Source organism: Schaalia georgiae DSM 6843, assembly GCF_000429245.1.
Classification (GTDB): Bacteria; Actinomycetota; Actinomycetes; order Actinomycetales; family Actinomycetaceae; genus Pauljensenia; species Pauljensenia georgiae.
The window spans coordinates 1-115,343 of record NZ_AUBM01000009.1 but is presented as its reverse complement, the minus strand read 5'-3'; the positions used below and the strand labels follow the sequence as shown (position 1 = coordinate 115,343).

The window sequence follows — 115,343 nt, the reverse complement described above, 5'->3', positions numbered from 1 at the left end:
GACCAGGGCCCACGTCGGCCCAAGTGGCGCAGTCGCGCGCTAAGTAGTGCAGTCACGCGCTAAGTAGCGCAACCGCAGGCGGATCCCGCAGCGCGGTGCACGAAGCCGCCCAAAGCGCCGACAACGAGCCGCACACACAGCCCCTCCCCTTCAACCACGCGCACAAAGAACCGGAATCAGACAACACGGTGACCGCGCCCGTATCCAACAACAAGGGCCGATCACCACGCGGTTACACCACTATGCGGGACACCACTGCGCCCTCACCGGCCGCCGCCAGTCCACCCGAGCAGCACGGCGACCTCGGCGGGCGCCATGTGGGGGGACATGTCGAAGACGCAGCCGTGGATCGCGCGCAAGGAGGACATGGCCGCTAGGTCTTTGACACGGGTTGGGGTTGCACGGGGAGTAGATGACGCGGGGCGCGCCACACTTGTTCAGGAAGGCGGCCCGGTCGGCGCCGGTCCACCGCACGGATCCCGCCTCCGCGGCCCGGCCAGTCCCCCCGGGGTCAGCCGCGGGCCAGGCCCACACGCATCCCCGCATCGAACATCCCGCCGGGGAGCCGCCCGGCGAGCCCCTCCTCTAGCAGCGCCGGGTGGCAGGAGGCGAATGCGAGGACCTCGCTGGCCCCGTGGTCGAGGACGATGGGCGAGGCGGGGGCGGACGGCCCCAGCACCACAGAGTGGACGCCGCGGGTGAGTTCGAGCAGCCGCGGCATGGTTTTATTGACGAAGGCGCTGCCGGTGATGAACGCCCAGTCGACGCCGGGCAGCAGGTACTCGCACGCGCTGTCGGGGTAGTCTCCGTCGAAGAGGGCGCGCTCAAGGACGATGAGCTCTTCCACGTCGGGCAGGGCGGCGGGCGCGAAGGGGAAGTGGCCGACGATGGCCACCCTCTTGCCCGCGACGGCGTCGGCGTAGGCGTGGAAGGTCCTGCCCCAGTTGTTCTCGGCCAGGGGCGTGAAACCGTGGGCGAGGGCCCGGTCGGTGTGGCAGTGGTAGGCGTTGATGGCCGCCATCCCCAGGCCCGCGTCCTCGAAGTTCCAGCTCTTGACCAGGCTTGCCGCATCGCGCAGGGGACGCCCGACCAGGTCCCCAGCGTCGGCGACGGCACGGGGACGGGATTGGACGTTCATGCCGAAGGCCATCCCCGCCCCGCCCTCGGAGGTGCCGATGCGACGCCATTTCCCGTCGGCGCGGGCGCTCTGGACGGTGATGTCCGCGGGGATCTCATCGATGAGCTGGTCGTAGATGTCCCAGGGGGTCGTCATGGTGTTCCTTCCGTTGGGCGGGGGCCTGCCCCTCAGATTAGGCTGACCTGGCCTTCGCGCGCGAGGCTGGAGTCAGGCGTACAGCGCGACGAGCCCCCAGTAGGACACGGCGCACAAGGCGGCCAGCGCGGCGGCCATGCCCGCGCAGACGGCGATCTGCTTGGCTCTCGGGGCCAGCGCCCCGCCCGGGCGCCCGCTGGTGCGCAGCAGCGCCCACGTGGCGGCCGCGCCCGCCAGGAAGCCCCCGATGTGCGCCTGCCACGACACCCCGGGATTGGCGAACCCGTACACCAGGTTGATCCCCAGCAGGATGAGGATCGGCGCGGTGGACGAGCCCGAGAGCCGCTGGAGGACGAAGACCGCCCCGAAGAGCCCGAAGACGGCGCCCGAGGCGCCCACCGTGGCGGCGAAGAGCGCTGCGGGCTGGACGAAGCACCAAAGCATCACCAAAGCCGATCCCCCCAGGGCGCTTATCAGGCACACGGCCCCGTAGCGCCAGTGCCCGATGGCCCTCTCCACCACGGAACCCACCCAGTACAGGGTGAGCATGTTGAAGAACACGTGCAGGAACCCCGAGTGGAGGAAGGCGGACGTCACGACGATCCACGGGCGCGGGCCGACCCACGCCGGGACCAGCATGAACAGGCTCTGCACAGCGGGGACCACCAGGGCCAGGAGGTACATGAGGACGCACGCGCCGATGAGGACCAGTGTGACGGGCGCCCCGGAGGAGCGCAGGAAAGCGGCTGCGGAGCTGATCCGGGCGCTCCGGCGGCCCCGCGAGGACTTCGCGCAGTCGACGCAGATGCTGCGGACCTCGGTGGGGACGACGCAGGAGGGGCACATGGGCCGGTTGCACCGCTTGCAGTAGTCGACGCTGCGGACGCCCGGGTGCCGCGGGCAGTCGGGGGCCGCGCGGGGGTCGGACCGCTGTCCGAATCGGGGCATGCTCATCGGAGTGCCTTTCGTCAGGGCCTGGAGGGCGGTCATGGGGCCGGGTGCCGCTGCGGCTCCCGGCCCCGTGGGAACGCGTTCTCAGTCGACGATCTCGACGGACTCGATGACGACGTCCGAGGCGGGGCGGTCGCCCGCGCCCGTGGGGACCGAGATGATGGCGTCGACGACGTCCTTGGAGGCCTGGTCCGCGACCTTCCCGAAGATCGTGTGCTTGCCCTGCAGCCACGGCGTGGGCACGACGGTGATGAAGAACTGGGATCCGTTGGTCCCCTTCCCCATGCGCCTGCCCGCGTTGGCCATGGCCAGCAGGTACGGCTCGTTGAAGGCCAGTTCGGGATGGATCTCGTCGTTGAACTGGTAGCCGGGGCCTCCGGTCCCGTTGCCCAGGGGATCGCCGCCCTGGATCATGAAGTCCTTGATGACGCGGTGGAAGACGGTGCCGTCGTAGAGGGGCCGCGAGGTCTTCTGGCCGGTGCGGGGGTCGGTCCACTCGCGCTCGCCCCTGGCCAGGCCGACGAAGTTGTTGACCGTGTTGGGCGCGTGATCGGGGTAGAGATCGAGGGCAATGTCACCCATGGAGGTGTGCACAATAGCTTTCATGGGGTCAATCGTCCCACTTATCGGCGCCCGCGACCACGCGGGGGCTACGCCGGTAGCGCAAGCCCCGCCCGACTCCTCGGTCAGTGGGCTGCGGATCACACGCATTCGTAGCACAATGGTATCCAGCGGCGCCCGGCTCCCCGTGCGGCGCCGGACACCACTGGACAGATTCGGAGACACTATGGCCCCCACACCGAATTTTGACGCCGATCACTTGCGGGAGGAAGCCGCGCAACTGCGGGACACGGCCGCCGTGTACGCCGGGAAGGTGGCCGTGAAGGCCGCCGATCTGGTGGGCGCCGGAGTCGACTGGGCCGCTCCCCGCGCCCAGGCCGCACTCGCCCGCGCCATCGACCGCGCGGCCCCCGCCGTCGAGTCGGCCGCCGCCCGCGCCAAGAGCGCGGTCGAGCACGCCGGCCCCGCTATCGAGTCCGCCCGCGCGAACCTTGTGGAGGACTACCTCCCCCGCGCTTCGCGCGCAGTCAACCAGGCGGGCAACGCCCTGTCCGCCCCCGGTCCCCTTTCAGAACGTGCGCGCCGCGCCAAGGAGGTTTCCACTGTGGCCCTGACAACCCCCACCCCGAAGGTCCGTAAACGTCGTTTCCTGCGCGCTGTCGGATTGGCCGCGCTGGCTGTCACGGCAGCGGGCGTCGGCTACGTCCTGTGGAAGCGCAGCCAGCCGATCGAGGATCCTTGGGCCGAGGAGTACTGGGCCGACCTCGAGACCGATGCCTTCGTGCCGGATTCCGAGGCCGAGCAGGCGTCCCTCAAGTCCGGCGAGTGAGCGTCGCCCGCCTCGCGAACCCCACCGACTCCGGGGCGTACGCCCCGGCTGACGTGCGCCTCGTCGTCGCGGACATGGACGGGACGCTCCTGGACGACCGGAAGCGCTTCCCCGGCGGGCTGTGGCGGCTGCTCAACCAGCTCGATGCGCGGGGCGTCACTTTCGCCCCCGCGTCCGGCCGCCAGGTGTGGACGTTGCTCGACATGTTCCCCGACCGCCCGGGCATGACCGTCATCGGGGAGAACGGCGCGATCGTCATGCGCGACGGCGCCGAGATCTCGTCGAGCCCCCTGGACCTGGCGACACTGCGCGAGGCAGTGCGCCTGGTCCGCGGGGCGACGGGTCCAGGCGGCGCCAACGGCGGCCTGGTCATGTGCGGGAAGCGCTCTGCCTACGTCGAGCGGCTCGATGAGTCCTTCGTCTCAGGGGTGCTCCCCTACTACCACCGCACGTGCCAGGTGGATTCCCAGCTGGACGTCCTTGACGCAATCGAGGCGGGGGAGCTCGACGACGCCATCGTCAAACTCGCCGTCTACTCATTGGATCCGGTCGGCCTCCTCGCGGAGGCGACACTGGCCCGTTTCCGTTCGACGCACCAGTACGCGGTGTCGGGCGCGAACTGGGCGGATCTGCAGATCCGCGGGGTCGACAAGGGCCGCGCCGTGCGCGCCCTCCAGGCCGCCCTCGGGGTGACCCGGGCGCAGACGGCGGTGTTCGGGGACTTCCACAACGACCTGTCGATGCTGGCCGAGGCGGATCTGTCCTTCGCTGTGGCGAACGCCGATCCCGATGTCGTGCGCGCAGCCCGCTTCGTGGCCCCGTCCAACAACGAGGGCGGCGTTGTTTCCGTGGTCGAGCGCCTGCTCTCCCTTTGAATGACGATATTGACCACCCAGTCAGACCGTTGCTACCGTGTAACCACCTGAGAAGAGGATCCACAAGGAGTAATCGTGTCCGACCCCACCAATCCCTACAGCACCCCCGAGGCGCAGGGCTCCCAGCAGCCTCAGCAATTCCCGGCCCCCGGCGCACAAGCCCAGCAGTTCCCCGCACCAGGCGCGCAGCCCCAGCAGTTCCCGGCACCAGGCGCACCGGCCCAGCAGTCCCAGCAGTTCCCGGCCCCCGCGAACCAGCTGCCCGCCGTCGCCCCCGGCCAGGCGGCCCCCGTGGCTCCCACCGGCGGATTCTCGACCGGCGGCCTCAGCGCGCTCGGCCTTGCCCTGGTCCCGTGGATCCTCTTCACCCTGTGGTGGACTGCTCCCATCGGCTCGGGCCTGGAGAGCGCCCTGGGCCCCTTCGTCGGCAAGTTCTCCATCATCCTGGGCATCGCCGCTGCGGCCTACGGCTTCTCTGCCATGTCCAAGGACCGCAAGGAGGGCAAGGCGGCGTGGTGGCTCGGGATCATCGGCGCCATCGCCGGCATCCTCTACGCCATCCTGTTCGTCTACCTGCTCGCGACCGGCATGGTGACCATCGGCAGCCGTTACTGACGCTCCCGCGCCAGCCCCGGTACAGCACCGCCGCACTGACCCGCGCTCAGTGATCGCGCGGATGGAAGTGGCCCCGCCCCTTTTGGGGGCGGGGCCCTTCGCTTCCCCGATCCAGGATCCCCCAATGCCAGCGGTCCAAACTCCCCCAACCGGAGTCGCCGGAGTCGAAGCAGCGCTGGGCCCCATTGATCCAGAGCGCCTAGTCGCCACCGAGCCGGATCCCGCTGCCGCCGGAGCACTTCTAGCGCTCCGGCGGCAGCCTTCTGTCACCCCGACTACTCCACTGGGGGCTTCTCGTTGTAGACGCCCTGCCAGGCGCCGGAGGCGTTGAAGATGTGCCACACGCCGTCGATCTCATAGATGTCGTCGACTGCCATCACACCACTGGGCTGCAGGTAGTACCAGGTGTCGCCCTCCAGGAGCCAGCCCGTGGCCATCGAGCCGCCGGAGTACAAGTAGAACCAGTCGTTCCCGACCTTCACCCAGCCCGTGGCCATCGCACCGCCGTCGTCCAGGTAGTACCAGCGGTAGCCGATGAACGCCCAGCCGGTCAGCATGGCGCCGTCATTGTCGAGGTAGTACCACTTACCGCCCTCCTGGAGCCAGCCGGTCTTCGGGGCGCCGTTCGAGCCGAAGTAGAACCACCTGCCGTTGACCTCCTTCCAGCCGGTGACCATCGCGCCGGTGGTGTCATCCAGGTAGTAGGCGGTGTTGTTGACGATCACGTAGCCCGTGGCCATCAGCTTGGTGCTGGGATCCAGGTAGTACCAGCTGTCGCCGACCTGCACCCAGCCCCCGGTGAGGCGGGCGCCCGAGGCGAGGTAGTAGCGCCAGCCACCAGCCTCCTGCACCCATCCGGTGCGCATGTAGCCTTCGGCGTCGAAGGTGTACTCGGTCCCGTTGATGACCATGTCGGTTCCAGTGGGGTAGGAGCCGTCCGGGAGCTGGTACCACCAGCCCTTGGAGTCCTGCTTCCACACGCCGTCAGCGGCGGCCTGCGACCCCGCAGCCGCCTGGGCGGCCCCGGCGGACGAGGCGTCAGCGGCGTTCGCGACCCCCGAGACAGCGCCCAGGCCAACGCCCAGGGCGAGAGTTGCTGCGACCGCGATCAAACGTCCTGCGCGACCGCACGTGTTCAGTGCCATAACGGATCACCTTTCTCCGCATCTTGATAGGACGATACTCACGTTACCATCAAACCTACAGCGAACATAGGTGTTCTGGATAACGTGCGACGGCAATGTCCCCCACCCCGGTTCCAGCAATGGAATGGGGACGGGACCGCGCTTCCTCCTGGGGGGCGGGCCGTCCACGAAGCAGCCCCACGGAAAGTGCTGGTCGCCCGTTCAGGAGCGGATGGGTGAGCCCCCATGGCGCTGATCCGCGCACGGAAGGGCGTCTGCCGGTCGCACATCGTCACAGCCGCCTCCCACCTCCATGATCCGCGCACGGAAGGACGTCTGGCTCAACGCGGAGATACGGCTGGGGCCCGCACGGCACTCCGCGCGGACCCCGGGCCCGGGAAGAGGATCGGGGCGGCTCCCCGAAGCGGCGCCCGATCATTGGGAACGACTACCCCGGGCGGTCGCCGCCCTCGCCTTCCACTCCGCCGAACCGAACCCCGTCGCCATCGAAGCGCTAGAAGCACTCCGGCGGCAGCCTTCTACCACCCCGCGACTACTCCACTGGGGGCTTCTCGTTGTAGACGCCCTGCCAGGCGCCGGAGGCGTTGAAGATGTGCCACACGCCGTCGATCTCATAGATGTCGTCGACTGCCATCACACCACTGGGCTGCAGGTAGTACCAGGTGTCGCCCTCCAGGAGCCAGCCCGTGGCCATCGAGCCGCCGGAGTACAAGTAGAACCAGTCGTTCCCGACCTTCACCCAGCCCGTGGCCATCGCACCGCCGTCGTCCAGGTAGTACCAGCGGTAGCCGATGAACGCCCAGCCGGTCAGCATGGCGCCGTCATTGTCGAGGTAGTACCACTTGCCGCCCTCCTGGAGCCAGCCGGTCTTCTGGGCACCGTCGTCGGAGCCGAAGTAGAACCACCTGCTGCCCATCCTCTTCCAACCGGTGACCATCGCGCCGGTGGTGAGGTCCAGGTAGTAGCCGGTGTTGTTGACGATCGTGTAGCCCGTGGCCATCAGCTTGGTACTGGGATCCAGGTAGTACCAGCTGCCGCCGACCTGCACCCAGCCCCCGATGAAGCGGGCGCCCGAGGCGAGGTAGTAGCGCCAGCCACCAGCCTCCTGCACCCATCCAGTGCGCATGTAGCCCCGGGAGTCGAAAGTGTACTCGACCCCGTCGATGACCATGTCGACGCCGGCGGGATAGGAGCCGTTCGGGTACTCGTACCACCAGCCCTTGGCGTCCTGCTTCCACGTGCCCCTGACGGGCGCGGGATCCCGCGGGGGGAGGTGGGTCGCCTGGGCGGCCCCGGCGGACGAGGTGTCAGCGGCGTTCGCGACCCCCGAGACAGCGCCCAGGCCGACGCCCAGGGCGAGAGTTGCTGCGACCGCGATCAAACGTCCTACGCGGCCTCGTATTGTCAGTGCCATAACGGATCACCTTTTCTCCACATCTTTGTAGGGTGATACTCACGTTACCACCAAACCTACAGCGGACATAGGTGTTCTGGACAACATGCGACGACAACGCGTTCGGCCCCAGTTCCGTGAACAGTCGGGGCAGCCAGTGCACCACGCCCCCGGTCGGACTGGCGCCGCCCCAGCGTCCTTCAGCGGGCAGTGGGACGCCCCTCGGGCATGCCCTAGGGGGCGACGTCCTCACTCTCGGATCCGTTCCAAGCGCCCACCCAGGCCCCATTGATCTCGAAAGCGTGGGGGACGCCGTTGATCTCGACGATCCCGTAGGCCATCACCCCATTGGGTTGCAAGTAGTACCACGTGCCCCCCAGTTGGAGCCAACCCGTGGCCATGGCGCCGGAGGGCTGCATGAAGTACCAGTCGTCGCCGACCTTCACCCAACCGGTGACCATGGCGCCGCTGGAGTCCATGTAGTACCACACGCCCCCCACTTCGAGCCAACCGCCCATATGGGCCAGGGCGGGGGAGCCCTTCATGTAGTACCACGTTCCGTCGACCTGCACCCAGCCCTCGCCGGCCCGGGCACCCGAAGGATGGTAGTAGCGCCAGCCCTTGGCGGAGCGCACCCATCCGGTGCGCATGTAGCCTTCGGCGTCGAAGGTGTACTCGGTCCCGTTGATGACCATGTCGGTTCCAGCGGGGTAGGAGCCGTCCGGGAGCTGGTACCACCAGCCCTTGGAATCCCGTTTCCACACGCCGTCGACGGCGGCCTGCGACCCCGCAGCCGCCTGGGCGGCCCCGGCGGACGAGGCGTCAGCGGCACTCGCGACCCCGGGCAGTACGACCAGGCCGGCACTTAGAGCCAGAGCCGTGACAGTTGCGAGCACGCGCCTGGTGCTTCCTTGTGCGTTCAGCGCCATGGCTATTCACCTTTCTTCCACCTGCGGATGGTTTCGGCCAGGCTAACACCGGGGTTGACCGATTCCCAGGATTTACCGGTAACTTTCAAGTAGTCCGGAGGAATGGCCGATGATCACGGCGAAAAAACCGGCACTGCGGCGCGCCGCAGTGCCGGTCCAGCTGGGGCCACACGATTTCCCAGCCGCTTTCTCCGCCCTACTCGTTGCTCTCGCGCGCTTCTTCCACGATCGCGCGCCGCAGCGGGGCGGACAACTCCGAGGCCGCGAGGATCAGGGCGACCCCTCCCACCGCGGTGGCCAGGAGGGCGCCGAGAGTACCCCACAGCTCGGCCCCGCCCACTACGGGGATGATGAAGAGGAATCCGATCAGCATCGACCCGGGGATCATGAGCAGCGCCGGCACCCCGATCTCGATGCGGCGCGCGCGGTCCATGAAGGCCAACGGCGAGCCCATGCGGAACAGCGCCCGGGCCTGCTCCGCCGAGTCGATGGCGCGGATCGCCTGGTTGACGGCCGTGGAGATCGCGCCCAGCGCCAGTGCGATGCAGAAGGTGAGGATCATGCCCCTGAGCATGTCGTCGCCGACCATGCGGCTCACGGGATCGTCACCGGCCATTCCCCCGACCACGGACAGAGTCGGGTAGAGGACTCCGACCAGGAAGCCGACCAGGGCGACCGGCCCGAAGGAGCGCCACAGGCTGCGGGGGTCGTCGACCAGGCGCCGTCCGGCGAGCACCGTCTGGGGGCGGCGGGCGATGGCGGCGATGAGGCGGCCCAGCAGGGACACGCTCCACACGCCGATGAGGTTGACGATCAGGAAGATCGCCGCCAAGAAGCCGAACAGTGCGGTCATACCGATGGCGAATCCCGCGTTCACCAGACGCGACCCAGCGGCCATCCACACGACCAGGAGCACGGCGCCCACCACGACGCCGATGGGGGTGACCCTGTCGGCTTTCTGGCGCCGGGTGACGCCCAGGGGGGTGATGGCCACCTTGCGCATGCCGAACCAGGCGGACAGCGCGGCCAGGACGATGATCGCCAGGGCGGCTCCCAGCAGGAGCAGCACGCCGACCCACATCTCGGAGGCGGCCATCGGCCAGCCCTGGAAGGAGATGAGCCCCCATGCGGGCAGGGTCACCGCGTAGAGCGCGGACCCTACGACGACGCCGATCCCGGCGTGCGCGGCGGTCTCGACGACGCAGGCGAGTTTGGCCGCGCCCGGGCCGAGCCCGATGAGCCGTAGGACGGCCAGGTCGTGGGCGCGCCTGCTCATTCCCAAGCGGGCAGCGGCGGCACCCATCGACAGGACCGGGACGATGAGCAGCGTGGCCGCGAAGTAGGCGAGCGCCGTGTACATGGTCCCGCCCCCCTGCCCCATCTGCTCGGAATAGGCCGCGTCGAAGCGGGAGGCGCGCGCCTGGAAGGCCCCCACCCCGCCCAGGACCGCCAGGAACACCGCGTGGGGCAGGGCGAAGGCGATGACCGTGAGGACCGATGTCGCGCGGTCCCTGCCCCTCAGGATCGCGCTGGCCGCTGCGAGGACCGGGTTCATCGTGATGCCTCCATGTCGATGAGGCCGTCGCGCATGTGGATGGTGTGGGGGACCCGCGAGGCGACCCCGGCGTCGTGCGTGACCAGGATGAGCGTCGCGCCGGTCGCCGAGCACGCGCTGGTGAGCAGGCCCATGACCTCGGCCCCGGTCGTCTGATCGAGGGCGCCCGTCGGCTCGTCGGCGAAGATCACGGCCGGGTCGGTGGCCAGCGCCCGCCCGATGGCGACGCGCTGCGCCTGTCCGCCGGAGAGTTGCCCCGGCCGCGCGCGCCCCGCCCCGTCGAGGCCGAGGTTGGCCAGGATCGAGCGCGCTTTCGCGACGGCCTCCGCCTTGGCCGTCCCGGCCAGCATGAGGGGCATCGCGATGTTCTCCTCGCAGGGGAGCTCGGGCAACAGCTGCCCGTCCTGGAAGACGAAGCCGAAGGAGCGCAGGCGCATGGCGGACATGGCGCGCTCGGACAGGGAAGTGGTCTCCACGCCCCCGACGGTGATCCTCCCCGCAGTCGGGCGCAGCACCCCCGCCAGGCAGTGGAGCAGCGTGGTCTTCCCGCTGCCCGACGGCCCCATGATGGCGACCTGCGTCCCCTGGGGGAGCGAGAGGTTGATGCCCGCGAGGGCGTGGACGGGGCTCTGGCCCCGCATGTAGGTTTTGACGAGTCCTTGGGCGGTGATCGCGCCGTTGGCCGGAGTGTTCGTTGACATGCCCACCACTCAACTACATCCGCTCCGGGCGGGGTACTGGGTGTCGCCCCCGTTCCCCCCTGAGACTCCCCTGATGCGTGTTCGGGGAGTGCCCGGAACGCCAGCACCGGAGCGTGGCGGCCCCGAACGCGGCCGGGCCGCGGACACGGGCGCGCCAACCCCGAACGCCAGCGCACACCGCCCTAGAACGCTTCGGTGACGACCGCCCCCGCCCCCAGGTCCCGCAGGACGGCCGTGGCGTCGGCCACCATCTCCGGTGAGCCGCACACGTGGAAGTCGCACTCAGCCGCCTGATCGCCGAACTCCGCGAGCGCCGCCGTGACGCGCCCGCGGAAGGCGCCGTCAACGTCCTCGCGGGTGACGCACCGGGTAACCGGCGGCATCGGGTCGTCGAGAGCCCGGGTGAGGTCCTCGGCGCTGGTGCGGCACCCGAAGAGCAGGCGGTCGGATTCACGCGGGTCCTGGGCGAACACGGGGAGGAAGGGCGCCAGGCCCGTCCCCGTGGCGACGAAGACGCGGCGGCGGGACGAGTCCGTGGCGGTGAAGGACCCGAATGGCCCTTCCAGCAGAGTGCGCGAGCCCTGCTCGGCGCCGACTGCGAAGCGGGCGCCGCGCCCCCGTGTGCGGGTGTCGATGAGCAGGCGCAGTCGGCGGCCCTCCAGGGAGGCGATCGAGTAGTCGCGCCACTCGTGGTCGGCCACCCGCAGGCGCACGTACTGCCCGGGCCACCATTGGGGCGCGTCGTCGTCCAGGTCGAGGACGAGTTCGACGACTGAGGGCGTCACTGCGCGCGAGGAGACGACGCGAGCACCGAGCTTGCCGGGGAACTGAAGCCCCTGCCCAGGTTGCTGCTCCCGCTCCTCCCCTCCGGCCGCGCGCTTGCCACCGTGGGCTCCGGGCGCTCCGGCGTCCTGGCCCTTCCCGCCGGGCCCGGTGGCCGCTGCGCGCGGCTGCTGGCCGGGGCCCTCTTCGATGGCCCGCATGATCTGGTTATGGCCCGCCGGACCCAGCACCTGGCACGCCGCCGACATGCCCGCCATGAGCGCCCCCGCGATGCCGAGGAAGCCCGCGTCCTGCCCTGTCAGGTATAGGCCGTCGATGGGGGTCCTCGGCGTGGTGAGGCGCTTGCGGTAGCGCTCGGGGGTGGCGGGGATCCCGTAGAAAGCCCCGGCGGGATGCGAGGTGTAGTGCTCGACGGTCAGGGGGGTGCCCACCTCGACGCGGCGCACTGCGGCGCGCAGTCCGGGCACCGCCGAGTCCGCCAGGGCGATGAGCCCGTCGGCGATGACTGCCTTGAGGCGGGCGTAGTCGGCTCCGCGGTCCCCCTTGGCAGTGCCCTCCCACGCCTTGAACGCCCTGGGGTCGGCGAAGGCGAGGATCTCCGCGGTGGTGCGCCCCTCCCCCGCCTTGACGGAGGGGAAGGAGCAGAACGCCGCGCGCGGCCCGCCCGCCAGGAGGTCGGCCGTGGCCCCCTTGATGTCGTCGTGGTCGGTGGTCGTGCTCACCCACACGTTGGAGCCATCGACGCCGTCGGGCAGTTCGGACAGCTCCAGGTAGACGCTGACGGCGGAGAGGCCGGGTCCGACCTCGTCGATGGCGCTGCGCACGCCCCGGGTGGCCGCGCCGACGGGGCCGTCGGTGGGCAGAAGGCGGTTGTAGGTGGGGCCCGCCCCCGCTCCGGAGACGACCACGGGCGCACGGTGGATGATTTCGTGTGGATGGGGGCCGGAGCGGTCGATAACGCGCACGCCGACCGCGCGCCCGTTCTCGACGAGGATCTCGCGGACCTCCTGGCACACCCGGATCCGGCCGCCGTGGGCCTCGATGCCGTCCTCGATGGCGCGTGCGATGCGGGCACTGCCCCCTTCGGGGAACCACGCGCCCTCCAGGTAGTGGGCGACTACCGTCGCGTGCGCCACGAAGGCGCTGCGCGCGGGCTCGACGCCGTAGTCGCCCCACTGGGAGGCCAGGAGGGCGCGGAGCCGGGGGTCGCGGAAGCGGCGCTCCAGGTAGGCCTTCGTGGTGTCCAGGGCGCAGCCGCGGCGCACCCGCTGGGCGAGGCGGATGAGGGGCTCGACGAATCGCGGCACCATTTCCCGCGCGTAGGCGAGCGTCCCCCACGCCGCGGCCGCCTCGATGTCGCGGAAGTAGCGGCGCACGGCCCGCGCCTCGTGGGGGAACGCGGCGACGAGGGCGTCCTCGTACTCGCGGCGCCCGGCGGGGACCCGGAAGTCGGTGCCCGGGTAGACGAAGCGGTCGTAGTGGCGGGGCATCGGCCTCCAATGGACCTGTCCGCCGGTGAGGTAGTCGAACGCCCTGCGGAACATCTCGCCCTCGCCGAGGCCGCCCAGGTAGTGGACCCCCACGTCCCAGGAGGCCCCGCCGCGCCGGAAGGCGTGGGTGAGCCCGCCGGGGACGGAGTGCTTCTCCAGGACGAGGACCCTCTTGCCCGCCGTCCCGGCCAGGAAGCCCGCTGTTGAAAGGCCGCCGATCCCTGATCCGATGATGATCGCGTCGTACATCTCTTCTCCTAGCTAGACACTGTCTAGCAACGACAGTAGCACTCGACCTGACAGTGTCAAGTGGGTGTGCGACACTGGTGGCATGACGGATTCACCCAACTCCGACCGCGGCGGCCTGCGGGCCGCCATCCTCGCCACCAGCCGCGAGCTCCTGGACCACGGGGGCCCCGCTGCCCTGTCGATGCGCGAAGTGGCGCGCAGGGCGGGGTGCACCCACCAGGCCCCCTACCACTATTTCCCCAACCGCGAGGCCATCCTGGCCGCGCTGGTCGCCGAGGGCTTCACGGGCCTGGCCGACGCCCTCCACCGCGCCCGCACCGACAACGCCGGCGCCGACGCCTCCGGCATCGTCGTCGCCACGGGCAGCGCCTACATCGACTTCGCGCTGTCCAACCCGGGCGTCTTCCGCATCATGTTCCGCTCGGACATGTACGACCCCACTGCCCACCCCGACCTCCTCGAAGCAAGCGATCGGGCGCGCGCGGAACTGTCCGCACTGGCCCGGGAGGTCTTCGGCGCCGACGCGACCGCCGAGGCGGAGGCCGCCCTGTGGGCCTACGTCCACGGCGCGTCGTGCCTGCTCATCGACGGCCCCGGTGCCCTCGGCCCGGCCACCACCGAGGAGAAGAGGCGCTTCGCCTCGCGACTCCTCCACTCGGGCGCCCTGCGGCCCTGAGGGGCCACCACTGCTCCGAGGCCCCTCCGGTCAGGGGTTCTCCATGTTTCGCGGCGCAAGCGGCGTGTGGCGCCGCGTCCCGAGGACAGGCCGGGCTGCCGGGCACCACCCCCCTGCGCAGGACCCACACGGGACCTCCAGCGGCACTGGGCACAGCAGAACGGTCCGAAATGCGTCTGAGTCTCGCCGCACTGGGACGGCATTGAGGCGCTCTGGTCCAAAATGCGTCTCAGTTACCCCGATTTCTGCAGAATCGGCCGATTTATCCCAGACCCAGACGCATTTTGGACCAACTCCCCACCAACCCCCCGTTCCCACTGGAAACCCAGACGCATTTTGGACCACCGCGACCGCACCCCGTCGCGTCGAGCACCCGACCCACGTCCTCCCCGATCCTGCCGCCCGAACATGGCCGGTCCCTTGGCGCCAGCACGCTGGTCGCCCCGCCGCCCGCCTGGCTCATTCCACTTCCCGTACACCCGCATCCGCTGTAGGGTGAAAGCGTTCACATTCACCAACGATAGGAGACAGTATGGGACTGGAGGACAAGTTCCAGGAGGCCGTCGGCGGTGCGACTGGGAACGAGGAGCTGCGTTCCGATGGCCAGAAGGACCGCGCTGCGGGCTCTATCGGCCAGATCGTTGACGAAGCCAAGGAGAAGCTCGGTGACGCCAAGGAAGCAGTGACCGACAAGATCGAAGAAGTCAAGGACAAGCTCACCGGGAAGTGATCCCGATGGGCGTGCGCCGCCGGGGCCGATCGGCCCCGGCGGCGCGCTTTCCCCTGGCGCGCACGCGAGGCGCCCCGCCCGAGCAGGTGACCGGCGACCCGCAGGTGACGACTGCCCAGGACCTCCTGTCGCGGATCCTGCACTGAACCGGCCCGTCCACGGCGCTGCGGCGCACGGCGGCGCTTTGGAGCGCCCGGCCGCCGCACCCGGACCCCTACATCTGCCACACGAGGTGCCCGCTGTCCACGGCCAGCCAGAAGCGCGACACGGCGTCCGCCCACACGGTGGGCCTCTGCGTCTGCGCGGAGTGCTGGGCGCCGGGGATCGGGGTCTCCACCGCCCCGACCTCGCGGGCCTCGCGCCTGTAGTCGCTGACGGGCCATGCCGTGTCCTCCGCCCCGTAGACGACGTGGATCGGCAGGCCCGTGGCGCGCAGTTCGGCGCTGCTGGGGCGCTGATCCGCCAGGATCGCACGGATGCCCATCAGGTTCCCCGTGGAGGTCGCCAGCGCACGCACGCGGATGAACTCCTCCCAGACCAGCCCCGGCCTCGTGAAATCAGTGCCGGGGAAGAAGGCGGCGAGGACGCACTCGCGCCCGGCTGGGCCAGCCGGAACCGGATCGGGTGCCGGCCCGTCGGCGTCTTTCGCCGTGTTCCCCGAGGAGAAGAGTGTGAGGGAGGCGAAGAGCTCGGGCCTGGCGATCGCCGCGGCGCGCGCCACCACTCCTCCGAAACTGTGCCCCAGCAGGTGCACGCGCTGCCCCGCTCCCCATGCGGACGCGATGGCCGTCACATCCCCGGCGAAGCCGCCGAGCCCGTAGGCGCCCGCGCCCGTGGGGGCGGCCGAGTCGGCCTGGCCCCTCTGGGAGTAGGCGAGCACTTCGAAGCCCCGGTCCACCAAGTCGGATATGGGGAGGCGGAAGTCCTCCTTCGACCCGGTGAACCCGGGGACGAGCAGCGCTTTCGGGCGGCCCGTCCCCGCTGCTGCTGAGCGCGGGCCGCCGGCCGGCGGGGCGGGGGCCGCAGTGGCCGACGAGGCGGGGGCCGGTGGCCCGTGGTACGCGGACAGGGGGCCGCAGGGGGACGGGATGGACACGCATTCGACACTGCGGGGGACGGGGAGGGAGGCGAAGGGCGCCATGGGCGCGAAACTCATGGATGTCACACCATCCAGTGTGCCGCACCGGCGGACCCGGGCGCGGGCGAACGGGGACCCCTCCCCCGCCGGGCGGGCCGCCGCTCGGGTGACGGACCCGGGCGCGGGCGAACGGGGAGGCGCCCCGGGGGGCGCGGCAATATCTTCCGCGGTGGATGCCGCGCGCTTCCCGTGGCCGCCGTCCCAGCGCCAGTCCCACCCCCTTGTGCCACCCTACTCATGTGTGTACACTTCCCGTACGAAAGGAGTGGTCATGCCCCCCGCGAAGACCCACCGGATGGACTTGCGCGCGACCGAGCGCCAGAACCTGCTCATCCGCCAAGCAGCGGCTGTGACGGGCCGCAGCGTCAGCGACTTCGTCTTGACCTCCGCAACGCTGGAGGCCGAGAGGGCACTGGCCGATCAGCGGGTGTTCTCCGTTTCCGAGGACCAATTCGCCCGGTTCCAGGAGATCGTCGACCGCCCGGTCGCCGACATGCCGAAACTGCGGAAGCTGCTGAACCGCCCCTCCCCCTTCGGCAAGCACTACGCCATCGGATCCGCCTGAGGGGCCGACGGCGATGTACGCCGAAGTCCTCCAAGAGCCCCGTCGCCTCCGGCGCGGCGACGAGCGTTCCGCCTTCCGCTCCGGCAAGGCCGAACTGGACGACTGGTTGCACCGATTCGCCTGGCAGAACCAGGACCAGGGGAACACGGTCGTCTACGTCGCAGCGCAGGGAACGGAAGTGCTCGGCTACTACGCGCTCTCGACCGCTTCCGTCACACGAACGGAGCTCCCGTCGTCGTTGGCGCCCCGGCGGCGTCCCGAACCCTGCCCCTGCATCCTATTGGCGCGCCTCGCGGTGGACGAGCGCGTGCAGGGCACGGGGATCGGGAGCGGTCTGCTGCGCGACGCGTTCGCACGCAGTCTCGAGGCGAGCCGCATCATCGGGGCCGCCGCGCTGCTGGTCCACTGCGCGGACGGGAACGCGCGCGACTTCTACCTGGCGAACGCGGAATTCGAGGCCTCGCCGGCCTCCGACACGCAGCTCATGGTGTCATTGCGGGCCATACGCCGCTTGCTCGAGGCCTCCGCTTAGGCGACCGCGCGGGCCCGCGCCACAACACAGGGCCCGCCAAAGCGAGGGGCCGGGGAGTCCGCGCGGATCCCCCGGCCCTTCGGCGCGTCGATTCGGGCGGTGTCAGTTAGCCCCTTCGGTGATCTTCAGGGTGAAGCTGGTCGTGGCGCCGTCGGGGCTGGTCAGCGTGACGGTCACGGGGGCATCGTCCTCGCCCAGCGGCTTGAGGGGGTGGATGGTGATGATGTCCTTCTCAGACTTGCCGACTTCGGCGACAGACGGATCGGAGACATTGATCTGCCATTTCACGGCGTTCTGCCCGCTGGGCAGTTTCACTTTGAGGTCGCGCTTCTCGGGAACGGAGACCCCGGCGCCGTCGACCGCGTCGAGGGTCTTCTCGACCGTCTTGGTGTCCTTGGGGGTCGTGTACGAGTGGGCGGTGTCGGTCTCGCCGCAGGCCGCCAGGGAAACGGCGAGGGAGGCGGTCACCAGTGCTGTGAGGATGGAGCGCTTTCTCATACCCACCATCGTAAGGGGAAGGCCGTGCGCTGTGGCGCCCGCCCCACGATCTAGGACGATGTCACAGTCCAACGGGGGAACGGGGGCCTGATGTGAGAGAATCGAGGGAACCGCATAGACGCGGACTATCCAGGGAAGGGAACTGCCTTGTCGAAATTCACCGAGCGCTCCACCGCTCCCATCGAGAACACCACGATCGTCAACCAGCTGTCGCACCGGACCTTCCGCCGTTTCACCGATGAGAGGCTCACGGACGAGCAGGTGGACACCCTCGTCGAGGTGGCGCGCCGCACCGCCACGTCCTCCTTCTTGCAGCAGACCACGATCCTGCACATCACCGACCAGCGGGTCCGCGACGAGATCGCCGCCGCCTCGGGCCAGCCCTACGTGGGCGGCGACAAAGGGGACCTGTTCGTCTTCCTGGTCGACATGTACCGCAATAAGAGCCTCCGCGAGGAGATGGGCGTGGACTCGCGGGCCGCCTCGTCGATGAACCTGTTCATCTGCGCCGCAGAGGACGCGATACTGGCGGCGCAGAACACGGTGACGGCCGCGGAGTCGATGGGGCTGGGCACCGTCTTCCTCGGCTCGATCCTGGGCGATCCCCGCCGCCTCATCGCCGCCATGGAACTGCCCGAGCTCACCTTCCCGATCCTGGGCCTGCTGGTCGGCCACTCGGAACAGGAGCCGTTGTACCGCCCGCGCCTGCCGCGCGACGTGGTCTTCGCGCGCAACACCTACCCGCGCGTGGACTCCTTCCGCCAGGCCCTGGCCGAGTACGGCACGGAGGTCTCGGAGTACTACGAGGCGCGGGGCGGCTCCGCACGGTTCGACGACTTCGGGCAGTTGGTCGTGGCCTCCCTGGGCACGGGCGGCGCGCACGTGTCACCGGTCCTGGAGACCCTGCACGAGCAGGGGCTGTGCTTGTTCTAGGCGCGGTTGCGAATGGGAGGGGGCCCAGGTGCAATACGATGAGCCCATGCCACGCCTGGGTTTCGATACGTACGTCTTCATAGAGCGCATCGCGGCCAACGCCGCGGCCCTGCACCCGTTCCCGGAGCACCACGTCGGACTGGTCCGCGAGGCGCTGGCCGACGCCGGCCTGGAGGTGTCGGTCCTGGGGCCGGACGCCCCCGAGGTCGGGGAGGCCGTGTACTTCCAGTCGGAGCCGATGGACGACGACGCCCTGGGGCTGCTGGCCGACGCCCTGACGCTGCGGGGCATCGGAGCGTACGCGTACGCCCTCGTCGGAGACTCCATTGGCGACGACCTGGGGTCGATCGCCCTGTTCACACGGGTCGGGGACGTGTTCCCCCGCGCCGGGCGGGGCGTCCTCATGACGCGGATGTGGATCAGCCGCTCCCCTGTGCGCAAGGCGGTGACGTGGGCGTTCGGCTCGCCCGCCGACTTGGACGAGGCGAATCTGCTGCTCTCGGAGCGCTTCGAGACCGAACCGGTGCTGGACCCGCGTGGCATGGCCGCCATCGAGATCCTGCACCCCGAGTTCGCGGCGGGCACGGCGGAGCCGATGACGCTGCTCGACGAGATCTTCCAGGTCCTGGGAGCCGCGGGTTTCGAGGGGATCACCATGTGCAACGACCCGGGCGCCGGCCCCGTCCCGGACACCGACGAGGCGGAGGCGCCGGGGTGAGCGCGCCCTTCCTGGTGTCGGCCTGCCTGGCGGGCATCCCATGCCGTTACGACGGCGGCGCCAAGCCCGATCCCGCCATCGTCCGCGCTGTCGCTGAGGGCCTGGCCTTCCCCGCGTGCGCGGAGGTCGCTGGGGGCCTGCCCACGCCCCGCCCGCCAGCGGAGATCCGAGGGGGCGGTGGCGCGGACGTGCTGCGGGGGACGGCGCGCGTGGTCACCGAGCAGGGCGCCGACGTGACCGCCGAGTTCGTGGCTGGTGCGCGCAGGGTCGCCGACGAGGCGGTGGCCCGGGGGGCGCGTACCGCCGTCCTACAGCCCCGCAGCCCCTCGTGCGGGTGCGGGCGCGTCTACGACGGCTCCTTCTCGGGCAGGCTCGTCGATGGGGACGGGGTCCTTGCGGCTGCCCTGAGGGCGCGGGGCATCGGGGTCCGCGCCCTCACCGGCTCTTAGCGGATCGCCTCCATGACTCTCACGGCGTCGAGGACCGGCAGGTAGGGCAGCGGGTCGACTTCGGAGGCCAGGACGTACTCCGTGAGCTGGTCGCGCACCACTTCGCGGAGTTTGGAGGGGTTCCAGGGCTTGGCGATGTAGTAGTCGAGGCCCGCCTCGTTGACCGCTCGGATCGTGTCGTCCTGGTCGGCCTGCCCGGTCACCAGAACCGTCCGCGTCGAGGCGAAGCGCGAGTCGGACATGAGGGCGACCAGGAAATCGACGCCGGTTTTTCCCGGCAGCCGGTGGTCGGAGAGCACGAGCGCCAACTCGTCCCCGTCCTCGTCGATCTCCTCCACGACGGCCCACGCGTCCTCGACGTTGTCGGCGGCCTCCAGGCGGATCGTGTCCCAGAACTGATCGAGATCGCGCTCGATAGCGGCTCGGACATCGGCCTCGTCCTCCAGGGACAGGATTGTCAGGGTCATGATTCCTCCTCGCGTTGCGGTTGGTTGTCTGGCAGTGGGGTGGCTGGCAGTCGGATCCGCATGGACGTGGCGCCCGGGCGGGAGTCGACGTCCAGCGTTCCCGAGTGGTCGGCGATGATCGAGCTCACGATCGACATGCCCATTCCCAGGCCGAAGCGCACGCGCCCGGCTTTGGTCGTGAAGTGCGGTTCGAAGATCTTATCGACCACCTCGGGGGAGATCCCGGGGCCGTTGTCGCTGACGGTGACCGCGACGCCGTCGCCGTCGGGCCGCACGCGGATCGTGATGCGCGCGGGGGCGTCTGCGCGGGCGGGCGCGGGGTCGGGGCCCCGGTAGTGCCCGGTCTCGGCGCCGATCCGGGCGGTTCGCACGTCCTCGTTCTCGTCCTCGATGGCTTCGGCGGCGTTGATGATGAGGTTGGTCCACACCTGCTGCAGTTTCGCGGGGTGGGCGCGGACCAGGGGGACGTCCTCGTAATCGCATTCGACTCTGATGCCGCGCACCCGGTGGGAGGTGAGGCGGAGGACGTCGTCGATGCCCTCGCGCACGTCCACGGCTTTGAGGTCGGAGTCATCGGGGCGCGCGTAGCCCTTGAGGGACTGGGTGAGCTCGATGACGCGCGCGGAGGCGGCCAGAACGGAACGGAGGGAGGAGCCCAGGCGCGCCCCCGCCAGCGCGGCCTCGACCTGGGGCCCGCCCCCGGCCAGCAGTTGGCGGGCGGTTTCGGCGTCGGCGACGCCCGCGCGCACGAGGCGCCTCGCCCCGTTGCGGTCGCCGGCGATGGGCGTCAGCTCCTTGATGAGCACCCTTTCGGCCGCGGTTGAGCGCGGGGGCGCGGTGAGCGCCCTGGTCATCGCGTCGCGCTGGGCACTGGTGGAGGAGGAGGCGGCCAGGACCGTGTCCACGTCGGCGCGCAGGTGCTCGGCTGCGCGCACCAGGGCGGTGACGGGGTTGTTGAGCTCGTGGGCGATCCCGGCGCTCAGCTCGCCGAGCATGGCGAAGCGGGCGCGCTCGACCAGTTCCGCGCGGGTGCGGCGCAGGTCCTCGAGGGTGGCGGCGAGGGCCTGCTTCTGCTGCTCGAGGTCCTCGGCCAGCATCGCGTTCTCCAGGTGGAGGTCCTCGGCGCGCATGAGGCGGCGCGTGAGGGAGCGGATCGCCAGGGCCGTCAGGGTGGAGCCGATGGCCGGGTCCCGCGCCAGGACGATCTGCAGCTGCTCGGTGGTGAGGCGCACCAGCACGGTCTCGGTGGTGGTGACGCCCGTGAAGAAGGCGTTCTCCCCGCGCGCCAGGGACACGAGGCCGATGAGGGGGCCCGAGGAGGCCAGGTGCGCCAGGACCTCGCCCCGGGACGAGTCCCGGTGCAGGCTGACTTTCCCATCGAGGACCAGGTGGACGGCGCCGACGGGTTTGCCCTGGGTGACCAGCTGGGTGCCCTTGGGGACGACGAGGCGGGGGCGGGCGCCCAGGACCCTTTCAACGCCTTCGAGCAGTTCGAGGACGACGGAGTGCTCGCTCCTGCCCAGGCCCTCCAGGAGGGGCCCTTGCACGGCGAAGGACGGTGGGCGCCCGATGAGGTCGAGGACCTCCCCGGCACCGCAGCCCTGCGCCTGCAGGCGGCGCACCATCGTGGAGTAGGACTGGCCGACCAGCAGGGGGACTGTCCACGGGGACTTGAGGACGGAGGCGAGGCGGTCGGACTCGGTGGATCTGGCGAGGTCGCGGTGCTCGGCGCGGTCGGTGACAGCGATCCACTGGATGGGGGCCAGCGCGTCCAGGTCGGCCGCGGCGTCGATGAGGGCGTCGATGTCGGCGACCTCGGAGGTGGCCACGCCCAGGACCACGCGGTCGTCCGTGCCCAGTCCGGCCTGGTAGTCGGGCAGGTCGTCGGGGGCGTCGACGCGGTCGAAGCAGAGGTTGGGGAACGCCCACGCGAGGTCGCGGGTGAGGGGGACGGCGATGCGGTCGGAGTCGTCCCCGACGATGAGCACGTGGACGTGGGTGTCGAGGCGGTGTCCGCCGCTGCGCACGTCGGTGCGCTGGCGCACATGGTCGTCGGAGGGGCCGGGGCCGAGCGTCCACCCGGTTGCCAGGCCCGGGGGCCCGTCGTCCTTCCGGGCCGGTGGCTCCTCCGCCGCGCGTTCCATGTCACACCACCCCGAGAGCGCCCCAGGTGAGGGGGGCGACGAAGGCGAGCAGGATGATGCCCACCAGCCCGACGGCCACGCCGACCACGACCATCTCGCGCGTCGGCGTGGTGCCCGTGGAGTAGGCGATGGCATTGGGGGGCGTGGAGATGGGCAGGCACATGCCCAGGGAGCACCCCAGCGCCAGGACGATCGCGATCTCAGTGGCCGAGGTGGACACCGAGGCCGCCAGTCCCATGCCCATGGGGACCAGCAGGTTGGCCGAGGCCGAGTGCGAGATGACGTTCGACGTGGCCCATCCGACCAGGGCGAGGACCAGGATGAGCAGGGCCCCGGGGATCGAGGCCCATTGGATGGAGCCGAGCATCCATTTGTCGAGGCCGGTGGAACTCACCCCGGCCCCCAGGGCGATGCCGCCGCCCACCAGCCACAGGACCGGCCAGTCGAGGGCGCGCAGGTCGTCGCCGCTCATGACTTTTGTGATGAGCAGGACGACGACCGGCAGGAAGCCGACGATGTTCGCCGAGATGCCGTGGAGGGCCTCGGTCATCCACGCGAGGATGGTGGCGCCCGCGGCCACGTAGAAGATGATCGCGTTGCGCCCGGTCTGGAAGCGGGCGGAGGTGTCGATGTCGAATTCGGCGTCCGCCGGGATGTAGCGCCACGAGATGAACAGCCAGGATCCGACTAGGACCACCAGCATGAGGGGGACTGCGGCGAGCATCCACTGCAAGAAGGTGACCTCGATCCCGGCGCTCTCCAGCGCGCCCAGGGCGATGGCGTTGGGGGGCGTGCCCACTGGGGTCCCCATGCCGCCGACGTTGGCGGCGACCGGGATGGACAGGGCGATCCCCGTGCGCGCCCTCCCCTTCGGCAGGGCGGTGATGACGGGCATCATGACGGCGAACATGGTGGCGGTTGTGGCGGTGTTCGACATGAACATGCTCATCAGGGCGGTGATGAGCATGACGCCCATGACCGTCAGACGGGGCTTGCCGGTAAAAGGTTTGAGCAGCACTGCGGACAGCGCGCGGTCCACCTTGTACTTCGCGGCGCCGTCGGCCACCATGAACCCGCCCAGGAACAGGATGATGACGGGGTTGGCCAGCGCCCCGAAGAAGCGCGTGTAGGGCGGCGCCCCGTCGGCGACGGGCAGCAGGGCGTGGTCGGAGATCAGCAGGACCTCCAGGAAGATGACGAGCACCGCGGTGCCGGCCAGCGGCACCGCCTCGGTCACCCACAGCAGGATCGCCGCCAGGAAGATCCCGAACATCCGCGTGCCCGAGGCGTCCAGGCCGGGCAGTTGGACGACCAGGCAGACAGTGATCGCAGTGATCGCGCCTATGATGCCGACCACTTTCGCAGGGCTGGGAGCAGCCTTCTTCCGGGGGCCGCCGCGCCGCGTGGACATGTTCTGCGCGGAGCGCGGGTCGATGGCGATCCCGCCTTTGCGTCGTTGTGCCATTGTGGGAAGACCTCGTCGTCTTTGTGTTTCCTACCCCGCCAGTCTATGCCCTTTGCCACATTTCTGGTAGCGGACCGGCCGATGTGGACTATCTGCCACTGTCCGGCGCCCGGTTGCCGCTCCGGGGGGCACTCCTGGGACACTAGGGGCATGACTGACTCCGCGCGCGCGCCCCGCCTGGCCCCCGTCGAGGTGGCCTCCTGCGGGGCGCTCTCGGGACTGGCGGTGACTTTCGGCGTGGCCTCAGCGGCCACGCCGGTCTTCCACACACTCTTCCAGGTGGCGACCGCCATCCCCCTTGCGATGATCGCCCTGCGGATGCGCAGGCGCGCGTGGGCGGGGGCGTTCGCCGCGACTCTGCTCATGTCGTTGGCGGTGGGGGGCGTGGCCGCAGTGGGCCGCGTCTTCCAGTCGTGCGTAGTGGGCATCATCGTGGGCGGCCTCCACCGCCGGCGCGCGCGGGCGGCGTTCGTGTGGCTGGTCGCCGTGGGCCTCGGCGCCCTGTGGGGAGCGGGGACGGGAGTGGCGTTCTGGGTGCTGGAGGATCTGCGCCGCCTGGCCCTGGAGGCCATCCAGAAGTCGTTGGACGGTTTCTTGCGCCTGCTGGCGCACGTGCCCGGCGCCCAGGGCCCCGCCTCGGCCATGCAGGCGCTCAACCAGTGGTTCGTGGACTTCTGGTGGCTGTGGCTCCCCTTCACCCGCCTGGTGGGCGTGGTCGCGCTACTGGTCGTGGCGAAGTGGCTGCTGGGCAGGGTGCTCGACCGCATCGACTTGGACCGCGGCTGGGATCCGCTGGCGCCCGCTCTGGACGGCCGCCGGGAGGAGGGGACGGGCGCCCCTCCGCTCCCCCTTTCCCTGGCCGACGCGGAGTTCACCTACCCGGGGGCCGGCTCGCCGTCGTTGACGGGGGTGACGTTGACGCTGGAGGAGGCGTCGCTGACCGGGATCGTGGGCCCGAACGGATCGGGCAAGTCGACGCTGGCGCTGCTGCTGGCGGGGGCGGAGCCCACGGGCGGCTCCCGGCAGGGCGGCGGTGGTCTGGGACAGCGGGGCGGCATCACCCTGGTGGGCCAGCGAAGCGAGTTGCAGATGCTGGGGGAAACGGTCGCCGAAGACGTGCTGTGGGGCATGGACGCCCGCGAGCGCGAGCAGGTCGATCTCGCCGGGATCCTCGATCTCGTCGGCCTGGGCGCCCTGGAGTCGGCCAGCCCGCACCACTTGTCGGGCGGGCAGTTGCAGCGCTTGTCGTTGGCGGGGGCATTGGCGCGTTCGCCGCGGCTGCTGATCTCGGACGAGTCGACTGCGATGATCGACCGGGAGGGGCGCGCGCAACTCATGGGGGTCCTCGCCTCCCTCCCCTCACGGGGAATCGCAGTGGTCCATGTCACTCACGATGCCGGGGAGGTCGCGGGCGCCGAGCGCGTCATCCGAGTGGAGGGGGGCCGGATCGTCTACGACGGACCGCCCGGCGGCTGTCCGCCGACCGGCGCCCGGGGAGCCGAAGCGGTTCCGCAGGGGTGCCCTCCTGCCGCCCAGTCCGCCGCTAGGGCCATTGCGGAGGAGTCCCCGCAGGCGGCGACCCATGCGCCCAACGGAGCCGGGGCCGTCCCCGCTGCTCCGCCGGGAACGGGCGGGACACCGCAGGAGGATCCTGGCGCCACCCCGCCCGCGGTCCCCGCCGGGGCCGACCCCTCCCCCGCTTCCGGGGACCCACCGGCCCCCGCCTCGTCCGCCACCGGGGCCCCCGCCCTGTCAACTGCGGCGGAGAGCCTGTGGGCGGACCGTGTGGCGCACTCCTACGACGTGGCGACCCCGTGGGAGAACACCGTCCTGCGGGATGTCTCCCTGATCGTCGAGGCGGGCGAGGGCGTGCTCGTCACCGGCGACAACGGATCCGGCAAGACCACCCTGTCGCGCATCCTCACGGGGCTGATGGCCCCGACGTGGGGCAAGTGCACGCTCGGTGGGCGCGCCATGACCTCCCGGGTCGGCGACGTCGCGCTGTCCATGCAGTTCGCGCGCCTTCAGTTGCAGCGCCCGACCGTGCGCCTCGACATCCTCTCAGCGGCCGGCATGGGGCCCGTTATCGGCACCAGGCAGGGCCGCCACAGCGCGGAGGCCGACCGCGTCGTCGAGGAGGCGATGGCCTCGGTCGGCCTCGACCCCGCCCTGCAATCGCGCTCCATCGACGAGCTCTCGGGCGGGCAGATGCGGCGCGTCGCCCTGGCGGGACTGCTGGCATCGCACCCCAGGGTCCTCATCCTCGACGAGCCCATGGCGGGCCTGGACCAGGCCTCGCGCGACCTGCTCATCGCGGTGCTGGAGGAGCGCCGCCGCTCGGGACTGTCGGTCCTGGTGATCTCGCACGACCTGGAGGGGATGGACTCCCTGTGCCAGACGCACCGCCACCTCAGCGAGGGGGTCCTGTCATGAGTGAACGACGCAAACCCCGCAGGTCCTCCAGTTTCATACTGCCGCGCGCGCTGCCGTGGCCGTCCTTCCTCTCCAAGACGTGGCCGGGCACGCTGATCGTGTGCTGGACGGCACTGACGACTTTCGTGCTCACGATCCCCACCTGGGCGACGCTGGGCGTGGTCGCCGCCGTACTCGTGGCAGCCACGGCCCTGCTGCGCGTGCCAGCGGGGGCACTCCCCCGTCCGCCCGCGTGGTTGTGGAGCGGTTTCGTCGGCGGATGCGCGGGGGCGTGGCTCGGCGATGGCGTGGAGGTCTTCCTGCGCGCCTCATCCGTCGCACTCATTGTCGTGTGGGGGTCGTCGCTGCTCCTGTGGGCTGTGCCCACGACGGCGATGGCGGGGGCGCTGCGCGTCTTCCTGGCGCCCTTGCGCCCCTTCGGGGCGCCGGTCGACGAGTGGGCGCTGATCACGGGCGAGGCGCTGCGGGGCCTGCCGATGCTGCGCGACCAGGCCGGCGCGGTGATGGACACCGTCAGACTGCGGCTCGGCGACGAGATGGCGAGCATGCCGATGCGCGGGTACGCGCGCCTCGCGATCGATGTGGTGACCGCCTCGTTGTCCGCGGCGTCACGGGGGGCGGCCGAGACCGGACGCGCCATGTCGATGCGGGGCGGACTGCGCCCGCCCGTGGGCGAGCGCGTGTCACTGGGCTGGCGCGACCTGGTGGCCGCGCTGGTGTGCGCGGCTGCGGTGTCCGCGATCATCGCGGCGAAGATCCTGCTCTGAGCGCACGGGGGCGCTGCGGGCGCCGGCGCCCGGTTTGACGCGGACATGGAGCACCCCTTATGCTTTCAGGGCACGCGCGAGTGGCGGAATAGGCAGACGCGCACGGTTCAGGTCCGTGTTCCAGTGATGGAGTGGGGGTTCAACTCCCCCCTCGCGCACGATGAAGCCGCAGGTTATCCGACCTGCGGCTTTCGCGTGCCTGAGGGGCGACCGCCCCGCTCAATGAGCACTAGATTCCTCACTCTTGTGAGGACTACCTAATTTTTACTACCCTATCCCTCGTAATTCCCCATACGAGAGGCAACCATGAAGAGCCCCCTCAAGGCCCTCGGCGCGCTCGCCGCCGCAAGCGCCCTGTTCCTGGCCGGCTGCGGCGGCACCGCGTCCACGTAGTCCTCCGGTCCCCAGTCCACACCGGGCACCCGCACCATCGTCGACCACGCTGGCAACCAGGTGGAACTGCCCGCCCAGATCACCCGCGTGGCCATCGACCAGATCCCCATCGAATCGACCTACCTGGCGTACTTCGACGGGAAGGCCCCCTACCTGGTCGCCATGTCGGCGGCCCGCGTCAAAGCCATGTCGAACACGATCGCCGCCCAGATGGCCCCCGAGATGCTCCAAGTCCAGACCGACTACTACGACAACGGCGAGCTCAACGCCGAGTCCCTGGCCAGTATCGGCGTCGACGTGGTCCTGTACAACGCGTTCAACAAGGAGCACGGCGAGATGTTCCGCAAAGCGGGGATCCCCGCAGTGGGTTTCACCACCACCGGCAACCCGTCCGACACCTACGCGGACTGGATGGAGCTCCTGGAGGACGTCTTCGACCAGGACGGGCACATGGCCGACAAGATCGCCCTGGGAAAGGACCTGGTAACCGACGCACGGGAGCGCGCCTCGCGCGTCGCGGAGGCCGACCGCCAGTCGACGATGGTCCTCATGGGAGCCGCGGACGGGCAGCTCGCGGTCGCGGGCGGCCGTGACGGATGGTTCACGGACTCATGGGCCGAGTCCCTCAACTACACGAACGTCACCTCCGACACCGACACCTCCCGTACGCCGGCCACCTTCGAGCAGGTGCTCGCCTGGGATCCGCAGGTACTGCTGGTGACAGGCAAGGGCATGTCGAATATGACGGCGAAGTCCGTGCTCGACAACGCCGTTGAGGGCGTCGATTTCTCCACGCTGTCGTCCGTGCGCTCCGGGCGGGTGTACTCCACGGGCCTGGGCATGTGGAACTGGTTCACGCCGAACCCGGACTCCCCGGTCGTGGCGAACTGGCTGGGCAAGTCCTTGTACCCCGACCAGTTCGCCGACGTGGACCTGGTGTCGATCACGAAGGACTACTACCAGCGGATGTACTCCTTCACCCTCACCGACTCCCAGGCCCGCGCCATCGTCGACCCCGATTCCACCTCCTGACCCCCTGCCCCTGCCCCGTCGGCTGGCGGGGCGGGGGCCGCTGCCGAAAGCCCGCAATGCACCATGTCCTGGTCGTCTCCGGCCGTCTGCGCCACTGGGTGGTGCCCGCACTCGTGGTCGTCATCGTCGCCTGCGCGACGGGCGCGATCATGGTGGGGCGCTACCAGGTCTCACTGGCCGACATCGTCGCCGCCTTCCGCGCGCGCCTGGGCGCCGGCCCCGCAGTGTCACCCCGCATCGACTCCGTGGTCTTCAACCTGCGCGTGCCGCGCGTCATCGTCGCGGTGCTGATCGGAGCGGGGCTGTCGGCCGCGGGCGCCTCGTTCCAGTCCCTTTTCTCCAACCCCCTGGCCACCCCGGACACCCTGGGCGTCGCCGCCGGCACCTGCGTGGGAGCGGTGGCGGCACTGCTGCTCGACTGGAATCTGCTGGGCGTGCAGGCGATGGCGCTGGCGTCGGGATTGGGGACCGTACTGTTCACGACATCCATCTCACGGTCGCGGACGGGCGGTTTCAACGTCATCACCCTGGTGCTGGGCGGCGTCATCGTGTCGGCGCTGGCGAACGCGGTGCTGTCGCTGCTCAAGCTCACGGCGGATCCGACCAGCCAGTTGCCGGAGATCACGTACTGGCTGATGGGATCCCTGGCGGCGGTCAGCTACGGCCAGATCGCGCTCGGCGCGCCTTTCATCATCGGGGGCGCCATCGTGGTCCTCGCGCTGCGCTGGCAACTCAACATCCTCGCCCTGTCGGACGACGAGGCGCGCGCGGCGGGCGTCAACGTCCCCCTGCTGCGGGCGCTCCTGGTCGTCGCCTCGACGGCGATCACAGCGTCGGTCGTCTCCATGTGCGGCCAAGTGGGGTGGGTGGGCCTGTTGGTGCCGCACATCGCGCGGATGTTGTGCGGGTCGAACAACCGAGCGCTGATCCCCGTGTCCCTGCTGCTCGGATCGGCGCTGATGATCGTGATCGACACTCTGGCCCGCACGTTGACGGCCTCGGAGATTCCGATCTCGATCCTCACCGCGATCATCGGGGCACCGTTCTTCATCGTGTTGCTGCGCCGGACGGGGGGCGCGTCATGACTTTCGAGGTCCGAGGCGGGACTTTCACCTACCCGGGCGCGCCGGCGCCCATCCTCGACGACGTGGGCTTCACGGTCCCGGGTCGCTCCCTCATGGCCGTCTTGGGCCCCAACGGCGCCGGGAAGACCACGTTGCTGCGCACGATGATCGGCCTGCAGAAGTGGGACCGGGGCTGCTCGTTGATCGACGGTCACGACATCGCGGACATGTCGCCGCGGGCGCTGGGGCGGGCGCTCTCGTACGTGCCGCAGGCCCGCAATGCCTCGGCCATCGGGCTGAGTGGCGCGGAGATGGTGATGGTGGGGCGCGCCCCGCACATGCGCGTCCTCGCTCAGCCGGGGCGCGCAGAGGAGGAGATGGCGCTGCGCGTCCTGGAGGACATCGGCGCGGCCGCCTTGGCGCGGATGCCCTGTCGCGCCATGTCGGGCGGGCAGTTCCAGATGGTGCTGATCGCGCGCGCCCTGGTGGCCGAGCCATCGGTGCTGGTCCTCGACGAGCCGGAGACGGGCTTGGACTTCCGCAACCAGCTCATAGTCCTACGGCTGCTCGAGCGCCTGGTCGCCGAGCACGGTCTCACTGTCATCATGAACACGCACTATCCGGCGCACGCTTTGCGCGTCGCCGACCAGGTCCTCATGATCAGCGCGGCGCACCGGGCCATGGTCGGCCCGACGGGCGAGGTCATGAACGAGCGGACCCTGGCGGAGGTGTTCGGGGTGGACGTGCGCATCGGGGAGCTGGAGCACAATGGCACCACTGTGGAGACGGTGGTCCCAGTGTCCCTGTCCGGGAAGTGGAATCCGCCGTCGGAGTAGGGCGCACCGCGCCCTTGCGGCTGGGGACCGGAGGGCGGATCCCCGCCGTCCGGGATGACCAACCCAGTCGCGCCCTTGCGGTCGGCGACCGGAGGCGGCCCGTCGGTGCCGCGCACGCCGCGCGGCCCCAACCCCCGCGACCAGTGCGGGACCCGTCCGGCCCAGATGCGCGCCGACCGACGGATCTGAATCATATTCACGCAGGTCAGAAGCAATTTCAGTGGATCTGGTGTACCGTGGAGTTCCACGCCCGCGCCCGGATCGTTCCCGGTGCGCGGACGCGGGCCCGGTCCACCGCCGGACAGGGTACGCGCCCCAGGAACGGGGCAACGGAAGGAGACGCCCATGGCAAGTGGGCACGTCAAGTGGTTCAACGACGCCAAAGGATTCGGGTTCATCATTCCCGACGACCAAACGGGCGACGTCTTCGTTCACTTCTCCAGTATTGTCGGCCAAAGCGGGCGCCGCACCCTCCACGAGGGAGAAAAGGTCGATTACGTGGCGGTCGAGGGGCCTCGCGGCCTCCACGCGGAGGAAGTGTCGAGAGTCGTCTGAGAGCCGATGAGCGTGCGCCCGGGCGCCGGCCCGGGCGCACTGCTGCACGCGGCCCGACGCGGTCGAAACGGCTTGTGGTCGCACGGAGCACGGCCCGGAACCCGCCCCTTGTGCACAACTGTTACCCGGTCACTGTGCATTGCGCTACAGCGGGTCGGAGCCACGTAGACCACCTTGTTGATCGGGCCTATCATTGGCCGTGCACCAAAGGGGGTTGGCCCCCTGCCAGCCCCCGCAAAATTGACACGCTGCCGTGCGGGGCTTGTCAGTTGCTCCGCACTGACAAGGAGAATCCCATGGAGCACATCGTCAAGTCCGAAACCGCCCCCACCATGGCGCAGGCCAAGGTCAGCGCATCCGTGCTGGTCTCAATGATCGTAGTCCTGGCCGCGCTCGGCATGTTCGCCGCCGCCCAGGCCGGTTCCACCGCCTCGGTGGTCCTCGCGGTCGTCGTCGCCCTCACCGCCCTCATCACCGCACCGGCCCTGTTCACCCTGACGCGCAAGGCCGCCTGACACGAACCGGGGCGCGCACCGGAGCGCGCCCCAGCCCCCGCAAGGGAACCGCAGCGTGACCAATGGTCACGCTCTTTTCATGCCCGCATCCAGCCCCCAATGCGGGACACCACTCGCGCCACCGGCGCCTCACGACTCCACCCGCGCACCCGGATAAGCCGCAGCTGCGCGAGTCTGTTGGTGACAGACCGAAGCACCACCCGCACGAGCACGGATACGCCTGACCTTTGCGCATTAAGTCTTCACACGGACCCGCGCCCCACTTAGTATCGGAACTCGAAAGGCGCGGCGCCCAGCGCGGGGCGCCCTCACATGCACGAGTCACCGGAGGAGAAGATGACATCCCGTTCCATGGCCTGGGCAGCCGGGCCCCTCCTGATCGTCGCATTGGCAGGCTGTTCCTCCGCCACCCCCCAGAGCGGGCAGACACCGGCCGCACTGCGCACGACCCAGCTCCCCCAGAGCGCCCCCCAGTCCTCCTCCACCACCAGCCCCGCTCCGGCCGCTCTGGCGACCACAGTCGCCCCCTCCGCGCCCTCCCAGTGCTCCGCCAGCGCGACCGCGCCGAACGGGAGGTGCCTGTCATCGGCCTCCGTGTCGTGGCTGTCCGATCTTCCCGATCCCTCGGCCCTGAACTGGCAGGACGCCGACGAGGTGGCGAAGGCCTACGTCATCACCTACCACACCTGGGACGCCTCGAAGGACGAGAACCAGGAGTACGCGGCCGTGCGCGCGGCGATCTACGAGACCGGGGAGTTCTCGCACACGCAGGCCCTCGACCCCGAGTCCGCGCAGGCGTCGAACGAGTTCCTGTCGTTGAAGGCCGACGGCGCACGAACGACGGCGACCGTCGAGCGGATCACCACCGAGGGGGTGGACAACAACCCGCAGCGCTCCAACGGGACGTGGCAACGCAATATCTTCTACGCCCGGGAGTACCCGAACGGGCGCCGCGATACCCAACGAGGCGTGGGCTGGATCACCTTGACGCGCGGCGAGGGCGGCAGTTGGTTCGTGTCCGACGCGAAGTGGACAACGGCGTGAGGCCCGGCCCGCCGCCCGGACTCCTGGAACAGGCGCGCCTCGTCGAGCGGACGACGGTGTGAGGCTCAGGCCCGCCCCCGATCGGACGGCCCCCGACAGGGCGCACTCAGCTGACCGTGACCAGGTTCCCGGTGATCAGGACGTTGCGCTTGCCCTTCGGTTTGGCCGGGGCGGCGGGCAACCCCAGTAGCGACATGTCGAGGGGCTCGACCTCGATCACCCCCATCTCGAAGGGCTCCTCCCATTCCTCTCCGCCATCGTCGAAGAGGCCCATCTCCCGCGCGCACACCAGGGCGACGACAGGGGCAGCGGGATGGGGTCCGAGTTCCGCGCGGATGCCAGGGTCGGCGCCGAGGGCGAGCCACGCGCGCAGCTCGGGCGGCAGGGCGGGGTTGATGGCCAAGAAGGCGTGCAGGTCTGGCCGGTGCCTCGCAGCATCGGCGAGCACCTCAGCGGAAGTCATTGGATTCGCCGCGATTTGCGGCGTGCAACTGGCTGGGTCGACCATCGGTTCATTCTCTCGCCGTGATGAAAGATGCGTAGCCGACTATGCCACTTTTCTGACCGTTCGGCAAGGACACGCCAGAGCCGTGACCATATCGTGGCCAGAGCGGGACGGGGCCACATCCCGGGGCCCTCGAACCCGTTCCCATCAGACGAATCCGCCCATCTGGAAAAGGGCCCGGCAACACCTCCAAGACCCGCGGCCCACCGCCCCCCGCGGCGCCACCCTCGCCCCTTAACCCGGTCACGCACACAAGGGGGCTGATTTACGAAACACACTGCGCACACAACGGCTTGACTCCGCCCTTGTGTGCGGTCGCATGTTGCGTAATTCCGGTCCTTGTGTGCGTAGAACGGGGTTGCACGGCCCCTTGCCCTAGCCCTGCCCCGGTTCGGGACGGTCGGTGCGGTTGGCGAAGCGCGCGACGTCGCCCTGGAAGAGGACGCCGATCGTGGCCGTCGGCCCCGCGCGGTGCTTGGCGACGATGATGTCCGCCTCGCCCTTGCGCTCGGTGTTCTCGTCGTAGTAGTCGGGCCTGTGCAGCAGGATGATGATGTCGGCGTCCTGCTCCAGGGAGCCGGATTCCCGCAGGTCGCTCATCATGGGTTTGCGGTCGGTGCGGCCCTCGGAGTTGCGGTTGAGCTGGGCGACCGCGACGACGGGAATGTCCAGGTCCTTGGCCAGCAGTTTGAGGTTACGGGACATGGCGGAGACCTCCTGCTGGCGCGATTCCACCTGGCGTCCGATGGTCATGAGCTGCAGGTAGTCGACGACGACCAGGCCCAGGTTCTCCTGCTGCTTGAGGCGGCGGCACTTCGAACGGATCTCAGCGATCGTGATATTGGCCGAATCGTCGACGTACAGGGGGGCCTCGGAGATCCGCGAGGTGGTGGCCGACACGTTCTGCCAGTCGCGTTCGTTCATCTTCCCGGCCTGCATCTTGGACAGGAACACTCCGGACTCGGCGGAGAGCATGCGCATCGCGATCTCCTGGCTGCTCATCTCCAGGGAGAAGATCAGGGAGGTGATGCCGTGCTTGATCGACGCAGACCGGCAGAAGTCCAGGGCGAGTGTGGATTTGCCCATGGCGGGGCGGGCGGCGACGATGATCATCTGCCCGCCGTGGAGGCCCTGGGTGAGCTCGTCGAGGTCGATGAAGCCGGTGGGCACGCCCCGCAGTTTCCCCTGGTTGCGCTCGATGTCCTCCAGGGCGCCCAGGATGTCGGAGCCCATCTGGTTCATGGAGACGTAGTCGCTGGTGTCGCGTCCGTCGGAGACGGCGAAGACCTCGGCCTGGGCCTGGTCGACGATCTCATCGACATCGCCGCCGGCGTCGGCGTAGCCCAGTTGGACGACGCGGGTGCCCGCTGAGACGAGGCGGCGCATGATGGCCCGCTCCCTCACGATGCGCGCGTAGTAGCCGGCGTTGGCGGCCGTGGGCACGGAAGCGATGAGGCTGTGCAGGTAGGCGGCGCCGCCGACTTTGGACAGCAGGCCCTGGCGTTTGAGCTCCCCGGCGACGGTGATGGCGTCGGCGGGCTCGGCGCGCCCGGTGAGCTCGACGATCGTGTCGAAGATGGTCTCGTGGCTGGGCTGGTAGAAGTCCTGGGGGCGCAGGATCTCGGAGACGACGGACACCGCTTCGGAGGTGAGCATCATGGAGCCCAGGACGCTCATCTCGGCGTCGATGTCCTGGGGCGGTATCCGGTCGAATTCCTCGTCTGCCATAGGGCGCCTTTCCTGCTGCTGTCCTGCCCCCGCTGCGGGCCGTTGGCGGCGTCCGGTCGCCCGGGCGCGGTCCCGTCGTCCCCGTGGCGCGATGGGATCACTGGGATCCGGGGCGCCGGTCGAGCGCGGCCGGCCCCGCGCGGCCGCACGCGTACACGTGAGACTACCGTGTTCGGACCGGGGAGGGCGACCCTCAATGTGCACAGACATGGGGATAGCATGTGGATGGGCTGTGGACAGCGCGGCGGGTCGTTCACATCCCCTGTGGAACGAGGACTGCCGCACAGGATGCCCTGGTCACACATGATTAGTTAGAAACCATTGAACTTCCGCACTTTCCCAATGCCGAACCTATCCACAAACCCATCCACAGTTTGTGAATAAAGAATGAGACGACGAAATATGACAGGGACAACACCGTCAGCGGGCAACCCTCAACCCGGGGTTGAGACTCCCAGCCCCCGGCGCCCAGGTGAGGAGCCGCATCCCCGGAGCAGGGCCGAGGCCCCCCGCCCGCCCCGCGCTGCCGAGGACCCCGGGCGCCCAGCTGAGGAGCCCAGTGCCTCCATCCCCCGCCAGATCGTGGCCCTCGCGCTTCCAGCTCTGGGTGCCCTGGTCGCCGAGCCCCTCTTCACCGTCATCGACTCGGCGATGGTCGGGCACCTGGGCACACCGGAGCTGGCGGGCCTGGGCATCGCCTCGACCGTCCTGAACACGGTCGTCGGCATCTTCGTCTTCCTCGCGTACTCCACGACGGCCATCGCCGGCAGGGCCCTGGGAGCCGGGCGCCCCGACCGCGCCATCCGCGGCGGCGTCGAGGCGATGTGGTTGGCGGCCGGCCTCGGCCTCGTGGCCGCAGTCGCACTGTCCCTGGGGGCGGACCCCCTGCTGCGGGCACTCGGTGCGGACGCCCTCACCCTGCCCCACGCCTCCGCCTACCTGCGCTGGTCCAGCCCCGGCCTGGTCGGGATGTTCGTCGCCTACGCGGCGACGGGGACCCTGCGCGGCCTCCAGGACACGCGCACACCACTCATCGCCGCGTCGGCGGGCGCAGCCTTCAACGCCTGCGCGAACTGGACGCTCATGTACCCCCTGGGAATGGGAGTCCCGGGCTCCGGCCTGGGCACCGCCCTCACCCAGACCCTCATGGCGGCTTTCCTGGTCGGCGTCGTCGTGCGGGGCGCGAGGCGGGAGCGGGTCCCCCTGCGCCCTTCGGCCTCGGGGATCCTGGCCGCCGCCCTCGACGGAGCGCCGCTGCTGGTGCGCACCATCGCTCTGCGCGCCGCCATGCTGGCCACGCTGGCCACCGTCACCGCGATCGGCACGCAAGCGCTGGCCGCCCACCAGATCGTGTGGACGCTGTGGGCCTTCGCCGCCTACGTGCTGGACGCCCTGGCCATCGCGGCGCAAGCGCTGGTGGGTTTCGCCGAGGGCCGGGGCGCCAGGGGCGCAATGGCCCCATTGCTGCGGACCCTGGCCAGGTGGGGGACCGCGTTCGGCGCACTGGTGGGAGTGGTGCTGGGGGCGGCCTCCCCGTGGCTGCCCGCGCTCTTCACCGCCGACCCCGCCGTGCGCGGCCCCGCGTCCTGGGCCATCGTCGTGGGGGCCCTCTTCCAACCCCTGGCGGGCCTGGTGTTCCTGCTGGACGGCATCCTCATAGGGGCGGGCCGCGGGCGCTTCCTGGCGGCCGCGTCCCTGGCGAACCTGGCCCTCTACGCGCCCCTGCTGTGGCTGATCGCCCGCTCCGCGCCCACCGGGGCGCTGGCGGGCTCTCCCGCTGCGGCCCTCGCCCTCGTGTGGGCGGCCTACGGCGCCGTCTACACAGGGGCGCGCGCCATCACGAACGCATGGGGCACGTGGTTCGGACGCGCGGCGCTGGTGCGCGGATAGCCGGGGGACGAGGCGCGGGCCGGGAAGGCGCGCCACCAGTCCTCCCCGCAGGCGCACATGGGTGGGGAAACCGCCCCCGCCTCGTCAGCGCGCGCTCAGGGCCGAATCCGGCCCCCGCCTCGTCGACGCCGCTGGCGCCCGCCCCGGCCGCCCGCTAGGATGGAGCCTTGGACTGTCGCCACCTGGTGCACGGTCCGCGGGCGCCCCTGACGGGCCGCCCACTACGCAACGCCCTCCTGTCACGGACCGTCCGTGACCGCGAAGACCACAGGAGGTGGGAACCAACGTGCGTAAATACGAACTGATGGTGATCCTCGATCCTTCGATCGACGAGCGCACCGTCGCCCCCACGATGGAGAAGTACCTGGCGCCCGTGACCGCGGGCGGCGGCTCCATCGAGAACGTCGACGTCTGGGGCAAGCGCCGCCTCGCCTACGACATCCTCAAGCGTTCCGAGGGCATCTACGTCGTCATCGACATGACCACGACCCCCGAGGTCGCTCTCGAGATCAACCGCCGCATGGGCATCGACGAGACCATTCTCCGTACGAAGCTCCTGCGCCCCGACGCTCACTGAGCCCCCGCCGAACCACCCCTACCGAGGAGCCGACAATGGCCGGAGAAACCGTTATCACGATCATCGGCAATCTCACCGCCGATCCCGAGCTGCGCTGGACGCAGTCCGGAGCCGCCGTCGCCGACTTCACGGTGGCCTCGACACCCCGCACCTTCGACCGCAACGCCGGCGAGTGGCGCGACGGCGAGACCCTGTTCATGCGGTGCTCCGTGTGGCGCGAGGCGGCTGAGAACGCCGCCGAGTCGCTGCGCAAAGGCATGCGCGTCATCGTCCAGGGCCGCCTCAACCAACGCTCGTACGAGACCCAGCAGGGCGAGCGGCGCACCGTCGTGGAGATGCAGGTCGACGAGGTCGGCCCCTCCTTGCGCCGCGCCCGCGCCCAGGTCACCCGGACCACGCCCGCCGGCGGTGGCGGCTACCAGGCCGACAACCGCGGAGGCGGGGGGCAGAGCCCCCAGGGCGGGTACAACCAGGGCGGCTACGGTGGCGGCCAGGGCCAGCAGGGGGGTTACAGCCAGGGAGGCTCGGCCAACTACGGCGCGCCCGCCGGGGGATCCGCGGACGACCCGTGGCGCTCGCCCGGCCAGGGCGGGGCCACCTCGTTCGGCGACGAGCCCCCGTTCTAAGGGCCCTGACCGCGGACCCCTTGCGCGCCGGCAGGCGCCGGGTCCGCAGCGCCCGTCGAAGACGTACTTTCACCGCTTGGGGCGGCAGTGCCGCCCGGATCATTAGGAGACCATCATGGCGAAGCCCCAACTTCGCAACAAGCCCATCAAGAAGAAGGCCAACCCGCTGAAGTCGGCCAAGATCGAGAAGATCGACTACAAGGACACCGCCCTGCTGCGCAAGTTCATCTCGGACCGCGGCAAGATCCGCGCCCGCCGCGTCACCGGTGTTTCCACGCAGGAGCAGCGCAAGATCGCCCGCGCCGTGAAGAACGCCCGCGAGATGGCCCTGCTGCCCTACTCCTCGACCGGACGCTGATCGGGAAGGACGCAGACAATGGCTACGAAGAAACTCATCCTCACCCAGGACGTCGCGAACCTCGGCCACGCCGGCCAGGTCGTCGAGGTCAAGGCCGGTTACGCCCGCAACTACCTGATCCCCCGCGGCTACGCCACGGCGTGGACCAAGGGCGCCCAGAAGCAGATCGACCAGATGGCCGCGGCCCGCCGACGCCACGAGATCGCCTCGATCGACGACGCCCGCGCCGTGCGCGACACCCTGCAGGCCGCCCTCGTCGAGGTCAGCGGCAAGGTCGGCCAGTCGGGCCGCCTCTTCGGCGCCGTCTCGGCCGCCGCGATCGCCGACGCCGTCAAGGAGCAGCTGGGCCAGACCATCGACCGCCGCCGCGTCCTGATCGCCGCGCCCATCAAGGCCGTCGGCGACTACACGGTGAACGTCAACCTGCACCCGGAGGTGTCCGCGACCCTCAAGGTCCGCGTGTCCGCCTCCAAGTGAGTCATGCCGCCGACCACCGGACTGGCCGCCGCTGGCGCCGTCCGCTGGTTGCGTTATGAGAGCCGTCGCGCCGATCGCGCGGCCGGACCGCTCGCTTGAGCCATCGAGCCCCCGCCCCGTCCCTCCCCCTCGGAGGGCACGGGGCGGGGGTTCGCGCTCGCACTGGAGGATGCGCGGGGCTCCACCTGTCGCGCGCGAGGACTGACCCACGAAGCACGGGTCGCGCACTCGAGCTTGGTTCCGCCGCCCAGTGCGGTGCCGCATCGCCGATCCCCTCCCCTGTGCACGGCATGGAAAGGACGGACGGCACTGCGGTGGACTCGGCTCGGCAGCACCACCACTGCGCGCCCAGCCACCGCACCGATGCTGAGCGGCCGGGACCCATGCGGGTCCCGGCCGCCTCCTAGCGCGCCGCCATCAGCTCAGCGCCGCTCAGTTGCCGCCCGCGGCTCAGGGGTTGGCACCGCCGCCTCCGCCGCCGCCATTGCCACCGCCGTTACCGCCGCCGCCATTGCCGCCACCGTTACCGCCGCCGCCATTGCCGCCACCGTTACCGCCGCCGCCATTGCCGCCACCGTTACCGCCGCCGCCATTACCGCCACCGTTACCGCCGCCGCCATTGCCGCCGCCGTTACCGCCGCCACCGTTACCGCCGCCATTGCCGTTGCCGGGGGTCGCGGTCTGGGTGGGCTCGGGCTCGGAGGTCCGCGTGGGCTCGTTGGTGGGCTCGGGGCTGCTGGCCTCCTGGGTCGGCTCCTGCGTGGGCGTCGGCGCTGAGGACGGCGCGTTGTTCTTCGAGTTCCGGTTCGACTTCACGATCCACGTGAAATCCTTCTCCGTCAAAGACTTCGTGGCATTCTGCATGTACTCCGTCCACACGTCCACCGGCCAGTCGCCGCCGTGGAACTGGTTGAGTCCCCCGACGTTGTTCAACGGCACCGAGTTGCCGTTGTCATCGGACTGGTACATGGACACGGCGGTCACCATATTCGGCACGAAGCCCACGAACTGCGCGGAGAGCTGGTCCGACGACGTGCCCGTCTTGCCGGCGGTCGTAAAGCCCCGCAGCGCGCCCGCCACGGAGTCGGCGGTGCCCTCGCCCGTGGTCACGGCCTCCAATGCCGGCATGATCGACGACACTTCCTCCGCCTCGAACACGCGGGTAGGGGACACAGTGGTCTCGTAGAGCTTGTTCGAACCGCCCGAGTTGGTGACCTCGCGGACGATGTGCGCCTTCACGCGCTGCCCGCCGTTGGCTATCGTCGCGTAAGCGGTCGCCAAGTCGATATTGTGCGGCGAGGCCGACCCCAGCACATTCAGCAGCTCCTTGTTCAACCCCAGTGTGTCCTCGGGGATGCCCGCGTCGACGGCCGCCTTCATCGTGTTCTCCGGGCCCACGTCGCGGTTGAGGGCAACGTAGGGCGTATTCATCGAGTAAGCCGTCGCCTTCACGAGCGTCACATTGCCGAAGGAGTAGCCGCCGTCGTTGGTCACCGGCTGGCCGAGGCCAGGGAAGGTCTGCGGCGAGGCGCCCGAGTACGTGTCGTTCACGGTCCCGCCCTGTTTCGCATTCGCCAGCAGCGCGAAGGGCTTGAACGCGGAACCCGCCATCGCAATGTCCTGCGTCACCGCGTTCTGCTGGCGCTGCTCGTAATCGGGTCCGCCGTACTCGGCGAGGATCTCGCCCGTGTTCGGATCGATCGACGACAGTGCGACGTGCTGGTGAACCGGGTCCCATCCGCTCACCGAGTTCATGGTCTGTGCCGCGGCCACCGCCTCGTCCTGGCGCTCCTTCACGATCGTCGTCGTGATGCGCAGGCCGCCCTGGGTGATCTGGTCCTCCGTGAACGCGCCCGAGCTCACAAGTTCCTGCTTGATGTGCGCGATCAGGTAGCCGTTCGTCCCCTGCATGGACTCGCGGTTGAGGGAGTCGGGGTCAATGGTCTCGGGGAAGACCGCGGCGTCCGCGTCGGCCTGCGACACCCATCCGTCCTCCACCATCAGGCCCAGAACCCTCTCCCACCGCTCTTTCGCCTTCTCGGGGCTGATAGCGGGATCCCATGCCGACGGCGCGGGGATGATGCCCGCGATCATCGCGGCCTCAGACAGGGTCATGTCCTTCGCCGGATGCCCGAAGTACGCCTGCGAGGCTGCCTCGATGCCGTACGCACCGCGCCCGAGGTAGATGGTGTTGAGGTAGTTCCCTATCACCTCGTCCTTGGACTGGGTGCGGTTGATCTTGACAGCCAGCACCGCTTCCTTGAGTTTGCCCACGTAAGAGGTGGTCTCCCCCATGAAGTAGCGCTCCACGTACTGCTGGGTGAGAGTGGACCCGCCCTGGCGGGGCCCGCCGCGCAGGTTGTTCCACAGGGCGCGCAGGATCCCCTTGAAGTTCACGCCGGAATTCGTGTAGAAAGACCGGTCCTCCGAGGCCACGACGGCCTTCGACACGTAGTCGGGCAGGGTGGAGGCGTCGATGATCTGGCGGTTCACATCCCCCAGCGTCCCCATCTGCGTGGTGCCGTCGGCGTAGTACACCGTCGTCTTCTCCGCCAGCGCCAGGTCGTCCGGCTTGGGGACCGAGATCGTCGCGTACAGGTAGAGGAACCCGGCCATGCCCAGGATGACGATTCCGAGCAGGGTGAAGACGATGCCGAGGCCGATCTTGCGGCCGAGGCTGCGCTTCTTCTTCCCCTTCTTACCTTTGCCCTTGCCCTCGGAGTCAGCGTCCCCCTTGGCGTCGCGCCTGGAAGCGGGCCCCTTGCGGTCCCCGCGCCTGCGGGGCTCCGGCCCCCCACCGCCGCGCGCCTTCGCGGGCGTCCGCGAGGCAGGGCCGCTGGACGCGGGTCCTGGACCCATGATGTCGTCCCAGTTCATTGTTCCGTTGTTATCTGCCACGAGTTCAGCCTTTCAGCGGACTTGGATTCGTCTAGCCTAACCGGCGGGGCTGGAAGTTCACAGGCGAATGGCGCCTCCCACCCCGCAGCAGACGGCCCGTCCCCCATCCCCCGGCGCACCGGCCGACCAGCGGGAACAGCCCGGATGGGACGGGACACCCCGCTCAGTCCCACTGCTCCTCGGGGCGGCCCGGCTCGGCCCACAGCGTGTGGAAGATCCCCTCGCGGTCCACCCTGCGGTAGGTGTGGGAGCCGAAGAAGTCGCGTTGAGCCTGGATGAGGGCGGCGGGCAGGCGGGTCGCGCGGATCTGGTCGAAGTAGGCCAGCGAGGAGGCGAACACGGGGATCGGGACGCCGGCCAGGGCCGCCTGAGAGACGATGCGGCGCAGCGCGGGCGCGCACTCCTGGAAGCGGGTCGCGAAGGGCTCGGCGGCGAGCAGGAGCGGCAGGGCCGGGTCCGCCTCGTAAGCGCGCGTGATGTCGTCGAGGAAGGCCGCGCGGATGATGCAGCCGGCGCGCCAGATGCGGGCCAGCGCCCCCTTGTCGATGTCCCAACCGTACTCGGCTGCCCCCGCCCCGATCTCATCGAAGCCCTGCGAGTAGGCGACGATCTTGGAGGCGAAGAGGGCGCGCCGCACGTCCTCCACGAACGCGGCCCGGGCCTCGTCCGTCTCGATGACGAGGGGGGCGGTGTTCCCGGCCATCCTCTGCCCGGCCGCGCGCTGAGCGGGTTCACAGGATGCGCCGCGCGCGAAGGCCGCCTCGCCGATCGCGGTCACGGGGACGGCCAGGTCCAGGGCGGTCTGCACCGTCCACTTGCCGGTACCCTTTTGCGAGGCCGCATCGACGATGAGGTCAACCAGCGGCGCGCCCGTGGATGCGTCCACCTGGCGCAGCACCTCGGCGGTGATCTCGATCAGGTAGGAGTTGAGCTCGCCCCGGTTCCAGGTCGCGAAGATGTCCGCGATCTCGCCGGGCTCGGCGCCCAGGCCCTCGCGCAGGAGGGTGTATGCCTCGGCGATGACCTGCATGTCGGCGTACTCGATGCCGTTGTGGACCATCTTCACGAAGTGGCCCGCGCCATTCGCCCCGATGTACGTGCAGCAGGGCACGCCGTCGTAGGTGGCGGAGATCGCCTCGAACATGGGGCCGAGGCGTTCGTACGAGGCCGGGGTCCCCCCCGGCATGATGGACGGGCCCCACAGGGCGCCTTCCTCGCCGCCGGAGACGCCCGCGCCCACGAAGTGCAGACCGCGCTCGGCCGCCCATTTCTCGCGGCGGATCGTGTCGGTGAAGAGCGAGTTGCCGCAGTCGACGATGATGTCGCCCTCGTCCATGAGGGCGGCGAGCTGCTCCATGACGGCATCCGTCGCCGGGCCCGCCTGGACCATGATGATCGCCACGCGGGGTGCGCGCAGGGAGGCGACGAAGTCCTCCAGGGCCGAGGAGGGAACGAAGGCGGCCTCGCCGCCGTGCTCCCTGATGAGCCTGTCGGTGCGCGCCGGCGTGCGGTTGAAGACGGCGGTCGCGTAACCGTTGCGGGCCAGGTTGCGGGCCAGGTTCGCGCCCATCACACCCAGTCCGTACACGCCGATGTCGGCGGTTGATGCTTCGGGAACGAATGTCGTCATGCGATTCTCCAACCGTGGTGCGGTTCGCGGGTTCACGACCAGCCTAGGGCGGGGCCCGGGCGCGCGCATGCGGGTGCGTGTGAGATTCACGAGGCGGACCGATCAGCGCACGGCCCCACCAGACCCCGGGCAGCGCCGCCCCCGGGCGTCAGTCCCCGCGCCCGGCTTTCGCCGCCGCCTTGCGCGCGCGCTTGCGGGCGGCCTTCTCCTCCCACTTGGCCTGCTCGGCCTGCAGGGCGGCCGCCTCGGCCCGCACGGCGTCCGAGGCCCACCAGCGCTCCAGCGCCTCGCGTGCCGCTTCGGGCCCCAGCGGCCCGTGCTCCATGCGCAGCTCCAGCAAGTGGTCGCGGGCCATCTTCACCGCGCGCGAGGGCCGCAGGCCCAGGATCTCCATGATCTGGTCGCCGTCCAGGTCGGGCCTGATCGCGTCGAGCTCCTCGCGCTCGCGCAGGGCGCTGATGCGCTCCTCCAGGTCGTCGTAGGCGGCGGACAGGCGGTTCGCCTTGCGGCGGTTGCGCGTGGTGCAGTCGGCGCGCGTGAGGCGGTGGAGGCGCTCCAGCTGCTCCCCGGCGTCGCTCACGTACCGGCGCACCGCCGAGTCCGTCCACGCCGACTCCCCGTAGCCGTGGAAGCGCAGGTGCAGGGCCACCAGCTGGCACACGGCGTCGGTGGTCGCGTTGTCGAAGTGTAGGGCCCGCATGCGCTTGCGCGTCAGCTTGGCGCCCACCACCTCGTGGTGGTGGAAGGTCACCGCGCCATTGGGCTCGAAGCGCCTGGTGGCGGGTTTGCCCACGTCGTGCATGAGCGCGGCGAAACGGAGGATGAAATCGGGGGCGGGCACGGGCCCGTCGGGACCGGTCTCCAGGTCCATGGCCTGCTCGACGACGGTGAGGGTGTGCTCGTACACGTCTTTGTGCCTGCGGTGCTCATCGACTGTGGACACCAGATCCGCCACCTCGGGCAGCACGATCGACGCCACGCCCGTGTGCACCAGCAGCTCGATGCCGCGGCGCGGGTAGGGCGAGACGATGAGGCGCTCGAGCTCGGTCCTGATGCGCTCGGCGGACACGATCCCCAGACGGTGCGCCATATCCTCCATGGCGCTCATTACGTCCAAGTCGACGTCCATGCCCAGCTGGGCGCTGAAGCGCGCTGCCCGCATAATGCGGAGCGGGTCGTCGTCGAAGGACTGCTCGGCGCTGACCGGGGTGCGCAGATTCCCCGCCGCCAGGTCGGCCAGCCCACCGCACGGATCCACCAGGGCCATGCGCGGCAGGCGCATCGCCATGGCGTTGACGGTGAAGTCGCGGCGCGTCAGGTCCCCCTCCAGGGTGTCGCCGAAGGTGACCTCCGGTTTGCGCGACCCGATCTGGTACGAGTCGGCGCGGTACGTGGTGACCTCCACGACGACGTCGCCGCGCCTGGCACCGATGGTGCCGAACTTCTTGCCGATGTCCCATACGGCGTTGCCCCACTGCCCCAGCAGCTCCTCGGTGCGCCCGGGGGTCGCGGAGGTCGTGAGGTCGAAGTCGTGGGGGGCCACACCCAAGAAGGCGTCGCGCACAGGGCCGCCCACCAGGGCGATCTCCTCGCCCGCGGACTCGAAAACCGTGCCGAGTTCCATAATCGCGGCGGGCAGCTCGCGAAAGGTCCTCGTGGCGTTCGCCATGAGGGTAGCAAGATCCGTGATTTCGCCGTTTTCCGCAGAAAAGAGCGATTCATCCGTGGGAAGGTCGTCGGTGCTCATCGCTTCAAGGATGCCAGCAAACCCCCTTGTCCGACCACCTGTGCCCTATTCGCCGTTAAAGTGGTCCCATGCCCGCACGTTCGAAGGACCGCCGCCCCGGGGTGCCACGCCCCCCTCGTCGGCGCGCATCCTCACGAGCGTCACGCGCCCACATGCCCGTTTCGGCGGAGACCAGCGCGGGGGGCATCGTCATCGACGTGCGCGGGGGCGTCCCCTACGCCGCCCTCATCGCCAGGCGCAACCGCGCCGGCCGCATTGAGTGGTGCCTGCCGAAAGGGCACCTGGAGAACGGGGAGACCCCCCAGCAGGCGGCGCTGCGCGAGGTCGCCGAGGAGACGGGCATCCGGGGGCGCATCATCCGCCACTTGGCGTCCATCGACTACTGGTTCTCCGGTTCGGACCGACGGGTCCACAAGGTCGTCCACCACTACCTCATGGGCTACACCTCGGGCGTGATCTCCGTGGCCGGGGACCCGGACCACGAGGCGGAGGACGCCGCCTGGGTGCCCCTGCGGGACGTGGCGCGCCAACTGGCATACCCCAACGAGCGCAGGATCGTGGCCATCGCCCTCGACCTGCTGTACAAGGACGCGTGATGGGCACTGTGACACGCGGATTCCTGCGGGCGGTCGCCGCTGCGGCCGCAGCGCTGTGCGCCCTGGCCCCCCTGTCGGGCGCAGCCGCCGCGCACCCGGCGCCACCGGGGGCCCAGGCGGCCAGGACGACCAGCGCCCTAGCCCCGGCGGTCGGCGCGCAGGAGGAACGGCCTTCGGTCCTGGGCGCCCAGTCGGCCTCGTCGGACCTCACAGTCGCCGTGTCCTCCCTCAACCCCCGGGTCATCACCTCCGAGGAGGAGCTCCGCGTCGCCGGGACCGTGACGAACACGACCAGCTCCCCCTTCAGTGAGGTTGCCCTCACCATCACCGTGGGCACCACCACCCCCGTCTCCGTCGCCGCCCTCACCAATGCCCTGTCGGAGGACGCCGGTTCCTCCGAGGTCTACGCCACCAGCCTCGGCGGCATCGCCGCCGGGGCCAGTGCGGCCTTCGAGGTCCGCGTGCCGACCTCCTCCCTGCCCCTGGGCACGGCGAGTGGCTGGGGGCCGCGCGTGCTCACGGCCACCGCCTCGTCGGGTGGGGCCACGGGCTCCGACAACGCGATCCTCATCTGGGACTCCGGCGAGACGGTCGCCGCCTCCCGCGTCAACGCACTGGTGCCGTGGACCAGCGATGCGGCCTCCCAGGGCCCGCGCGAGCGCGAAGCCGTCCTCGCCATCGCCGGGCGCACGGGGGCTACGCTGGCGGTGGACCCACTGCTCATCCCCCGCGGCGGCCAGCCCACCGAGGCGCCCCCGCAGGGCGGCACCGACGACGAGGACCCCGAGTCCGGGCAGTCGGGCCAATCCGGCCAGTCCGCCCCCACACCCACCCCGTCGGCGCCCGCCTCGCCGACGCCAACGCCCTCCCCCACGCCCACCGACCCCGTCGAGCACACCCGGTACCGCGCGAACCAGAGCTTCACCGCCTCCCTGCTGCGCACCGCCCCGGAACTCGTCGCCCTGCCCGCGGGCGACGCGGACCTGGGCGCCCTCGCCCTGGCCGGAGACGCGGGCCTGCAGACGAAGGCCCTCCAGTCGATCGCCTCCTTCCCCTCCACGCCGCGCAAGGCGGGGTGGGTCGTGCCCGCGCCGGCTCCCTCGACCAGTCCGTCGGCCCCGGCGAACCCATCGGCCTCCGCCGCGCCCGCCCCGAGCCCCTCGGGCAGCGCGGGCCCGTCGGCGCCCGCCTCGTCCGCGCCGACCCCCTCCACGGGCGCGACCGAGACCCCGGGTGCCCAGGCGGGCGAAACGGGGATCGACGCCGCTGAGGCCGACGAGGGGCCCACGATCCACACGGACGTCGTGTGGCCCTCCGGCACCGCCTTCGGCACCACGCAGTTGTCCGCCTACCCGGGCCGCCTCACCATCGCCCCGGTCGGCTCCCTGATGCCCAGCGATGACGTCCCCTTCACGTCGGTCGCCAGGGTCCGCGTGGACCCCAGTACAGGTGAGACCATCGGCGTCATCCCCACCACCACCGTCGACGGCGCCGACGTGCTCTCCCAGCAGGGGGACATCGCCGCACTGCTGGGGTGGGACAGCCAGTCGGAGGCCGACCAGCTCGACGCCGAGCAGGCCATCACCGCCATCACCGCCATCATCACGCGCGAGCGCCCCTACTCGTCGCGGACCCTTTTCACCGCGGCGCCGCGGGGCACCGCTGTCAACGCCTCGCTGACGGGCAAACTCGACGCGCTCCTCACCAGCAGGTGGGTCGAACCCGTCTCCTTCGGCGACATGGCGGCTTCCGAGGCCACCGACCTCGAGCGGCAGACCGTGGGCGCCGGCTCCCTCGACCCGGGCACCGAGGCGGCTGTCGCCTCACTCACCCAGGCGCTGACCGACCTGGCCCCCCTGGCGAAGGCCACCGAGGAGCCCGACGAGGTCTTCGCCCAGGTCGAGCCGTTCCTGCTCCCCTCGATCAGCGCGGGCCTGTCCCCCGACTCGCAGCTCGGCGCTGCCTCCCGCTACACGGCGCAAGTCGCCGGGCTGCTGGCCTCCATCGCCGTGGAGCCCTCCGACGCCGTCAACCTCATCAACAAGTCGGCGGCCTTCCCCGTGCGCATCCGCAACTCGCTGCCGTGGAACGTCCACGTGGACGTCACCCTGATCCCCGACGACCCCAGACTGCAGGCCACCCCCGCGACCAACCAGGTCGTCACCGCCAACAGCGCCACCACTGTGGAGGTGCCCGTAAGCGCCATCGGCTCGGGCAATATCCAGGTGAAGTACCACGTGACCACGCCCTCCGGCGCGGTCCTCGACAACAAGCAGAGCGTGCGGGTGCGCATGAGGGCAGGCTGGGAGGACGCCTTCACGGTGGTCGTGGCGTCCCTCTTCGGCCTCCTCTTCGCGATGGGCATCGTGCGCTCGTTGCGACGGCGCCGTGCGCGCGCTGCGCTGGCCGGCACTGGGACGACCGCCGCGGAACCCGGAGGGGAAGGGCACGGCGGCGATGCCCACGGCCCGGCCGACCACGGTCCCAGCGGCCAGAGCGGGGACGGCGGCGCCCCCGCGGCCAGCGCCGACGACAGGACCGGCCCCACGGGCGCGGCACCGGCCGGGGAAGAGCACGGCACCCCACTCACGGCCGCCGACCCGGGCAGCGCCAGGAGCGCAGAACACGACACCGAGGAGAAGGAACAGACATGAGCAGCAAATCCCGCGCCTCGATCCTGCGCGCCAGCGCCCTCATGGCCAGCGGGACGATGGTGTCCAGGCTCCTCGGCTTCGTCCGCTCGGCGATGCTCCTCGCGGCGATCGGCGCCGCCTCGGGCGGTGTGTCGGCGGCCTTCCAAACGGCCAACACCCTGCCCAACACAGTGTTCAACCTGCTGGCCTCGGGAGTCTTCGACGCGGTCCTGGTCCCCCAGATCGTCGGCGCCCTCAAGCGCAAGCACGACGGCGAGACCTACGTGAACCGCCTGCTGACCCTGGCGGGCACGCTGCTGTTCGTGGTCACGGTGGTCGCGATGGTCGCCGCCCCCCTGCTGGTTATCATCACTGCGGCGGGCTACGACTCCGAGATCCGGAACCTGGCGATCCTCTTCGCCCTTCTGTGCCTGCCGCAGCTGTTCTTCTACGGCCTGTACAACCTGCTGGGCGAACTGCTCAACGCCCGCGGGATCTTCGGCCCCTACATGTGGGCGCCCGTGGTCAACAACGTCGTCGGCATCGCCGGACTGGGCGCCTTCCTGGCCATCTGGGGGTCCACGGACGGGCGCATCAACGTGGGGGACCTGTCCAGCCCCCAGTTCTGGGTGCTGGCCGGCAGCGCCACGCTGGGCGTCATCACGCAGGCGCTGATCCTGCTGATCCCCATGCGGCGCGCCGGGATCCGGTTCAGACCCGACTTCCATTTCCGCGGCACATCCTTCGGCTCCGCCTCGAAGGTGGCGGGCTGGACGTTCGCGACCCTGGGGGTCAGCCAGGTGGGCGTCCTGTCCACGAACAACATCGCCGCCCTGGCCGACGCCTACGCGAAGGACAACGCGGGCGAGATGGTCATCGCCGGCATCAACGCCTACTCCACGGCCTTCATGATCTTCATGGTGCCCCAGTCGCTCATCACGGTGTCGCTGGCGACTGCGATCTTCACCCGCATGGCCGAGGCCGTGGCCGACGGCAACGACCGGGGCGTGGCGCACAACTACGCCCTGGGCGTCCGCACGATCACCTCCCTGACCCTGCTGGCAGCCGCGATCCTCATGGCCGCCTCGGTCCCCATGATGCAGATGGTGCTCTACTCGACGGCCAACCAGCAGGTGGTCATGGCGTACGCGCTGGTTCTGGCGTCGCTGATGCCGGGCGTCGCCTCGACGGGCATGGTCCTGATGAGCCAGCGCGTGTTCTTCGCCTACGAGGACGTCAAACCCGTGTTCCTCATGGGCATCGGCCCAACCGTCTTGCAGGCCGTCGTCGGATGGGGCATGTACTTCACGACGGGTGCCTCCTGGTGGGTGGTCGGCGCCGCTCTGGGAGAGACCGCATGCCGGCTCATGCAGGGAGTCATCGCGGTGGCCTGGGTGGGCAAGCGGGTGCCGATGGTCGACAAGAGCGCGATGCTGCGCTCCTACGCCAAGTACCTCGTCAGCGCGATCGTCGCGGGACTGGTCGGCTTCGGCATGCTGTGGCTGGTGGGCGTGACCACACCGCTGTCCCCCGCGCCCGTGCGCTTCTTCGTCGCGGTCCTCAAGGTGGTCCTCGTGGGCATCTCCTCGACCATGGCGTACATGCTGGTCCTGCGCGCTTTGTCCTCCACTGAGTCGGCGACCACCATGCGCCCCCTGCTCCGTCGGGTGCGCGTGCCCGAAGGTGTGGTTAATGTCCTCGCCGCGTCATCCGCCACCGATCCGTCCGTTACTGGGATAATGACAAGGATCAAGCCGGTGACTAGGGAGGATTCGATGGCTGGCGCTCATGACGGCGACGGGGGTTCGGCCTCGTTGGGACCCGGTCCTGACGGGAAGCGCATCCCGTCCTTCGAGGAGGTGGCCGCCTCGCTCGTCCAGGGCCCCGTGTTCCCGAAGGCGCACCCCGCGCCGCGTTCGATCGACGAGGACATCTACCGCTCGCCACTGCTGCCGGTGTCCGAGGACTTCCCCAGTCCCGCACCCTCCCCCAAATCGCCGGTCACCCACCAGATCCCCCTGGTGCGCCGCCGCAAGCAGAAGGAGGACGCCGCCTTGTCCCCCGGCGATGGGGCCCCCGTCGTCCCCGCGCCGGTGGACGCGCCCGAACCCGCCCCCCTTCCTGGGGAACCGCAGGAGGCGCAGCCGCTCGACACGGGCGCAACCGATCCGAATCCGACTGTTGTCGTGCCCGTCGTCCCGGAGGCCATAGCCTCCGATCAGCTCCTCTCCGAGGCCCCCGCCGAGCCGTGGGAGGAGGCGACCGCGCAGGACCCCTCCACGCAGCAGACGGAGGTCGTGCCCATGGACGCGACCCTTTTCGAGTCCCTCGAGGACTACCGCGCCCACGAGGAGGCCCAGCAGCCGGTGGAGCCCGTGTCCCCCCAGTGGCTCGGACAGCCGGACGACGGGACGGAGCAGAAGTCCGCGCAGGACGGGCGGACCATGGACCCGACCAGGCCGACGTTGATCTTCGCCGTCGTGCTCTTCCTGGTGGGCGCCGTCTGGTCGTCTTGGGTGGTCCTCACTCCAGCCACGGATCTGGACCTCGCCCAGTCACTGCGCTCCGGAGTGACACAGAACACCCCGCAGGACGCCCCGCAGTCCGCCCTGGCGACCACTCCCCCGCCGAGCTCCGCCCCGACTGCCCCGCCTGTCATCTCGTCGGTGTCGGTGCTGTCATGGGACAACGACAACGGCGATCACCCGGACCGCGCGATCAACATGATCGACTCGAACCCCGCCACGTCGTGGACATCGCGCTGGTTCGACGACAATCAGTTCCGCGAGGGCGCCGAAGTCACCATCGTTGTGAAGTTCCAGCAGGTCGCCACGGTCTCGTCGGTGACGCTGACGATGGACTCCCAGACGTCGGGCGGCCTCATCTCAGTGCGGAAGGTCACCGATCCGAGCAACCCGCGGGGTGGAACAGAACTCGCCACGTCGGCGTTATCACCTTCGACGACGATCACCCTGCCCGAGCCGGTCTCCACTGACTCCATCGCCCTGGTGTTCCGCCAGATGCCGAAGGCGCAGGACGGGCGCAACTGGGCGTGGGTGTCGGAACTGACCGTCAACTAGCAGGCCCACCCGGGCGCAGACGTCTCACGATTGGATCCCCATGTCCTTCCCTGTCCTCACCGGTCTTGTCCACGCCGAAGTGAAGGCGCCCGAAGGGGCGGCCACCGCCCCCCTCCCCGATTCCGCGGTGCCCGAGGGCGCCACCGTCCACGAGGTGGTCGTCGTCGGCTCGGGCCCCGCCGGCTACACGGCAGCGATCTACACGGCGCGCGCCGGACTGGCGCCCGTCGTCCTGGCGGGGGCACTGGCCACCGGCGGCGCCCTCATGAACACCACGGAGGTCGAGAACTACCCGGGCTTCCCCACGGGCATCCAGGGCCCCGACCTCATGGAGGGCATGCGCGCGCAGGCCGAGCGCTTCGGCGCCGACATCCGCTACGAGGACGCCGTGTCCGTGAGCCTGGCGGGCGACGTGAAGGTCGTGGCCACCGACGACGAAGTCCTCTACGCGAGGGCTGTGATCCTGGCGACGGGTTCGGAGTACCGCCACATGGGCGTTCCCGGCGAGGACAGGCTCTCCGGCCACGGGGTCTCCTACTGTGCCACCTGCGACGGCTTCTTCTTCAAGGACAAGAGGCTCGCGGTCGTCGGCGGCGGCGACTCGGCGATGGAGGAGGCCCTCTTCCTGACGAACTTCGCCTCGGAAGTGGTCGTCGTCCACAGGCGCGACCAGTTGCGCGCCTCGAAGGTCATGGCCCAGCGGGCCTTCGACAACCCGAAGATCTCCTTCGCGTGGAACTCGACGGTCTCCGAGGTCCTGGGCGACGACTCGGTGACCGGCCTGCGCTTGGCCTCCACGGCCGACTCCAGCGAGTCCGTCCTGGACGTGGACGGCGTCTTCGTCGCCATCGGGCATCTGCCGCGCACCGGTTTCCTGGCCGGCCAGGTGGCGCTGGATCCGGCCGGGTACATCGTGGTGGACGAGCCGTCGACCCGCACGGACGTACCCGGTGTCTTCGCCTGCGGCGACGCGGTGGACCACACCTACCGCCAAGCGATCACCGCGGCGGGTTCGGGCTGCCGGGCCGCCCTGGACGCCGAGCGGTGGCTGGCGGAGCGGGCGTGAGGCCCTGCCCGTGCGGGTCGGGCAGCGCGTTCAACCGCTGCTGCGGCCCGTACTTGGGCGGCGCGCCCGCGCCAACGGCCCAGGCCCTCATGCGCTCGCGCTACACGGCGTTCGCCCTGGGCGACGAGGACCACCTGTTCCGCACGTGGCACCCTCGCACGCGCCCGCGGCCGCCCTACTGGGCGCCGGGCACCTCGTGGACCGGTTTGAGGGTCGTCGCCGTCGAAGGAGGCGGGCAGACCGACGACAAGGGAATTGTGACATTCGAAGCATCTTGGCGTGATGAGGCGACGGGCAGGACGGGAGTGCAGCGGGAAAGTTCACGTTTTGAACGACGCCGCGGTCTGTGGGTGTACGTCTCAGGCACGGACCACTGAGACTCCACTAGGCTGGTGACCATGTTCCTTCGCCGTTTGTTCTCCGCTCCGGTCATCATCGGGGCCATCCTGGTCGTACTGGTCGGCATCGCCGGTGGGTTCATCACGAACCCCACACCCATCGACTCGTCCGTGCTGACCGGCTTCATCGATTCCCGTTCCGCGGGCGTCACCACCCTCATGAACAGCGTCGGCGTCGTCTTCGACCCGAACGCCATCGCTGTCATGGCCGTCGTCGCGGGCCTCATCGTGTGGCGCGCAGTCAAGAAGATCCTCCACGGCATCTTCGTGATGGGCTCTGTGGCGCTGTCCGCGGTCAACGCCCACATCATCAAAGCCCTCGACGGGCGCCCCCGCCCCCCGGAGATCACGCGCCTGGCGGCTGAGACGTCACCTTCGTTCCCCTCCGGCCACACCACGGCCATCACGGCGTTCCTGGCCGCACTGGTACTGGTCCTCACAATGACGCGCTGGGGTCGGCGCCTGCGCCACCTGCTGTGGATCGCGGCTCTGGCGTTCATCGTGTTCATCGCTGTCTCCCGCCTGTACCTGGGCGTCCACTGGCTGACGGACGTGCTGGGCGGATTCGGCATCGGCTTGGGCTCCACGATGATCCTGGCGCCCTTCCTATTGGGTCCCAACGTCCTCAGGCGCGCCTTCTAGGATCCACCCACCCACCGCGCGGATGGTCGGGGGCAGCTGCATTCCGCCGACGCCGGGGCAGTGCCGTCGACCGGATGGCGCACAACACGACGAGGCCGGGGCCGCCCCCGGCCTCGTGCTGTGCCCGCGCCCTAGCCGGAGCTCAGGGCGCAATACGTCCGCGTGAGCCTACCCGCGCCCCTCGGCCACGTCCCGCACGCTCAGGGGAGGGCGGCCTGTGAGGTCCTCGACCACTGTGGACACGACGTCCATCTGGCCCGCGGCAATCGAGGTGTAGGTGGAGACCCACGCGTCGTACTGCCACTGCTCAGCGGGCCATTTCCTGCGGGAGGCGTAGGCCTCGTCGACGGTCTCGCGCTCGTAACGGATCGGCCGGCCCAGGGCGCCGGTGAGGATCCGGGCGATCTCGTTGAGCGTGAGCGAGCTCGGCCCCGTGACGTTCAGCATCCGGCCAGCGTGGCGTCCAGGATCGCGCAGCACAGCCGCGGCGACCCGGCCCGCGTCGCTGCGCGCCACCGCGCCGACTCGCCCATCCCCGGCGGGTCCACAGATCACCCCCTCCTCGTCGGGCAGGTCCACGAAGAAGTCGATGTAGAAATTGTCCCGCAGGAAGGTGTAGGCCATCCCAGAGGCTTTGATGTGCTCCTCCGTGTGGAAGTGCGTGCGCCCCAGGGTGAACACGCAGTCGGGCGCCGCGTTCATGAAGGACAGGTAGACGACGTGGCGCACCCCCGCCTCGGCCGCCGCGTCGACGAAGGCCTTGTGGCGCGCAAGGCGGTCGGCGGATTCGGGGGCGGAGACCATGAAGAGCGTGGTCACGCCCGCAAGGGCGGCGCGGGAGGCGCTGGTGTTCTCATAGGAGCATTGGACGGCGACAGCACCAGGCAGCTGTGGGGCGCGTGAGGGCGTGTTGGCCAGCAGGCGCATGGGGATTCCTGCTTCCGCGAGCACGCGCGCGACAGTGCCGCCGACGTTCCCGGAGGCCCCTGTGATCCCCAGGGGCGGCAGTCCGCGGGCGTCAGCGGAGCGGGCGGGGTCGTGTGTGTTCTGCGCGGTGGTGCTCATCTTCCGATTTTCGCACAGGCTACTAGTGGTCAGATTCCACCGCGCCGTCAGAGCCGTCCCGCCAACCGTCCACAAAATTTCTCCACAACTGTGGACACGCCTGTGGATAGCCGGGAGCGTTCGTCCCGCAAGTGCGCCGATTCGCAGGCGCATCCACAGTGGGGAGCCGAAAACGGAGTCTTCGACCCACAGGTCAGTCGAATGTGCGCAACGGCTCCCGCACTCCTCAATCCCCGCCGGGGACCACGGAGTCCCTGCGCGCAATACTGGCCAGAAGCCCCTGGTAGTCGCGCTCGAACTCCGGGCGCAGGGTCAGCACGCGCTGGTTCCCCACCGGCGTGCTCACGACTATCCCCGCTTCCCGCAGCACTTTGCAGTGGTGGGAAACAGTCGAGGAGGACAGTCCGTGGTCGATCTGCCCGCACCCCAGTTCACCCTCGAGGGCGATGCGCCGCACGATCCTCAGTCGCAAAGGGTCTGAAAGCGCACCGAAGACGCGCGCGAGCGCGGCCTCTCGCGTATCGGCGCGACCCGATTCGTCGGCGCCCTGGCGCAGCACCGACGACGAGGCGTCGACAAAGGAAACTCCGGAACCGCTTCTCATCGTGATTCCGGGGGAATATCAAGTGGCCCTCAACGAGTTTTGCGCGCAAATAGTTCAGGCTGCTACGGTTCTTGGTCGCCATGGACCGAGAGTCCGATGAGAAACCCATATTTACAGTATCGTGTAAATCAACGCAGAATACAAGAAAGCAATACTACATACACCAACCAATTCAGAACAAGACGACGTGTGCCGCCTGTATTCCGCAGGAACGCTAGTGTCGGCAATCTTCTCACAGTTTTCAGTATTCTATGGGTAGCTCCTCATCGGATCTACTGTTCGCGCGGAGTCGGTCTTCGCCACCTGGGGGATGGCAATGAGTTGGGTGAATGCTTCTTGTGGGGATGGGATAGTCGAAGGTGGCGGGGGCGGTTGCCCGGTTCGTCGCTGTTCGCGCCCAGGTAGGGTTGATGGCCGATGAGGGCGTCACACCAAGGCCGCGTCCTACCAGCCCGCCGGTCACAGCCCGGTCCCACGTACTCAAAAGCCTACGACAACCTACACCCGACCCCTCTCGACCAGAAAACCGACTCACACCCTATGGCACCACATTGTACTTTTCATGGCACCCAGTTTACTGTAATATCCTACGGTTTCGTTTGGCGCGAACATAACACACTAGCCATGTCGCCGCTAGTCCCAACACCAACAATAGCGATAGATACACCAAGACGAATTTTGTCTTAGTCAGTAAGGAAGTGCTTGTTACCAGCAATGAATCTATAGAGCCAGAAGGCTGAATTAGCATGAAGGTGAAGGACACATTTTCCAACCAGTCACACACAGCACCTAAAACAGGAAGGAATATTACCCATCGAGCACAATTCCATCGATCATTTATAGTGCGCTGTAGAAAGAACGCCAAAGCGTAGGCATAGTATACAGCATATATCGCCACATAAACAGTATCAATGGGCAAAAAAATGTACAGATAGGCGCTTTTACCAGCATCACCTAGCGCCAAGAGGTTATCGTGAATATAGGTTCCATCATTACCAAAATTTAGATCAAATATTCCCGCACCACCAGAAACTGACGACACGTAACGAGCCGCGAATCGCATCGCTGTCATACCAAGAACAAAAAGCACCAGCAATCCAACGACTGATCGAAACCTCGTCGTCCGCGTACAAAGAACAGTGTGCATATTATAATTGTAGCATATCTCCAATCGACTTAAGATTGCTATACGGAGACTAGTCTGATTCTTCGTATTTGTGATGGAGGCGGTGTGCGAGATCGTCGGTTTCGAGGAGGCCTCGGAGTCAGTAGAGGGTTTGGTTACGGAATCTGAGGGCGGTGCCCCTAAGGTGTTCCAAACACCCACCCATGGCCTCGGTAAAGCCATTGGAGGTGTGGGGGTGACGGATAGTGGGCGAGGATGTCCGCCGCCCGTCTTGTCGGGGTGCGGCCCAGGGAGTGCATCTCGACCAACTCCTGGGGCATGCTCGTCTGTGTCAGTGCAGGGGTGAGTTTGAGCAGAGCGGCCCCGGTGGGGTGTACGCGGCGCGCGCCGTACAGAGGGCGTGTTCAGTTGTCTGTGTTTTCCCTTGATTTGAAAGGATCGATACGTGATGACTGTTGATGTGATGGCTCGTGTTGACGGGCGGCTCTGGTACTCGCCAACAGGCGCACTCATCCACGCCGCCACGGCCAGCACCCCCGCCGCCACCGCGCCCGGCCCCACACACGCGAGAACTCCCCCGGCGAACACCGAGGGAGCCCAGAATCATATTCACTTCGACCCAGTTTCGTGCAAGACCCTGGTGGTGGAGCTAACGGGACTCGAACCCGTAACCCCCTGCTTGCAAAGCAGGTGCGCTACCAATTGCGCCATAGCCCCTCGGAAGGCTCAGCCCTCCACGGCATCCGTGACGGATGTCCACAATTCGGCGTTGTCGGAGAGGTCGTGGACGATCTGGCGCACCACCAGGCCAACCGCGATTGCGGACCCAACGGCGACTAGGCACGTGGCCCACTTCCTCATGGCGACCTCCCCGGCTCGTGCTCACCTGTGGATGGTGGGCCTAGGTGGGCTCGAACCACCGACCTCAGTCTTATCAGGACTGCGCTCTAACCTACTGAGCTATAGGCCCATCCGCGCCCTTGAGGGCACTCGGATATGGTACACAGCGGCCGCCCCAGCCAACAAATCCGCCTAGGTGACGTCCAACACTAGGGTGTGTCGTCCATCAGGTGGGGCGGGGAACGGCCCGGTCGTGGGCCACCGGCGGTCTCGACCTCCCGCAGCCGTCCTGGGGCCCCTACGATTGACACAGGACGCGGAAGGGGGAGCATGGGCACCATCATTGACGACGCGCGCACGCACTTGGCGCGCCTCGACGCGGAGCCGCTGCGCGAGGTCGACTCCCTGATCCTGTCGGCCGCCGCCTACTTCGACCTGTCCCCCGTATCGGGAGTCCGCGCCCGGCGCCCGGGCGTGCGCATCGGGGACCTGGCGCACGCGGAGAACTACGATCAGTGCTTCACCCACGTCCTCAAGCCCCACGACGGGTACCAGCTGCTCACGGCGATGGCTGCGAACCCCCGGTTCCGCGACGTGCGGGTCTTCTCCTACGCGACGGAGACCAGTATCGACGAGCAGAAGCAGTTCTGCGCCGTGTCCTTCGCCCTCGGGCCCCACCTCACCTACGTGGCTTTCCGGGGGACGGACGCGAGCCTGGTCGGGTGGAAGGAGAACTTCAATATGTCCTTCCAGTACCCCGTGCCCGCCCAGAGGCGCGCCGCCGCCTACCTCGACCACGTCGCCGCCCACAGGCGCGGGCAGATCATCGTCGGCGGCCATTCGAAGGGCGGGAACCTGGCGGAGTACGCCGCTGCGCACGCCCGGGCGCCGGTCCGCGCGCGCCTCGGCGCCGTGTACAACCACGACGGCCCGGGTTTTCCCGACGGCGCCCTGGACGAGTTCGCCCCCGTCCGCCACATCTTCCACAAGACCGTCCCGCAATCGGCCCTGGTGGGGCTCCTCATGTCCTCGCCCCGCCGGGCGCGCGTCATCCGCGCGACCACGAACGGGATCCTGGCGCACTACCCGTACATGTGGCGGGTCGAGGACGGCGATTTCGTGGACTCCCCGCTCAACAAGGACGCCCGCGGATTCGACAGGCGGCTCACGCGCTGGTTGGCCGCCCATCCGCGCGAAGAGGCGGAGCTGCTCATCGAGGCCCTCTACGGGGTCGCCATCAGCTCGTCGACGACGACCGTGCCCGAGATGGTCGCGGCCTTCGCCGCCGACTTGCCGTTCTTCGCACGCTCCTTCACGTCCATGGGCCGCGAGGCGCATGCCGTGCTGCGCAGGGCGATCCTCGATTTGATTCCCTTCCCCGGCAGGTAGGCGCTATGGGCAACGTCATCGATCACGCGCGCAGGGCGGACACGGACCCGTCCGCTCCGCCGAGTCCAGCCGATGCCCTGGCCCTGTGCTGCCTGGCGCAATGCGATTTCGGTGCGCTCGGGGCCGTGCGCGGGGCCGACGGGATGCAGGTGGCCGACCTGGGCGCACTGGCCCAGTCCCGTTTCCTCTACCGCCATTCCCTGCACCCGCGCCTCGATCGGCGCATGCTGGTCGCCGCGGCGTCGTCGCCCCGTTTCGCGCCCCTCACCTGCGCCCACGCCGTGGACCGGTGGAGCGCGCGCCCGCTGAGCCAGTTCTCAGCGCTCACGCTGTGGACTCCCGGGGGTGCCGGATCGCTCACGATGGTGGTATTCCGCGGCACGGATAGGTCGTGGCAGGGCTGGGCCGAGGACGCCGTCATGGGCTTGTCATTCCCGTTGCCGGGCCACAGGGCGGCGGCCCGGTACTTGGCGTTCGTGGCAGAGCGCCACTCGGGGCCGTTGTTCGTCATGGGGCATTCGAAGGGCGGGAACCTGGCGGAGTACGCGCTGGCGAGCCTGCTGCGCGCCCGCCCCCGCGACGCGGAACGGGTCCGCCTGTTCTCCTTGGACGCCCCTGGCTTCCCCGCCCCTCTCGTCCGAGCGGGGTTCTTCGAGGCGAACGCGGCGCCCGCCTCGCGGGTGCGCATTCCGGGATCGTGGGTGTCGGTCTTGCTCGACCAGCCCGGCCCCGCGCGCTTCGTCCGTTCGGGCCTGCCCGGTCCGATGGGCCACGACCCCTACACGTGGGTGGTGGAGGACGGCGATTTCGTTCCCGCGCCCGCTCCGGGTCCCGTCCCGCGGGCAGTCGGCGCCGCCGTCGACCGCGCGCTGAGGGTGCGTCCCATTCGGATCACTCGTCCATAAGGGACACTTTGATGCCGCCGACCAGGGAGGCGACCACGTTGTAGAGCATGGCCCCCAGCGTCGAGATCGCGGTCATGAGGATCACGTTGATGACTCCGACGATGGTGGCGTAGGCGATGGTGCGGGGCAGGCGCACGTACTCGAGGAGTTCCGTGAACTTGCCGGCACCGATCTCCTGCAGGAAGGACTCCAAGGTGGAGAACACGTGCATTGCGTCGAGCATGAACCACAGGACGATGGTGGCGATGACGATGGCGATGCCGAAGGCGACCGACAGCAGGAATGAAACCTTCATGACGGTCCACGCATCGATGCGTGCGATCGCCAGGTCGACGCGGCGGGGCGCGTCGACCTGGTTCGATGTGGGTGCGTGCTGGTCGCTCATGGGTTTCCTTCCAGGTGCGGGTACCTAATGGCTATCGTACCGGTCCCTCCGTTGCGCGGGGCCCGGTCGTTCCTTCCCTGGGACGGGGCGCGGCCCCGGTCCCAGGGGCGCGTTCACTGCTCGGAGGCGGGCTGGTCGTCGGCGGGCGCGTCCGCGTCGTCCTGGTCCTCGGCGCCGACGGTGGAGTCGGAGTTGCGGGTGATCGCGATAATGCGGTCGTCAGCATCGGGGCGGGCGAAGATCACACCCATTGTGTTGCGGGCGGTGGGTCGCACGTCCGAGGCGTTGACCTGCACGAGCTTCCCAGACTCCGTGATGACCATCACGTCTTCGTCGGGTTTGACGACGAGGGCGCCGACCAGGCCGCCGCGCTCGTCGGAGAGCTTGCCGACCCGCACACCCATAGTGCCCCGGGACTTCGTGGGGTATTCGGCGACGGGCGTGCGCTTGGCGTACCCGGACTCTGTGACGATGAGCAAGTCAGTGCCCTCTTCGGGCACCTCCATCGACAGCAGCTCGTCGTCGCCGCGGAACTTCATGCCGCGCACCCCGGAGGTGGAACGGCCCATGGGGCGCAGCTGCTCGTCGGTGGCGGCGAAGCGCACCGCCTGCCCGTCACGGGAGACCAAGACGAGGTCCTGGTCGGCCATGATGGTCTGGGCCGACACCAGTTCGTCGGGGTTGCCCGCCTCGTCCTCGCGCAGGTTGATGGCGATAATGCCGCCCGAGCGCGGAGAGTTGTACAGGGCCAGCGGGCTCTTCTTGACCAGTCCGGACTTGGTGGCCAGCACCAGGTAGTCCGCGTCCTCGTAGGTGCGGATCGCCAAGACCTGCGCGATGCGCTCGTCGGGCTGGAAAGCCAGCAGGTTCGCCACGTGCTGGCCCTTCGCGTCGCGGCCCCCTTCAGGGATCTCGTAGGCCTTGGCGCGGTAGACGCGTCCCAGATTGGTGAAGAACAGCAGCCAGTGGTGGGTGGTGGTGACGAAGAAGTGCTCCACCACGTCGCCGCCGCGCAGCTGGGTGCCGCGCACCCCCTTGCCGCCTCGTTTCTGGGAACGGTAGTTGTCGGTGCGGGTGCGCTTGGCGAAGCCGTCGCGGGTGATGGTGACGACCACGTCCTCTTCGGGGATCAGGTCCTCCATCGACATCTCGCCGTCGAAGGGCAGGATCGTCGTGCGGCGCTCGTCGCCGAACTTGTCGACGATCTCGGACAGCTCCTCCGAGATGATCGCCCGCTGGCGCTCGGGCTTGTCCAGGATGTCACGCAGATCGTCCACGCGCGCTTTGAGCTGGGCGTGCTCGTCGAGGATCTTCTGGCGCTCCAGGGCGGCCAGGCGCCTCAGCTGCAGCGCCAGGATGGCATCGGCCTGGACGGCGTCGACGTCGAGCAAGTCGATGAGCCCGGCCCGCGCCTCGTCGACAGTGGGGGAGCGGCGGATCAGGGCGATGACCTCGTCGAGGGCGTCGAGGGCCTTGAGGTAGCCCTCCAGGATGTGCAGGCGCTCCATGGCCTTGCGCAGGCGGAAACGGGTGCGCCGCACGATCACGTCGATCTGGTGGGTGATCCAGTGGCGGATGAACCCGTCGATGGACAGGGTGCGCGGAACCCCGTCGACCAGGGCCAGCATGTTCGCGGAGAAGTTCTCCTGCAGGGGCGTGCGCTTGTACAGGTTGTTGAGGACGACCTTGGCGACGGCGTCGCGCTTGAGGACGATGACCAGGCGCTGGCCGGTGCGCCCGGAAGTCTCGTCGCGGATGTCGGCGATCCCCTGGATCTGGCCGTCGCGCACCAACTGCGCGATCTTGTCGGCCAGGTTGTCGGGGTTGACCTGGTAGGGGAGCTCGGTGACCACCAGGCACTGGCGGCCCTGGATCTCCTCGACGCCGACGACGGCGCGCTGGGTGATGGAGCCGCGTCCCGTGCGGTAGGCGTCCTCGATGCCCTTGTGCCCCAGGATGGTGGCGCCGGTGGGGAAGTCGGGACCGGGGATGAGTTTGAGGAGCGCCTCGAGCAGTTCCTCGCGGGAGGCACCGGGGTGGTCGAGGGCCCATTGGACGCCGCGGGCCAGTTCGCGCAGATTGTGCGGGGGGATGCGCGTGGCCATGCCGACCGCGATGCCCTCGGAGCCGTTGGCCAGCAGGTTGGGGAAGCGGGCGGGCAGGATGGTGGGCTCCTGGTTGCGCCCGTCGTAGTTGTCCTGGAAATCGACGCACTCCTCGTCGATGTCCCGCACCATCTCCATGGCCAGGGGCGCCATCTTGCACTCCGTGTAACGGGGGGCAGCGGGCCCCAGGTTGCCCGGGGTTCCGAAGTTGCCCTGCCCGGCCACCAGGGGGTAGCGCAGGGACCAGGGCTGCACGAGGCGGGCCAGGGCGTCGTAGATCGCCGCGTCCCCGTGCGGGTGGTAGTTGCCCATGACCTCGCCGACGACGCGGGAGGACTTGGAGAAGGACGAGGTGGGGCGGTAGCCGCCGTCGTACATGGCGTACAGGACGCGCCTGTGGACGGGTTTGAGGCCGTCGCGCACGTCGGGCAGGGCCCGCCCGACGATGACGCTCATCGCGTAGTCCAAGTAGGAGCGCTGCATCTCCTTCTGAAGGTCGACCTGGCGGACGCGCTCGGTGTCCGAGATGTGCCGCGCGTCGGTGGTTCGCTCGTCGCTCACGTTGTTCCTTCGTTCGTTCTGCGGCCGCGCGGGCAGCGCCCGGTGCGCGGAACCGCTGGTGATGGGTCAGATGTCGAGGAAGCGCACGTCTGTGGCGTTGCGCTGGATGAAGGTGCGGCGCCTGTCGACATCGTCACCCATGAGGATGGTGAAGGTCTCGTCGGCGTCCGCGGCCTCGTCCAGGGTGACCTGTTTGAGGATCCGGTGCTCGGGGTCCATCGTCGTTTCCCACAGTTCGTGGTCGTTCATCTCGCCGAGGCCCTTGTAGCGCTGGATGCCGCCCTCCTTCGGGAGGCGCTTGTTCGCGGCCGCCCCGACCGCCAGCAGCTCGTCGCGCTCCTTGTCGGAGTACGCGAACTCGTGGTCCGAGTTAGTCCATTTGAGGCGGTAGAGCGGCGGCATGGCGATGAATGTGTGCCCGCCCTCGATGAGGGGACGCATGTAGCGGAAGAGCAGGGTGAGCAGCAGGGTCGCGATGTGCTGGCCGTCGACGTCGGCGTCGGCCATGATGACGATCTTGCCGTAGCGTAGCTTCTCGATGTCGAATTCCTCACCGATGCCGGTCCCGAAGGCCGTGATGAGGGAGCGGATCGTGTCCGAGGACAGGGCGCGGTCCAGGCGCGCCTTCTCCACGTTGAGGATTTTGCCGCGGATCGGCAGAATGGCCTGGCGCTCGGGGTCGCGCCCGCCCACGGCCGAGCCGCCGGCGGAGTCGCCCTCGACGATGAAGATCTCGCACTCGGAGGGTGTGCGGGACGAGCAGTCGCGCAACTTGCCGGGCATGGAGGCGGACTCGAGGACCCCCTTTCGCCTGGTGGCCTCCCGGGCCTTGCGGGCGGCGACGCGGGCGGCCTGCGCGGCCTGCCCCTTGGCGATGATGGCCTTGGCGTCGGCGGGGTGGGCGTCGAACCAGTCGGTGAGCTTGGAGTAGACCTGCTGCGCCACGAAGGTGCGCGCCTCCGTGTTGCCCAGTTTCGTCTTCGTCTGGCCCTCGAACTGGGGTTCGGTGAGTTTGATGGAGATGACGGCGGTCAAGCCCTCGCGCACGTCGTCGCCGGTGAGGTTGTCGTCCTTGTCGCGGATGATGCCCTTGTCGCGGCCGTAGCGGTTGACCAGGGAGGTCAGGGCCGTGCGGAAGCCCTCCTCGTGCATACCGCCCTCGGTGGTGTTGATGGTGTTGGCGAAGGTGTGCACCGAGGAGGAGTAGGCGCTGGTCCACTGCATGGCGATCTCGACGCTCATGGTGCCCTCGTCGTTCTCGGCCTCGAAGTCGATGATCTCGTTGTTGATCGTGTCGGTCTTCTTCGCCGAATCCAGGTACTCGACGTAGTCGCGCAGGCCGTGCTCGTAGCAGTAGGTGACGCTCAGGCGCCCCCCGGCCTCCTGCGGGTCCTCGTCGGGGGCGCCCGCGATCTCGTCGCCCTCCTCGATGGCGTTCTCGCGTTCGTCCGTGAGCGTGATGCGCAGACCCTTGTTGAGGAAGGCCATCTGCTGGAAGCGCTGGCGCAGGGTCTCGAAGTCGAACTCGACGGTCTCGAAGATGGAGGGGTCGGGGTAGAAGACCTGGGTCGTCCCCGTCTCAGTGGTCTCCTCGCCGCGTTCCAGCGGGGTGACGGGCGTGCCGCCGTTGGCGAAGGACATCCGCCACACGTGGCCCTGGCGGCGGATCTCGGTGTCGACCCGGGTGGACAGGGCGTTGACGACGGAGATGCCGACGCCGTGGAGGCCGCCGGAGACCGCGTAGCCGCCGCCTCCGAACTTCCCGCCGGCGTGGAGGATCGTCATGACGACTTCGACTGTGGGCCTGTGCTCGGTGGGGTGCTCGTCGACGGGGATGCCTCGACCGTTATCGACCACTTTGATACCGCCGTCGGCCTGGATGGTGACCTCGATGTGGTCGGCGTACCCGGCCAGCGCCTCGTCGACGGAGTTGTCGACGACCTCGTACACCAGGTGGTGCAGGCCCCGCTCCCCTGTGGACCCGATGTACATGCCCGGGCGCTTGCGGACGGCTTCGAGTCCTTCGAGAACGGTGATGTCCGAGGCGCCGTAGGTCGCGGCGCCGTCGGTCTTGTTGTCGATGTCAGCCACGTGGCTCCCCTCGCGCATGGACCGGATCACTGAGATCCGATGTTTAACCTTGCAGATTCTATCAAAAGTGCCTGTGCGCCCGGGAAACGACACCCTCAGGGGTTACTCCATAAAATATTGATATTTCAACGTTTTCGGCCCTGTGACGAATCATATGCGGCAGCACCGGATCACGAGGCGGCCGGCTCCCGGCCCGCCGCCGTTGCGCACAGCGGGCCGGAGGGCGCGTTCACGGGAAACTGAGGACCCACTCGGGCAGGCCGGAGGTGGAACCGTTGGAGTCGCGCACCCGGACGGTCAGGTCCGTGCGGTTGGAGACCTCGTAGGCGACCGTCCATGTCTGCGTCCCGCCGGGTTGGATCTCGCCGAAGATCCCGTTGGGGTCGAAGCCCTCGGGCTCCCCGCCCTTGGGGTAGTCCGTCAGCGAGCGGTCGGCGCCGTTCTGGGTGACCTCCGGGTGCAGATCCGTTTTGAGCAGGGGCCCGTCGGAGTTGTTCGTCGCCGTTAAGGTGAAGACCACGGTGCCGCGGCCGTTGACGTCCTCGGGCCCTTCGCGCACGTCGTCGACTGCGATGTGCGCCTTCGCGACGGGCAGGTCCGCCTCCATGGGGTCGTCGTCCTGGGACGCGCTGGTGGAGGAGTACCCGGGCACTGGATCGTTGGAGGGGGAAGCGACCAGGGCGACCCTGTAGATCGCGAAGGCGACCAGACCGATCAGGACGACGGCGATGAGGATCCCCGCGATCGTGCCCGCCGCCTTCGTCGTCGGCGACGTGTTCTGCGGGGCGCCCGCCATTCGGACGGCTGGGAAGGTCGGAGCGTTCACCGCGGGCATCGCGCCGTACCCCGTTCCATCCTGGGACGCGGCGGTCGGGTAGGGCGTTGCCTGGTACCCGGAGGGGGCGAAGGCCCCGGGTTGCGGGAAGTGGCCGCCGCCGCTGGCTCCGCCGCCGTCAGCCGACGAGGCAGGGGACGCCTGCGCCGACCCGGGCTGGGCACTGCCGGGCACCGGGGACCCCTGGGGAGGGGTCCCGCTCAGAGCGCCGTAGGGATCCTGTGGGTTCGTCTGCCCTGAGGGCAATGGATCCAGGTTGGGGCTGCCCCCTGGCGGCGTGTACGACACTGCGTGCTCCTTGATTCATCCCGCCCCCGGCTCGAGGGCTCCTACGGGCGGATCCTATCGCACAGTGTTCCTTGGGAGCCTCCGGTCGGGTGGCGCCCCGCGAACGCCAGCAGGGCCCGGGCAGTGCGAGCACTGCCCGGGCTCCTCGCTGCGGATGGGCCCCGTTACGAGGGCTGCCAGTAGTACTTCGGGTAATCCGTGGCCATGTCGGTCACGTCATAGGGTTCGATCTCAACTTGTGAGGAATCGACCAGCGTGTACGCGAAGGAAACCGTGATCTCCTGACCGGGTTGAACGATCGCGAACCACTTGCTGGGATCGACCTGGTCGGGCTTCTTGCCGGACGGGTAGTCCGAGTGCTCGAGCAACGCCTTGCGCTGGGTGACGAACATGGAGTAATTGCTGACGTTGATCGACTCGGACGAGTTGTTCGTCAGCTTCTGCACGACGATGATGGTTTTCTTCCCCTGCGCGTCGTCCGGCCCAGGAAGAATACTGAACTCGGACACGACCTTGCCTCCAGCCATTGAGGTGGTTCCCAAGTCCGTTGCCCCGGTGTTCGCCGACGGGGCCTTGCTACCCCCGCCAGCCGACGGGGAAGGGCCGCCTGCGCCAGGCGCGGGGGTGGTGGGCGACGGAGCGGGGTCGGCGCCAGCTGGCGGAGCAGTCGCGCCCGCGGTCGGGGTGGTCGTTGCCGACTGCCCGCCTGTAACCAGTTTGTAGATGCCGAAACCGCCGAGGGCGACGACCAGAACACCCACCACTGCGGCGATGGCGATCCACATGCTTTTGTTGCCGCCGCTGCCCGGAGCCCCTCCCGGAGCCCCTGGAGCGGGCGGCTGCATCTGGTAACCGCCCTGCGCGGGGCCCATCGCACCGTATCCCGTGGGGGCGAAGCCCCCCGGCGGGGGCGGAACTTGCGAGCCTGTGGAGTCTGAGGACCCGCCAGCCCAGGGCGCTCCGCCCCCTGCGGGCTGCCCGGGAAAGCCCTGGGGCGCGGGAGCCTGGGGCTGCAGTGGGGCTTGGGCACTACCCGGTTTGGGCGCCCCTTGCGCCGATTCCCCTTGAGGCTTGACGCCCATCGTCCCATAAGGATCGGTGGGCCCCCAAGAGCCGGATCCCCCTTCCGGGGGCGGTGCGTACGACATGGTTTCTCCTTGTGCTCGTTGCCGGGCCGATCTTGTCCGCGCGGGCCCTGCGGTTACTTCGAAAGTTTCAGTGTCCAGGGGCCCGCCGTACTCCCATCCGCGCTGATCAACTGGATGGTAATCTCATCAGTCGTCTGCGGCAGCGTGTACGCCAGCTTCCACGTGACACTCTTCCCGGGTTGAACGGTTTGCTCATCGCCTTCCTTGAAACCCACCCCATTGGGCTCACTGCCCACGGGGAAGACCGCTGGCAAGAGAACGTTCTCGTCTTTCGCCTCCCGACCTGAGAACGCTAGCGGGATTGCGGCGACTACGGGCTGGGCCGAACTGGTGTTGTTCGTCGTTGTCAGAGTCACGACCACAGTGTCCTGTCCGCTGTTGTCCTTCGGTCCGCGCTCAGCGCCGTCGACCGACATTTTCACACCGGACGCATCCAGGGTCATATTGCCCGGTTGCCCCTGGGAGGCGGAGCCCCCATTCGAGCTCCCGCCGCCCGACGAGGTCGGTGCGGCGCTGGGCGAACCGCCGCCAGCACTGGGAACGCCGGGGCTGGCAGGCGCGGACTCGGTCGGCGCGGATCCGGCCGTCGGATCGGAGGAACCGCGGAATCCGAACCAGTAGACAGCGAATCCCACACCCGCGACGACCAGCACGGCGACGATTGCGCCGATGATGATCGCCGTCGTGTTCTTCTTGGGCGCAGGGGAGCCACCGGGGCCCCCATACCCCGGTCCGGGCTGCCCGTAGGGGGCGCCCTGGCCGTAATCCGGTGCCCCGTACCCGCCCTGCTGGGCGGTGGGGGCGTAGCCGTTCTGCTGAGCACCCGGACTCGACTGAGGCGGGTACCCGCCCTGCTGCGGGGAGCCCGGGGCCCCGCCGCCCTGGTACGGGGCGGAAGTTGGGGGAAGCACCGAGGTAGGCTGATCGGAGTAGGGCAGGGGGGATGCGCCAGGGGCGCCCTGTTGTGAAGCGCCCGGGTTCTGGTTCGCGGACCAGGGATCCTGCGACGGGCCCAACGGGGTGGGGCCACCGGCAGAAGGTGGGACTGTGGACATGGAGCTCTCCTCATGTTCGACTGGCGCGCCGTGTGGTGACCGCACCTGTTGAGTGCGATAATACCGCACCGATCCACAGCAAAATAACACTTACCAATAAACTGTTAGTTTTGCGGGCATATGCGCCCCTCACCCGTAGGTGTCGCGCGGTCCCCTCCCTTTGACCGACAGGGGGCCCTTGCGCCACGAGGGGGCCACCGGCCCGCGGATGACGACCTGCTGGACCACCCCCGCTCCCACTTCCTCGGCGATGCGCCGCTCGATCATGGGCAGGTACAGGTGGAGGTTCTTGGCCCAGGCGGTCGACGAGCACCGCACAATGAGTTTGTGCCCCTCGAAGGTTTCGATCGTGGCGTGCGCGGCGATGTCGTCTCCGACAATGGCGGGCCACAACGCCATGATCGACCCCATGCGGGTGGGGGTGTCCCACTGGTTGCGCCGGATCATACGGTTCAGGACGCTCCCCAGGCTGGAGGCCCGTCGGTACTGGGTGCGCATCGGGGCCATCCCCGGGTTCTTGCGCCATTGGTCGGGGCGGGTGGCCAGCGCTGCGCGCAGGGCGCCGAGGTCCCCCTCCGGATCCGCCTCAGCATCCGGCGCGGCGCCCGCGCGCCCGTAGGCCTCGGCCCTCATCCGCGCGCGGCGCGCGCTCGAGTCCGCACCCTCGACCGCGCCCGCGCCGTCGACTTCGATGGCCGCGTACTCGGAACTGCCGTCGGCCGTGCGCGCAGGGCGCTCCTCGTCGATGCCCCACGTGGGCATGGTTGAGCGGATGTACCCCCTCGCGCGCGCCACTTTCTGCGCCCGCTCCAGGGCGCGGGCGGCGAATTCCTCGTCGGCGCCCTCAGACATCGGCGGTGCTCCCCTCCGCGGAATCCATGCGGATGCGGATGGTCCGATGGTCCAGTCCGGCGGGAATGTCCTCCTCGACGGCGCATGTGATGATGGCTTGTTCGGCGCGCGAGGCCATGGCGGCCAGTCCCTCGCGGCGCGCAGAATCGAGCTCGGCGAAGACGTCGTCGAGGATCAGCACCGGCGTGTCCCCATCCTCGCTGAGCAGGTCGAAAGCACCCAGGCGCAGGGCGAGGGCCACCGACCAGCTCTCGCCGTGCGAGGCGTAGCCCTTGACTGGCATCCCGCCCAGGACCAGGGAGAGCTCGTCGCGGTGCGCGCCGACCAGGTTGACGCCTCGAGTGACCTCCTTGTCGCGGTGCGCGGCCAGCGCCGCCAGGGTGCGCCTCTCCTGCGCTGGCGCGTCGCACGGGTCCGCGCTGGCGGGGTCTTCCGGGTCGGTGCCGATCGCGCGGTCCACTGATGCCTCGAAGAACAGGGCGAGGCGGCGGGGCGAGTCCGCGACTTCGTCGTATGCCCGCGAGGCGGGACCGGCCAGGGAAGCGACCGCCTGCGCCCTGGCGGCGCTGAGGCGGGCTGACAGGTGGGCGAACTGCTGGTCCCACACGTCCAGAGTGGACAAGTCGGGCACTCCGCCCCGCCGGGCGGTCGCCTGCGCGGACTTCATGAGCGCGGCCCTCTGGCGGGCCACCCGCTCGAAATCCGCTTTGACGCCCGCCATGACGGGGCTGCGCTGGATGACCAGGTCGTCCATGAACGCGCGGCGGGCGGCGGGGTCCCCTCGCACGAGCGCGAGGTCCTCCGGCGCGAAGACCACGGTCTTGACCAGGCCGAGTATCTCGCGGGGCCGCACCTGCGTGCGGTTGATGCGGGCGCGGTTGGCCTTGCCGCGCACGATCTCGAGTTCGACGACCTGCTCGCGCCCTTCCGCCTGCACCAGCCGCACGCGGATCACGGCTCCTCCTGGAGCGGTCGAGGTCGGATCCTCGGGGATCCGCACCAGGGCCGACTCGGCCCCGACGCGGTGGGAGGAGAAGGTGGACAGGTAGGCGATCGCTTCGACGAGGTTCGTCTTCCCCTGGCCGTTGGCCCCCACCAGTACCGTTGCCCCGGGCGAGAACTCGACGAGCCCGCGCCTCCACGAGCGGAAGTCGTCGAGCGCCAGGTGGGAGACGCGCACGGCGGGGTCAGATGCCGAAGCGGATCGGCATCAGGAGGTAGCGGAACTGCGTGACCTCGCCCTCGTCGGGCTTCTTCTGCCCTGTGATGACGGCGGGCTTCGTGGCGTGGGTGAAACCGAAGCGCACGTAGTCGGTGTCGAGCACGGACAGTCCCTCGATGAGGAACTGCGGATTGAAGGCGGTGGAGATGTCGTCTCCGTGCAGGGTCGCCTCGATGGCCTCCGAGGCCTGGGCGTTCTCGCCCTGGCCGGCCTCGAGCACCAGTTGCCCTTCGCTGAAGGCCAGGCGGACGGAGGTGTTGCGCTCGGCGACCAGGGACATGCGTTTGACCGCTTCGAGCAGGGCGTGCCGGTCGCACACGGCTTGGATGGGCGTCGTCTCGGGGAAGAGGCGGCGTACCGCGGGGTAGTCGCCGTCCATGAGCGTTGAGGTGGTGTGGCGGCCCGAGGCGGAGAAGCCGATGAGGGAGGAGGCGCCCGGCTGGGACTGGCCCGACAGGCCGACCTCGACCTTCGTCCCCGAAGTCATGGATTTCGCGACGTCCTGGAGGATGCGGGCCTTGATGACGGTGACCTCCTCGATGGAGGTGTCGGTGGGCTGCCAGTCGAGCTCTCGCATTGCCAGCCTGTAGCGGTCAGTCGCCAGGAATGTGATGGTCGAGCCCGTCAGTTCGGTGCACACGCCTGCGAGTAGGGGCAGGGTGTCGTCGCGGGAGGCCGCGATGCTGACCTGGGCGACCGCCTGGGCGAGGGGCTGTGGGTCGATGTAGCCGATGGCGGCGGGCTGCGTGGGCAGCAGCGGGTACTCGTCGAGCGGCATGACCGCCAATGTGAAGTGGGAGGATCCGCAGACCAGGTTGACCTTCTGCCCCTCGAGTTCGACGGTGACGGGTTTGGAGGGCAAGGATTTGGAGATGTCGGCCAGAAGGCGGCCGGAGACTAGTACTTCGCCCGCCTCGTCGACGGTGGCCGGGATCTTCGAGTTCGCGGAGACCTCGTAGTCGAAGGAGGAGAGGGTGAGCTCATCGTCGGCCGCGTGGATCCGCACACCGGCCAGGATCGGGCTGGCGGGTCGGACCGGTAGCGCGCGGGCGGTCCAGGAGACTGCCTCGGCGAGGACGTCTCGTGCGACGGTGAACTTCATGCCAGCCTCCAAACAGGGAATACGATCGCGTCCCTACTTTACCTACAAGTGACTGGTTTCGGCGCATCGGCTACGGCCGTTCGACGATTCGCGCCCGAGCCGTCAGTGCTCCCGGCACGGCACCCGGGGTCTGCCGGTTCTCCTCAGAGTCGGGCCCATGGGCACGGGGCATTGTTGCGCCCAGCCTCTCCCGCAAGCGCGCACGACCGGCCGCAGCCCGAGGGCCGTGCGCTGCGCCGATGGGCACGGGCGCCCATGTGCGGGGGAGTGGATTGATTCCTCGTATATTCTTCCTTCATCACAATAAGCGGTGTTGAAACTGTGGATAACCGGACTTTTGCTTGAGGGGGCGCGGATAATTACAGTGCTGTAATTTCGGGACGAAGATGGGGATGCGCCCGCTCGGGCTGTGGACGGGCACTCCGCCCCTTGCCGCCCTCCACAGATCGGGTGCCGTCGTGCACAGGCGGAACGGGGTGTGTCCACCGCGGGCCCACAGTGCTTGTGGAAACCGGGTTAGGATTCCTTGGCCTTCTGTTTGATGCGGTTGGTCAGCTCCGACACGTGGTTGAAGGTCTCCCTCTTCTCCTTCATGAGGGAGGTGATCTTCTTGTTGGCGTGCATGACCGTCGTGTGGTCGCGGCCGAAGGCCTGGCCGATCTTCGGCAGCGAGAGGTCGGTGAGCTCGCGGCACAGGTACATGGCGATCTGGCGCGCCTCGACCACCGTGTGGGAGCGGTCCGAGGAGGACATCTGTTCGATGGTGATCCCGAAGTAGTGGGCGCACTGGCCCATGATGAGGGGGACGGTGACCTCGTTGTCGGTGGGATCGGAGACGAAGTCCTTGAGCAGCATCTCCGCCAGCGGCAGGTCGATGCGCTCTTTGGACAGGTTCGCGAACGCGATGACGCGCAGCAGTGCCCCCTCGAGTTCGCGGATGTTGGACGAGATCCGCGAGGCGATGTACTCCAGGACGTCGGGGGTGACCTCCAGGGAGTCGGTCGTGGCCTTCTTCTGCAGGATCGCGATGCGGGTCTCCAGGTCCGGGGGCTGGACGTCGACCAGCAGGCCCGAGGCGAAGCGCGAGCGCATGCGGTCCTCGAAGCCGTTGAGCTGGGCGGGGGGGACGTCGGAGGTGAGGACGATCTGCTTGTTGTTCTCGTAGAGGGCGTTGAAGGTGTGGAAGAAGCCCTCGACGGTTTGCTCCTTGTCCCCGATGAACTGGATGTCGTCGATGAGCAGGATGTCGAGTTCGCGGTAGCGCCTGTGGAACGCCTCGACCTGCGAGTTGTCCGTCTTGTTGAGGCGGATCGCGTTGATGAACTCGTTCGTGAACTCCTCGGAGTTGACGTAGCGCACCTTGAGGTGGGGGAACAGTGACAGCGCGTAGTGCCCGATGGCGTGGAGGAGGTGGGTTTTGCCCAGGCCCGAGTCGCCGTAGATGAACAGGGGGTTGAAGGAGGTGCCGGGCGTCTCGGACACGGCGAGCGCGGCGGCGTGGGCGAAGCGGTTCGAGGGGCCGATGACGAAGGTCTCGAAGGTGTACTTGGGATTGAGGTGGGTGAGCCCCCCGTTCTGCGCCGAGGAGACCAGAGCGGGACCGGTCTCGGGCGGGGCCGCTGGCCGTGCGAGTGGGGAGGCAGAAGCGGCGGCGGGGGCCAGGGGGGAGGTGGCGGGGGGCTCGGGCTCAGGTCGGGGTTCCTCCGTGACGACGCTGATCGAGGGGTCGACTGTGATGGCGATGCGCACGGTGCGCCCCAGGGAGGCGGTGAGGGCGGCGGTCAGCTGGCTGGAGGCGCGGTCCTCGATCCACGATTTCGTGAAGGCGTTGGGGACGGCCAGCAGGATCGTTCCCTCGATGTCCCCCAGGGGCCGAGCGGATCGGAGCATGGACGTGGCAGCGGGTCCGAGCTCTTTGGTGGGGACTGTCTCGAGTGCCAACGCCCATGCGCTGGTGATGGTGTCGGTCGCCACGCTTTCCTCCAGGGCTTCACGGTTGTGAGTTAGGTCATTAAGGGATGGGATCCTGTGGATGACCTGATGATAGTCGAGTCTATCCTGTCCACACCTGGTTCCACAGGTTGGGGAAAGCTCTGTGGACAACTCCGGCATAATCACATCTGTGTAACTACACGAGGGGGATCGCGCCGCGTCTGGGAAAGGTGCCAGCCGGTCCCTTCTGTGGATAACTCCGCCCTGTCGGCGCTGTGGACGGCGTCTGTCCACAGAGAAATCCACACCTGTGGATGGATTCGGTTCGTCACACAGTGGATAATCGCATTGACTCCGCTCGGACGGGTCCCTAGTCTTGTCATTTGTTTGCGCCCATTTCCGGGTGCGCGTAATCGCCTCCGCGCCAGCGAGGGGCGCGCCCACAGTGAACGGGGGAGTCATCCCCGTTCCCGCCCGAGGAGAACTGCAGTGACCACCAAGCGGACCTTCCAGCCCAACAACCGCCGCCGCTCCAAGACGCACGGCTTCCGCCTGCGCATGTCGACCCGTGCCGGCCGCGCGATCCTGGCGAACCGTCGCCGCAAGGGCCGCGCCAAGCTGTCCGCCTGAGCCACTTCGGTGCTGCCCCGCGCGCACCGCATGGTCGATCCGGCTGACTTCAAATCCGCGATCCGGACAGGGTCGCGAGGCGGGGATCCGCTGGTCGTCGTCCACGCTCGAACCGACGAGGGGGAGGAGAACCGCCTCGTCGGTTTCGTCGTACCCAAGCGGGAAATCAAACGCGCGAACGGGCGCAACAGGGTGAAGCGGCAATTGCGGCACATCATGCGCGAGCGCATCGGATCCCTGCCACCGGGCGCCCGGGTCGTCGTGCGCGCCAACGGCCGCGCCCTCGGCGCGTCCTCAGAGGACCTCGCCCGGCGCCTCGACGGGGCCCTGGCGCGTGCCTGGCGCAAGTGGCGCGGGGGAGGGGAGCGGTGAACCGTGCGACCAGGGCGCTGCGGGCGGCGGCCGTGTTGCCCATCCGCCTCTACCAGCGTTTCGTCTCACCGCTTCTGGGGCCGCGCTGCCGCTACGCGCCCACGTGCTCGGCTTACGCCGTCGAGGCGATGACCGTCCACGGCATCGCCAAGGGGACGGCGCTGGCCCTGTGGAGGCTCGTCAGGTGCAACCCGTGGAGCCTGGGGGGTGTGGACCGCGTCCCGCCCCGGGGGCGCTGGAGGCCGGACCCGTGGGTCCCGCCCGACGACTGGGCGGGCAACGACCCCACCATCGAGCGCCCGCTTCCCATGGGACTGAGTCCGGGGGGCGGGCGGGAACGCTGACCCGCCCCGCATACTTGTCCTCGGCGCACTGCGCCGCCAATTGAAAGAGAGAGCGCATGTTTGACGCAATCATCCACCCCTTCGCGGTGGCAGTCGCGTGGGTCTGGGTGTGGATCCACGACTTCCTGGTCCTCATCGGCATGCCGTCGGGGTCCGGCATCGCGTGGGTCTTCTCGATCGTCCTCCTCACGATCCTGGTGCGCGTCGCGATCGTGCCCCTTCTGCTCAAGCAGATCCGCTCCTCGCGGGCGATGCAGGCCGTCCAGCCTGAGATCAGGAAGATCCAGGAGAAGTACAAGGGCAAGAAGGACATGGTCTCGCGCCAGAAGATGACGGAGGAGACCCAGGCGCTCTACCGCAAGCACAAGGTGTCGCCCTTCGCCTCGTGCCTGCCGCTCCTGGTCCAGATGCCGGTCCTCTTCGCCATGTACCGGGCGATCTACGCTGTCAAGGACCTGGCTGAGGGCACATACACCTACTCGGGGCAGGCGGCGTCCAGCCTGGGCCCGATCACCCAGACCACCGCTTCGGAGATCAACGGGTCGACCGTCTTCGGCGTACCGCTCTCCCACACGCTCAGGACGGAGACGTCCAACAGCTCCGCCGTAGCGGTGTTCGTCGTCGCGATCATCGTGATGGTCGCCCTGCAGTTCATGTCGATGCGCCTGTCCTTCTCGCGCAACATGCCCGACATGGGGTCGAACCCGATGGCGCGCTCGCAGCGCTCAATGATGTACGTGATGCCCGTGATGTTCGTGTTCTCGGGCGTTTTCTTCCAGATGGGCGTCGTCGTCTACACGGTGACCTCCTCCTTCTGGGCGCTCGGACAGGCGTACTGGACCATCAAGGTCATGCCCACGCCCGGATCGCCCGCCTACGCGGATCTGCGCGCCAAGCGCGAGAAGGAGTACCAGGAGTGGGCCAGGCCCTTCTTCGCGGAGTACGACCGCCGCCGCGCGGAGCTTCCCACCTCGGCCACAGACCCTGACGTCGTCGCGTTCAATGAGAAGTCCCTGGCGGAGATCCGCCAGCGGGCGAAGAAGCAGAAGATCGCCTCCGACTTCCCCGATTTCATGAGCGCGGGGGACATCGTCACGGTCTACCGCAACCTCGCCTCGCAGGAGTGGACGACGCTGCCCGACGAGCAGTGGATGCACGGTCTGCGTCAGGCCCTTGAGAAGGCGAGGAGCCGCAAGGAAGCCGTTGCGCGCCCCACCGGCAAGAAGAAGTCCCGGGAGCAGCGCCTGCGCGAGGCCGCGGCGCAGCGCGAGGCGTCCGCCGTTTCGGAGAAGGAATCGTCGACGAAGGCCGCCCAGGGTGCGATCAACGCCGCTGAGCTCGAGCGCCGCCGTCAGGAGCGCCGCAGGGCGCGCCGGAAGAAGTCCAAGAACAAGCGCTGACTTGTTCTCACAACGTCCGAAACCATCGAGGGAGGAACACAATGAGTGACGAGAAGTCCGAGGCGCTCACGCGTCTGGAAGAAGAGGGCGAGCTGGCGGCCGACTACCTGGAGGAGCTGCTCGACATCGCGGATCTGGACGGGGACATCGAGATCGGCGTCGAGAACGGCCGCGCGTCGATCGAGATTATCGCCGACTCCGACGACGACCTGGAGCGCATGGTCGGCGAGGACGGCGAGGTGCTCGACGCCCTTCAGGAGCTCACTCGCCTGGCCGTGCAGACGGAAACGGGGGAGAGGTCGCGCCTCATGCTCGACATCGCCTCCTTCCGGGCCGACCGCAAGGCGGAGCTGCAGGAGGTCACGCAGGAGGCGATCGCGCGCGTGCGCTCCACCGGCAGGGAAGTCAAGCTTGAGGCGATGAATCCCTTCGAGCGCAAGGTCTGCCACGATGTCGTCGCCGACGCGGGCCTGGTGTCCGAGTCCGAGGGCGCCGAGCCCCATCGCCGTCTCGTCATCCTGCCAGAGGACGAGGACGGTGAGTGAGGCGCCCCTGAGCCCCTCCGAGGGGACGCCTGCCCGGCGCGACAGTGGACACGCGTCGCGCCGGGTGGGCGATCCCTTCACCCCGGAGGCGCCCACCGACCAGGTGCGCCGTTTCTTCGGCCCCGCCTTCGCCGACATCGCGGAGTTCGCACGCATGCTCGAGGAGGAGGGGGAGTTGCGGGGACTCCTCGGACCCCGCGACATGGAGCGCATCTGGTCGCGCCACCTCGTCAACTCGGCCGCGGTCCTGGACTTCCTGCCCCGCCGGGGCCAGGTGCTGGACATCGGCTCGGGCGCGGGACTGCCGGGCATTGTCATTGCTGTGTGCCGACCGGACTTGGACGTCCACCTGGCTGAGCCGATGACGCGGCGCTGTGAGTGGTTGGCGGATGTGGTCGATGCCCTCGGCCTGGACAACGTCACTATCCACCAGGCGCGCGCGGAGGAACTGCGGGGAAAGGGGAAAGCGGACGTCGTCACCGCTCGCGCTGTTGCGAATATGGCGAAACTGGTCCGCATGACCTCGAAGCTCATCGCACCGGGCGGCGCACTCGTCGCACTCAAGGGGCGAAGAGCGCCAATTGAGATTGAAGAAGCGGCTACTGAATTGAAGCGTCATCATTTGATGGCAAAGGTTCACGAGGTCCCCTCGATCATGGAGAACGAGTCGACTTATATCGTGAAGTGCACTCGCACGAAGTAGCGCCCCGTGGTGCAGTTCCCTGTGCTCCGCTCCGCAGGGCGGCTGCCCGCCACGGGTATTCGCACGTAGACTAGTGGTGAGCCCGAAGGAAGGTGAGCCGTGACCACTGAGAACAACGCGCCTCTATCCGGCCAAGTCGAGCGCGCGCTGCGCGACTTGAAGATGCTGGATGACGCGACCTTCGGCCGTCCTGAGCGCACTCGTACTATTGCCATCGCCAATCAGAAGGGCGGCGTCGGCAAGACGACGTCGACGGTCAATATGGCCGCTGGATTCGCACTTGGCGGCCTCAATGTCGTCGTTATCGACGCTGATGCGCAGGGGAACGCTTCCAGTGCGCTCGGTGTCGGGCACGACGCGGGCACTCTGTCGACTTACGATGTCATTATCGGCGGCGCCTCCATCGAGGAAGTCCTCAAGCCCTGCCCGGATATCGAGGGGATCAGTGTTTGTCCGGCCACTATCGACCTCTCGGGGGCCGAGATCGAGCTGGTCGATGTCGAGGGGAGGGAGTTCCTGCTGCGCAATGCTGTCCGTGAGTTCCTCGACTCGCGTAATGACATCGATGTCATCCTGATCGACTGCCCCCCGTCGTTGGGACTGGTGACCCTCAATGTCATGGTCGCTGCGGACGAAGTGCTGATCCCGATCCAGGCCGAGTACTACGCGCTCGAGGGGTTGAGTCAGCTCTGGGCGACGGTTGAGCGCATAGGAGCGGATCTCAATCCCGGCCTGCGCGTGTCGACGATGCTGTTGACGATGGCTGATAGGCGCACGCGCCTCTCCGAAGAGGTTGAGGCCGAGGTGCGCGCGCACTTCCCGGAACAGACTCTGCAGACAGTCATCCCGCGCAATGTCCGCGTCTCCGAGGCGCCTTCGTATGGGCAGACCGTGGTCACCTACGACGCGCGTTCGGTGGGTGCCGTCGCCTACCGGATGGCCGCCCTGGAGGTCAGTCTTCGTTTCCCGCAGTCTGAGTGAGACTGTGCGCTGTGCGCCCGCTGGAACCGTGGTGGCGGGCGGAATGGTTCGTTTCATGCGGATTGTGAACATCGGTACGCCACGTTTCCGCAGGTCATGAACGTTTTGCCGATCGCTTTGAACGAGCGTTCCCGAAAGTGACCAATGACGCGCCCTGTCGGTGCCCGCAGGATTGTTTCACGTGAAACAATGAGCTGACGCAATTGAAGGAGTATCGCAATGGCGGATGTTCAGAAGAGCGGCGGCGTGAAGCGCGGACGCAAGCACGCGGGTCTTGGTAGGGGACTCGGAGCACTCATTCCCCCGGCGCAGGATACTGATACTCCGTCGCAGACTCCGATGCCCAAGTCCAGCGGTAGCCCCCTTGATGTCTTCTTCCCCGAGGGGAGCACTCGTCAACGCGGTGGTTCAGCGAAGGAGCTTCTTCAGCCGAAGCAGCGCCCCTCCTCGCTGGGGAAGAAGCGGAGTCCCGCTAAGCGAGCGGAATCGCCGCGCCAGGCCACTCCAGCGAAGGGTGGAGTGGAAGCTGGCGCCCCTCCCTCCAAGGGAAAGGATCGTGTGCCCTCCGCTGGATCCGACCGTGTTCTCCCCAAGGAGCGGCCGGCATCCGGTACTTCTTCTTCCAGTGTTTCACGTGAAACATTGGAAGAGGTTGAGCTCCTTCCTGTCCCAGGCGCCTCTTTCGCGGAGGTCCCTGTTGATCAGATCGTTCCCAATGCGAAGCAGCCCCGTGAGATCTTCGACGAGGATGATCTCGCCGAACTCGCCGCCTCTATCAAAGAGGTCGGTGTCCTGCAACCGGTCGTCGTGCGCCCGATTCCCGATGGCAAGCCTGAAGGACGGCTCAAGGAGTACCTCGCCGAGAAGCCCGAGGCGAAGTACGAACTCATTATGGGTGAACGCCGTCTCCGCGCGTCCCAGCTGGCGGGGGAGACGACTATTCCCGCGATCATCCGGCAAACCGATGATAGTGATCTGCTGCGGGACGCCCTTCTGGAGAACCTGCACCGCGCTCAGCTCAATCCATTGGAAGAGGCATCCGCGTATCAGCAGCTTATGGCTGATTTCGGTGCTACGCAGGAAGAGCTGGCCAAACGCATCGCGCGTTCCCGTCCGCAGATCGCCAATACGCTCCGTCTGCTGAAGCTGCCGCCCGCCGTTCAGAAGAAGGTCGCGGCCCAGGTGATCTCCGCCGGCCATGCCCGCGCCCTCCTGGCGCTTCCCTCAGCGGAAGAAATGGAGCGCTTGGCTGATCGGATCGTCACTGAGGGCCTCTCCGTGAGGACCACGGAGGAATTGGTGCGGCTCGGCAAGATCAAAGCAGGGCCCAAACCGCGCGCTCGCAAGAAACCGCAGGTTTCGGCGCTCGGGGAGAGTGTTGTCACCGCGCTCCAGGATGTCTACGAAACGCGCGTGACGATTACAGAAGGACGTAAGAAGGGGAAGATCGTCATTGAGTTCGCGGGTTCCGACGACCTGCAGCGCATCGCCGATCTCATTCTTCGACACTGAGGGCATCCAGATTCACAGAACGCCGCTGCTCAGAGTCGGTATGTTCGAAAGCTGACATTCTTAGCACGTGCATATCCGGATACCGATAAATACACTAAGGGTTTCCAGTGCTGGGAACCCCGATCTGATGAAGGAGCGAAAGGCATGATTGCTTCAAGCAGTACGCGCAGCGTGCTTTTCGATGTCGGCGGCGTGCTGGTGGATTCCCATCCTGATCCGCTGGCTGTTGCCGCGTTGCTCGGTGAGGAGACGGCGGGTTTCGCCCGCCTCGTCGACCAAGCGATCTGGGCGCATCGCGGCGAGTATGATGCGGGTTGCTCGGATAGGCAGTTCTGGGATCGTGTCGCTGGCGATTGCGGGCTTCCCGAACCCAGCCCCGCGACGCTTGAGGAGCTTGTCAGTCTGGATACGGCGCGTATGATCGACGCCAATCCCGATGTCATCCAACTCGCCCGCGATTTGAAGCGCAGAGGAGCGCGGCTCGGGATAGTTTCCAACGCCCCCTACTCGGTCTCCCGGTCGATCAAGGAGTCCGAATGGGGGAGTTGTTTCGACTTCTTCGTGTTCTCCTGCGACTACGGGGTGTGCAAACCGGAACGCGGGATCTACAGGGACGCCCTCATCCAGTCGGGATCGAACGTCCACGACGTTGTTTTCGTTGATGACCGCAAGGTCAACGTGCGGGCGGCCGAGCTCATGGGTATGGGTGGGATCCTGTGGACAAACCCATCGGATGTGCGTCAGCGCCTCAAAGAGCTCGGTTATCTGCTCTGAAGCGAGGAATGAGCCCCGGATTCTTCAGGATCCGGGGCTCTGGTCGGCTCCTGGTACGGGGACTACTTACTTGTGGAGTTCTCCCCAGTTGAGGCGACGAAGTCGACGACCTCCTTGCAGAACGCGGCGAAAGAATAGTCATCGGCTGCCTCCGCCGCCTGGGGGAGCAATGACGTGTCCGTCATTCCGGGTGCTACGTTGGCATCGATGAACCAGCACGTTCCGTCTCCGTCGATGACGAAATCGATGCGGGACAAGTGGCGGAGTCCCAACGCGGTATGGGCCTCGATAGCTGCCGCGCGCAAATCTGCGAGCACGTTCGAGTCGAGGCGGGCGGGCACGAAGTACTCGGTCTCGTCAGTCGTGTACCTGGCATCGTAGTCGTAGCGGCCCCCGTCGGTGGAGATCTCCACAGGCGGCAGAGCAATGGGGCCGTCGCCCAGGTCGACGACGGAAACCGCGACATCGCGGCCGTCGATGCGCTGCTCGACCATGAGTTTCTGCCCGTAGGCGAAGGCGTCGACCATGGCGGTGCGTAGTTCTTCCGCGTTGTGGGCCGTGGACAGCCCCAGGGCGCTTCCGCCGTCGGTGGGTTTGATGACGACGGGGAAGCTCACGCCGTGCTCGATAGCGCTGAGGACGTTGGTGGCGCCGACCTGGCGGAAGAGGGCCTGGGGGAGTGAGAACCATCCAGGTGTCGGCATTCCCGCCGAGGCCAGGAGTGCCTTTGCCGTCGGTTTGTTCGAGGCGAGCATTGATTGGACGCTCGCAGATCCAACGAAGGGGATGCCGAGGGATTCCAGTAGGGTCTGCAGGGAGCCGTCCTCGCCGATGGAACCGTGGACCAGGGGCCATACGACGTTGGGTTGGAATGAGGCGATAGTGGACACGAGCGTTTCATTGACATCGGTGATGCGGACCACGAGTCCCGCGCGGGTGAGGATATTCGCCACCCGGCGTCCTGAACGGACGGAGACGTCGCGCTCGTGGGTGAGCCCGCCGGCGATGATGAGGACTTTGGTGGGGGTTGCCATGGGGTGCTCCTAGATGTGGGTCGGCGGTCAGTGGGATGGGTTATCACCCGTTCCGAACATGTCGACGATATCCTTCTCCGCGTTGACGACGGTGGAGAGGCGGCGGACTCCCTCGCGGATCCGCTCGGGTGTGGGGTAACAGAAGGACAGGCGCATGTGGTCGTTCCCCTGGCCGTCGTAGTAGAAGGCCGTTCCGGCGACATAGGCGACCTGCGCGCGCACAGCGCGGGGGAGCATGGCTTTCGCGTTGAGGCCGTCCGGCAGGGTCACCCACGTGTAGAAGCCGCCCTCGGGAACGGTCCACTGGCAGTCGGGCATGTACTCGGCCAGGGAGTCCAGCATCGCCTTGCACCTCTCGGCGTACATCGCGCGGAAGGACTTCACTTGCCCGTACCAGTCGTAGTCACTGAGGTAGTCCGCGATGGCCATTTGACCGACCATCGAGGGGCACAGGATGGCGGATTCCGAGGCGAGCACCAGCTTTGCCCGGATCGCGTGGGGAGCGTATGCCCATCCGATGCGGAACCCGGGTGCGAACATCTTCGAGAAGGAGCCCAGGTAGACGACGCCGTCGGGGGAGAAGGACTTGATAGCGGGCAGTGGATCGGAGTGGAAGCCGAGCAAGCCGTAGGGGTTGTCCTCCACGATGAGGATGTGCTCGCGCATGCAGATCTCCGCGATGACTGGGCGTCGTTCCAGGGAGAGGGTGACCCCAGCAGGATTGTGGTAGTTCGGGACGATGTAGATGAACTTGATGGTTTTTCCCGCAGCACGCACATTGCGGATCGTTTCGACGAGGGCCTCGGGAATCAGGCCGTGCTCGTCCATGGGGACGTGGATGACGTCGGCTTGGCGCGCGCGGAATACACCGAGGGCTCCGACGTAAGAGGGGGCTTCTGCGAGGACGACATCGCCGGGGTTGACGAAGAGCTCAGTGACCAGGTCGAGTGCCTGCTGGCTACCGGTGGTGACGACGACGTTGTCGGGATCGGCACCGATAATGCCGTCATAGGTCATGATCTCGGTGATTCGTTCACGCAGGACTTCCCAGCCCTGCCCGTTCCCGTACTGCATGGCCTGCGCCCCATGCTTGGTGATGAGGCGCTCGGCGGAGGCTGCGAGCTGGTTGAGTGGAAGATCTTTGAGATTGGGCATTCCGCCGGCCAGGGAAACGACTTCGGGCCGTGAGACGACGGAGAACAGGGCGCGGATCTCGGATGCGCGCAGGTTGTGAGCTCGCTCGGCGTAGGCATCGAACCAAGGGTCGAGGCGGGTGCCGTGGTGGGATTTGTTTCCCTGCGGGGAGGGGGTGGGCGTGCTCACGCGTGTCTTCCTTTGTTCTGACGCGCCCTTCGTTCGAGGCGCGGATAGGTCAAGTGTGCCACTTTTTCGGCTTCCGCGTGGGCGGGTGCCGCAGGCCGGGAACGGTGTCCCAGTAGGCGTGGATCGATTGTTTCACGTGAAACATTCAAGTGTCCTCGGGGTGGAACTGCGAACGCTGCTTCGCTGTGGGGCGGGTGGCCTGCACCGCACAGTGGGCGGTGATCGTGGCGCCGCGGCCTCGGTCGGTTCACGAGGCGGGACCTGCTTCCGGCTTTTCGTGCTTCGCCGAGGGGACGAATCCTGATTCTTGGACTCGAAGCCATCGACTGACGGTGTGGAGGCGGGTGCTCATGTGCCTGAGTCGCACTCTCTTCCTGGGGAGCGGGTTCATCAGCGCTCTGCGGGGAAACGGTGCGTTGCTTCCGCTATTCTTGGCGGGTGTCATGCGTCGGGTGCCGTGCTGGTGTAGGAGGGTGTGACGTTGTTTGCGGAGGCGGGGGGCGGTTCCCGCTTCCGCTTTCCCGGCCGGCTGTTACTCGGGCCGTCCTTGGAGTTCCCAAAGGATCTGCCAATCGAGGATCTCAGTCTGCTCGGGGGAGTTGACCGTCAGATCCACCAGTGCCTGATTGGCTCCGAGAACGATGTTCGATCCATTGGCCAGACGCCACCGCGACTGTAGTCCCGTTCCGTCGTCCTCGACCTCGCGCTTGGTGCCGGTGCGGACGTCGATGATCTGGGCGTAGGCGAGGTACGCGGACTGGGCGAGCGGAGCGGAGTGTCCGTACTGGTCGGGAGTGGCGATGGTCGATAAGGCGATGTGCGCGCTTTGGACGTGTTTCCCATTCGAGATGAAGAAGGAGTCGGCCACGGGACACAGCTCCGAGCGGAAGGCGTGGGTGCCGTGCCTGTCGGGCATGAAACCAGTCTGGCTGAGTACACGGGCAGCGTGGCGTTCCTTGAGGGGCCATCGCGCCGCCGCCCAAGCGGTGATGATCTGGTCGACGCGCTCGGGGCGCAGGGCGATGAACTCGGTCATGAATGGATCCTCTCTCTCAGGACCGCCAAGGTTTCGGGCGTGAAGGCAAAGGGCTGCGACCGGTATTGAATGGAGTCGAGCCCCGTGTCATCGACCCAGCACATGTCGTTGTGCAGGTGGATCCGCCCGGAGACAATGCGGTCGAAAAGGTCTGGGTTCTCCCGCAGCAGTTGGATGAAATCGGGATCCACAGTCGCGATGTGGTTGAGGTACTCGGGCGTGCCTTGGGCGAGGTTCCTCCCGTCCGGGGTGGAAACCTGCGCGAATGCCCAGTCTTTCGCCCGCACCGCGACGAAGTGCAGGTTCTCGACGCTCTCGTCGATCGAGAGGAGGTTGAAGTTCCATGGGCGGAACTTGGTGCCCCCGACAGAGGGGATGCAGGTGCGGCCCGCTTGGTTCTGGGAGTACTCAGCCGCGAGGAATGCGAGTTCAACTTTGTAGGACGCCTGCTGCACGTGGGCGTCCATGTACCGCAACGCGTTGTCCATGAACTCCTCGGACTCATGGACCGGTTGGCCCTTGGTCTTGAGCAGGCGCAGCGTCTTCTCGCGCTGCCGAATGAGAATCTCGTCCACTCTGCCTCCTTAGTCAGTTACTTCATGGTATCCCCGCTGTGCGCGTCCGCGGTCCGTTTTTCCGGATCGGATGGCTCCGGTGGCTAGAAGATGCGCCAGGTGTGGGGGTGGGAGATGGCAGCGGTATCGTGAACCGGGACAGGGCTTCGGCGCTCCCCATATCCTTCTAGGAACCGCGATGCCGCGGCGACATCCTCATGACTTCGCAACAGTGAGATGTAGGTGTGGGTGGGCCGACGGGCGGGTAGGTGCAGGTGAGTCGACCGGTATCACCGCGAGGTGTGAGCACTACTCGTGATTGACGAGGTGTTGTGCGGATCTGGTACGCACCGACGATCCCAGAATGCGGGTGGGTGGGGGAGCGGGAAGAGGTGTGACTGACGAGTTCCAACGGCCAAACTCGAAGTGAGGACGGTGAAGAGAGTTGGAACCAGTAATGGGCTCGTGGCCGCGCGGGACGATCTGGGCCCGAAGGGCACAGGCAGGCCAGCGGATAGTGGCTGCGCGCAGGGTGTCCAGGATGCGAGGAATAGCGGGGTTTCGGCTGCGAACAACGTGCCTGGGAGCCGGGGCAGCATAACGTTGCTCTCATCGATTGTACGTCAGGGGATAGCAGCGTCTATAATGATAACGATTCTCATTCAATGTAAATTGCAGTCAAAGGTTGGATTCCATGGCCGTCATTGATCGCCGCTCCCGCCCGCTGGCTTCGGCCAGCAGGACCCAGCGGTTCTGCCGAACGATCGCTGCCTCGTTGGCGGGCGCAGCGCTCCTCATTCCTTTCGTGCAAGGAGGGGCGCGGGCGTCCGAAGGGGATGGCGAAGCGGCTCCCTCTCCAGCGGCGGTGGAGAGTTGGGCGGGGGCGCAGTCGACTCCCAGTCCTGGAACACCTTCCGATGGGGGTGCTCCCATGAGCGGGGGCTCCCAGACTCCCGCAACCGCCGGTCGGGACTTCCGTGTCGTAGCGACTGTTTCACGTGAAACATTGAACCTCGGTCTTGCGCTGGACGGGCTGGCGGCGAATGCTCAACAGGCGGTACTCGGAGTGGATGACTCCGCTTTTCTGAAAGGCGCGAACGCGCCTGCGTCCACAGAGGGATACGAGATGAGTCAGGTTCCCGGCGATGGGGCAGATGCGCTCGGTTGGTCCTTGGGCTCGCTCAGGGAGGCCGGATACGACCGCGCGCAGATCAATGTCACGGCCTCGGGGCCCGAGGGTGCTCAGGTCCTCGTGTACAGGAGGGACCCGAACGGGAAACCGACCGCGGTCCTCCACGGCGGATCCCTCAATATTGCGGACGCGGATACGGAGGCCTATTCGATCCTTCCGCTGGGGGACCAGACCGAGGGAATGCTGTCGTGGATGTTCACGACTCCAGGTGAATACACGTTGAATATGACGCTCACCGCATGGAACAGTGCGACCGACGCGATCGCCCAGTCACCGGCCACACTCGCGCTGCGCGTCGCCGTGGGATCCGAGGCGATCGCGAATGCCCTCGTCCCCGCTGGTGTTCCCGCAACGAATGCGCCATCTCAGGCCACCACCACGCAACAGCAGACGACCTCGGATGGGAACGCGACCGCGTCGCCGAGCGCGCAGGGCGACGGACGGGCGAGCGGACAGTCGGACGCACGCGGTTCGACCCGCGCCTCGTCAAACGGTGAGAAGTGCGTGGCCACCACGATCACCCGCGAGGCGACTGCCAAGGAACAGGCATCGCTCACCTCGAACCAGGCCTCGCCGAACACGGCGCGCACGACCCTCACCTTCAGTGTTGGTCCGGGGGCCTCGGGGAACGCCACGGAAGGGCACTTCGACTTGGGGCCTGCGATAGAGAACGGGCAATTGGTCGCTCGTGTGAAGGATGACCGCAGCGCGCCCGCCCAATGGGTGGACCCCGCTTCCCTCACCTTCGCCCTCGGTGACGCCGCGCGCATCACGGCGCCCGACGAGACTTCCTTCGTCGCCACCCCCGGGTCGCAGGTGTGGCTGATCTCCTCCACCCAAGTGCCGGGCGTCCCCTGGTTGGGTATGAACTCCCAGAGGGACGAGATCGTCAACGGAACCACAGGCGGGGTGAACTTCACCCTTGACTCCGTTGACGGACCCGGACGCGTCGCGGTCTTCAACTCCGGAAGCCTCGGGGGAGGGGTCGGCGAGCACGTCTTCGACGGAGCCGGCAGCACCTACACCTTGCCGCCCAACACCCACGCGCACCAGAACTGGCTCTTCACCGAACCCGGGACCTACACCCTCACCATCTCCATGCGGGTCACACCGACGGGCGCCAACCTGGCTGGATCCGGCGGTGGCTCCACGACACGCCTGACGCCCACGGGCGCGACGGGGGCGAACGGGCGCCCCATCGTCTCGGAAGTCGTGGGCCGAACCGCCTCGGGCGACGAATGCGACCTCACGCTGGCGACGACCGGTGCTGACGCGCAACGCATCCTCGTCCTCGCCGCGGCACTGGTGTTCAGCGGGTGCGTGGCCGTGGGAGCGTCCCGGCGCCGAGGAGCGCGGGACAGAGTGGGGAACCGCAGTGCCCACTAGGCGGCGCGCGGTCGGCCTGCTGCTCACAGCCGCTCTGTCCGCCTCCGCGTGCTCCGGCGCTGCCACAGGGGCGGACGCCCAGCAGGACCGCATTCGCGTCGTCGCCACAACGGGGATCCTGGCGGACCTGGCGCGCAACGTCGCCGGCGACCGCGCGAGCGTCACGCAAATGGTGCCCGATGGCGCCGACCCCCACTCGTGGGAGCCGTCTCTGCGCACCATCCGCGATGTCGCCTACGCGGACGTGGCCCTGTCGAACTACCTGCTGCTGGAGGAGCACGCGATCATCCGCGCCATGGACGCCAACCTGCCGCCGAATGCGAAGTCCGTGTCCGTCGCCGAGGAGGCCGCCAAACAGGGGGCGACGGTGCTGCCCCTCGTGGAGGACCAGAGCTTGGACACCGTCTGGCTCGGCATGCGCGTGATCGGCAGCGGCCGCTCCCTGGGGGCAGACCGCTCATCCGAGGTCGACTTGGTCGCCACAGGGGTCGAGGGACCGGGCGAGGCGTCGGCCTACCTGACGACCTCCTTCGGTGAGCCCCAAATCGGATTCGCCTCCTCCGACGGTTTCGACGAGGCGTCGGGCTACCAGGCGGACACCTCCGTGCTACCCGCCGACGCCCACCAGCACATGAGCTGGGCGTTCACACAACCCGGCGTGTACCGTATCCACTTCGAGGCCCGCCTGCGCACGAGCCCCGGTGCTGCGCCCACCCCGCTCGGCTCCGGGACCGCTGTGTTCGCGGTGGGCGTCGGGGCGGACGAGGTCGCAGCCCAGCAGGGCCGCGCCGTGCTGGCCGCCGGGCACGCCGACATCACGGCGGACCTCGACCGCGCAATGCTGACCCTCGCCGCCGACAAGGGCGCAGTGGGGGAGGGTGCCGCGCCGCTCCCCGCTGCGGCCCCGTCCGCCACTGGGGAAGGCGGGGGCGGCGACCCGACCGGGGGAACAGGACTGTCCGCCATGGAGTCCTACAGCCTCGACGACATCGTCATCGACGTGCCCACGCGGACCCTCACCCAAGTGCCGGGCACCGGGTACCGCTTCGTCGGCGAACCCGGCTCCGACGTGTACATGCTGCCGCAAGCCGTCCTCGGCAAGCACGTTCACGGCGAGATCGACCCGCACCTGTGGCACGACGCCCACAACGCCGCTGCCTACGTGCGTGTCATCCGCGATGCCCTTGCGGAGGCGGATCCTTCCTCCGCCGACGAGTACCAGCGCAACGCGGCGGCCTACCTCGCGCGGCTTGACGGCCTTGACGCCGAGATGCAGGCAGAGATCGCGCGGATACCGCCCGAGCGCCGGCGCCTCGTCACCACCAACGACGCCTTCGGATACCTCGCCCGGGCATACGGCCTCGAGGTCTCCGGTTTCGTCGCCCCCAACCCGGGGGTGGAGCCCTCCGTGGCCGACAGGGTGAGGCTCCAGGCGACGCTCACCGACCTGCGCATCCCCGCGGTGTTCCTGGAACCCAACCTGGCGCGGACCCGGTCGACCCTGCGCACGGCCGCCGAGGACGCGGGGGTGCGCGTGTGCCCGCTCTACGGGGACACCCTGGACGCGAACGCCCCGACCTACATCGACATGATGCGTTTCAACGCGCACTCCCTGGCGTCGTGCCTGGGGGACACAGAACAGGAGACACCATGAGACTCCGCACACGAGGCGCGATCGCCTCCCTGGCGGTGGGGATCATCGCGCTGGCGTCGGGGACCGCCCCCGCCTTGGCCGCGGACGATCCGGCCCTGGAACAGACGGTTGGCGCCGACGAGGAGGCGTCCACCGAATCCGCGGTCATCGACACCGGGCACGTGGACATCGGCCCCCGCATGGTGGACGGGCAGTGGAGCGTCGCCCTGCGCGACGACTCCGGCGCCCACCCCGTGTGGCGGGACCCCGACCGGACGGTGCTGCGCGTCAGCGACACCGCCCTCATGGCGGCCCCCACCGGCTCCGACTACGCCTTCATGGGCGCCCAAGCGGGCGAGCAGTACTACGTCGTGCCGCAGACCCAGAACCCGAATGTCGTGTGGCTCGGCTGGAACACCCAGGACCCCGGGGTCGTCTCGGCCATCGACCGCGGGGCCACCATGCGCATCGGATCCGTCAGCGGCCCCGGGCGGACGTGGATGTTCCTCCAGGACGGCACCTTCGGCAAGCCCCGGCTCCTGGTCGATGGGCAGAGCGGTCAGGCCCAGGACGTGTGGGTCGACGCCTCCACCCACGTCCACGCCAACTGGGTGTTCACTGCGCCCGGCGTCTACACGGCCGCCCTCACCTTCTCCGCCCGGACCACCGACGGGCGGCAGGTCAGTGCTTCGACGACCCTGCGTTTCGCGGTCGGGTCGCAGACCTCCGCCGACGAAGCCTTCGCCGCCGCTCCGGCTGGAACCGCCGAGGCAGGCGCCGCGGGTTCCGCGGGTGGAGGGGGTTCGGCGGCCGGAGCGGGCCCTGCTGGGGACAGTGCCCTGGGCGACGACGGCACCTCGGCGAACGAGGCGCGCATGCCCGCCGGATCATCCGCGGACGGGACCGGGCTCTCCGACCAGGTGATGCTCATCATCGCCCTCGTCGTCGCCGCATCCATCACCGTGGCCCTCGGGGCCGTCCTCATCATGCGGTCGAGGAGCATCGCCGCCGAGCGCCGCAAAGCCATCGCGGAAGCCGACGGGGCCGAAGGGATGGATGGAGCCGACGGGGACGAGGGAGCCGACGGGGACGAGGGAGCCGACGGGGACGAGGGAGCCGACGGGGACGAGGGAGCGGACCGGGCAGCCGGACCTGGGGAAGCGGGCGCGAGCCCGGCCCCCGCCTCGTCGAAGGAGGGAACACGGTGAAACAGTCGCACAGGGGAGACGCCCACCCGACGGGGGAGGCGGGCAGTCCGCTGGTCGTGCGCGGCCTCAGCGTGAACCTGGGCGGGCGACCCGTGCTGCGCGGCGTCGATCTGACCGTGTCGGCAGGGGAGCTGGTCGGACTCATCGGCCCCAACGGCGCTGGCAAAACGACCCTCATCCGCGCAGTCCTTGGTCTGGTTCCTGCCGCCGCGGGCAGCATCGAATGCGCAGCCGCCGTCGGGTACGTGCCTCAGCGGCACGAGTTCGCGTGGGACTTCCCCATCAGTGTGCGCGACGCGGTCCTGGGTGCCGTGAGCGTCAGGCTCGGGCTCCTCGCGCGCCCCCGCCTCGCCCACCATAGGGCCGTTGAGCGCGCGCTGGCAAAAGTCGGGATGAGGGAACTGGCCGACCGGCCGGTCGCCGAGCTCTCCGGCGGACAGCGGCAAAGGGTGCTCGTCGCCCGCGCCCTCGCATTGGAGCCCTCCGTCCTGCTGCTCGACGAGCCCTTCACCGGCTTGGACATGCCCACGCAGGAACTGCTCATGGACCTCTTCACCTCCTTGGCGGCATCGGGCTGCGCGGTCCTCATGACCACGCACGACCTGGTGGGGGCGCGCGCCCAGTGCGACCGTCTCTGCCTCATCAACGGCACCGTCATCGGATCGGGCGCGCCCGATCAGCTGTGCGACGCCGACGTGTGGGTGCGGACCTTCGAGGTGCGCGAGGACAACCCCCTGCTGAGCGCCCTGGGGGTGGTTGCGTGAACGGGGCAGTGATCGTGCGCACCACCGAGTTCCTCAGCCCCGTCGACTTCCTACGGGACCTGACGAATCCGGTTCTTGCGTTCTTGCCGCGCGCACTCCTCATGGCGGTCGTCGCCGCCGTGGTGTGCGGCGCTGTCGGCGTGCACGTGGTGCTGCGCGGAATGGCGTTCATCGGAGACGCGGTGGCGCACTCCGTGTTCCCCGGGCTGGCCATCGCCTTCCTCACATCGGGGTCGCTGGTGCTCGGCGGCGCGATAGCGGGCGTGGCCACGGCGCTCCTGGTCGCCTTGCTCTCCCACAGTCGGCGCCTCAAGGAGGACTCGATCATCGGAGTGCTCTTCGTCGGCGCCTTCGCCCTGGGGGTCGTCATCATCGCGCGCGCTCCAGGCTACGCGGGCAGCCTGCAGGACTTCCTCTTCGGGTCGATCACCGGGGTTCCTGCGTCTGACGTGCCGGTCGCCATCGGCGGGGGAGTGGTGGTGCTCACCCTGCTGTGCGTCTTCCACAGGTGGATCGTGGCCGTCACCCTGGACCGCGAGACCGCGCGCGTGGCGGGAGTGAAGATCCTTGTCACGGACCTGGTACTGTACACGGCCGTCGCCCTGGCGGTGGTGATCTCCGTGCAGACCATTGGGAACGTGCTCGTGCTCGCCCTGCTGGTCGCTCCCGCCTCGATCGCGCGCCTGCTCACCGACCGCCTCTTCACCATGATGTGGCTGTCGCCCGCCCTGGGGGCGCTGGCCGGGATCGTCGGCCTCTACCTCTCATGGTCCATCGACGTTCCCACCGGTGCGACGATCGTCCTAGTGCTCATCGGGTTCTTCGCCCTCGCCTGGGTCTTCGCACCCCGCCACGGCGCACTCGCGAAGGCCAGGGCAGCGAGGCGGGGGCTGCCCCGGGGGGTGACCACTGCCCGCGGTTGACGGGGTCGGTGGCGGAGTGCGCTTGCTGGTGGGGGTGTCCCTTGTTGGTGAGTGTCTTCGGCGGAGGGTTGTCCCTCGTTGGTGGGAACGCTCTCTGTAGCCGTGGTGGACGGTCCCCCGGGCCCAGGCCGCGAGGCGGGGCTGGTCGGCTGTTGAGCGCGCTGTTGGCGTCGTCGCTGATGAGCGGCTGCGCAGGCTCACTTCTTCGACAGAGGGTGCGGCATCGACTTGGCGAGCCGTGAAAACGCCGGTTGTTTCACGTGAAACAATGGGCGTTCTGCGAGGTCGGGATGTTTCACGTGAAACAACCGGCAGTGTTGGTAGTGGTGGAAAGCGTGATGGTGACGGCGGTGCGGTGGGAATGATGCCGCGTTGCGGGCGCGACGTTGGCGATCGTAATGTCGGTGGTGGTGGGAGGCGCTGTGGCGGCCCAAGGGGGATGAGTTTCCACCCGTCCTGGAGGTGTGCATATGATCAAGGAGATTGTCGATATTTGGTCGAACGCTTGTCCACCATAGTTCGGGTGACTTCCTCGTCTTCACTACCGACGAGGCTCTGGGAATCGAAGTCCGTTACGACGAGCAGATGATTTGGTTGAGTCAGAAACTCATGGCGCAAGTTCTTCGGTGCTGACGCACATACGGTGAATGAGCATCCGAAAGACTTCTATGACATGGAGGAGCTTGTGAAGCGGGCAACTATCCGGAATTTCCGGATAGTTCAGCAAGAGGGCGGTTGCCAGATTTCGCGCAATGTTGACCACTACAATCTTGATGCGATCATCTCCGTTGGTTACCACGTGAACTTTCTGTGCGCGACACAGTTCCGTCAATGGGCGACGAGGATCGTTCGCGACTTCATCTTGCACGGCAATGTTCTTGACAAGGAGCGCATGGAGGCCGGGAAGATCCTCGGTGAGGGCTACTTCGAGGAGCTGCTTGAGCAGATCCGTGAGATCAGGCTCTCAGAGAGGCGCTTCTATCAAATAGTCATCGACATTTACGCGACGACTGGGGTCCTACTCCGCCCGTTGCGCGCTGAAGGTGAAGCCCATGGTCCTGCGCAGTTCCGAAGCGCGCGCGGATCGTCGATGAAACCCGCCTCCCGTAAACAACGCAGGAACACGCTGCGCTGCCTTTTACGGTTCGCCGCCGACAGAGCCGCCAGGCTCGGCTCTGTGAGGGCCTTGAGCCGCCAGAACTCGTCGAAATCCGCTACGCGGAACGGCCGCTCCACCAGCACCAGCGCCTCCCACACCGCGTCGCGCGCGCAGTCGGCGAACAGGCGCGCCTCGCTGACGATGGCCAACCACAGCAGCAACTCGAAACCGGGCCTTGCCTGGGCGACGTGCGCGAGCGCGTCCGGACCGAGGTGCGAGAGGTGGCGCGTCGTCGTGGTGGCCAGGCGCCTGCGGTTCTGGGAGGACTGAGTGCGCGTGAGGTTGTCGGCCACCAGGCGGTCGTTGACCGCGCGCACAGGCATCCCGTCCGCCAGGAGCCCCGCCGCCTCAACGGTCCCCGGATTGACCAGGCCGCCCACGGTTTGCGCGGAGGAGTAGGCGGGCAGCATCGTCGGCGTCATCTCCTCGGCTGTAGATAGGTACCTATCTATAGTACGGGGCTCCCGGTGCCGCCGGGGGCCAACTGGGGCGTGTCTTTACTCGGGAACCTGCATCTCCCGCCACGCCTGCTGGGAGGGGCACGGGCGGGAGGCCGCCCATCCACTCGGAGTTGCCCTTGTGCCCTGCGGGGCGACGATGACGACGCGCGTGGGCGCCAGGCGGTGGTTCGCCCTGCGAAGAGTGTGCTCCGCGGGGGGCGCGCTGGAGCGTGCTTTGTGGGGCGATGAGGGTGGCGCATACGGGGGGTCGCGCGCGTGGGTATGATGGCAGTGGGCAGAGTGGTCCAAAATGCGTCTGGGTTTCGCCGCGTCTGGGTGGCACAGCGGCGGGGTGATCCAAAATCCGTCTGAGTTAGACGGTTTTGACCGGATCCGGGCGAATTCACGTAGACTCAGACGCTTTTTGGACCACACGCCCGACAGGCCCCGATTTCCGCCCGCGACTCAGACGCATTTTGGACCACTGAACGGATCGCCGAGCCGCGGATAGCGATCGCCACGGGGTCAGGCGGTGGCGCGCTCCGTGCGGCGCGGCCCGCGCCCTTGAACACTGAGGGCGCGCAGGGTGTTCATCACCATCGGCGTAAAATGTTAAATGAGATGGGCGTAAAATGTTAGGTCGGTGTGTGGCAGGAGGCCCCCAGATCTCAGGCGCCTCGCGGAATAAGGCCGACCCAAGCCCGAATCGGTGCGGCTAAGTCGCTCTCAGCGGCCGGAACGAACGTCGGCACTCCGGCCTGGCCCAGAGTCCCAAGTCGCGTCTGCGAGTCCGCACCGGACCCGCCTCGTCCGGCGGTAGTGCCTGCGGTCAGCGCGTGAGGCGGGGGGAGGGGAGGGGTCCTCGGGACACCGTCGTCCGCTCCTTTCATACGTCTTGTAACTTCTAATTTTGACGAAATAGAAGTTGGTGGAAGTTGGGGCCCGCCCCGGCCCCGCTCCCGATCGGCACCATCGGACACTTCATATGATCTGTGCCATACTAAATGTGCGTTGATGGCACTGTTCGAGTTGGTACGTTCGGGGACCGTTGTTCCAGTGCTGATCAACGGTGACGTGAACCATTGGAATCCCATCGGGGAATATGTCCACAACGGATGAGAGAACGTCCGCCACAAAAGTCTGAATATCCTATTGTCATGACCTGGTAACACGTGCTACCTTCCAACAGTCACGTTCGACGACGAATCGCGGCCGACCAGGCGCCGGAGCACCACGATGCAGCCGGTGCCGAACCCGCTGCGTTCCCCCACGGAGAGGAACCACAATGCGTCCCCACACCCCGCGCTCCGCTCGAGCGGCCGCACTGGCCGCCGTCGCGCTGCTGGCGCCCCTCGCCATCACCGCCTGCTCCTCGGGAACCGCCCAGTCCGGCTCGGGCGGCGCCCAAACCACCCAGATGTACACGTGGGTCTCCACCGAGAACGACCGCGCCCAGTGGCAGGCGTTCGTCGATGCCGCCAAGGAGAAGGACCCCAACTTCACTCTCACCTTCGACGGCCCCTCCTTCAACGACTACTGGACCAAGGTGAAGACCCGCATGGTCGCCTCCGACGCGCCCTGCATCCTCACCACCCAGGCCGCCCGCGCCCAGGAGATCTCCGGCATCCTCGAGCCCCTCGACGAGTACATGAAGGAGGCCGGTATCCAGGCCAGCGACTACAACGCCGCCATGATGCAGGGCATGACCGTCGACGGCCATGTCCTGGCCCTGCCCTACGACGCCGAGCCCGACGTCCTCTTCTACAACAAGGCGTCCTTCAAAGCGGCGGGCCTGGAGGAACCCACCACCGCCTACACCACCGAGCAGTTCGTCAAGGACGCCAAGGCCCTCACCGGTGACGGCAAGTACGGCCTCGCCGTCAAGGCCTCCCTGATGGCCAACGCGGCCGGCGACTTCGCCATCGCCTTCGGCGGCGACGTCTCGCGCGACGGGAAGGTCACCATCACCGAGCAGAAGTTCGTCGACGGCATGCAATTCGCCTTCGACCTGGTCGCCAAGGAGGGCGTCGCCGCCGCCCCCAACGCCGCCGACGCCGACGGACCCTCACAGGGCGCCTTCCAGAACGGCACCGCCGCCATGATCGTCGACGGCCCCTGGATGTACGGCACCTTCGAGAAGTCCCTCGGCGAAGACCTCGGCGTCGCCGTCCTGCCCACGCCCACCGGCCAGCCCCGCGCCGTCATCCAGGGCTCCGGCTTCGGCATCTCCAAGAGCTGCCCCGACAAGAAGGCCGCCTTCAACGTCCTCAAGCAGCTGGTCACCCCCGAGGTCATCGGCTCGGTCGCCGAGAAGCAGGGGACCGTCCCCTCCATCGAATCCGCCATCGACAAGTGGGCGGCCAACAAGCCCGAGGGCAACGTCGCAGCCGTCAAAGCCCTCCTGGAGAACGGCACGCCCCTGGTGACCACCAACACGTGGAACCAGATCAACACCTCCTTCGAGCAGTACTCGCCCGAAGGGTACCGCGGAACACGCACAGCGGCCGACATCCTGGGCGACCTCGCCAAGACCGCCGGCTGACACCACACGACCAACGAGGCAGGGGGCCGGGCCGCGCCGACTCCGAACCACCGAGCGGCGGCCACCGGCCGCGCGGACCCGGGGCCCTGCTACCCGCGGGCCCCGCCGCGCCCCCCCGGGTGCGCCACCCGCGCACCACGAGCACTGGCCGCCCGGCCCTCCGGTTCCAGCGCCGCCCGGCCGCCGCACAAGCGCGACCCGGCCCCCGCCTCGTACCCCACAGTAAGGACAACAATGAGTACCGCTGCCGCTACTCAGGCACCACCGCAGCGCGCGCGCAAACGGGGCGACGGCCTCCGCGCGCTCGCCTACCTCGCCCCGGGGATGAGCGGCTTCCTGCTGTTCATCCTCATCCCCCTGGTCGCCTCCCTGGTCATCTCCTTCTTCGACTGGTCCCTCTTCGGCCAGGCGAAGTTCGTGGGAGCCGGCAACTACCAGCGCATGCTCAGTGGCGAGGACCCCGCCTTCTGGACGATCCTGCGCAACACCGTCATCTTCGCCATCAGCTACACGATCCTCAACCTGGTGATCTCGCTCGGGCTGTCCTACTGGCTCCAGCACCTGTCGGACTTCTGGTCCCGCCTGCTGCGCGTGATCTTCTTCATCCCCGTCGTCACACCCATGGCGGGCAACGCCCTCATCTGGAGGCTCCTGCTCGACGACCAGGGGGTCGTCAACTCCGCGCTCGGCAAAGCCGGCCTCGGCCCCGTGCCGTGGCTCAACCACCCGGTGCTCGCCATGGGCTCCCTGCTCATGATGAGCCTGTGGCAGGGCCTGGGCTACAACATCGTCGTCCTCACCGCCGGGCTCAACGGCCTCAACACCTCCGTGCTCGAGGCCGCCAAGATCGACGGCACCACCGGCTGGCAGCGCTTCTTCAAAGTCGTCTTCCCGATGATCTCCCCGACCGTGTTCTTCTGCACCATCATGACCGTCATCGGCGCCTTCAAAGTATTCGCCCAGCCCTACATGCTCACCAAGGGCGGCCCCGGCGAGGCCACCAACACCATCGTGCTCGCCCTGTACCGCAACGGCTTCTCCTTCGACAAGCTCGGGTACGCCTCGGCGATGGCCTGGATCCTCTTCGTCATCGTCATGGTCCTCACCGCCCTCCAATTCAGCCAGCAGAAGAAGTGGGTGAACTACGATGCCTGAGACTCCCTCCGCCAACCGCAAGCCGCTGTCCCGCAGGATCGGCCGGGTCGTGTCCGCGGTGGCCATGACCGTCATCGCCGTCGCCTTCCTCTTCCCCTTCGCGTGGATGATCGCGACCTCGCTCAAACCCACCACCGAGGTCTTCACCTCGGGCATCTCGCCCGTGGGCAGCGAAGTCGCCTGGTCGAACTACTCCTCGGCCCTCACCACCATCCCCTTCGGGCGCGTCATCCTCAACTCCTTCATCGTGTCCCTGGTGGGATCACTGCTGGTCATGACCGTGTCCGTCCTGTCCGCCTACGCCTTCGCGCGCCTGAAGTTCAAGTTCCGGGACCACCTCTTCCTGCTCTTCCTGGGCACGCTCGTGCTGCCCCAGGAGGTCCTCGTCATCCCCCTGTACATCGGGATGCAGCGCATGGGGCTCATCAACTCCTACTTCGCGCTCATCGTGCCCTTCGCCTTCGGGGCGTTCGGCGCCTTCCTGATCCGCCAGTTCCTCATGAGCCTGCCCCACGAGTTCGAAGAGGCCGCGCGCATCGACGGGTGCGGCGACTTCCAGATCCTCACCCGCATCCTGCTGCCGCTGCTCAAAGCCCCGATCCTGGTGGTCGGCGTCTTCGCCTTCATCGACTACTGGTCGACCTTCCTGTGGCCGCTCATCGCCATCAACGACCGCAATATGGCGACCATCCCCCTGGGCCTGCAGATGTTCTCCGGCGAGCGGGGGACCGACTGGGGGCCCATGATGGCCGCCGTCGCCATGACGACGATCCCTTCGATCATCATCGTCGTCTTCTTGCAGAAACAGCTGGAAAAAGGCGTCGCACTGGGCGCGTTCGGGGGCCGCTGACATGGACCCGCGACCCGCCCCCGCCCCGCGCGCCCGGACCTGGGAGGACCTGCGCCGCCCCACCCCGCAGTGGTACCGCGACGCCCCCCTGGGGTTCTTCGTCCACTGGGGCCCCTACTCGGTGCCCGCGTGGGCCGAAGACCACGGGGAGCTCGGCGCCGAGGACGACTGGAGGGCCTGGTTCACCCACAACTCCTACGCCGAGTGGTACTACAACACCATCCGCATCCCCGGCTCGCCCGCTGCCGAGCGCCATCGCAGCCTCTACGGATCCCTCGATTACGAGGCGTTCCTCGACATGTGGGACCCCAGCGCCTTCGACCCCGCCTCGTGGGCAGACCTGTTCAGGCGCGCAGGGGGGCACTACGCGGTGCTCACCACCAAGCACCACGATGGCGTCACCCTGTGGGACGCCCCCGGGACCGGCAGCCGCAACACCGTCCGGCGCGGGCCGAGGCGCGACCTCGTCGCCGGATTCGCCGACGCCGTGCGCGACGCGGGCCTGCGCGTGGGCCTGTACTACTCCGGGGGCCTCGACTGGCACTACCGGCCCCACCCGCCCATCCTCTCCGAGGAGGACTGCAAGGACGTGTGCCGCCCCAAGGACGCCGACTACGCGCGCTACTGCTACGAGCACGCCCGCGACCTCATCGACCGTTACCGCCCCGACGTCTTGTGGAACGACATCGATTGGCCCGACGAGGGCAAGGACTTCGGCGAGCACGGGCTGGGGCGCCTGCTGGAGCACTTCTACACCACACGCCCCGAGGGCGTCACCAACGACCGCTACGGCGGGGTCCACGCCGACTTCCTCACCTCCGAGTACCAGCACATGGGCGAGGCGGAGGGCGGCGCCGTGTGGGAGAACTGCCGGGGCGTTGGCCTGTCCTTCGGGTACAACCGCGCCGAGGGCCCCGACCAGTACCTCAGCGCAGCCGCCGCACTGCGCCACCTCATCGACGTGGTCTCCCGGGGCGGGCGCCTGCTGCTCAACGTCGGGCCCCGCGCCGACGGCTGCCTGCCGGACGGGCAGGTCCAGTGCCTCGAGGGCATGGCCGCGTGGATGGACCGCCACCGCGAGGAGCTGATCGCCACCGCCCCCCTCGGCCAGGTGGAGGTCCTCGACGCGGCGGAGGGCGCCTCGTCCGGGGCGCCCGACGGCCACTCCTCGGGGGCCGGGTGGGCGCGCGTCCTCGCCCGCACCGGCTGCGCCGCCCTCTTCGTCGACCCGTCGGTGCGCCGCGTCAGCGCGCTGCCCGCGGGCTACGACTGGGCGCGCGCCACCATGGCCGGAGGGCGCGCCTCCCACGACGGGCGCGGGGGCCTGGACATCGAAGCGCCCGCGGGGGACGCCCCACTGGTCGTCACCGCGCCCTCGGCGTGAGCGCGGGGCGGGCAGACGCGCCGGTCACCGTCATCGAGGCGGGGACTCGCGCGCGTCCCCGCCCGCCCCGAGCCTCCCCAGTGCTCGGATCCGCCTCATTGATCCCGCCTTGCGTGGCCCCAGGACGGGGCCCGCTCTGCGGACCCGCAGAAAGGCGGCGAACCGGGCCGCTAACGCAGCGCTGACTGATCAGGGCCCCCTGCGCGCGCACGCGGCCACTCGGCGCCGGGCTCCTCCTCCAACCAGGACAGGGGGTCGTCCACCAGGCGCTGCAGCACGCGCAGGGCCGCCCCGCGCGCCGTCAAAGACTTCGACGCGCCCCACACGCGAATCACGGGAGGCGCCCACGCCGCCTGCAGGACCCTGGCTTCAAGCTCCCTTCGGGCCGGTTCCACCAGTGCAGGCGCGAGGTCGGCGACCATTCCCCCCAGGACGACCACGGGGATGTCGGTGGCGTTGATGACTGCGGCCAGGCAGCGCCCCAGTGCGGCCCCCGCCTCGTCGAGCGCCGAGCGGGCCCGCTCCGAAACCGCCGCCTCGCGCAGTATGCCCGCTGCTCCCGCCCCCCGGTCCAGGCCCGCTCGCGAGGCGAGCGCGTACACGCCGAGGTAGGACTCCAAGCAACCACGCGCGCCGCACTGGCACATGGGGCCGTTCGGGTCGGCGCAGATGTGCCCGATCTCGCCCGACCACCCGCGTACCCCCCGCAACGGCCTGTGATCGACGACGATGCCGGAACCGACGCCGACCTCGCCCGACACGTAAATGAACGAGGGAGGGCCGGCGGGCACGCCCGGCACACTGTGCGCCACCGCGAACGCCGCCAGGTCCGCCTCGTTCGCCACGACCACGGGATCCAGGTAGGAGATGGGAGCCAGAAGCTCATCCAGTGGAATGTCCCGCCATCTCAAGTTGGGCGCCAGCGCCAACATGGTCGGCGACACCAGGCCCGGGATCCCCACGCCCGAACCTAGGAACAGCGCCCCGGGCGGCAAGCCCGCATCAACCACGCGGCGGGCTGCCCTGGATACCCTGCGCATCGTTCTGATGGGGTCGGAGCCGGCGAAATCCCCGCGGACGCGCTCGTGCGCCAGCACGTGCCCCGTCAAGTCCACCAACATGATGTCCAGCGCCGAAACGTTCGTCTCGATGCCCAAAGCCGTCACTCGTCCCGCCGTCGGGGTGAGGCGGTTCGCCGGGCGGCCTCGTCCTGAGTCGCCCACGGGGTCCAATTCTTCGACGAAACCGCGCCCGATCAGGTCATCCACCAAGCGCGAGATCGTCGCCCGCGTGATCCCCGTCGACGAGGAGATGGCCGCACGCGTGATCTCGCCCGGGTTGGCCAGGATCTGGCGGAGCACCAACGACAGGTTCGACGCTTTGAGGTTGGTCGCCTTCATTCCCTGTACAATTCGCTCCCCGCGCACCGCCTCGAAACACATGTGCCCGTTTCCTGACGAGGTGGGAGCGGCGGCGTGATCGGGCATGGCAACAGGCTACCGGTAAGTTCTTCGATAAGAAGGGACTGATGGGGGTGGGTAGTGCTGCGTCGGGCGGCGGCTGGAGTCGGCGGGGTGGTTGAGGGCGGCGCTGTGGGCTCGTCGCGTGGCAACGGCGTGTCGTCCCCAGGTGGGGCGGGTGCCGCGGAGTTGTCCACAGTCAGGGTTGTGGTTGTTGCGGGAGGGGAGTGCGCAGCGGAAGGTGGGTGCACGAGGGCGGCGGCAGTGAAGGAGCGCGACATGGACGTTGCGGGGATGCGGATGGTTCGATCCGCACTCGTGTTCGCAAGGGATCTGTCGGGGCGAGTTAGCATTTCCAGGCGAGCGGGTTCCGGGGAACTGCTGAGGATCTCCAGCGGCGTGTACCTGGAGGCCAAGGCCCTTGAGGGACTTGAACGGTGGCAACAGGCTGAGTTCATCTACTGCGCCAGGCTCCATGCGATTTGCGCGAAGCGCGGGAGTGCGGTCCTATGTGGGCAAAGCGCCGCTTTCGTCCACGGACTGCCTATGGTGGAGATGGGGGAGGTGGCCTGCTACTCGAGATCCGCCCACGGGCAATCCGTCATGCGGTTGCCAGCGGTGCGCATCCCGAACTCCCTCGTGGTCAAAGGGCTTGCCGTTCGCCCATCCAGATCGGCCCATGGCGGGCGCATCGCGGAGGCCGCTGGCCTGCGGGTGAGCGACCCGCTGGAAACCGCGCTGGAGTGCGCATTCGGAGAGCACGAGGAGACCGCATTCGTCCAAACAAGCTCTGCCCTCCACCTGTTCAGCGGATTCAGCCGGTTCAACGCCGATAGTCGTGACGGCGCTGAAAGGTTGCGCCTGCACCTGCTGGAGGGAATGGCGGCGCTGCCCCTGGTCCGGAAAATGCGGGCGAACGCCCGCTGGACCCTGGAGAACGCCGACCCCGGGTGCGAGTCCCCGGGCGAGTGCCGTGTGCTGTACGCCTTGAAGCGCGCGGGGCTGGAGGGTCTGCTCACTCAGGTGGAAGTGCCCACCCCTGGGGGTGTGTTCTTCATCGACATCGCCATTCCAGGACTGAGGATCGCTATCGAGTTCGACGGACGTGTGAAGTATAGAGCCTCCGTCCGTGAGGTCCATGAAACACTGGAAGCTGAGTCGCGGCGCCAGCGGCTACTGGAATTGGCGGGGTGGACGGTGATCCGCGTGCGGTGGGGTGATCTCAAACGGATTGACGAGATCATCGCGAGGGTGAGAATGGCGATCGCCGCGAGAAGAAGGCGGTGAAAGGGAGGAATGCCGCCCCGGGGCGGCCCTGATAGGTGCGTGCCGGTGCGCGGGTCCGGCGAGAACGGGGACTTTGCGCAGTCGGAGTGTCCGTTGCGCGCGTGTGCCGAAACGCGGGACAAAGGGCTCGGTGCTGGAGTCGAAGCGCGTTCAGACAATTGGAGGCGGGCGGAACGCGAATCGACTGCTCAACGACCGGGGTGTTCCAGCGACCGTGGTCCAAAAAGCGTCTGAGTCTCGGGTGGGAACGGGGGCTTGACGGCGAGTTGTTCCAAAAAGCGTCTGAGTCTCGGGAAAAATGGCGGATCCTGCCGAAATTGGGGTAACTCAGACGCATTTTGGACCAGTACGCTGCAACACCGCCTGGGAACTGCGAGACTCAGACGCATTTTGGACCATTTCGGCACGGTCAGCGCTGATGGAGTGGATCATCCTGGGTGTGGCGGAGGTTTTGATTCCGGGAGTCCCCAGTGGGTCCCGCACGGAGGCGTGGCGCTCGGTGGCCCACCGGCTACCGGTAAGTTCTTCGATAAGAAGGGACTGATGGGGGTGGGCGGTGCCGCGCCGGGGGCGGCGGCTGGAGTCGGCGGATGTGGGCGGGATCCCTTGACGGGGACCCTCTTCCCGGTTTAAGTTTAGTTCCGTAACAAAACAGTGACGGCCCCTCCCCGCGATCGCCCGGACGGGTCGGCTTCCTGTGAACACCGCCGTTCCCGAAAGGATATGCACATGACACGCCAGCCCCGCCCCGAGGACAAGTTCTCATTCGGCCTGTGGACCGTCGGCTGGAACGCCGTCGATCCCTTCGGAACCGCGACCAGGCCCGTCCTGGACCCTTGGGAGTACACCGCGAAACTCGCCGAACTGGGCGCATGGGGTATCACGTTCCACGACAACGACGTTTTCGACTTCGCGGCCACCGACGCTGAGCGCCACGACCGCGTCATGAAGGTCAAGGAGGCCGCGGACGCGGCGGGCATCGTCATCGAGATGGTCACCACCAACACTTTCACCCACCCGGTCTTCAAGGATGGCGGCCTGACCAACAACGACCGCTCCATCCGCCGCTTCGGCCTGCGCAAAGTCCTGCGCAACGTGGACCTGGCCGCCGAGCTCGGCGCGACCACCTTCGTCATGTGGGGCGGGCGCGAGGGTGCCGAATACGACTCCTCCAAGGACCTGAACGCCGCCTTCGACCGCTACAAGGAGGGCCTGGACACGGTCGCCGGCTATATCAAGTCCAAGGGCTACGATCTCAAGATCGGCTTGGAGCCCAAACCCAACGAGCCCCGTGGCGACATCTTCCTGCCCACCGTCGGCCACGCGCTGGCCCTCATCGCCGAACTGGACAACGGCGACGTCGTCGGCCTCAACCCCGAGACCGGGCACGAGCAGATGGCAGGCTTGAACTACACCCACGCCCTGGCGCAGGCCCTGAACGCCGGGAAGCTCTTCCACATCGACCTCAACGGCCAGTCCGGCCTCAAGTACGACCAGGACAAGGCCTTCGGGCACGGCGACCTGGTCAGCGCCTTCTTCACGGTCGACCTCATCGAGAACGGCTTCCCCTGCGGGGGACCCCGCTACGAGGGCCCCCGCCACTTCGACTACAAGCCCAGCCGCACCGAGGGCATGGAGGGCGTGTGGGAATCCGCTTCGGCGAACATGGAGATGTACATCCGCCTGGCCGAGAAGGCCAAGGCGTTCCGCGAGGACCCCGCCACGGTCGAGTTGCTCAAGGCGGCTTCTGTCTACGAGCTCGGCGAGCCGACCCTGGCCGAGGGCGAGTCCGTAGAGGACTTCCTGGCGGACACCAGCGTCTACGAGGACTTCGACGCCGACGCCAAGGGCGCCCGCGAGTACCACTTCGTGGAGCTCTACCAGCAGGCCATGCGCCACCTGATCGGCTGACACCGACGAGGCGGGGACCGGGTGCGGCGGGCGGTTCCGTCGCCGCCCGCCCCGGCCCCGCCAGCCCCAGCGAACCACGCGAATGAGGAGCACACCATGAGCACCCGCCCCTACGTGGCAGGCGTCGACACCTCCACCCAGTCCTGCAAGATCGTCGTCGTGGACCCCGCGACGAACAGGATCGTCCGCCAGGGGAGGGCCTGTCACCCCGATGGCACGGAAGTGGACCCCCAGGCGTGGTGGGACGCCTTCCTCGAGGCGGTCGACTCCGCCGGCGGTCTAGACGATGTGCGCGCGCTGTCGGTGGGCGGCCAGCAGCACGGCATGGTCGTGCTCGACGCGCAGGGCCGGGTGATCCGCCCGGCGCTTCTATGGAACGACACCCGCAGCGCCGCAGCCGCGCGCGACCTGATCCGCGCCAAGGGCTCGGACGGGCTCGACGGCGCCGACTCCGAGGGGGCTGCCTGGTGGGCCGGGGCCACGGGCTCCGTTCCCGTCGCCTCCCTCACCGTGACGAAACTGCGCTGGTTGGTTGACAACGAGCCGGAGAACGCGGCGAGGATCGCCGCCGTCTGCCTGCCCCACGACTACCTCACCTGGCGGATCGCGGGCGGTTTCGAGGCAGTGGGGCTCCGGGGCCTGGTGACCGACCGCTCCGATGCCTCGGGCACGGGCTATGTGGACCGCTCGGGCGACCAGTACCGCTGGGACATCCTGGCCGACGCCCTGCGCATCGACGAGGAGGCTGCCCGCCGGATCGTCCTGCCCCGCATCGCCGGGCCGTGGGAGTCCGTCGGCCACGGCGACCCGGCGCGCGGCTGGGACGCCATCGCGCTGGGTCCTGGAGCGGGGGACAACGCCGCGGCCGCCCTGGGCGTGGGTCTCAACCCCGGTGCGGCACTGCTCAGCCTGGGCACATCCGGGGTTGTTTCCGCCGTGTCGGACCATCCCGTGTCCGACCCCTCGGGGCTGGTCACGGGGTTCTGCGACGCCTCGGGCAACTGGCTGCCCCTGGCGTGCACGCTCAACGCCTCGCGGATCATCGACGCGATGGCGCGGGTCACCGGCTTGGACTACCAGGAGTTCGACGAGGCGGCGCTGGCCGTCCCGGACGCCGCCGGGCTGCGGCTGGTGCCCTACTTCGAGGGCGAGCGCACCCCGAACCTGCCCGACGCCACCGCCTCCCTGGAGGGCATGACGCTGGCGAACTCGGACCGCCAGCACGTCGCTCGGGCCACTGTCGACGGCCTGCTGGACCTCATGCGCTTCGCCCTGGACGCGATGCGCGCGCTGGGGGTCCCCGTCCGGCGGGTGCTCCTGGTCGGCGGCGGCGCCAAGTCCACCGCCGTGCGGGCACTGGCCCCGCAAGCGCTCGGCGCTGCCGTCGAGGTGCCCGAGCCGGGAGAATACGTCGCCCTGGGAGCTGCCAAACAGGCCGCCGGCCTGCGCTGAACGGGGCGCCGAACACAATTGAATACCACTGCACACAACTGAATACCACTGCACACCGCAGGGGCGCGGACCACAATGGCGTGGTCCGCGCCCCTGTTGTTCCCCACGTCAGACACAGGGACGCAGGAGGCGCCGGTGGCCCGGTAACGCCGCCCGGGGGCTCACGCGACCGTCCCCCGCAAGGGCGAGGCGTCGATCAGCGCTTGCTGCCCCTCCCAGTCCAGGCCGTGGGCCAGGGAGTCGAATTGGAGGCCGAACAGGTCCCTGGCGGGCCCGCCCTCCCGGAAGAGACGCGCGTCGATGTGGGCGAGGGCGCGCGCCTCGTCCCACCCGTCCTCCCCGGCGAGGCGGCGGGCGCCGACTGCGAGTGCCAGCGAGAGGTACTCGATGGGGGTGCCGGCCCGGCGGGCGAGGGCGTAGGCCCTGATGAAGCGGTCGTCGGCACCGAGTTTGCGCTCCGGATCGCGCCCGACCCTCTCCACGGTGTCTTCCAGTGCGCGGTTGGCGAACCGGGCCAGCAGGTCATCGACGTGCAGTCCCAGGGCGCCGATGCCAGCTCCGTAGACGACGGACAGCGCCAGTGCCGACTCCATCATCGCGGCGCGGACGATGGAGTGGACCCGGGGTTCGGCGATCGCCTCCCAGATGAACGCCGAGCCCAGCAACTCCCCCAGGTAGGCGCAGGCGCAGTGCCCCATGTTGTGGATGAGCAGTTTGCGGTCGGTGTAGAAGGAGAAGGGGATGTCCCTGACGGGGAAGAGCCCCTGGACGCGGGGCTCGGGGGCGGTGAGCCCCGTCGCGTCGTAGGGGAGGATCCGGTAGGGCTCGGCGCGCACCAGCGTCGAGGGTTGGCCGGGTGCGGGCGGCGTTGTGGGGATCATGCGCCCGATCGAGGTCTCGGCGAGCCCGACATCGGATTCGAGCTTCGCGTGGGCGGAGGCGGGCAGGGCATCGCGGAGCGCGCGGCGGAAGACTGCTGAGGCGTCGTGGAGGTTCTCGCACAGGAGGATGTCGAGCGCCCCGCGCCCCGCGGCCCATCTGGCCCGGAGGGCATGGGCGAGCGTTGGCGCGACGGCGGCGAGCACGCGGGCCCCGACGGAGGTGGTGACCAGGTCGGCGTCCGCCACCAGGGCGTCGACGGCGGGCTGGTCGGTGGAGTAGGCGGCGGTGATGCGCGTGACGACTCGCCGGAGGGCACCCGAGTTCGACACGGTCTCGTGGATGTAGGAGCGGTCTTCGCCCAGTCTTTCAACCAGGTGGGGGTCGATGTCGAGGAAGGCCACATCCCATCCGGCGGCGCTGAAGAGCTCGCCTATGAAACCGCGTCCGACGTTACCAGCCCCGAAGGCGACGAGGAGCGGCATGTCAGACCTCCGCCAGTTCGGTGGCCAGGGGTTGGCGCAGGAGTTTCTTCCCCACCACCTCGGAGGCGAAGCGGATGGCCTGGTGGGGGCGGGCCCGGCGCGTGAGCGCCACGAGGAACGCGGCTTTGAAGGTGTCGCCGGCGCCATTGGAGTCGAGGGGCTGGTCCGTCTGCCGCTCGACGAGGATGGCGGGGTCCCAGATGGACTGACCGGCCCACTGGTCGGCGTCGATGCCCGTCAGGCGCGCGAGCCGGCCGAGCGAGTGGGCGTCGGAGGTGGCCAGGTAGGCGCCGTTCTTCCCCGCGGTGATGAGGACCGTTGCGGCGCCCTGGGCGATGAAGGCGCGCGCCCGCTCCTCGATCCGCGCCCGGTCGAAAGCGGGGTCGACTCCGGGCAGGCAGGAGGCGATGTCATCCCACGAGGGGCAGAACACGTCGGCGTGGGGGAGCACCCGGGCGAAGAGGAGGTCCCAGTCGATTGCCCGCAGGGGAGAGTTGCGCGCCAGGTAGGCCAGGTCGAGGGAGGTGGCGCCGTCCTGGGCGTGGGCGCGCTCGAAGAGGTCCACGATGGGCTGCCCGGAGTCGGCGCACATCGCCGGGCACAGGGTGGGGTAGCCGAAGTGCAGGATCGAGCGGGGCCGCAGAGTCGCCTCGCCGCGGTACTCGTCGTTCGCGCCGGTGTGGTGCCAGAAGGAGCGGTCCTCCCCGGGGACGCACACGACGACCGAGTACGAGGTGGCGGCGGTGGGGTGGACGATGAGCTCGACGTGCCCGGGGTGGGCGTTCTCGAGGCGCCTCCTGCTGATGAGGCCGAGGTCGTCGTCGCCGACCATGCCGGAGAGGAAGACTTCGGTGCCGAGTTGTCCGATGGCGCGCGCGCAGTTCGAGATCGTGCCCCCCATGCGCACCTCGATGGGCCCTACTTCGGTGAGCTCACCGGGGACGATGACCTCGCGGGAGCGCAGTCGGGGGGTCAAGTCGACGCAGACGTGCCCTGCGACCTGGATAGAGACCACGGTGTACCTCCTGGTTCGCAATTTATGTTCGATTGTAGAGCGTAAATAGCGAACCGGGTAGGGGCTTTCCTAATCTGTTTTGCGTTGGGCGCTATTCGGGGCCGGAGTGGTCTCGTGCCGGTCGATCCACGCGGCGGGCTGGGCGATCGTGGTGTTGAGGACCTCCAGCGCCCCGCCGGTGCATGCGGGGAGCACCGTGATGGGGCAGGCCTCGAGCACGATCCCCCTGCGGGCGTGGCCGAGGACGCGCGCCCGCACTTCCTGGGTGATCGTCGGTGTGAGCCAGGGCAGCAGTACGCCCAGGGACGTGCCGAACACGATCCGGGGGATGTCGAGGAGGTTCACGGCGATCGCGATGGCGATGCCCAGGGCCTCGCCCGCCGCCTCGACGGCCGCGGTCGCGCGCTCGTCGCCGTCGGACAAGAGCGCGGCGAGGGCGTCGACGGGCGCATCGGGGGCGAGGCCGGCGGCGCGGCGCAGGGCGTTCTGGCCCGCGTAGGCCTCGAGGCAGCCGCGCGATCCGCATCTGCACGCCAGCCCGTCGGCGTGGACCGTGGTGTGCCCGACCTCGCCGGTCCAGCCGTGGGCGCCGCGGAGGGGCACGCCGTGGTCCACGATGGCGCCTCCCACCCCCACGTCGCCGAAGATGTACATGAAAGCGCCGTCGGTCAGCAGTTTGCCTGGGCGCTGGAAGGCGGCCGTGAGGCTTTGGAGGTCGCCGTCGTTGCGCGTGAGGGTGGGAATGCCCAGCGCCTCCCACTCCCGCCCGAGCATCGCCAGGGGGTCGAGGTCCGACCAGCCCAGGTTGGGGGCCACCAGGAGGCGCTGGTCGTGGGCGTTGAGCAGGCCGGGTATGGCCAGGCGGGCGCCGATGACCTCCGTGCCGGTCGCGCGCAGGTTCGTTGCCATCGCGGCCGCGGACCTGCCGAGCAGGCGCAGGGTCCCCGCCGGATCGGACTCCACGTCGGCGCTGTCGAGGCGGAACTCCGCCAGGGTGTTCCCGCTGAGGTCGAGTGCCCTGCCCGCGACGAAGTGGACGTTGACCTCGAGCCCCAGTGCCGCGATCGTCCTGGCGGCCGGGGCGATCGGCGTCCCCGGGCGCCCCCGACCGGTGGCGCCGCCCGGGTCCTGCTCGTGGGCGAAGCCGGAGTCGAGGAGATCCTGGATGAGGCGGGAGACGGTCGCGCGCCCGAGTCCGGTCGCCGAGGCGAGGGCGGCGCGGGTGGGGGGCGCGTCGGCGGCGTAGATGGTGCGGCTGAGCAGTGCCAGGTTCTGGTGGCGCACGTTGGCATGGCCAACGGCTCCTCCGCCGGCGAATCCGTAGTCGAGGGGGGAACGCAGGGGTGCCATGGGAACGAGGTTAGTTCATGAACAATATGACTGTGCGAAAATCAGTTGACACACTCTTCATCGCTGTTATAGTTTCGGCGTAGAACATTATTAGGTGTTCGTCTCAACCGCCAACCGTCACGCCCCGAAGGACACGCAGCGCCGCGTTCCGGGGCGGCGGAGTGAGGAAACAATACAGATGACCAGGTTCAAGTACACGGTCGGACCGTGGAACGTCGCCGAGGGGGCCGACGTCTACGGACCGCCCACCCGACAGTCGCCCACCATGCGCGACAAGGTCGAGCGTTTCGCGGAGATGGGGTTCGCGGCCATCCAGTTCCACGACGACGACGCGGTGCCCGACATCGCCTCGAAGTCCGTCGAGCAGATCAAGGACGAGGCCCACGAGTTGCGCGCCCTCCTCGACTCCCTGGGCGTGGGCTGTGAGTTCGTCGCCCCACGTCTCTGGTTCGATCCCGCCTTCAAGGACGGTGCCTACACCGCCCCGAAGAAGGAGAACTGGGAGCGCGCCATGTGGAGGACCGAGCGCTCCATCGACATCGCGAACATCCTCGGGGCCGACCTCATCGTCCTGTGGCTGGCGCGCGAGGGAACACTGTGCATGGAGTCGAAGCCGCCGGTCGCCATGATCCGGCAACTCGTCCGGTCCCTCGACCGGATGCTGGCCTACGACGACCGCATCCGTATCGCCATCGAACCCAAGCCGAACGAGCCGATCGACCGGTCGTACGCCGGGACCGCTGGCCACGCGATCGCCCTGGGGGATATGACGGCCGACCCGTCGCGCTGCGGCATCCTGGTCGAATCCGCCCACTCGGTCCTAGCTGGGCTGGACCCCACCCACGACATGGCCTTCGGCCTCGCGGCCAAGAAACTGTTCTCGGTCCACCTCAACGACCAGAACGGCATGAAATTCGACCAGGACAAGATCTTCGGCTCCGAATCGCTGCGATCGGCCTTCAACCAGATCAAGCTCCTAGTGGACAACGACTACGGGTCCAACGGCGAGTACATCGGGCTCGATGTGAAGGCAATGCGCTCAACGGGCGACCGCTTCGGCTTCAAACACCTGGAGAACTCCCTGCGCGTCGTGCGGTTGATGGAGGACAAGGCCGCCCTCTACGACCAGTCCATCGTCGACGCCCACATCGCCGAGGACGACTACGAGGGGCTCGAGATGTACATCCTCGAGCTGCTCCTCGGGGTCTGAAACGGCCAACCGGCCCATCCCCTCGCAAAGGCGGACGCCACCCCAGGAGGCACCACTACCGGAACACGTCGCGGACGCGCGCGGACGCGGCGGACGCCACCACCCGCACGACGAAACCGCAACCGTGCGCGCGGGCCCCATGGCACCACATTCGCGCGCACATCCCACCACCAACGGCGGCGGCCACGGACCGCCGCGGCAACGATGCCAGGAGGGCACACCATGAAACTCATCAGACTATTCGCAGCGACCGCCACGTGCGCCATTGCCCTCGCCGGACTCGGGGCGTGCAGCTCCGAGCGCGGGGGCGCCGGCACAGGGGGCGCGGGAGGAGCCAGCGCCTCGGACACGCTCGTGGGTATCGCGATGCCCACGAAGTCCCTGGAGCGGTGGAACCGCGACGGCTCCCACCTGGAGGAGATCCTCAAGGGGAAGGGGTACCAGACGTCCCTGCAGTACGCGGACAACAAGGTCGATCAGCAGATCACCCAGATCGAGAACATGATCACCCAGGGGGCCAAAATCCTCGTCGTCGCCTCGATCGACGGCACCGCCCTGGGGCCGGTCCTGCAGAAGGCGGCCAACGCGGGCATCAAGGTCATCGCCTACGACCGCCTCATCAACGCCACTGAGAACGTCGACTACTACGTGACCTTCGACAACTACAAGGTCGGCCAGTTGCAGGGCGGGTACATCAAGGAGCAGGTGGCGTCCATGACTCCGCCCGTCTACCTGGAGCCTTTCGCGGGGTCGCCCGACGACAACAACGCGAAGTACTTCTTCTCCGGGGCGTGGGACATCCTGCTCCCGCTCGTGGAGGACGGCACGCTCCAGGTCCGGTCGGGCAAAGCCCCCAAGACCAACGACGAATGGCAGTCCATTGGAATCCTCGGATGGAGCTCGGACGACGCGCAGGCCGAGATGGAGAACCGCATCAACTCCTTCTACTCCGACGGCACCACAGTGGACGTCGTCCTGTCGCCCAACGACTCGCTGGCCCTCGGCATCGCGCAGGCGCTCGAGGGCTCCGGCTACACGCCGGGATCCGACTACCCCCTGCTCACCGGCCAGGACTGCGACAAGGCGAACATCAAGAACGTGATCGCCGGGAAGCAGGCGATGGACGTGTTGAAGAACACCGAGCTCGAGGCGGAGCAGACCGCGTTGATGATCGACCAGATCATGTCCGGCCAGCAGGTCGACATCAATGACACCACCACATACGACAACGGCGTGAAGGTGGTCCCCACCTACCTGCTGACGCCCCAGACCGTCACGAAGGACACCGTGAAAGAGGTCCTCGTGGACTCGGGCTACTACACGGCGTCGGACATCGGACTCGAGTGAATCAATGACCCTGCGGTGCGCCGGGGCACACTCCCCGGCGCACCCCGAGGTTGGGAGAATCCCATGACAGAGCAACCACCGTCCGCCGTCATACTGAAGATGGAGGACATATCCAAGACCTTCCCGGGAGTCAAAGCGCTCTCGCACGTGACATTCGATGTCCGGGAGAACGAGATCCACGCGATCTGCGGGGAGAACGGCGCCGGAAAATCAACCCTCATGAAGGTACTCTCCGGCGTCCACCCCTACGGCTCCTACGGGGGCAAGATCCTCCTCGATGGACACGAGGCCACCTACCGCTCCGTGAAGGACTCCGAGAAGGACGGCATCGTCGTCATCCAGCAGGAGCTGGCGCTCTCGCCCCACCTGTCGATAGCGGAGAACATCTTCCTCGGCAACGAGCGCGCCACCCGCGGCATCATCGACTGGGACCGCACCAACGCCGAGGCCAAGAAGCTCATGGCGGAGGTCGGACTCGACGAGTCGCCCTCGACGAAGATCAGCGACATCGGCGTCGGCAAACAACAACTCGTCGAGATCGCCAAGGCGCTCGGCAAGGAGGTGCGCGTCCTCATCCTGGACGAGCCCACGGCCGCCCTCAACGACGATGACTCCCAGAAGCTGCTCGACCTGATCGTCGGGCTCAAGCGGAGCGGGATCTCGTGCGTCATCATCTCGCACAAGCTGTCGGAGATCCGGGCGATCGCCGACCGCGTCACCGTCATCCGCGACGGGCAGACCATCAGGACCCACGACGTGCGCGCCGGCGGGGAGATCACGGAGGACGCCCTCATCCACGACATGGTCGGACGCGCGATGGAGAACCGGTTCCCCGACCACGAGCCGCACATCGGCGACGAGGTCCTCCGCGTGGAGAACTGGTCTGTTGTCAACCCGATCACCGGCCGCCGGGCCCTGCACGACGTGTCCTTCACGGTCAAGGCCGGGGAGATCGTTGGGATCGCGGGCCTCATGGGAGCGGGCCGGACCGAGCTGGCGATGAGCGTCTTCGGGCGCTCATGGGGCCGATACGAGTCCGGGGACCTCTACCTGCGGGGTGAGCGGATCGAGGTGACGTCAGTGAAAGCGGCCATCAAGGCGGGGATCGCCTACGCCTCGGAGGACCGGAAGCGCTACGGGCTCAACCTGATCGCCTCGATCAAGCACAACGTGACGTCGGCGTCGATGGACCGCGTCTCCACGGCGGGCGTCATCTCCGACATCACGGAGTACCAGCTGGCCGAGGCGCAACGGGCGAAGACCCGCACGAAAGCGCGCTCCGTGGATGTTGCGGTCGCGACCCTGTCCGGGGGGAACCAGCAGAAGGTCGTGCTGTCGAAGTGGCTGCTCACAGAGCCGGATGTGCTCATCCTGGACGAGCCGACGCGCGGCATCGACATCGGCGCGAAGTACGAGATCTACACCCTCATCAACGAGTTGGCCGACGCGGGCAAAGCCGTCGTGGTCATCTCTTCGGAACTGGTGGAGCTGCTGGGCCTGTGCGACCGCATCTACACCCTGAGCTACGGGCGCATCACCGGCGAGGTGGAGCGCGCGGACGCCACCCAAGAAATCCTCATGTCCCACATGATGCAAGAGAGCTGAAGGAGTCTCTGCCGTGAGCACACAAACCGCAGAAGCCGCGGCCCCGTCCGAGAGGACCTCGTGGCTGAAAAGAATCGATCTGGGCCAGTACGGGATCACGTTGGCGCTGGTCGCGGTCGTCGTATTCTTCGAGGTGATGACCGGCGGGACGCTGCTTCGTAGCAACAACGTCGCATCCCTTATCCAGCAGAACGCCTACGTCATCATCATGGCGATCGGTATGCTGATGATCATCATCGCCGGCCACATCGACTTGTCCGTCGGATCCCTCATCGCCTTCATCGGCGGCGTCCTGGGGATCGCGATGGCGCAATGGAACCTGCCGTGGGGCCTGGCCGTCGTGCTGGCTCTCGCGATCGGCGTGGCCGTGGGAGCGTGGCAGGGCTTCTGGGTGGCGTTCGTGGGCATCCCCGGATTCATCGTGACCCTGGCCGGAATGCTCCTGTTCCGTGGCCTGGCGATCGTCATCGTCCCCCAGACGATCGCGCCCCTCCCCTCCGGGTTCGTCCAGATCGCCAACGCGGGCATCCTGGGGTGGTTCGCCTACATCGGCGTCTACGACGTCTTCACCATCGTCCTCGGCGTCGTCCTGGCCGCCGTGTTCGCAGTGTCGCAGCTGCGCAGGCGGGCCTCCCTGGTCAAGCACGGCCTCGTCGTCGAACCCCTGTGGCTGGCCATTGCGAAAATGGTGGGGGTTGGCGTGTTCGTCATCGCCTTCGCCTTCATCCTGGCGGGCTCCGCCATCGGCCTGCCCTTCGTCCTCGTGATCTGTGCGGTCCTGGTGCTGGTCTACGCCTTCGTCCTCAACAAGACGACCTTCGGACGCTACATCTACGCCGTGGGCGGCAACCGCGAGGCGGCGAAACTGTCGGGCATCTCCGTGCGGTCCATCAACTTCTGGATCTTCGTCAATATGGGGTTCCTGGCTGCCGTCGGCGCCATCGTCACGACATCCCGCGCGGGCGCGGCGGTGTCCGCGGCCGGCCAGAACTACGAGTTGGATGTCATCGCGGCCTGCTTCATCGGTGGCGCCGCCGTGTGGGGCGGCATCGGGCGGATATCGGGCACCATCATTGGCGCGCTCTTCATGGGCGTGCTCAATATGGGGCTGTCGATCATGACGGTTGATTCCGCGTGGCAGCAGGCCATCAAGGGCCTGGTGCTGGTCATCGCCATCGCTTTCGACCAGCTCAACAAGGCGCGTAGCGCGGACGGTTAGCGGCGGCGCTGCGCTGCTGGCGGTGCGCCCGTCACGGGCCCGGGGACGAGGCGGTGGCTGTTCCCCGGGCCCTTCCGCGCCAGTGGTTCGGCGCCCCCATCCGGGCACTCCACCGGCCCGCCGGGCGCCGAGGCGGGGAGCACGGTGCCACCGGAAGTCCTTGTGCTGTGGGTTCAGGTGTTCGGAACGGCGGATGCTGCGTGTGATTCTGCGGACCTGATCGTGCCCTGGTGTGTGGGGTGGTTGTGCGCAGGTCGTGGTGGGGGTCTGGTGTTGGGGGTGTGTGGGGCGTTACCATCGGAGATGAGTGAAGCGGGCCGCTGTGGTGGTTCGAGGTTCGTCACGAGGATGTGGTGTTGGTGGGAGTGTTGCCTGGTGTTGGGCGTTGCCCTGGTGGGCGTCGTCGGTTGGGCGGCGCGTGGTGGGTCGTGTTGGCGCTGTGTGTGTTGGGGGTGTCGGCGTGCTCGGGTGGTGGGGGTGTTGGGGGGCTGGTGATGAGTGGGGATTATTACGTGCAGTCGGATGGGTCGTTGCGGCGGCCCGGTGGTGTGGGGGAGTTCCCGGTGCCGGATCCTCTGGTGGGTGAGTACTCGGATGCGGGGGCCGAGGCGATGGCCTCGTATTATTTCGAGACGGTGGCGTACGCGTGGAATGTGGGGGATCCGCGCGCGTTCATGGACATGGTGGGCACTGGGTGCCAGGCGTGCGAGGACACGGCGGTGCGCATAAGGGAGGCTTACGCCGATGGCGGGTGGGCCGCCAAGGCGAGGGCATCGGACTTCCAAGTATCCGCGCCAGCGCAGGTTGACGACCGACAGGCCTATGGGGATGAGACGTACGCGGTGGATGTGTCCTTCAGTGAGCGCACGCCGGATGTGTACACAAATGGGGGCTTGGTGCCCGGGGTTGAGCGCGTGCGTGGGGCGCGGGTGCTGGTGGCCTGGGATGGTTACTTCTGGCGCGTTGCGGAGGTCGAGGGCCAACCGCAGGAGGAATCATGACCATCAACAGTGGCGGTCGGGGGTTCGGTAGTGGGGGTCTTCGCCCCGTCTCTTCCAGTGGTGGGATGCGATGGTTATCCACAGACCACGGTGGGGGTCTGGTGCTGGGGGTGTGTGGGGCGTTACCATCGAAGGTGAGTGAAGCGGGCCACTAGTGTGGGTCGTTCTTGGCACGAGGATGTGGTTCCAGTGGGAGCAGATGATGCCGCCTTGCCCGATGGTGGGCGCGGGCGGGCTGACGAGGCGGGCGCCGGCGCGGTTGCCAGTGCCTCTGGGTCCGGGCGCGAGAACACCACCGCCGCGCCGGGTGGCACGCCAAGCATCAGGAGGGGCAGCGGTCTGCCCGCCGATGGCGCCTCCACCGACGGCCGGTCGGCTGACGGTGACCGGTCGGCTGACGATCCGGTCGGCGGGTTGCCCACTGATAGTCCTGTCGACGGCCTGCCCGACGACGGCCTCGCCGATGATGATCTACCCACTGACGATCCTGTCGATGACTTGCCCGACGACGGGCCCGCCGAAGATGGTGGTGGGATGTCGCCTGTGGTGCGTGAGTACGTGGAGGGGTTGCGTCGTGAGGCTTTGGCTCGGGACGCGCAGTTGCGGGCGCAAGGCATCG

At 68.2% G+C, this 115,343-nt stretch carries 97 protein-coding genes, 3 tRNA genes and 3 pseudogenes; 60 read left to right on the top strand and 43 right to left on the bottom strand.

Annotation, left to right across the window (positions count from 1 at the left end):
• Positions 1-511: 511 nt before the first annotated feature.
• From G447_RS0105040 to G447_RS0105030, 3 genes are all read right to left on the bottom strand, one after another.
• On the bottom strand, positions 512-1,273 hold the full coding sequence (locus G447_RS0105040; protein ID WP_026430276.1) for a Rossmann-like domain-containing protein: 762 nt from the start codon (positions 1,271-1,273) through the stop codon (positions 512-514).
• A 72-nt stretch (positions 1,274-1,345) separates the two neighbouring features.
• Positions 1,346-2,227 (bottom strand): rhomboid family intramembrane serine protease, encoded by an 882-nt coding sequence (locus G447_RS0105035; protein ID WP_026430275.1) that lies wholly within the window; start codon positions 2,225-2,227, stop codon positions 1,346-1,348.
• A gap of 81 nt (positions 2,228-2,308) precedes the next feature.
• The gene (locus tag G447_RS0105030; RefSeq protein WP_026430274.1) at positions 2,309-2,830 is read right to left on the bottom strand and encodes a peptidylprolyl isomerase; all 522 of its coding nucleotides are present in this window, start codon (positions 2,828-2,830) and stop codon (positions 2,309-2,311) included.
• A gap of 181 nt (positions 2,831-3,011) precedes the next feature.
• Between G447_RS0105030 and G447_RS0105025 the strand changes: the two genes are divergently transcribed.
• From G447_RS0105025 to G447_RS0105015, 3 genes are all read left to right on the top strand, one after another.
• Positions 3,012-3,614, top strand: coding sequence for a hypothetical protein (locus G447_RS0105025; RefSeq protein WP_005871734.1), 603 nt, complete (start codon positions 3,012-3,014; stop codon positions 3,612-3,614).
• On the top strand, positions 3,611-4,489 hold the full coding sequence (locus G447_RS0105020) for an HAD hydrolase family protein (protein ID WP_026430273.1): 879 nt from the start codon (positions 3,611-3,613) through the stop codon (positions 4,487-4,489). Before G447_RS0105025 ends, G447_RS0105020 begins: the two co-directional genes overlap by 4 nt.
• 75 nt (positions 4,490-4,564) lie before the next feature.
• Entirely contained in the window at positions 4,565-5,104 is a 540-nt protein-coding gene (locus G447_RS0105015; RefSeq protein ID WP_026430272.1) for a hypothetical protein, read from the top strand.
• Positions 5,105-5,379: 275 nt separating this feature from the next.
• On the opposite strand, the gene G447_RS0105010 is transcribed toward G447_RS0105015, so the two are convergent.
• From G447_RS0105010 to G447_RS0104985, 6 genes are all read right to left on the bottom strand, one after another.
• The gene (locus tag G447_RS0105010; protein ID WP_081697863.1) at positions 5,380-6,249 is read right to left on the bottom strand and encodes an N-acetylmuramoyl-L-alanine amidase family protein; all 870 of its coding nucleotides are present in this window, start codon (positions 6,247-6,249) and stop codon (positions 5,380-5,382) included.
• Positions 6,250-6,781: 532 nt separating this feature from the next.
• Complete coding sequence (locus tag G447_RS12915) at positions 6,782-7,663, bottom strand: N-acetylmuramoyl-L-alanine amidase family protein (protein ID WP_165577592.1); 882 nt, start codon at positions 7,661-7,663, stop codon at positions 6,782-6,784.
• A gap of 212 nt (positions 7,664-7,875) precedes the next feature.
• Positions 7,876-8,538, bottom strand: a complete 663-nt coding sequence (locus G447_RS0105000; RefSeq protein WP_026430269.1) for a PspC-like choline-binding domain-containing protein — start codon at positions 8,536-8,538, stop codon at positions 7,876-7,878.
• Between the two features lie 229 nt (positions 8,539-8,767).
• On the bottom strand, positions 8,768-10,126 hold the full coding sequence (locus G447_RS0104995) for a hypothetical protein (RefSeq protein ID WP_005869176.1): 1,359 nt from the start codon (positions 10,124-10,126) through the stop codon (positions 8,768-8,770).
• On the bottom strand, positions 10,123-10,827 hold the full coding sequence (locus G447_RS0104990) for an ABC transporter ATP-binding protein (protein WP_207382300.1): 705 nt from the start codon (positions 10,825-10,827) through the stop codon (positions 10,123-10,125). The genes G447_RS0104995 and G447_RS0104990 overlap by 4 nt, the downstream gene beginning before the upstream one ends.
• Before the next feature lie 182 nt (positions 10,828-11,009).
• Entirely contained in the window at positions 11,010-13,349 is a 2,340-nt protein-coding gene (locus tag G447_RS0104985; protein WP_026430267.1) for an FAD-dependent oxidoreductase, read from the bottom strand.
• 82 nt (positions 13,350-13,431) lie between these two features.
• Here G447_RS0104985 and G447_RS0104980 point away from each other — a divergent pair, with 82 nt between their 5' ends.
• Together G447_RS0104980 and G447_RS0104975 are read left to right on the top strand one after the other, a co-directional pair.
• The gene (locus G447_RS0104980; RefSeq protein ID WP_026430266.1) at positions 13,432-14,025 is read left to right on the top strand and encodes a TetR/AcrR family transcriptional regulator; all 594 of its coding nucleotides are present in this window, start codon (positions 13,432-13,434) and stop codon (positions 14,023-14,025) included.
• A 532-nt stretch (positions 14,026-14,557) separates the two neighbouring features.
• Entirely contained in the window at positions 14,558-14,755 is a 198-nt protein-coding gene (locus G447_RS0104975) for a CsbD family protein (RefSeq protein WP_026430265.1), read from the top strand.
• A gap of 214 nt (positions 14,756-14,969) precedes the next feature.
• On the opposite strand, the gene G447_RS0104965 is transcribed toward G447_RS0104975, so the two are convergent.
• Positions 14,970-15,911 (bottom strand): alpha/beta fold hydrolase, encoded by a 942-nt coding sequence (locus G447_RS0104965; protein WP_243442311.1) that lies wholly within the window; start codon positions 15,909-15,911, stop codon positions 14,970-14,972.
• A gap of 253 nt (positions 15,912-16,164) precedes the next feature.
• Here G447_RS0104965 and G447_RS0104960 point away from each other — a divergent pair, with 253 nt between their 5' ends.
• Both G447_RS0104960 and G447_RS0104955 read left to right on the top strand, forming a co-directional pair.
• A complete protein-coding gene (locus tag G447_RS0104960; protein WP_005869189.1) occupies positions 16,165-16,458 on the top strand; it encodes a type II toxin-antitoxin system TacA family antitoxin in 294 nt (97 codons plus the stop codon).
• A 13-nt stretch (positions 16,459-16,471) separates the two neighbouring features.
• Entirely contained in the window at positions 16,472-16,990 is a 519-nt protein-coding gene (locus G447_RS0104955; RefSeq protein ID WP_026430263.1) for a GNAT family N-acetyltransferase, read from the top strand.
• A gap of 102 nt (positions 16,991-17,092) precedes the next feature.
• Here G447_RS0104955 and G447_RS0104950 read toward each other — a convergent pair whose 3' ends face one another.
• Positions 17,093-17,488, bottom strand: a complete 396-nt coding sequence (locus G447_RS0104950; protein ID WP_026430262.1) for a hypothetical protein — start codon at positions 17,486-17,488, stop codon at positions 17,093-17,095.
• 147 nt (positions 17,489-17,635) lie between these two features.
• Here G447_RS0104950 and G447_RS0104945 point away from each other — a divergent pair, with 147 nt between their 5' ends.
• The 3 genes from G447_RS0104945 to G447_RS0104935 are packed head-to-tail and all read left to right on the top strand — an operon-like array spanning position 17,636 to position 19,588.
• A complete protein-coding gene (locus G447_RS0104945) occupies positions 17,636-18,421 on the top strand; it encodes a nitroreductase family protein (protein ID WP_005869166.1) in 786 nt (261 codons plus the stop codon).
• Positions 18,422-18,467: 46 nt separating this feature from the next.
• Complete coding sequence (locus tag G447_RS0104940) at positions 18,468-19,139, top strand: hypothetical protein (RefSeq protein WP_034476429.1); 672 nt, start codon at positions 18,468-18,470, stop codon at positions 19,137-19,139.
• Positions 19,136-19,588: a 2-thiouracil desulfurase family protein gene (locus tag G447_RS0104935; protein ID WP_026430260.1), complete on the top strand. Its 453-nt coding sequence runs from the start codon at positions 19,136-19,138 to the stop codon at positions 19,586-19,588. Before G447_RS0104940 ends, G447_RS0104935 begins: the two co-directional genes overlap by 4 nt.
• Here G447_RS0104935 and G447_RS0104930 read toward each other — a convergent pair.
• Genes G447_RS0104930 through G447_RS0104920 form a run of 3 tightly spaced genes read right to left on the bottom strand, consistent with a single transcriptional unit; the run spans position 19,585 to position 23,664 of the window.
• Positions 19,585-20,055, bottom strand: coding sequence for a response regulator (locus tag G447_RS0104930; protein WP_005869760.1), 471 nt, complete (start codon positions 20,053-20,055; stop codon positions 19,585-19,587). The genes G447_RS0104935 and G447_RS0104930 overlap by 4 nt on opposite strands.
• Positions 20,052-22,199 carry a sensor histidine kinase gene (locus G447_RS0104925; protein WP_026430259.1) on the bottom strand — a complete coding sequence of 716 codons (2,148 nt, stop codon included), beginning with the start codon at positions 22,197-22,199 and terminating at the stop codon, positions 20,052-20,054. The genes G447_RS0104930 and G447_RS0104925 overlap by 4 nt, the downstream gene beginning before the upstream one ends.
• 1 nt (position 22,200) lies before the next feature.
• Complete coding sequence (locus G447_RS0104920; protein ID WP_207382539.1) at positions 22,201-23,664, bottom strand: SLC13 family permease; 1,464 nt, start codon at positions 23,662-23,664, stop codon at positions 22,201-22,203.
• 150 nt (positions 23,665-23,814) lie between these two features.
• Here G447_RS0104920 and G447_RS0104915 point away from each other — a divergent pair, with 150 nt between their 5' ends.
• From G447_RS0104915 to G447_RS11110, 9 genes and pseudogenes are all read left to right on the top strand, one after another.
• A complete protein-coding gene (locus G447_RS0104915; RefSeq protein WP_026430257.1) occupies positions 23,815-26,097 on the top strand; it encodes an ABC transporter ATP-binding protein in 2,283 nt (760 codons plus the stop codon).
• Positions 26,094-26,864 carry a CbiQ family ECF transporter T component gene (locus tag G447_RS0104910; RefSeq protein WP_026430256.1) on the top strand — a complete coding sequence of 257 codons (771 nt, stop codon included), beginning with the start codon at positions 26,094-26,096 and terminating at the stop codon, positions 26,862-26,864. The genes G447_RS0104915 and G447_RS0104910 overlap by 4 nt, the downstream gene beginning before the upstream one ends.
• Before the next feature lie 74 nt (positions 26,865-26,938).
• Positions 26,939-27,022, top strand: a tRNA-Leu gene (locus G447_RS0104905).
• Between the two features lie 148 nt (positions 27,023-27,170).
• Positions 27,171-28,289, top strand: a pseudogene (locus G447_RS11115) (ABC transporter substrate-binding protein).
• A gap of 56 nt (positions 28,290-28,345) precedes the next feature.
• Positions 28,346-29,374 carry a FecCD family ABC transporter permease gene (locus G447_RS0104895; protein ID WP_026430255.1) on the top strand — a complete coding sequence of 343 codons (1,029 nt, stop codon included), beginning with the start codon at positions 28,346-28,348 and terminating at the stop codon, positions 29,372-29,374.
• Positions 29,371-30,189, top strand: a complete 819-nt coding sequence (locus G447_RS0104890; protein WP_026430254.1) for an ABC transporter ATP-binding protein — start codon at positions 29,371-29,373, stop codon at positions 30,187-30,189. The genes G447_RS0104895 and G447_RS0104890 overlap by 4 nt, the downstream gene beginning before the upstream one ends.
• Positions 30,190-30,534: 345 nt before the next feature.
• Positions 30,535-30,744, top strand: a complete 210-nt coding sequence (locus G447_RS0104885; RefSeq protein WP_005869761.1) for a cold-shock protein — start codon at positions 30,535-30,537, stop codon at positions 30,742-30,744.
• A gap of 296 nt (positions 30,745-31,040) precedes the next feature.
• Positions 31,041-31,259, top strand: coding sequence for a hypothetical protein (locus tag G447_RS0104880; RefSeq protein WP_026430253.1), 219 nt, complete (start codon positions 31,041-31,043; stop codon positions 31,257-31,259).
• Between the two features lie 312 nt (positions 31,260-31,571).
• Positions 31,572-32,303: a hypothetical protein gene (locus tag G447_RS11110; protein WP_131295691.1), complete on the top strand. Its 732-nt coding sequence runs from the start codon at positions 31,572-31,574 to the stop codon at positions 32,301-32,303.
• 106 nt (positions 32,304-32,409) lie between these two features.
• Here the strand turns inward: G447_RS11110 and G447_RS0104870 are convergent, their stop codons facing one another.
• A complete protein-coding gene (locus G447_RS0104870; protein WP_481133055.1) occupies positions 32,410-32,811 on the bottom strand; it encodes a variant leucine-rich repeat-containing protein in 402 nt (133 codons plus the stop codon).
• A 372-nt stretch (positions 32,812-33,183) separates the two neighbouring features.
• Positions 33,184-34,536, bottom strand: a complete 1,353-nt coding sequence (gene dnaB / locus G447_RS0104865; protein ID WP_005869746.1) for a replicative DNA helicase — start codon at positions 34,534-34,536, stop codon at positions 33,184-33,186.
• Between the two features lie 582 nt (positions 34,537-35,118).
• Between dnaB and G447_RS0104860 the strand changes: the two genes are divergently transcribed.
• The 5 genes from G447_RS0104860 (at position 35,119) to rplI (ending at position 38,464) form a co-directional block, all read left to right on the top strand.
• A complete protein-coding gene (locus tag G447_RS0104860; RefSeq protein WP_026430251.1) occupies positions 35,119-36,426 on the top strand; it encodes an MATE family efflux transporter in 1,308 nt (435 codons plus the stop codon).
• Between the two features lie 286 nt (positions 36,427-36,712).
• Positions 36,713-37,003, top strand: a complete 291-nt coding sequence (gene rpsF / locus G447_RS0104855) for a 30S ribosomal protein S6 (RefSeq protein ID WP_026430250.1) — start codon at positions 36,713-36,715, stop codon at positions 37,001-37,003.
• 35 nt (positions 37,004-37,038) lie between these two features.
• On the top strand, positions 37,039-37,629 hold the full coding sequence (locus G447_RS0104850; protein WP_005869754.1) for a single-stranded DNA-binding protein: 591 nt from the start codon (positions 37,039-37,041) through the stop codon (positions 37,627-37,629).
• 115 nt (positions 37,630-37,744) lie between these two features.
• Complete coding sequence (rpsR, locus tag G447_RS0104845; RefSeq protein WP_005869781.1) at positions 37,745-37,987, top strand: 30S ribosomal protein S18; 243 nt, start codon at positions 37,745-37,747, stop codon at positions 37,985-37,987.
• A gap of 18 nt (positions 37,988-38,005) precedes the next feature.
• Entirely contained in the window at positions 38,006-38,464 is a 459-nt protein-coding gene (rplI, locus tag G447_RS0104840) for a 50S ribosomal protein L9 (protein ID WP_005869748.1), read from the top strand.
• Between the two features lie 450 nt (positions 38,465-38,914).
• Here rplI and G447_RS11105 read toward each other — a convergent pair whose 3' ends face one another.
• The 3 genes from G447_RS11105 to G447_RS0104825 form a co-directional block, all read right to left on the bottom strand.
• A complete protein-coding gene (locus G447_RS11105) occupies positions 38,915-41,341 on the bottom strand; it encodes a transglycosylase domain-containing protein (RefSeq protein ID WP_243442307.1) in 2,427 nt (808 codons plus the stop codon).
• Between the two features lie 184 nt (positions 41,342-41,525).
• Positions 41,526-42,992, bottom strand: a complete 1,467-nt coding sequence (gene gndA / locus G447_RS0104830) for an NADP-dependent phosphogluconate dehydrogenase (protein ID WP_026430249.1) — start codon at positions 42,990-42,992, stop codon at positions 41,526-41,528.
• Between the two features lie 148 nt (positions 42,993-43,140).
• A complete protein-coding gene (locus G447_RS0104825) occupies positions 43,141-44,661 on the bottom strand; it encodes a CCA tRNA nucleotidyltransferase (RefSeq protein ID WP_005869763.1) in 1,521 nt (506 codons plus the stop codon).
• Between the two features lie 230 nt (positions 44,662-44,891).
• Here G447_RS0104825 and G447_RS0104820 point away from each other — a divergent pair, with 230 nt between their 5' ends.
• Genes G447_RS0104820 through G447_RS0104800 form a run of 6 tightly spaced genes read left to right on the top strand, consistent with a single transcriptional unit; the run spans position 44,892 to position 53,154 of the window.
• Positions 44,892-45,335, top strand: a complete 444-nt coding sequence (locus G447_RS0104820; RefSeq protein ID WP_005869765.1) for an NUDIX hydrolase — start codon at positions 44,892-44,894, stop codon at positions 45,333-45,335.
• On the top strand, positions 45,335-47,989 hold the full coding sequence (locus tag G447_RS0104815) for a DUF6049 family protein (RefSeq protein ID WP_026430248.1): 2,655 nt from the start codon (positions 45,335-45,337) through the stop codon (positions 47,987-47,989). Before G447_RS0104820 ends, G447_RS0104815 begins: the two co-directional genes overlap by 1 nt.
• Positions 47,986-51,048 (top strand): lipid II flippase MurJ, encoded by a 3,063-nt coding sequence (gene murJ, locus G447_RS0104810; protein ID WP_026430247.1) that lies wholly within the window; start codon positions 47,986-47,988, stop codon positions 51,046-51,048. Before G447_RS0104815 ends, murJ begins: the two co-directional genes overlap by 4 nt.
• A 40-nt stretch (positions 51,049-51,088) precedes the next feature.
• Positions 51,089-52,114, top strand: a complete 1,026-nt coding sequence (gene trxB / locus G447_RS0104805) for a thioredoxin-disulfide reductase (protein WP_026430246.1) — start codon at positions 51,089-51,091, stop codon at positions 52,112-52,114.
• Positions 52,111-52,491, top strand: coding sequence for a YchJ family protein (locus G447_RS11995; RefSeq protein ID WP_081697862.1), 381 nt, complete (start codon positions 52,111-52,113; stop codon positions 52,489-52,491). The genes trxB and G447_RS11995 overlap by 4 nt, the downstream gene beginning before the upstream one ends.
• Before the next feature lie 21 nt (positions 52,492-52,512).
• Positions 52,513-53,154: a phosphatase PAP2 family protein gene (locus tag G447_RS0104800; RefSeq protein WP_026430245.1), complete on the top strand. Its 642-nt coding sequence runs from the start codon at positions 52,513-52,515 to the stop codon at positions 53,152-53,154.
• A gap of 168 nt (positions 53,155-53,322) precedes the next feature.
• Here G447_RS0104800 and G447_RS0104795 read toward each other — a convergent pair whose 3' ends face one another.
• The 5 genes from G447_RS0104795 to G447_RS0104775 all read right to left on the bottom strand — a co-directional run bounded on the left by G447_RS0104795 (position 53,323) and on the right by G447_RS0104775 (position 56,919).
• A complete protein-coding gene (locus G447_RS0104795; RefSeq protein ID WP_026430244.1) occupies positions 53,323-54,219 on the bottom strand; it encodes an SDR family oxidoreductase in 897 nt (298 codons plus the stop codon).
• A 226-nt stretch (positions 54,220-54,445) separates the two neighbouring features.
• Positions 54,446-54,823, bottom strand: coding sequence for an ArsR/SmtB family transcription factor (locus tag G447_RS11990; protein WP_081697861.1), 378 nt, complete (start codon positions 54,821-54,823; stop codon positions 54,446-54,448).
• A 1,767-nt stretch (positions 54,824-56,590) separates the two neighbouring features.
• A tRNA-Ala gene (locus G447_RS0104785) sits at positions 56,591-56,666 on the bottom strand.
• A gap of 9 nt (positions 56,667-56,675) precedes the next feature.
• Positions 56,676-56,810, bottom strand: coding sequence for a DLW-39 family protein (locus G447_RS12590; protein ID WP_243442306.1), 135 nt, complete (start codon positions 56,808-56,810; stop codon positions 56,676-56,678).
• Positions 56,811-56,842: 32 nt separating this feature from the next.
• Positions 56,843-56,919, bottom strand: a tRNA-Ile gene (locus tag G447_RS0104775).
• A 200-nt stretch (positions 56,920-57,119) separates the two neighbouring features.
• Here G447_RS0104775 and G447_RS11095 point away from each other — a divergent pair.
• Complete coding sequence (locus G447_RS11095) at positions 57,120-58,178, top strand: Mbeg1-like protein (protein ID WP_051226252.1); 1,059 nt, start codon at positions 57,120-57,122, stop codon at positions 58,176-58,178.
• A 5-nt stretch (positions 58,179-58,183) separates the two neighbouring features.
• Positions 58,184-59,083, top strand: coding sequence for an Mbeg1-like protein (locus G447_RS0104765; protein WP_026430243.1), 900 nt, complete (start codon positions 58,184-58,186; stop codon positions 59,081-59,083).
• On the opposite strand, the gene G447_RS0104760 is transcribed toward G447_RS0104765, so the two are convergent.
• The 10 genes from G447_RS0104760 to dnaA all read right to left on the bottom strand — a co-directional run bounded on the left by G447_RS0104760 (position 59,070) and on the right by dnaA (position 72,701).
• Positions 59,070-59,468 carry a DUF3566 domain-containing protein gene (locus G447_RS0104760; protein WP_005872904.1) on the bottom strand — a complete coding sequence of 133 codons (399 nt, stop codon included), beginning with the start codon at positions 59,466-59,468 and terminating at the stop codon, positions 59,070-59,072. The genes G447_RS0104765 and G447_RS0104760 overlap by 14 nt on opposite strands.
• A 113-nt stretch (positions 59,469-59,581) precedes the next feature.
• A complete protein-coding gene (gene gyrA / locus G447_RS0104755; RefSeq protein WP_026430242.1) occupies positions 59,582-62,134 on the bottom strand; it encodes a DNA gyrase subunit A in 2,553 nt (850 codons plus the stop codon).
• A 66-nt stretch (positions 62,135-62,200) separates the two neighbouring features.
• The gene (gyrB, locus tag G447_RS0104750) at positions 62,201-64,243 is read right to left on the bottom strand and encodes a DNA topoisomerase (ATP-hydrolyzing) subunit B (protein WP_131295695.1); all 2,043 of its coding nucleotides are present in this window, start codon (positions 64,241-64,243) and stop codon (positions 62,201-62,203) included.
• Between the two features lie 211 nt (positions 64,244-64,454).
• Positions 64,455-65,348, bottom strand: coding sequence for a DUF5067 domain-containing protein (locus tag G447_RS0104745; RefSeq protein WP_131295689.1), 894 nt, complete (start codon positions 65,346-65,348; stop codon positions 64,455-64,457).
• A 164-nt stretch (positions 65,349-65,512) separates the two neighbouring features.
• The gene (locus tag G447_RS11980; protein ID WP_131295687.1) at positions 65,513-66,133 is read right to left on the bottom strand and encodes a DUF5067 domain-containing protein; all 621 of its coding nucleotides are present in this window, start codon (positions 66,131-66,133) and stop codon (positions 65,513-65,515) included.
• 416 nt (positions 66,134-66,549) lie between these two features.
• A complete protein-coding gene (locus tag G447_RS0104735) occupies positions 66,550-67,407 on the bottom strand; it encodes a DUF5067 domain-containing protein (RefSeq protein WP_243442305.1) in 858 nt (285 codons plus the stop codon).
• A 273-nt stretch (positions 67,408-67,680) separates the two neighbouring features.
• Positions 67,681-68,403, bottom strand: a complete 723-nt coding sequence (locus G447_RS0104730; protein WP_026430237.1) for a DciA family protein — start codon at positions 68,401-68,403, stop codon at positions 67,681-67,683.
• Positions 68,396-69,583, bottom strand: coding sequence for a DNA replication/repair protein RecF (gene recF / locus G447_RS0104725; protein WP_026430236.1), 1,188 nt, complete (start codon positions 69,581-69,583; stop codon positions 68,396-68,398). The genes G447_RS0104730 and recF overlap by 8 nt, the downstream gene beginning before the upstream one ends.
• Positions 69,584-69,590: 7 nt before the next feature.
• The gene (gene dnaN / locus G447_RS0104720; RefSeq protein WP_005872853.1) at positions 69,591-70,727 is read right to left on the bottom strand and encodes a DNA polymerase III subunit beta; all 1,137 of its coding nucleotides are present in this window, start codon (positions 70,725-70,727) and stop codon (positions 69,591-69,593) included.
• A 516-nt stretch (positions 70,728-71,243) separates the two neighbouring features.
• The gene (dnaA, locus tag G447_RS0104715) at positions 71,244-72,701 is read right to left on the bottom strand and encodes a chromosomal replication initiator protein DnaA (RefSeq protein WP_026430235.1); all 1,458 of its coding nucleotides are present in this window, start codon (positions 72,699-72,701) and stop codon (positions 71,244-71,246) included.
• Between the two features lie 447 nt (positions 72,702-73,148).
• Here dnaA and rpmH point away from each other — a divergent pair, with 447 nt between their 5' ends.
• The 9 genes from rpmH to G447_RS0104665 all read left to right on the top strand — a co-directional run bounded on the left by rpmH (position 73,149) and on the right by G447_RS0104665 (position 79,920).
• On the top strand, positions 73,149-73,289 hold the full coding sequence (rpmH, locus tag G447_RS0104710) for a 50S ribosomal protein L34 (protein WP_005872826.1): 141 nt from the start codon (positions 73,149-73,151) through the stop codon (positions 73,287-73,289).
• 9 nt (positions 73,290-73,298) lie between these two features.
• Complete coding sequence (gene rnpA / locus G447_RS0104705; protein WP_026430234.1) at positions 73,299-73,661, top strand: ribonuclease P protein component; 363 nt, start codon at positions 73,299-73,301, stop codon at positions 73,659-73,661.
• Complete coding sequence (gene yidD / locus G447_RS0104700) at positions 73,658-74,005, top strand: membrane protein insertion efficiency factor YidD (protein WP_026430233.1); 348 nt, start codon at positions 73,658-73,660, stop codon at positions 74,003-74,005. Before rnpA ends, yidD begins: the two co-directional genes overlap by 4 nt.
• Positions 74,006-74,061: 56 nt before the next feature.
• Positions 74,062-75,405 (top strand): membrane protein insertase YidC, encoded by a 1,344-nt coding sequence (gene yidC / locus G447_RS0104695; RefSeq protein WP_026430232.1) that lies wholly within the window; start codon positions 74,062-74,064, stop codon positions 75,403-75,405.
• A 41-nt stretch (positions 75,406-75,446) separates the two neighbouring features.
• A complete protein-coding gene (locus G447_RS0104690; RefSeq protein ID WP_026430231.1) occupies positions 75,447-75,950 on the top strand; it encodes a Jag family protein in 504 nt (167 codons plus the stop codon).
• A gap of 64 nt (positions 75,951-76,014) precedes the next feature.
• Positions 76,015-76,653, top strand: a complete 639-nt coding sequence (gene rsmG / locus G447_RS0104685; RefSeq protein ID WP_026430230.1) for a 16S rRNA (guanine(527)-N(7))-methyltransferase RsmG — start codon at positions 76,015-76,017, stop codon at positions 76,651-76,653.
• 99 nt (positions 76,654-76,752) lie between these two features.
• A complete protein-coding gene (locus G447_RS0104680) occupies positions 76,753-77,634 on the top strand; it encodes a ParA family protein (RefSeq protein ID WP_005872927.1) in 882 nt (293 codons plus the stop codon).
• A 219-nt stretch (positions 77,635-77,853) separates the two neighbouring features.
• Positions 77,854-79,146, top strand: coding sequence for a ParB/RepB/Spo0J family partition protein (locus tag G447_RS11090; RefSeq protein WP_034476416.1), 1,293 nt, complete (start codon positions 77,854-77,856; stop codon positions 79,144-79,146).
• A gap of 144 nt (positions 79,147-79,290) precedes the next feature.
• The gene (locus G447_RS0104665; RefSeq protein WP_026430227.1) at positions 79,291-79,920 is read left to right on the top strand and encodes an HAD family hydrolase; all 630 of its coding nucleotides are present in this window, start codon (positions 79,291-79,293) and stop codon (positions 79,918-79,920) included.
• 62 nt (positions 79,921-79,982) lie between these two features.
• Here G447_RS0104665 and G447_RS0104660 read toward each other — a convergent pair whose 3' ends face one another.
• The 4 genes from G447_RS0104660 to G447_RS0104645 form a co-directional block, all read right to left on the bottom strand.
• Complete coding sequence (locus G447_RS0104660) at positions 79,983-80,954, bottom strand: D-alanine--D-alanine ligase family protein (protein WP_026430226.1); 972 nt, start codon at positions 80,952-80,954, stop codon at positions 79,983-79,985.
• A 27-nt stretch (positions 80,955-80,981) separates the two neighbouring features.
• Positions 80,982-82,277 (bottom strand): aminotransferase-like domain-containing protein, encoded by a 1,296-nt coding sequence (locus G447_RS0104655; protein WP_005872819.1) that lies wholly within the window; start codon positions 82,275-82,277, stop codon positions 80,982-80,984.
• Between the two features lie 532 nt (positions 82,278-82,809).
• The gene (locus tag G447_RS0104650) at positions 82,810-83,313 is read right to left on the bottom strand and encodes a DUF6301 family protein (RefSeq protein WP_026430225.1); all 504 of its coding nucleotides are present in this window, start codon (positions 83,311-83,313) and stop codon (positions 82,810-82,812) included.
• Positions 83,310-83,888 carry a hypothetical protein gene (locus G447_RS0104645; protein WP_026430224.1) on the bottom strand — a complete coding sequence of 193 codons (579 nt, stop codon included), beginning with the start codon at positions 83,886-83,888 and terminating at the stop codon, positions 83,310-83,312. The genes G447_RS0104650 and G447_RS0104645 overlap by 4 nt, the downstream gene beginning before the upstream one ends.
• Before the next feature lie 1,105 nt (positions 83,889-84,993).
• Between G447_RS0104645 and G447_RS0104640 the strand changes: the two genes are divergently transcribed.
• The 6 genes and pseudogenes from G447_RS0104640 to rhuM all read left to right on the top strand — a co-directional run.
• A complete protein-coding gene (locus tag G447_RS0104640; protein ID WP_034476414.1) occupies positions 84,994-86,445 on the top strand; it encodes a TIGR03773 family transporter-associated surface protein in 1,452 nt (483 codons plus the stop codon).
• Complete coding sequence (locus G447_RS0104635) at positions 86,435-88,099, top strand: metal ABC transporter solute-binding protein, Zn/Mn family (RefSeq protein WP_026430222.1); 1,665 nt, start codon at positions 86,435-86,437, stop codon at positions 88,097-88,099. Before G447_RS0104640 ends, G447_RS0104635 begins: the two co-directional genes overlap by 11 nt.
• Positions 88,096-89,286 carry a choice-of-anchor M domain-containing protein gene (locus tag G447_RS0104630; RefSeq protein ID WP_026430221.1) on the top strand — a complete coding sequence of 397 codons (1,191 nt, stop codon included), beginning with the start codon at positions 88,096-88,098 and terminating at the stop codon, positions 89,284-89,286. Before G447_RS0104635 ends, G447_RS0104630 begins: the two co-directional genes overlap by 4 nt.
• On the top strand, positions 89,283-90,050 hold the full coding sequence (locus tag G447_RS0104625) for an anchored repeat-type ABC transporter ATP-binding subunit (RefSeq protein ID WP_051226251.1): 768 nt from the start codon (positions 89,283-89,285) through the stop codon (positions 90,048-90,050). The genes G447_RS0104630 and G447_RS0104625 overlap by 4 nt, the downstream gene beginning before the upstream one ends.
• Positions 90,047-90,973 carry an anchored repeat-type ABC transporter permease subunit gene (locus G447_RS0104620; protein WP_051226250.1) on the top strand — a complete coding sequence of 309 codons (927 nt, stop codon included), beginning with the start codon at positions 90,047-90,049 and terminating at the stop codon, positions 90,971-90,973. Before G447_RS0104625 ends, G447_RS0104620 begins: the two co-directional genes overlap by 4 nt.
• A 673-nt stretch (positions 90,974-91,646) precedes the next feature.
• Positions 91,647-91,925, top strand: a pseudogene (gene rhuM, locus G447_RS12585) (RhuM family protein); the annotation flags it as partial.
• Between the two features lie 47 nt (positions 91,926-91,972).
• On the opposite strand, the gene G447_RS12580 reads toward rhuM, so the two are convergent.
• Positions 91,973-92,554 (bottom strand): BrxA family protein, encoded by a 582-nt coding sequence (locus G447_RS12580; protein ID WP_243442304.1) that lies wholly within the window; start codon positions 92,552-92,554, stop codon positions 91,973-91,975.
• A 1,303-nt stretch (positions 92,555-93,857) separates the two neighbouring features.
• On the opposite strand from G447_RS12580, the gene G447_RS0104605 reads away from it, so the two are divergent.
• From G447_RS0104605 to G447_RS0104590, 4 genes are all read left to right on the top strand, one after another.
• Positions 93,858-95,114, top strand: a complete 1,257-nt coding sequence (locus G447_RS0104605; RefSeq protein WP_005872843.1) for an ABC transporter substrate-binding protein — start codon at positions 93,858-93,860, stop codon at positions 95,112-95,114.
• A gap of 234 nt (positions 95,115-95,348) precedes the next feature.
• Positions 95,349-96,269 carry a carbohydrate ABC transporter permease gene (locus tag G447_RS0104600; protein WP_026430218.1) on the top strand — a complete coding sequence of 307 codons (921 nt, stop codon included), beginning with the start codon at positions 95,349-95,351 and terminating at the stop codon, positions 96,267-96,269.
• Positions 96,262-97,119 carry a carbohydrate ABC transporter permease gene (locus G447_RS0104595; protein ID WP_005871360.1) on the top strand — a complete coding sequence of 286 codons (858 nt, stop codon included), beginning with the start codon at positions 96,262-96,264 and terminating at the stop codon, positions 97,117-97,119. Before G447_RS0104600 ends, G447_RS0104595 begins: the two co-directional genes overlap by 8 nt.
• Before the next feature lies 1 nt (position 97,120).
• Positions 97,121-98,503, top strand: coding sequence for an alpha-L-fucosidase (locus G447_RS0104590; RefSeq protein ID WP_026430217.1), 1,383 nt, complete (start codon positions 97,121-97,123; stop codon positions 98,501-98,503).
• Positions 98,504-98,673: 170 nt separating this feature from the next.
• Here the strand turns inward: G447_RS0104590 and G447_RS0104585 are convergent, their stop codons facing one another.
• A complete protein-coding gene (locus G447_RS0104585) occupies positions 98,674-99,990 on the bottom strand; it encodes an ROK family transcriptional regulator (protein ID WP_026430216.1) in 1,317 nt (438 codons plus the stop codon).
• Between the two features lie 237 nt (positions 99,991-100,227).
• Between G447_RS0104585 and G447_RS0104580 the strand changes: the two genes are divergently transcribed.
• The 3 genes from G447_RS0104580 (at position 100,228) to G447_RS0104570 (ending at position 104,613) form a co-directional block, all read left to right on the top strand.
• Entirely contained in the window at positions 100,228-101,250 is a 1,023-nt protein-coding gene (locus G447_RS0104580; RefSeq protein WP_243442303.1) for a hypothetical protein, read from the top strand.
• A 729-nt stretch (positions 101,251-101,979) separates the two neighbouring features.
• Entirely contained in the window at positions 101,980-103,161 is a 1,182-nt protein-coding gene (gene xylA, locus G447_RS0104575; protein WP_026430214.1) for a xylose isomerase, read from the top strand.
• A 96-nt stretch (positions 103,162-103,257) separates the two neighbouring features.
• A complete protein-coding gene (locus G447_RS0104570; protein ID WP_026430213.1) occupies positions 103,258-104,613 on the top strand; it encodes a xylulokinase in 1,356 nt (451 codons plus the stop codon).
• 161 nt (positions 104,614-104,774) lie between these two features.
• Here G447_RS0104570 and G447_RS0104565 read toward each other — a convergent pair whose 3' ends face one another.
• The 3 genes from G447_RS0104565 to G447_RS11075 all read right to left on the bottom strand — a co-directional run bounded on the left by G447_RS0104565 (position 104,775) and on the right by G447_RS11075 (position 108,342).
• Positions 104,775-105,977 (bottom strand): mannitol dehydrogenase family protein, encoded by a 1,203-nt coding sequence (locus G447_RS0104565; protein ID WP_026430212.1) that lies wholly within the window; start codon positions 105,975-105,977, stop codon positions 104,775-104,777.
• A gap of 1 nt (position 105,978) precedes the next feature.
• Entirely contained in the window at positions 105,979-106,992 is a 1,014-nt protein-coding gene (locus G447_RS0104560) for a carbohydrate kinase family protein (RefSeq protein WP_026430211.1), read from the bottom strand.
• 69 nt (positions 106,993-107,061) lie between these two features.
• Positions 107,062-108,342 (bottom strand): ROK family transcriptional regulator, encoded by a 1,281-nt coding sequence (locus G447_RS11075; protein WP_051226249.1) that lies wholly within the window; start codon positions 108,340-108,342, stop codon positions 107,062-107,064.
• Positions 108,343-108,520: 178 nt separating this feature from the next.
• Between G447_RS11075 and G447_RS0104550 the strand changes: the two genes are divergently transcribed.
• From G447_RS0104550 to G447_RS12465, 6 genes and pseudogenes are all read left to right on the top strand, one after another.
• Positions 108,521-109,552, top strand: coding sequence for a TIM barrel protein (locus G447_RS0104550; protein WP_026430210.1), 1,032 nt, complete (start codon positions 108,521-108,523; stop codon positions 109,550-109,552).
• A gap of 222 nt (positions 109,553-109,774) precedes the next feature.
• A complete protein-coding gene (locus G447_RS0104545) occupies positions 109,775-110,899 on the top strand; it encodes a substrate-binding domain-containing protein (protein ID WP_026430209.1) in 1,125 nt (374 codons plus the stop codon).
• A gap of 63 nt (positions 110,900-110,962) precedes the next feature.
• Complete coding sequence (locus tag G447_RS0104540; RefSeq protein ID WP_026430208.1) at positions 110,963-112,504, top strand: sugar ABC transporter ATP-binding protein; 1,542 nt, start codon at positions 110,963-110,965, stop codon at positions 112,502-112,504.
• 13 nt (positions 112,505-112,517) lie between these two features.
• Positions 112,518-113,723 (top strand): multiple monosaccharide ABC transporter permease, encoded by a 1,206-nt coding sequence (gene mmsB, locus G447_RS0104535; RefSeq protein WP_026430207.1) that lies wholly within the window; start codon positions 112,518-112,520, stop codon positions 113,721-113,723.
• A 494-nt stretch (positions 113,724-114,217) separates the two neighbouring features.
• On the top strand, positions 114,218-114,724 hold the full coding sequence (locus G447_RS0104530) for a DUF6318 family protein (protein ID WP_026430206.1): 507 nt from the start codon (positions 114,218-114,220) through the stop codon (positions 114,722-114,724).
• Positions 114,725-114,913: 189 nt separating this feature from the next.
• Positions 114,914-115,343, top strand: a pseudogene (locus tag G447_RS12465) (DUF6318 family protein); the annotation flags it as partial.

What these genes read in the sequence shown, in the direction of transcription:
- G447_RS0105040 (WP_026430276.1), bottom strand. Translation starts at nt 1,273, where the DNA reads ATGACGACCCCCTGGGACATCTACGACCAGCTCATCGATGAGATCCCC.
- G447_RS0105035 (WP_026430275.1), bottom strand. Translation starts at nt 2,227, where the DNA reads ATGAGCATGCCCCGATTCGGACAGCGGTCCGACCCCCGCGCGGCCCCC.
- G447_RS0105030 (WP_026430274.1), bottom strand. Translation starts at nt 2,830, where the DNA reads ATGAAAGCTATTGTGCACACCTCCATGGGTGACATTGCCCTCGATCTC.
- G447_RS0105025 (WP_005871734.1), top strand. Translation starts at nt 3,012, where the DNA reads ATGGCCCCCACACCGAATTTTGACGCCGATCACTTGCGGGAGGAAGCC.
- G447_RS0105010 (WP_081697863.1), bottom strand. Translation starts at nt 6,249, where the DNA reads ATGGCACTGAACACGTGCGGTCGCGCAGGACGTTTGATCGCGGTCGCA.
- G447_RS12915 (WP_165577592.1), bottom strand. Translation starts at nt 7,663, where the DNA reads ATGGCACTGACAATACGAGGCCGCGTAGGACGTTTGATCGCGGTCGCA.
- G447_RS0104995 (WP_005869176.1), bottom strand. Translation starts at nt 10,126, where the DNA reads ATGAACCCGGTCCTCGCAGCGGCCAGCGCGATCCTGAGGGGCAGGGAC.
- G447_RS0104990 (WP_207382300.1), bottom strand. Translation starts at nt 10,827, where the DNA reads ATGTCAACGAACACTCCGGCCAACGGCGCGATCACCGCCCAAGGACTC.
- G447_RS0104985 (WP_026430267.1), bottom strand. Translation starts at nt 13,349, where the DNA reads ATGTACGACGCGATCATCATCGGATCAGGGATCGGCGGCCTTTCAACA.
- G447_RS0104980 (WP_026430266.1), top strand. Translation starts at nt 13,432, where the DNA reads ATGACGGATTCACCCAACTCCGACCGCGGCGGCCTGCGGGCCGCCATC.
- G447_RS0104975 (WP_026430265.1), top strand. Translation starts at nt 14,558, where the DNA reads ATGGGACTGGAGGACAAGTTCCAGGAGGCCGTCGGCGGTGCGACTGGG.
- G447_RS0104965 (WP_243442311.1), bottom strand. Translation starts at nt 15,911, where the DNA reads ATGAGTTTCGCGCCCATGGCGCCCTTCGCCTCCCTCCCCGTCCCCCGC.
- G447_RS0104960 (WP_005869189.1), top strand. Translation starts at nt 16,165, where the DNA reads ATGCCCCCCGCGAAGACCCACCGGATGGACTTGCGCGCGACCGAGCGC.
- G447_RS0104955 (WP_026430263.1), top strand. Translation starts at nt 16,472, where the DNA reads ATGTACGCCGAAGTCCTCCAAGAGCCCCGTCGCCTCCGGCGCGGCGAC.
- G447_RS0104950 (WP_026430262.1), bottom strand. Translation starts at nt 17,488, where the DNA reads ATGAGAAAGCGCTCCATCCTCACAGCACTGGTGACCGCCTCCCTCGCC.
- G447_RS0104940 (WP_034476429.1), top strand. Translation starts at nt 18,468, where the DNA reads ATGCCACGCCTGGGTTTCGATACGTACGTCTTCATAGAGCGCATCGCG.
- G447_RS0104930 (WP_005869760.1), bottom strand. Translation starts at nt 20,055, where the DNA reads ATGACCCTGACAATCCTGTCCCTGGAGGACGAGGCCGATGTCCGAGCC.
- G447_RS0104925 (WP_026430259.1), bottom strand. Translation starts at nt 22,199, where the DNA reads ATGGAACGCGCGGCGGAGGAGCCACCGGCCCGGAAGGACGACGGGCCC.
- G447_RS0104920 (WP_207382539.1), bottom strand. Translation starts at nt 23,664, where the DNA reads ATGGCACAACGACGCAAAGGCGGGATCGCCATCGACCCGCGCTCCGCG.
- G447_RS0104915 (WP_026430257.1), top strand. Translation starts at nt 23,815, where the DNA reads ATGACTGACTCCGCGCGCGCGCCCCGCCTGGCCCCCGTCGAGGTGGCC.
- G447_RS0104910 (WP_026430256.1), top strand. Translation starts at nt 26,094, where the DNA reads ATGAGTGAACGACGCAAACCCCGCAGGTCCTCCAGTTTCATACTGCCG.
- G447_RS0104895 (WP_026430255.1), top strand. Translation starts at nt 28,346, where the DNA reads ATGCACCATGTCCTGGTCGTCTCCGGCCGTCTGCGCCACTGGGTGGTG.
- G447_RS0104890 (WP_026430254.1), top strand. Translation starts at nt 29,371, where the DNA reads ATGACTTTCGAGGTCCGAGGCGGGACTTTCACCTACCCGGGCGCGCCG.
- G447_RS0104885 (WP_005869761.1), top strand. Translation starts at nt 30,535, where the DNA reads ATGGCAAGTGGGCACGTCAAGTGGTTCAACGACGCCAAAGGATTCGGG.
- G447_RS0104880 (WP_026430253.1), top strand. Translation starts at nt 31,041, where the DNA reads ATGGAGCACATCGTCAAGTCCGAAACCGCCCCCACCATGGCGCAGGCC.
- G447_RS11110 (WP_131295691.1), top strand. Translation starts at nt 31,572, where the DNA reads ATGCACGAGTCACCGGAGGAGAAGATGACATCCCGTTCCATGGCCTGG.
- G447_RS0104870 (WP_481133055.1), bottom strand. Translation starts at nt 32,811, where the DNA reads ATGGTCGACCCAGCCAGTTGCACGCCGCAAATCGCGGCGAATCCAATG.
- dnaB (WP_005869746.1), bottom strand. Translation starts at nt 34,536, where the DNA reads ATGGCAGACGAGGAATTCGACCGGATACCGCCCCAGGACATCGACGCC.
- G447_RS0104850 (WP_005869754.1), top strand. Translation starts at nt 37,039, where the DNA reads ATGGCCGGAGAAACCGTTATCACGATCATCGGCAATCTCACCGCCGAT.
- rpsR (WP_005869781.1), top strand. Translation starts at nt 37,745, where the DNA reads ATGGCGAAGCCCCAACTTCGCAACAAGCCCATCAAGAAGAAGGCCAAC.
- rplI (WP_005869748.1), top strand. Translation starts at nt 38,006, where the DNA reads ATGGCTACGAAGAAACTCATCCTCACCCAGGACGTCGCGAACCTCGGC.
- G447_RS11105 (WP_243442307.1), bottom strand. Translation starts at nt 41,341, where the DNA reads ATGAACTGGGACGACATCATGGGTCCAGGACCCGCGTCCAGCGGCCCT.
- gndA (WP_026430249.1), bottom strand. Translation starts at nt 42,992, where the DNA reads ATGACGACATTCGTTCCCGAAGCATCAACCGCCGACATCGGCGTGTAC.
- G447_RS0104825 (WP_005869763.1), bottom strand. Translation starts at nt 44,661, where the DNA reads ATGGCGAACGCCACGAGGACCTTTCGCGAGCTGCCCGCCGCGATTATG.
- G447_RS0104820 (WP_005869765.1), top strand. Translation starts at nt 44,892, where the DNA reads ATGCCCGTTTCGGCGGAGACCAGCGCGGGGGGCATCGTCATCGACGTG.
- G447_RS0104815 (WP_026430248.1), top strand. Translation starts at nt 45,335, where the DNA reads ATGGGCACTGTGACACGCGGATTCCTGCGGGCGGTCGCCGCTGCGGCC.
- murJ (WP_026430247.1), top strand. Translation starts at nt 47,986, where the DNA reads ATGAGCAGCAAATCCCGCGCCTCGATCCTGCGCGCCAGCGCCCTCATG.
- trxB (WP_026430246.1), top strand. Translation starts at nt 51,089, where the DNA reads ATGTCCTTCCCTGTCCTCACCGGTCTTGTCCACGCCGAAGTGAAGGCG.
- G447_RS0104800 (WP_026430245.1), top strand. Translation starts at nt 52,513, where the DNA reads ATGTTCCTTCGCCGTTTGTTCTCCGCTCCGGTCATCATCGGGGCCATC.
- G447_RS0104795 (WP_026430244.1), bottom strand. Translation starts at nt 54,219, where the DNA reads ATGAGCACCACCGCGCAGAACACACACGACCCCGCCCGCTCCGCTGAC.
- G447_RS11990 (WP_081697861.1), bottom strand. Translation starts at nt 54,823, where the DNA reads ATGAGAAGCGGTTCCGGAGTTTCCTTTGTCGACGCCTCGTCGTCGGTG.
- G447_RS12590 (WP_243442306.1), bottom strand. Translation starts at nt 56,810, where the DNA reads ATGAGGAAGTGGGCCACGTGCCTAGTCGCCGTTGGGTCCGCAATCGCG.
- G447_RS11095 (WP_051226252.1), top strand. Translation starts at nt 57,120, where the DNA reads ATGGGCACCATCATTGACGACGCGCGCACGCACTTGGCGCGCCTCGAC.
- G447_RS0104765 (WP_026430243.1), top strand. Translation starts at nt 58,184, where the DNA reads ATGGGCAACGTCATCGATCACGCGCGCAGGGCGGACACGGACCCGTCC.
- G447_RS0104760 (WP_005872904.1), bottom strand. Translation starts at nt 59,468, where the DNA reads ATGAGCGACCAGCACGCACCCACATCGAACCAGGTCGACGCGCCCCGC.
- gyrB (WP_131295695.1), bottom strand. Translation starts at nt 64,243, where the DNA reads ATGCGCGAGGGGAGCCACGTGGCTGACATCGACAACAAGACCGACGGC.
- G447_RS11980 (WP_131295687.1), bottom strand. Translation starts at nt 66,133, where the DNA reads ATGTGGATCGCCATCGCCGCAGTGGTGGGTGTTCTGGTCGTCGCCCTC.
- G447_RS0104730 (WP_026430237.1), bottom strand. Translation starts at nt 68,403, where the DNA reads ATGTCTGAGGGCGCCGACGAGGAATTCGCCGCCCGCGCCCTGGAGCGG.
- dnaN (WP_005872853.1), bottom strand. Translation starts at nt 70,727, where the DNA reads ATGAAGTTCACCGTCGCACGAGACGTCCTCGCCGAGGCAGTCTCCTGG.
- yidC (WP_026430232.1), top strand. Translation starts at nt 74,062, where the DNA reads ATGTTTGACGCAATCATCCACCCCTTCGCGGTGGCAGTCGCGTGGGTC.
- G447_RS0104690 (WP_026430231.1), top strand. Translation starts at nt 75,447, where the DNA reads ATGAGTGACGAGAAGTCCGAGGCGCTCACGCGTCTGGAAGAAGAGGGC.
- G447_RS11090 (WP_034476416.1), top strand. Translation starts at nt 77,854, where the DNA reads ATGGCGGATGTTCAGAAGAGCGGCGGCGTGAAGCGCGGACGCAAGCAC.
- G447_RS0104665 (WP_026430227.1), top strand. Translation starts at nt 79,291, where the DNA reads ATGATTGCTTCAAGCAGTACGCGCAGCGTGCTTTTCGATGTCGGCGGC.
- G447_RS0104660 (WP_026430226.1), bottom strand. Translation starts at nt 80,954, where the DNA reads ATGGCAACCCCCACCAAAGTCCTCATCATCGCCGGCGGGCTCACCCAC.
- G447_RS0104650 (WP_026430225.1), bottom strand. Translation starts at nt 83,313, where the DNA reads ATGACCGAGTTCATCGCCCTGCGCCCCGAGCGCGTCGACCAGATCATC.
- G447_RS0104640 (WP_034476414.1), top strand. Translation starts at nt 84,994, where the DNA reads ATGAGTCAGGTTCCCGGCGATGGGGCAGATGCGCTCGGTTGGTCCTTG.
- G447_RS0104630 (WP_026430221.1), top strand. Translation starts at nt 88,096, where the DNA reads ATGAGACTCCGCACACGAGGCGCGATCGCCTCCCTGGCGGTGGGGATC.
- G447_RS12580 (WP_243442304.1), bottom strand. Translation starts at nt 92,554, where the DNA reads ATGACGCCGACGATGCTGCCCGCCTACTCCTCCGCGCAAACCGTGGGC.
- G447_RS0104605 (WP_005872843.1), top strand. Translation starts at nt 93,858, where the DNA reads ATGCGTCCCCACACCCCGCGCTCCGCTCGAGCGGCCGCACTGGCCGCC.
- G447_RS0104600 (WP_026430218.1), top strand. Translation starts at nt 95,349, where the DNA reads ATGAGTACCGCTGCCGCTACTCAGGCACCACCGCAGCGCGCGCGCAAA.
- G447_RS0104595 (WP_005871360.1), top strand. Translation starts at nt 96,262, where the DNA reads ATGCCTGAGACTCCCTCCGCCAACCGCAAGCCGCTGTCCCGCAGGATC.
- G447_RS0104590 (WP_026430217.1), top strand. Translation starts at nt 97,121, where the DNA reads ATGGACCCGCGACCCGCCCCCGCCCCGCGCGCCCGGACCTGGGAGGAC.
- G447_RS0104585 (WP_026430216.1), bottom strand. Translation starts at nt 99,990, where the DNA reads ATGCCCGATCACGCCGCCGCTCCCACCTCGTCAGGAAACGGGCACATG.
- xylA (WP_026430214.1), top strand. Translation starts at nt 101,980, where the DNA reads ATGACACGCCAGCCCCGCCCCGAGGACAAGTTCTCATTCGGCCTGTGG.
- G447_RS0104570 (WP_026430213.1), top strand. Translation starts at nt 103,258, where the DNA reads ATGAGCACCCGCCCCTACGTGGCAGGCGTCGACACCTCCACCCAGTCC.
- G447_RS0104565 (WP_026430212.1), bottom strand. Translation starts at nt 105,977, where the DNA reads ATGCCGCTCCTCGTCGCCTTCGGGGCTGGTAACGTCGGACGCGGTTTC.
- G447_RS11075 (WP_051226249.1), bottom strand. Translation starts at nt 108,342, where the DNA reads ATGGCACCCCTGCGTTCCCCCCTCGACTACGGATTCGCCGGCGGAGGA.
- G447_RS0104550 (WP_026430210.1), top strand. Translation starts at nt 108,521, where the DNA reads ATGACCAGGTTCAAGTACACGGTCGGACCGTGGAACGTCGCCGAGGGG.
- G447_RS0104545 (WP_026430209.1), top strand. Translation starts at nt 109,775, where the DNA reads ATGAAACTCATCAGACTATTCGCAGCGACCGCCACGTGCGCCATTGCC.
- G447_RS0104540 (WP_026430208.1), top strand. Translation starts at nt 110,963, where the DNA reads ATGACAGAGCAACCACCGTCCGCCGTCATACTGAAGATGGAGGACATA.
- G447_RS0104530 (WP_026430206.1), top strand. Translation starts at nt 114,218, where the DNA reads ATGAGTGGGGATTATTACGTGCAGTCGGATGGGTCGTTGCGGCGGCCC.